Consider the following 98364-nt stretch of genomic DNA (forward strand, 5'->3'; position numbering starts at 1 on the left):
TCCGGACCGACGACTGACTGGCCGTTTCTCCACGTCGACGAGCGCCGAGGCCACGCTCAGACCGTGAACAGGTGGCCCTCCTCGGGCACCGCGAACACGCCGAGACGAGCGCCAGCGTCGAGCCACGCGTGCCCGTACGAGAACGACGCCAGCGCGTTCACCCAGTCGTCGTTCTCGCGGAAGTGTCTCCCGTCCTCCAGATACGACGCGGCCATCTCCTCGAACTCCGTCGCCGCCTCGTACAGCGGCGTCCCTTCCTGTGGCGCGACGGACGCCGCGTCGAGCGCGTCACTCAGCAGTCGTTCGTACCGGTCGGTCTTCTCCTGTAGGTCCGCGGCCATGCCCTCGACTCGTCAGCCGGGGCAAAGACGACTCCGACTCGACGTGCCCGACACTACAGCGCGTCCAGCAGCGTGTCGACGTCCCCCTCGGTGTTGTAAGCGTGGACCGACGCCCGGACCGCGCCGGAGGGGAGCGACCGGACGTAGAGTCCTTCGGCTTCGAGGCGCTCGACCAGCGCGTCGGGGTCCTCGTCGCCCGTCGAGAACGCGACCAGTCCGGACTCCGGCGTCGCCGGGCCGACGACCCGGTCGTCGAGTCCGGCAGCGAGTCGCTCGGCCAGGTCGGTGATACGGCCCTCGACCGTCTCCGTCCCGAGTTCCTCGTGGAGGTCCATGGCCGCGGTCGCGCCCGCGTACGGGCCGACGTTCGTGGTCCCCACCTCGAAGCGGGCCGCACCCGGCTTCAGCTCGGGCGTCTCGTCCATCGCGTCCGTGACGCTCCGGTAGCCGACCTGTGCGGGCGACGTGTCGACGTCCTCGCGGACGAAGAGGAACCCCGCCCCCCACGGCCCGAGGAGCCACTTGTGACACGCGCCGACGACGTACTCGGCGTCCCACGCGCCACAGTCGAGGTCGGTCTGTCCGACCGACTGGACGGCGTCGACCAGCACCTCGGTGCCGTGGTCGTGGGCCGCCTCCACGAGGTCCGCGACGGGCCAGCGCGTCCCGTGGGTCCACGTGATGGAGTTGAAACAGACGAGACGCGCGTCCGCGACGGCCTCGGCGTACGCCTCGCGGTCGACCCGGCCGTCCTCGGTCTCCAGGACACGCACCTCCACGCCCTGCTCGCGGAGGTTCCACCACGGCAGGATGCCCGCCGGGTGTTCGAGGTCGGTCCGGACGACCACGTCGCCCGGTTCCCAGTCGACGCTCGCGGCGACACGGGCGATACCGTCGGCGGTCGAGCTAGTGAGCGCGAGTTCCGCTCGGTCCGCGCCGAGGAAGTCGGCGAACCGTTCACGGTAGCGCTCGAACGCGTCGAACGCGACGGGGTAACAGCCCGCACCGGTCGGCGCGTCGACCTCGTGGCTCCGGACGGCGTCACAGGTCGCGTCGAGCACCGGTTCGGGGGAGGGGCCGGACGCCCCCGCGTTGAAGTAGATACCGTCGTCGAACGCCGGAATCGCCGCGCGTAGGTCCTCGGGAGTCACGGTCGACGTGCGTCGCGGTCCCCCCTCAACGTTGTGCTGCGGGCACCCCCCGAGCGGTGGCCGTCGTCGGGGCGACGGTCCCAGACTGACGCGACGCTCGCACTCGTGCGCAAGCTACAAAGCCGAAACGTCAGTATCACCGGTAATGACCGAGACCACCCATCGACGGCTCATCATCGCCGGGTCCGGCATCGCCGGCCTCTCGGCGGCCATCTACGCCGGCCGCTCGAACAACGCCCCCCTCGTGTTCGAGGGCGACGAACCCGGCGGCCAACTCACGCTGACCACCGACGTGGCGAACTATCCGGGGTTCCCCGACGGCATCAGCGGCCCCGAACTCGTCCAGAACATGAAAGGCCAGGCCGAGCAGTTCGGTGCGGACGTCGAACACGGCATCGTCGTCGACGTCGGCCGCGAGGACGACGAGGGCCCGTTCCACGTCACGATGAAGAACGGCGACGAGTACACCACGGACGCGTTCATCGCCGCGTCGGGTGCCAGCGCCCGGACCCTCGGCGTCCCCGGCGAGGACCTGCTGATGGGCTACGGCGTCTCGACGTGTGCGACCTGTGACGGCGCGTTCTTCCGCGACGAGGACATGCTCGTCGTCGGCGGTGGCGACGCCGCCATGGAGGAGGCGACGTTCCTCACGAAGTTCGCCGACACCGTCTACGTCGCCCACCGCCGCGAGGAGTTCCGCGCCGAGGACTACTGGATCGACCGCGTCCAGGAGAAGGTCGAGGCGGGCGACATCGAGATCCTCAGGAACACCGAAGTCCTCGAAATCCACGGCTCGCAGGCAGCGGGCGTCGACCACGTCACGCTCGTCGAGAACGAGTCGGGGCACCCGAGCGACAACCTGGACGACCCCGGGACGCGGCAGTACGACTTCGACGTGGGCGCGGTGTTCCTCGCCATCGGCCACACCCCCAACACCGGGTATCTCGCCGACACGGGGGTCGAACTCGACGAGCAGGGCTACCTCTACACGCACGGCGGCCGCGACGGCGGCCAGACCGCCACCGCCGTCCCCGGCATCTTCGGCGCGGGCGACGTCGTCGACCACCACTACCAGCAGGCCGCGACGGCGGGGGGGGATGGGCGTGAAAGCCGCCCTCGACGCCGACGACTACCTCGAACAGTTGGATCGGGCCGGAACCGAGGGGAGGGAAGCCGTCGAGGCGAGCAGCGACGACTGAGCCAGCGTCACACGGTATCCTCCCCGGCTAAGTACCCCCTCTCGAAACTCGGAGCCATGACGCCCTCCGAACCCCCCGAACTCGACGGCCTCCTCGACGACGTCGCCGCCCACCACGACCTGACGGTGCTCGCCGCCCGCGACATCGGCTCTCGGGCGTGGAACCTCGCCAGCGAGTCGAGTGACTACGACGTCGGCTTCCTCTTCCGTCAGGAGCCGATGGAATACGTCACGCTCGGTGGCACCGTCTCGACGGTCCGCGACGAACGCGGCGAGGTGGAAGTCCGTGGCTGGAACGTGACGCGGTTCGCCGAACTACTCGCCAGTTCGAACCCCACAGTGCTGGAGTTCCTCCACTCGCCGCTTCGCTACCGCGACCACGACGCGCTGACGAGGCTGGAGGCGGCCGTCGCCGACCAGTTCCGACCCATCGGCGTCTACCACCACTACCGCTCGATGGCGGCCCGCCAGTACCACAAGTACCTCCAGCGTCGCCTGCTGGTCCACGGCGACCCGGAGTACGAAATCGTCGACGAGACGGCCGAGGAGTGGGTCGTCCGGCCGCTCGATGGTGGAGAGGAGGACGACGACGCGGCGACCGAACGCCTCCCGAAGGCCGACGACCGGTACGAAGCCGGTACGACGGACATGACCGTCAAACGCAACCTGTACGTGATTCGTGGAGTGCTGTACGCCGAGTACGTTCGGGACACCCACGCGTTTCCGACGCTCGACTTCCCGGCGTTCGTCGAGGCCGAGCGTGACCGACTCGGCGACGACTACGAGGCAGTCCGTTCCCTCGTCGAGCGCAAACGTGCAGGGGAGGGTGACGCCGTCGTCGGCGACGTGTTCGGCGACGAACGGACACGGCTGTCGAAGCAGGTCGACCCGGAGGTCCACGGCGTCCGTGGCATCGCCACCGAACGCGTCGACGCGTTCGTCCGCGAGACGTTCGAGACGTGAGGGGAACTCGGCGAACTCAGAGGTAGTCGAAACTACTCGCCTGCCCCGAGAAGCCAGCGCGTTCGTGTGCCCACTCGAACGGCTCGTCGCGTTTCTCGGCGAGGAACTCGACGATGTGCTCACCGACGTTCTCGCCGTACAGTTCCGGTCCGGAGCCGAGTCGATTCCGGACCGAGTCCGTCTCGTAGACGTACTCGACGGTGTCGAACATCGACTCCCCGTCGGCGGGTGGGACGAGCAGGTTCGAGTTGGCCTCGAACACCGTCTCCGGGCGGTCGGTGTTGAACCGCGCGGTGAGACAGTGGGCCTCCTCGATGTGGTTCAGTTCCTCCTGCATACTCCCGGAGTCGGTGAGTTCCGCGAAACACTGGCCCGAGCGCAGGAACTCGTAGACGTGCGCGTGGCGCTTCCAGAGACCGGTGAACAGGAAGTTCTCACGGTCGTCGTCGAGCCGAAGGAGCGTCTCCCGCAGGCCGTAGTTCTCCAACGCCCGACGGGTCGCGGTGAGTTCGAGGAAGTTGACGTTGTAGTCCGCCTCGACGAGGCGGACGACGCAGTCGACGATGGCCCGGAAGCGGTCGGGCAGCAGGTTCGCTCGGCGGTGAATGTCGACGCGAATCCAGTCGTCGCGCTCTTCCAGCACGGGGAATGCGTCGAACACCGACTCGCCGCCCGCGTCAGCTTTCATCTCGATGGCGTCGACGACGCTGTTCCCGACGACCGGAATGCGCTCGTCGCCGCCGACGGATTCGGGGTAGCCTTCGTTCAGCAGGTGGTCGCGGTTGAGGTCGGTCGGTGCGAAGTGGTACATCGCGGCGGCACTGCCGACGAACGTGTCGTACTGCTCGGGGAACGGTTCGGAGCGTTCGATGTGCCAGTCGCCGTCCCACTGTTCGCGGACGAACGCCTCGGGGTCGCCGTGGGTCGTGAAGTCGGGAGCCATCGAACGGAGTCCGGCCTCGTTGTGCGCGACCATCTGGTTGGTCGCGAACAGCCACGCCTGGGGGACGATACCGGCCGCGAGCGTGTCGCCGTGGACGAGTGGGAGGACGGTCTTCTCGGGGTACTCGCTCGCGAGGAGGTCGGTGAACGCCTCGATTTCGGTCATCAGCGAGGCGGTCTTCTCACTGAGACTGCCACGGACGCCGAGGTCGACGGCGATGTGGTCTTCGAGGTCGTACTCGACGAGGCCGTGGCCGAGCACGTCGTCGTAGTGCTGGCCGGTGTGGAGGACGAAACACGGGACACCCTGCTCGCGGGCGGCGGCGACGACCGGAGCCTGTTTGTAGAAGTCGGGTTTGGTCGCCGTCACCACCGCGAGGACGAACTCCCCGGCGTCCATCTGCCGGGCGAGGCGGTCTTCGTAGACCTGCTGATTCGTGGTCACACCGTCTACAACCACGAGTTGGACTAAAGGCCTTCTCCCGTACACGGGCCGTCTCGAACGCACACGGCTTTACGTCTCGCTCACCGAGAGCGTGCCATGTCGACGAACTCCGAGACGACGCTCGTCACGATAGCAACGCCGGACGGCGAGGACGAAGTGGAACTCCCGACGGGCCTCCTCGACATGCTCGCCGAGGAGGGCGAATCCGCCGCCGACGTGGTCGGTGACCTCGCGCTGATGTCCTGCGCCCAGCGCGTCCACGCCGCCGTCCACCACGGCCACGGCGAGACCGACCCGGAACTCGAAGCCGTCGAGTCGACGACGCTCGACCTCTTCGAGGAGCGCTTCGGCATGACGTTCGGCGAGGCGACCGGTCACGACCACTGAGGGCCGTCCTTCTTCGACGTGCCGTTCTACCCCGCCCCGAGCGGCCGCGACGACTCGACCGACCAGTTCAGGACGACACCGTCGTCAACCCGCTCGACGCCCTCCAGGGCCAGCCTCGGGAACGTCTCGCGGTCGACGAACCCCTCGCCGTCGGCGATGGTCGGCGCGTCACGTCCGCCGAGAACCAGACCGCCGACGTACAGCGTCAGTTCGTCGACCAACCCGTCTTCGAACAGCGAGAAGACGAGTTCGCCACCGCCCTCGACCATCAGCCGACGCACACGTTCGGCTTCGAGTTCGGCGAGCGCCGCCGGGAGGTCGACGCGCTCCTCGCCGGCGACGACGATACTCGCCCCCGCATCGCGGAGCGCGTCGAGGCGGTCGTCGGGGGCCGCTTCGCCGACGAGGACGGTAGTCGGCGCGTCGCCCGCCAGCACCTCCGCGTCCGGCGGCGTGCGTGCCCGCGAGTCGGCGACGACTCGCGTCGGGACGCCCGGTATCTCCAGCGCCTCGCGGTGGGTCTGGTCGAACCGGACCAGCGAGGGGTCGTCCGCGAGGACGGTGCCCACCCCGACCATGACCGCGTCGCTCTCGGCGCGGACCCGGTCGACGCGGGCGAAGTCCTCGTCGCCGGAGATGCGGACCTGCTCGCGGTTCCGCGTGGAGAGTTTCCCGTCCGCACTGACGGCAGCGTTGACGTGGACGTGCATGGCCGAGTCGTCGACCAGCGGCGACTAACCGGTTTCGTGTCGGACGAACGCTCGTTACCGTGAACAACGGGTGGGACTGAAAGGGGCCGGTGCGAGGAGGCAGGCGCGGACGGGCGAGCACCGCAGGTAAGCGAGCGGAGCGAGCGAACCGAGGAGCGCGCCCGCCGCACCGAGTCGTCGCGCCGGGGGCTTTCGAACGCTCGTTCTCGACGGCGGAGTCGACGAGGGTACCGAACTCCAGGCGCGAACCCTTTTTTACCAGCCTGCGCAAACCCCGAGACGATGGACATCGACCAGACTGCCGAGGAGCTCGCCTCCGACCTCGGTGTGGACAAAGAGGAGGTCCGCGACGACCTGCAGAAACTCGTCGAGTACGACGTGCCGCTCGAAGAGGCCACTCAGAGCCTCCGCCGCAAGTACGGCGGTGGCGGCGGTGGCGGCGGCAGCGCCCCCTCGACGAAGGACGTCGGTGCGGTGTCGACGGACGACGCGAGCGTCACCGTCACCGGCCGCGTGCTGACCGTCGGGAAACGCACCATCCGGTATCAGGGCGACGACTTCACCATCTTCGAAGGGGAGCTAGCCGACGACACCGGCCGCATCTCCTACACCGCGTGGAACGACTTCGGCCTCGCCGAGGGCGACACCATCCGGGCGGGCAACGCCGGCGTCCGCGAGTGGGAGGGCCGTCCCGAACTCAACCTCGGCGACTCGACGGACGTCGAGACGCTGGACGAGGAGGTGGACGTGCCCTACGAGGTCGGTGGCGACCGCTCGCTGGCCGACCTCTCGCCGGGCGACCGGGGTCGGAACATCGAGGTGACCGTCGTCGAGGTCGAAGAGCGGACCATCGACGGCCGCGACGGGGAGACGGACATCCTCTCGGGCGTCGTCGCCGACGAGTCCGCACGGCTGCCGTTCACCGACTGGAACCCGCGCCCCGAAATCGAGGAGGGGGCGTCACTGCGCTTCGAGGACGTCTACGTCCGGGAGTTCCGGGGCGTTCCCTCGGTCAACTGTTCGGAGTTCACCGTCGTCACCGAACTCGACCGCGAGGTCGAAGAGAGCGCGACGGCTCGCAAACTCGGCATCGGCGAGGCGGTCCGAGGCGGCGGCGCGTTCGACGTCGAACTCGTCGGGAGCCTCCTCGACGTGCGCGACGGCTCCGGACTCATCCAGCGCTGTCCGGAGTGCAACCGCGTCATCCAGAACGGCCAGTGTCGCTCGCACGGCGAGGTCGAGGGGGTCGACGACCTGCGGACGAAGGCGATCCTCGACGACGGGACGGGCACCGTCACCGTGGTCCTCGACCGCGAGTCGACCGAGCGCGTCTACGACGGCACGCTGGACGACGCGCTGGACCACGCCCGTGACGCGATGGACAAGGAGGTGGTCGCGGAGTCCATCGCCGACGACATCGTCGGGTTGGAGTACCGCGTCCGTGGGTCGCTCTCGGTCGACGAGTACGGCGCGAACCTCGACGCCGAGGAGTTCGACCGTGTCGAGGAGTCGGCCGCCGACCGTGCGACCACGCTGCTCGCGGAGGTGAGCGAATGAGTGGTTCGACGCCGGGCAACCGGGAGGTCGCCCACCGCCTGTTCGCCGCCGAGTTCGAGGACGCCAGCTACTCTTACTCCGAGTCCGACGAGGAGCGTGCGCCGAACTACGTCGTCACGCCGACCGGTGCACGGGTCAACCGCCTGTTCGCCACCGGCGTGTTGACCGAGGTCGCACAGGCCGGCGACAGCATCCTCCGCGCTCGTGTCGTCGACCCGACGGGCGCGTTCGTCGTCTACGCCGGCCAGTACCAGCCGGAAGCGATGAGTTTCCTCGATACGGCCTCGACCCCGTCGTTCGTCGCCGTCACCGGGAAGGCCCGGACGTTCCAGCCCGAGGACTCCGACCTGGTCTACACGAGCGTCCGTCCCGAGTCGGTCAGCGAGGTGGACGCCCCGACGCGCGACCGCTGGACCGTGACCGCCGCCGAGCGCACGCTCGAACGCATCGGCGTCTTCGCCGCCGCGCTCGATACGGGGCTGACGGGCGACGCGCTGACCCAGGCACTGCGCGAGGCGGGCGTCGACGCCAGCCTCGCCGCCGGTATCCCCATCGCCATCGAGCAGTACGGCACGACGACGGCGTACCTCGCCGCGTTGCAGGAGGTGGCGCTCGACGCCGTCCGACTCGTCGCCGACGAGGTGGACGCGGTCGGCGACCTCGACCGCTCGCCGGGCGAGGGTGGCGACGTCTCGTTCAGCCCCGTGCTGCCCGCCGACGTCGACGTCGCGGCCGGGGCGGCGGGTGTCGTCGACACGGCGAGCGACGTCGCCGACGAGGGGACGGCACCCGAAGGCGAGACGCCGGACCCGGCCGCCGCCAGCGAGGGCGCGGACGCGACGGGCGACGCCGTCGAAGAGCCCGCCGAGACACCCGTCGAGGAAGGTGTCGACGTGGGCGACGAGCCGTCGGGAGAACCGGTCGCCGAGACCGACGGCGCGGAGCAGACGGCGGCGGAGCGCACCGACATGAGCGCCGACGAGGAGCCGGCGTTCGAGGAGACGGCCGGCAACGGCGTCTCCGACGAACCCGCGTTCGACACCAGCGAGGACGAGACCGACGACGCCGAGGCGGAGGCCGACCCCGGCGCGTACGAGATGGACGAAGAGACGCGCGAGGAGGTCGAAGCGGAGTTCGGGACCGACTTCTCGACCGGTAGCGAGGTCCCACCGGCGGGCGAGGCCGACATCGAGACACCCGAGCGAGAGTCGGAGGATGCCGTCGAGTCGGCGGCCGAGACGACGACGGATGCGACCGACGCCACCACCGACCCGGACGAACCGTCGTTCGAACCGACGGGCGGCGACGAGACGGTCGACGACGAACCGGCATTCGAGCCGACCGAGACGGACGAGTCGGCCGTCGACGACGGGACCGACGCGGCTACCGACTCGGACGCCGGGTCGGAGAGCGAGTCGCCCGCCGCGGTGGAGAGTGAGTCGCCCGCCGACACGGACACGGCGAGCGACGCCGAAGCCGATGCGGACGTCGACCTCGAGACGGCCCTGCTGGAGGAGATGAAGGCGCTCGACGACGGCGACGGTGCACCCCGAGACGAACTGGTCACACGCGTCGGCGACCGGACCGGTGCGGACGAGGACACGGTGGCCGACGCCATCCAGGATGCGCTGATGAGCGGGCAGTGTTACGAACCGGAGGACGGGCGACTCAAACCCATCTGAACGTGCTCGAACCGGTGCCGGGCGAACCGGCCGCCGTCGCCGACTGCGACGGCGAGCGCACGCTCGTGGTTGCGGACTACCACGCCGGCCTGGAGGTAGCCCTGCGCTACGACGGCGTCGAACTGCGCTCCGCGGCGGGTGACCGTCGCCAGCACCTGCTGGGCCTGCTCGACTCGACTGCGGTGGACCGCGTCGTCTTCCTCGGTGACCTCGCCAACGCCATCGGGACGCCCTCCCGCGAGGAGCGCCGTGAGTTGACGACGCTGCTCGGTGCGGTCAGCGAGCGGGTCCCCGTGACCGTCGTGAAGGGGAACCACGACGGTGACGTCGAGGCGTGGGCGAGCGAGAGCGAGCGTGCCAACGCCATCGACGTGACTCCGACCAGCGGCACTCGACTCGGGGACGTCGGGTTCGTCCACGGGCACACGTGGCCCGCCAGCGGGGTGGCGAGCGCCGACGTCGTCTGCATGGGCCACGAACACCCGACGATTCGTCTCGAAGACGAGGTGGGAGGTGCGCGTGCCGAACGAGTGTGGCTCCGTGGACCGCTCGTACCGGACCCGTTCGTCGAGCGGTTCTCGACGACGACGGACGACGGCGACGGGACCGGCGACCCACCGACGGTCACCGGCGAACTCGTCGTCTGTCCGGCGTTCAACGACCGACTGGGTGGGACGTGGACCAACGCCGGACAGGGTTTCCTCGCACCGTTCCTGCCCGAGGGGATGCCCGAGGCGGAGGCGTACCTGCTCGACGGGACGCGACTCGGCCCCTACCAACGGGTCTGAATCGGTCGGTCGGTCCGACACGCGTCCCAGCGGTCACGTGTGGTTTCGCCGCAAGGACTTTTACCACGCCTGTGACACGTTGGCACGAATCATCATGAACGTCTACCACTACGTTCGCTACAGCGCGGGTCGAGTCCCCGACGCCGTCGCGGTCCGCCGTCCGCACGGCGAGGACGTCACCTACCGGGACATCGACCGGCGAGCGCAGCGAGTCGCGGCGTGGGTCGACTCACAGGGGATGGCCGACGACGCTCGTATCGCCGTCTTTCTGCCGGACTGTGCGGCCTACGCGTCGGTCGTGCTCGGAATCTGGCGGGCGGGCCGTGTCGCCGCGCCGCTGAACGCCCGGTTCGGGACCGACGAGTTGACCTACACGCTCACCGACCTCGACCCGTCGGCGCTCGTCACGGCCGACGCGTTCGCCGACCGGACGGCGGCGATTCACGACGCGGTCGACGCGCTGGACGCCGACTCGACGGTGACCGCCGTCTCCGGCGGCGTGTTCGACGAGCGCGCGTTCCCTGACGCCGAGTCGGTACCGGCTTCCGACCCCGTCACCCGCCTCGACGAGGAGCCTGCGGTCGTCATGTACACCTCGGGAACGACGGGGCGGCCGAAGGGCGTCGTCCAGACCCACCGGAACGTCACCGCGAACGTCCAGTGTGGCATCACCACGTTCGACTACACCGAAGACGACGTCGCCGTCGCCGCGGTGCCGATGTTCCACGTCGGCGGGCTCTACGGCGTGATGCTCCCCATCCTCGCGGTCGGAGCCGAGTTCGCCATCCTCGACGCGTGGGACGCCGCGAGGTGGGCCGAACTGGTCGAGGAGACCGGTGCGACGCTGACGGGCCTCATCCCGACGATGATGGTCGACGCCGTCAACACGCCCGAGGCCGTCGAGCGCGACACGTCCTCGCTCGAACGGGTGTTCTACGGCGGCGCGCCCGCGACGGTGGCGACACTCGACGCCTTCGAGGAGGCGTTCGACTGCGCGGCGCTCCTCGACTACTACGGTCAGACCGAGAACACGGGCGTCAGCGTCACGTTCGACGAGTCCACCGAACGGAAGCCGGCACTGCTCGGCTACCCGATGGACAGCGTCCGTGCCCGCGTCGTCGACTTCACCACCGGCGATGACGTCCCGACGGGCGAGCAGGGCGAACTGCTGTTGAAGGGCGACGTCATCACACCGGGCTACTGGAACGTACCCGAGCGGACCGAGGAGGCGTTCACCGAGCACGACGGACGACGGTGGCTTCACACCGGGGACGTCGTCCGACGGGACGACGAGGGCCTCCTGTACTACGTCGACCGGGTCGACGACATCGTCCTCACGGGCGGTGAGAAGGTCGCACCGACGGCCGTCGAGGAGGCGCTCCAGGCGATGCCCGGTGTCGCGGCCGTCGCGGTGTTCGGCACCGACCACGAGCGGTGGGGTGAGGCCGTCACCGCGGCCATCGTCCCCGGCGAGGCGGGACTGACCGAGGAAGACGTCCTCGACTACTGGGAGCGAGAGGTCGACCTCGCCGGCTACCAGAAGCCACGGCGCGTCGTCTTCCGCGAGTCGTTCCCACGGACGGCGACGCAGAAGGTCGACAAGGTGGCGCTGGCAGAGGACGTCGGAAGCGGGGGGTGAGACGGCGAGGGGACCGGACTCAGAACGTGCCGGCGAGTTCGAAGCCGCCGAGCACGAGGAGTGCGACACCGCAACAGAGCATGCCGTACGAGCGGATGCCGTGGTCCGACGGCTGGCCGTGGGGGCCGTCGCTCCGGTGACCCGCGACGGCCAGTGCACACCCCACCACGCCGACGACGGTGAACGAGACGCCGAGCCAGCCGACGCCCTCCACCCGGAGTTCGCCGACGCCCCGGAGGAGGTTCCCGAGGCCGAACCCGAACCACCCGAGCCAGTAGACCGTCGCTGCGTTCACGCACCGAGTTCCAGGGTCCGAGACAAGTGCGTTCCGGTGACACGATACGCGTGAAACGGCATAGAACGGTGGCAGGCGACGGCCTCTTACCGATTCGCCCCCAACGTGAGACAGTGAGCGAGCCACGGGCAGGGATGGACGCGTTCGCCCATCTCGGCGAGCGCGTTCGGTCGGCGTTGTCGACACGCGGGTTCGAGACGCCCACCGAGCCACAGCGCCGCGCGATACCGACGCTGGCGAGCGGCGACCACGGCCTCGTCATCGCGCCGACGGGGACGGGGAAGACGGAGACGGCGATGCTCCCCGTCTTCGACGCCATCGCCAGCAAGCGCGACTCGGAGGGGACGCCGTTCGGCATCTCGGCGCTCTACGTCACGCCGCTGCGGGCGCTGAACCGCGACATGCGCGAACGGCTGGACTGGTGGGCCGAGGAGTTGCAACTGGACGTGGACGTCCGCCACGGCGACACCACGCAGTACCAGCGGGGGAAGCAGGCCGACGACCCACCGGACGTGCTGGTGACGACCCCCGAGACGTTACAGGCGATGCTGACCGGGAAGAAACTGCGACGGGCGCTCTCGGACGTGGACCACGTCGTCGTCGACGAGGTCCACGAACTCGCGGCCTCGAAGCGCGGGGCGCAGATGGCTATCGGCCTCGAACGCCTGCGCGAACTCGCCGACGAGTTCCAGTGTATCGGTCTGTCGGCGACGGTCGGTGACCCCGAGGAGGTGGGGAAGTTCCTCACGGGCGACCGTGGCTGTTCCATCGTCGAAGTCGAGGCGGGGAGTAAACTCGACCTTCGCGTGCTGACCCCCGAGGTTACGGAGGAGGACGAACGCCTCGGCGGGACGCTGATGACGAAACCGGACGTGGCGAGTCACGTCCGTGCGATTCGGGATATCGTCGAGGCCAACGACTCGACGCTCGTGTTCGTCAACACCCGTCAGACCGCCGAAGCGCTCGGCTCGCGGTTCAAGAAGCTGGAGACGAACATCGGCATCCACCACGGATCGCTGTCGAAGGAGGCCCGCATCGACGTCGAAGACCGGTTCAAAGCCGGCAGTCTCGACGCGCTGCTCTGTACCTCCTCGATGGAACTCGGTATCGACGTGGGTCGCATCGACCACGTCGTCCAGTACCAGTCGCCTCGGGAGGTCTCACGACTCCTCCAGCGCGTCGGCCGGGCGGGCCACCGCCGGGACGTGGTGTCTCGGGGAACCGTCGTTGCGACGATGCCCGACGACACCTTCGAGTCGCTGGCCATCTGTCGCCGCGCCGAACGCGGGCAGGTCGAACCGGCGAACATCCACCACGGCAGTCTCGACACCGTCGCCAACCAAATCGTGGGTCTCGTGATGGACTTCGGGGATATCGGGGCGATGCGGGCCTACGACATCGTCACGCGGGCCTACCCGTTCCGGGAGGTCACCCGCGAGCAGTTCCGCGAGGTGTGTCGCGAACTCTCCTCGAATCGGATTCTGTGGATAGCGGAGGAGGAAGATCGACTGGAGAAGTCGGGCGGGACCTGGCAGTACTTCTACGCCAACCTCTCGATGATCCCCGACGAGGCGACGTACGCCGTCGAGGACATGGCCTCGGGGCGGCAGGTCGGCACGCTCGACGAACGGTTCGTCGTCAACTTCGCGCAACCCGGCGAGGTGTTCATCCAGCGCGGGGAGATGTGGCGCATCACCGAAGTCGACGACGAAGAGGAGGCGGTGAAGGTGACGCCCGTCGAGGACCCCGGCGGCGAGGTGCCCTCGTGGGTGGGCCAAGAGATTCCCGTCCCCTACGACGTCGCACAGGACGTGGGTGACCTGCGATACGACGCTCGCCAGCGGTTCGAGGTCGGCGAGGACCGCCCGACCGTCGCGCGGTGGGTCGTCGAGGGCTACCCGACCGACGACCACACCGCGAGCGAGGCGCTCGAACAACTCGAACGCCACACGCAGGCGATGCCCGCGAGCGACCGCCTGGTGGTCGAGTCCTACGGCCGCGAGATCGTCCTCAACGCCTGTTTCGGCCACAAGGTCAACGAGACGCTCGGCCGACTCCTGTCGGCGCTGCTCGGCCAGCAGACCGGGTCGTCGGTCGGGATGGAGATAGACCCCTACCGTATCGAACTGGAGGTGCCCGGTGGAACGAGCGCGACCGACGTGCTCACGCTGTTGCGCGAGACCGACCCCGACCACGTGGCGAGTCTCATCGAACTCTCGCTGAAGAACGCCGACGCGCTGAAGTTCAAACTCGCGCAGGTCGCCGCGAAGTTCGGGTCGCTCAAGCGCTGGCAGGGGAGCGGGTCGCGCCAGTTCGGCCGGTCGCGCCTGCTCGAAGCGCTCCGCGACACCCCGATGTACGACGAGGCGGTCCGAGAGATACTCCACGAGGACCTCGACGTCGACGGCGCGGCCGACGTGCTCCGGCGGGTACAGTCGGGGGCGCTCTCGGTCGAGACGGTCACCGAGCGCACGCCCGTCGGGATGGGCGGGCGCTCGTCGGGCCAGGAACTCCTGAGCCCGGAGAACGCCGACGCGAGCGTCATCGAGACGGTCAGAGAGCGCATCCAGGAGGACCGCGTGTTGCTGTTCTGTCTGCACTGTCAGGACTGGGAGCGTCGCCAGCAGGTCGGACGCGTCCCCGACCAACCGGAGTGTCCGCTGTGTGGGTCGACGCGCGTGGCGGCGCTCAACCCGTGGGCCGACGAGGTGATAGACGCGGTCAGGAGCGGCGACAAGGACGACGAGCAGCGAAAACGGACCGAGCGTGCCTACCGCTCGGCCAACCTCGTCCAGAGTCACGGCAAGCAGGCCGTCGTGGCGCTCGCGGCCCGTGGCGTCGGGGCGCACAACGCCGCGCGTATCATCGCCAAACTCCGAGAGGACGAGGACGACTTCTATCGCGACATCCTCCAGCAGGAGCGCCGATACGCACGGACCAAGTCCTTCTGGGACTGATTAGCCGACTCGGACCGCTTCGTGACGTCGAGTGAACAACCCGTCCCTGCAGGTTCCGGGGACCAGCCGCCGTCGAGCGTCGACCGGCCCGTGTCACTTCTCTCTTTGTTCTCATATTAGAGAATGACACGAAGTTATATCTGTCTGGGCTGTGGTAACGAGTCATGGACTTCTCAAGCGGTAGCCGGGTCAGAACGGTCGTCGGCGTCACCCTCATCGTCTCGCTGTCAGGTACTGCGGTCGTCGCTCAGCACTCGTTGCTGGAGACGGCGGGCAGGTACGTCTCGGCCGGTGACGTCGGTGGGTTGGTGTTCGTCGCGTGGCTGACCCTCCTGTTGGTCGTCGCCGTGGGCAACGTACCGAGTCCCGACGTCGACGACGAGGACCGATAGGCCGACGCGCCGAAACGAACGACGACCCGGCCGGAGTGACGGCGGCCGGGGCGAGGGAGGGAGAAAGGTCAGCGGGGGCGCACGTTCCACGATTCGTGAGCCCGGCATAAGCTTTCAGTTAGGTAAAACGTGGTTCGTGTTCTCACGCAGCGTGTCGGACCCGGAGCGTCTCGCCAGTCGCCGGCGGAGCGACGGCATCCGGCCACTGACCCTCCCGGAGCGACCGTGAGGGGTTCGGGTTCCCGGCGGCCGTCCGGAGACCACGACGACCCCCCGACCTACCGACCGCTGCCCGGTGGTTCGACCTTCGAGCGGGCGTCCTCGAAGTGCTCGCGGCCGATGCGAATCTCGTCGGCGCGTTCGTTGGCCGCCTCGGGGCCGACGTCGGTCGCCATCGCCCGGATGGCGAACAGCGACGCCTGTCGGACGAGCGCTTCGAGGTCCGCACCGGAGTAGCCCTCGGTCTCGGCGGCGAGTTCGTCGATGTCGATGTCCTCGTCGAGCGGTTTCCCCTCGGTGTGGACCGAGAGGATGAGGCGGCGGGCCTCCTCGTCGGGCAACGGCACCTCGACGTGTGACTCGAAGCGACCCGGCCTGAGGAGCGCGGGGTCGATGGCCTCGTAACGGTTGGTCGCCGCCAGCACGACCAGGTTCGGGTTCGAGGCGAGCCCGTCGAGTTCGGTCAGCAGTTGGGAGACGACCCGTTCGGTCACGTCCTGTTCACCGCCGCGGGCGGCCGCGATGGCGTCCACCTCGTCGAAGAAGACGATGGTCGGGGCGGTCTGTCGGGCGCGGTCGAACACCTCGCGGACGGCCTTCTCGCTCTCGCCGACGTACTTGTCGATGAGTTCCGGCCCGGCGACGTGGATGAAGTTGACGCCGCTCTCGCCCGCGATGGCCCGAGCGAGGAGCGTCTTCCCGGTCCCCGGCGGGCCGTACAGCAGGATGCCCGTCGGCGGGTTGGTGTTCGTCGCCTCGAAGAGGTTCTCGTAGGAGAGCGGCCAGATGACCGACTCCCTGAGGGTGGCTTTCGCCTCGTCGAGACCGCCCACGTCCTCGAAGGTGGTGTTGGTCGTCTCGACGACGTACTCGCGCATCGCGCTCGGGTCGACGGCGGCCATCGCCGCCTCGAAGTCCGAACGGCTGACGGTGAGCGGCGTATCGGGGTCCGACTCGCGTTCGTGGCGGTAGCGTCGCAGGGCGGACATCGCCGCCTCCGTCGAGAGCGTCCGGATGTCGGCGCCGACGAAGCCGTGGGTCCGTTCGGCGAGGCGGTCGAGGTCCACGTCGTCGTCGATGGGCATCCCGAGCGTGTGGACGTCCAGAATCTCGCGGCGGCCCTCCTCGTTCGGGACTCCGATTTCGATCTCGCGGTCGAACCGACCGCCACGACGCAGTGCGGGGTCGATGGAGTCTACCCGGTTGGTCGCCCCGATGACGATGACCTCCTCGCGGCCGCTCATGCCGTCGAGTTCCGTCAGCAGTTGGGCGACGACGCGGTTCTCCATGTCGGCGTCGTCGTCGCGTTCACCGGCGATGGAGTCGATTTCGTCGATGAACAGGATGGCCGGGGAGTTCTGTCTGGCCTCCGCGAACTTCTCGCGGATCTTCTCCTCGGAGTCACCCTTGTACTTCGAGACGACCTCCGGCCCGGAGATGGTGAAGAAGTTCGCCGACACCTCGTTGGCGACCGCCTTGGCGATGAGCGTCTTCCCGGTCCCCGGTGGGCCGTGGAGCAGGACGCCACGCGGTGGGTCGACGCCGAGTCGTCGGAACAGGTCCGGTTCCGACAGCGGGAGTTCGACCATCTCGCGGATGAGTTCGAGTTCCTCGTCCAGGCCACCGATGTCCTCGTAGGCGACGTCGGTCTTCGGCCCGCCGGTGGTCGGGCGTGCTCCCTGCCCACCGAGCGCCTCCTCGACGGACTCGGACCCCCCGGTCGACGACCCGCTCTGACGGCCGCCGCTCCGGCCGCTGTCGCCGCGTCGGCCTCCAGACGACCCCTGAGAGCTCTTCAGCTGTCGACTGCCGGTCTGGACGGTCACGCGGGTGTCGTCGACGACCTGTACGGTCGTCTCCGGACTCGTCGACTCGACGCGCGCCTCGGTGCCGGAGTCGTTGAGTGCGACGGTGTCACCGATCTGGATGGGTCGCTGGAGGAGCGTCCGTTTGACGTAGTCCGCGAGGTCGGCGTTGGTGACCTCCGGCGTGTTCGGGAGCGACACCATCACGCTGTCGGCCTCGTCGACGTCCTGTTCGCGGACGGTGACGGTGTCGCCGATCTTCACCGACGCGTTCTGTCGTGTCCCGGCGTCTATCTTCAGCACCCCGTCCTCGCCGCCCGGCCACACCTTCGCCACGGTGTCTCTGGCCCCCTCGACGACGATAGTGTCGCCGCTCAGCACGCCGAGCGTCTGCATCGTCGCGTTGGAGAGCCGTGCGATTCCGCGACCCGCGTCGCGTTTCTCCGCACCCTGGACCGCGAGGTCCACGCCACGTGTCATACCCTTCGTTTCGCCCCGGCTGACTTTATCCCTCCGCCGGAGTAACGCATTTGCCTACCCACCGTCGACCTTCTGACATGGTAACACTAGACGAACGTGACGAGACGACGTGGTACACCTGTGAGGACTGTGGACTGATGTTCGACGACGAGGACGACGCCGAGCGCCACGAAGAGCGCTGTGACGCCACGGAACCGACCTACATCCAGTGAGGGGGTTGGAGGCGGGCGTCTCCCGGTAGCTGTTTCGGCGTGGACGCTCGGTCAGCGGTCCTGCCGTAGGTCCCGTCGCCCTCGGTAGCGTCGTTGGTCGACGCGCCGAGCACGAGGACGTTCAGCACGACGAGCGCCGAGATGGCGCGGTCGACCCACCTGCTGGCCGGGCCGCTGTCGGGCGTGAGCAGTTCGTGCGTGTGACGACGAAGCCGACGATACGCGTCCACGTCGACGACGACGGTCGGCAGCGAGAAAACCGCCGACGACCGTCCACCGCGACAGACTGTCGACCGCGGGTGTCCGGAGCAGGTGGGCGACGGGGGACTCTGGTCCGAGCGTCACTCCTCGGCGACGAGTTCCCAGGACTGCTCGCCGAGTTCGTCCTCGGCGAAGACGAACACTCGGCCACGGGCGGCCTCGGGGTCAGCGTCGACGGTGACGCGGTAGGACTCGACGCGCACGTCGACGCCGGGGAACACCGACGTCTCCTCGCCGGCGTCGAGGACGACCCGCCCGACGCCGGAGTCCTCTAAAATCTCGTCGCTCGTCTTCCGGTCGTTGACGTAGACGACGACACCCTCCGTCTCGGTCGGGTCCGTGACGAGGACGTGGACGTCCTTGCCCGGCGCTGCGGTCACCGGCCCGGTCGCTCGCTGTGGGACTCCGTGGTAGAACACCGACCGACCGTCGTGGTACTCGACTTCGACACCCTCCGGCTGGAGCGAGACGGAGAGGCTGTCCGGAGCGATGTCGTTGCGCAGAGTCATACGCGGGGCTTGGCCGTCGAGTGGGAAAAGCGGCGCGTTCGTTCGACCGACGCCGGAGCTGCCCGTCGGCGGCCCGGACCGCCCTGCCCATCGACTGTCTCCCCCACCGGTTCCTTCTCGCACTGACACCCTCCCGCGCCTCCCGCCAACGTCGCCCGGACCACCAGCGGTAAGTCCTCCCGCGAGAAGGGGTGGGTGATGCCGAGAGGACGAGCGAGCGCCCCCGCCGCTGGCACCATCCTGAACGCCCTCGCCACCGGTGTCGGGTCGGCGTTCGCCATCGACGCCGACACCACCGCCACCGTCGAACTGGACGTCTCGACGGGTGGCGACACCGCCGAACGCGCCGCCACCGGCAGCGACGCGGGTGTCGGAGACGGTGTCACCGGAGCCATCACGGGCGAGGTAGCGGGCGTCCCCGACGCCGACACTCGCCTCGTCGAACGGTGTGTCGAACTCGTCGCGGCGGCCGCCGACGTGTCGCTCGACGCCGCGCACGTCCGAACCGAGAGCGAGATACCGATGGCCGCCGGCCTGAAGAGTTCGAGTGCGGCCGCGAACGCGACCGTTCTGGCGACGTTCGACGCACTCGGGGTTCGGGTCACCGACGACCCGACCGACGAGGGAGCCACTGCCGACGCCATCTCCCGCGTCGACGCCTGCCTGCTCGGCGTGCAGGCCGCCCGAGACGCAGGCGTCACGGTGACCGGCGCGTTCGACGACGCCAGCGCCTCGATGCTCGGCGGACTCACCGTCACCGACAACGAACAGGACACCGTCCTCCACCGCGACACCCCGGTGTGGGAGGTCGCCGTCTGGACACCCCCCGAACAGGCGTTCTCCGCGGACGCGGACGTCGAGCGCTGTCGGGCGGTCGCGCCGATGGCCGACCTCGCCGCCGACCTCGCGCTGGGCGGGCAGTACGGCCGCGCGATGACGGTCAACGGGTTGGCGTTCTGTGCCGCACTGGAGTTCCCGACCGACCCGCTCGTCACCGCCATGAGCGACGTGACGGGCGTCTCGCTGTCCGGGACCGGACCGAGCGTCGTCGCCGTCGGTGACGAGACGGGGGTCGAGACGGTCGCCGACCGGTGGGCAGCACGGGCGGGCGAGACGTGGCTGACGACGACGAAGACGGACGGAGGCAGACAAGGATGACACCAGACGACACCGACGATTCGAACGTATCGACCGGACCCGACCGGACCGAGGAGACGAACCTCGACGAACTCCGCGAGGAGATACAGAGTATCGACCGCGAAATCGTCGAACTCATCGCCCAGCGAACCTACGTCGCCGACTCCATCGCACAGGTGAAACGCGAGCACGGTCTGGCGACGACCGACGAGAGCCAGGAGGCAGCCGTGATGGCACGCGCCGGCGAGAACGCCGAACGGTTCGAGGTGGACGCCAACATGGTCAAGGCCATCTTCCGACTGCTCATCGAGTTGAACAAGATCGAGCAGCGGAGCGAGCGGTAGTCGAATCCTGGCGTTTCAGCCGCTCTACCGTCCTCCGGATGGCCGAACCCTCTTTCGCTAGCTGTGCTCACTTTCGTCGGTCGATGAGCGAAGACATATCTCACCACTGTGTGTCCCTGACGGGGTCTCTGAGGAGTCTACTGGGGGAGTGACCGATGTCCAAACGCACGGATGCACGTCTCTCGACGAACGGTCTGGGAATCTCCACACGGCGGGGTGATAGATTCACCCCGTCGGCTTTGCTCGTGACTCCGGGCCGGTGACCTGCTTGGAATCTCTCCAGTGGAGATAACCGACCGCGACGAGAACGACGGCGGTGATGCCTCCAAGGGCCAACTGGAGCACTGCGACGACTTCACCAGTTACGATTTTCGAGAGTAGCAACACTGCCAGACCCAGAAATCCCGCAACTGGTATCAACAACAAGATGCCGAACGTTCGTGATGGGACCGCTGACCTCGTACTGGCGATGCCGTAGGCGAGAAAGCTCAGTAGTGCCAGAACGAACGCCCCGGCCAACAGCGGCGGTGCCCAACTACCAGGCTCCGCGAACGTCCGTTCGGACGTGACGTCGACGACGCCCGCCGCGAGCATCGTCGCGGTCCAAGCGATCCACGCAATGGCGCTGGTCCAGAATCCGCCACGCGCTAACCGTGGGGACCGCTCGGCGATGGTGTCGTACAGGCCGGTCAGCCCGACGAACACGAACCAGAGTCCGAACAGAAGGGGTACCATGACCCACTCCGGGGTCGATACGACTCCTGCGACGTCCAGTGACCCAACCACGGTGGTACCGAGGATTCCGACTCCGCCGACGACGAACGCAGTCGGACTCCAGCGTTCGAACTGTCCGACCGCTTGCTCACGCACGCTCATGGACACGGCACCTCCCGAAGACGGTCGATTCGTTCGGTCGGTGGTTCGTCCGGCGTCGGTCCAAGAGTCGGGGTCGTCGTTCGTATCATCGGCGGTCACTCACGGTCGATCGGTCGGTGATCGACGGAGCAGCAGTGGACCGGAGCCACAATAAATCTCATTTGTACTGCATTTCAATAGTTTTCCTGACATGTCGTCGCCACGCGATGCGTGGTCAGTGGAACTGGCCGAGAGACGTACCGCTCCGGTTCAACGGTAGACGTCGACGACGTCTGCTGTCTCATCAAACGTCAGGCAGACCGTCTCCTCACGGACGACTCGGACGACGACCCGGGGCGGGTCTCGAGAAGCGAGTTCCATCTCGTGATCGTCCATCAGGCCGAACACTCGTCGCACGCTCTCGGAGTCGTCGGCCCGTATTCGGGTCGAGACGTCGTGGTCGTCATAGAAGGAGATCACCGCGGGGTGGAAGAGCACGAGGCTCTTCGGTGACGTGGTGCTGTGGTTCTTGCAGATTCGACACTGAAACTGTGCCCAGACGGCGAACCTCCTCCCACAGTGTTCACAGTCGCCCGATGGGTCGTGGTCCGGACAGCACTCCAACCGGCTCTCGACTGGTCCCGAGCAGGCGGGACAGAGACCGTCGAATAGGCTCTGCACCTGTCGAAGTGCCGCAACAGTGGACGCAGCGCGAATCTCCTCGGGGGTCCGATCGGCCAGGCCAGCGGGGTCGAACGGAACGGCACTGAGGAACCCTTCCGTGTCAGTCTGTGCTTGGCCGGTGCCGTCACACTCGGTGCAGGTGTGAAAGAGAACTCCGTCGCGGTAGCTGATTACGGTGGGGGATTCACAGAACGGACACAGCTGGTCGATCTCGGTTGGTGGAAGTTCGACGTCTTGCACGCCCGCACCCGCGATGACGGCCCGGACGAGTTTCAGACCAGTTTCTCGAAGTTCGTATCCGCCACGCTCGGTGTGCTGCTGGACGAACTGCCCTTTGAGTTTCGTGAGGTGGTAGCTAACGTTCCCGCGGTCGTCGTGGTCCACGCGCTCGAATATTCGAGAGAACGGGACAGTGTTGTCGTTCGTGTGCGGGTCGTACTCGTCCCACAGCGCCAAGAGAATCGAAAGCCGCGTCTCGCTCCCGAGGAGGGCGAACGCCTCGACAGCGTGCGGGCCAGCAGCTCCCGTACCTACCCCCAACGACGATGGGAGATCCGAATCGACCATCGGTCTTCAACCGACGGTGACGCCAGTCGCTGGCGCTTCCCGTTCGTCCGGGGATGCAGTTGCTCGGAGCGTGTATCCGAGGCCCACGTGGGCGACGGCTTGGGCACTACTGATAGCGAAGGCCGACATCGCCAGGGTACTCTCCGAGGACAGCCCGAACTGCACGAAGAGGATAGCCCCGAGCAGCATCGTAGTGTATGCGACGGCTGGTACGACGAGGAGCAGTCCGACAATCCGTGGGTAGACAGTGGCACGGAGGCAGGCGGCACCCAGCAGTAGATAGCCAGGGACCATGCCGACAGTCACGAGAAAGAGCGACACGCCGGGATCACTCGTCGACGCCATCCCCACGACGACGGCGAGACCTTGGAGTAGAATCACCGAAAATCCGACGGCCCCGAGGCTCACGCAAATGATCCCGACGCACGCTAGTTTCGAACGCCTCTCAGCTAATCTCCGAGACAACCCGAGCGCCCCGAGGAATCCGAAGACGAAACCAGCGGGACCGACGACGTCCTCCACCGGTACGAAGATAATATCCGAAAACGCAGCGAGTCCGTTGAGTGCGGCATACCCGACCAACAGCCCTCCTGCAAGTAGATACATCGTTGGACTCCACCGTTCGAGTGACTGCCATCGTCGCGTGCTAGCTTCAGTCATGGGGCGAATACCGAGACCACCGAAATAATTGTTCGGGAGCAAACACGAAACTCCGGGATGGGTGCGGTTTGGATTCAGAACGGTGATTCGAACTGGCAACAGGACCGGTCTCTTTAGACCGAAATCAGAGGCTGAGGGTAGAGATTCGACTCGGCCACAGCATGGTACGTTAGATCTTGCGTCGCTGAACAAGATCGAGCAGCGGAGCGAGCGGTAGTCGATTTCGAACGCTTCACCCGCTCTGTCGGCCGCTGATTGGTTGGGTGTTCTCCCGCTGGCTGTGCTCGTGTTCCTCGATAGGTGAGAGAAATCGCAGTTCCTTCGCGACGGGTGCCTGACAGGGGGCCGGGAACGACGAGAAAGGTTTCGAGCGACCCCCAGAACGAAACGACGACAGGAGCCCTCGTCGAGGTTCGACGGGGGGCGAGAGGATCGGAACGTGAGACCCGTCGAATCCCGCGGTCAGTACGGACCGAACCGCCGGACAGCGAGCAGTTCACGAAGCCCCTCTGTATCGAAGTCGTCGTCGGAGACGACCAGTTCTTTCCGTTCAGACCGAGCCGTCGCTGCAATCATGAGGTCACGCGGCGACATCGGGACACCGGATTCGAGCAGGTGATCCTGCATCCGGGCAGCCTCGAACGCGACGTCCTCGGAGAAGGCAAGGGGAACGACTCGCCCGAAGTGTCTACGCGCCTCGACGAGGTCGGTCTCACCTGCCGAGAACACGTCACCCGCGAGCACCTCGTAGACACAGATGCTGGAGGTGGCCAACTGCGATTGGTCGTCGACGAACTCGACGATCTCTTCGACCCCGTCGAGGTAGTCGATGATGACCGACGAATCGAGGAACGTCACTGCTCGTAGCTCTCACGGGACCGTTCGATCGCCTCACGCGCTTTCTCGGCTTTGTCAGTCCCTTTCCACGCCCCTGCTGTCATCCCCGACTCCTCGTTCGCCAAGCGGTCCAGGAACTCGTCCCAACTCTCGTCTCCACGCTTCAGCCTCGCCAACTTCTCTTTCGTCTCGTCGGAGACCCGGATCGACGTGCTCATACGCATACATCGCGTATGCAGACGGAAGTAGTTTGAGGGGTGGTCGGCAGGAGCGTAACAGCGTGGGTAGGTAGTATGGTAGGTTTTATCTCGTTGAACGAGGTCGAGCAACGGAGCGAGCGGTAGCGGCGTCCGAACGGTTCGGTGACTCTTCGCTCATCTGGCTGGTCGGCCGTCGTCCCTGCGCTCGGACGCCACCGAGAGTCACCGGCCGTACCGGGACCGGTGGTTCGGACGCTACCCCTCCAACTCCTCCATCCTGTCCGCCATGTGCTCGAAGACGGCTCTGTGGTCGTCCTGTGGACTGAACAGGAGGAACTCCGTCTCCTCGTCGACCCAGAGCGTGTGTCCCGGCGGCCAGTAGAAGAGGTCACCCGTCTCGTCGACCTCCTCGGTCCCGTCGCTGTACCGGAGGTTGATCGACCCGTCGAGCACGTATCCCCAGTGTGGGCACTGGCACGTGTCGTCGGGGAGTCCTTCCAGGAGCGGCGTCAGGTCGGTTCCCGCCTCGAACCTGATGCGCTCTGCAGCCAGTTCTCCGTAGTCGGTCGCCGCACCGAAGTCCGTCTGTTGCTGGACGGTGGCCGTCTCCGTCCGCATGACGACCGGAACGTCCTCTTTTGCTTTCTGCATCGTCTCGGAGCCTCCGGGTATCGGTTCGACCCGGATGAGGATGTAGGCATCCGTCGCGTGAGGACCGTCCTACGACAGGTTGCAGCCCACGACGGCACGTCACACCCTGCAGCGAGGCGCGACGTGAAGGGATGCGACGGGGACCGGTGGTCAACCGACGATGGCCCCGAGGTCGACGGGCCGGGCGTCGTGCCTGTACGAACCGTAGAGGGCTTCGGCCCACCGTCTCGCCGGAGCGGCGTCGGTGTCGACGGTCGCTCGCATGACCCCGGTCTCCCGGTCGTAGCCCGCGAGGCCGATACGGTCGTCGAAGAGACCACACGCACACGGGAGTTCCCGACTCGTGAGGACGGTGAGCGTGCCGCTCTCGACGGCCGCCGAGAGGAGGTCCGGATGCGACTCGAGGACCGTCGAGGTGAGGTCGGGAGGCCAGACGATTTCGGTCTCCATACCGTCGGTAGCGTTTCGCAAGAGGGCCTCCACGTCCGTGCCGACGGTCGTCGTCGTGAACCCTCGGAACTGCTTGGTCCCCTCGACCAGTTCGACGAACCGGTCGACGGTTCGGTGGGGGGCACCGAACGCCGGCACCCTGACGACGGCGTCGACGAACAGGTCGATATCGAGGTCGAGTACCTCGGTCGGGAGCCACTTCCAGACCTCGCGTAGCCCTCGCTCGGTCTCCATCCGGTCGAGGAGGGTCACCATCCCCTCCGCGACGAACGCGCCCAACGGCGTCGCCTCGTACCGGTGCTCGACGCGCTCGACCCAGCACCGCTCTTCGAACTCGGCCAGCATCCGTCCGATGGTGGATGCCGACGCTCCGGTCGACGCTCGGAGGGCCGCCCGAGAGCGTGGCCGCTCGACCAGCGAGTCGAGTACCGCCACGCGGTGCTCCGAACGGGCGAGAAACTCGACGTCGTCGAGCGACGACTCCACACGGGGTCGTTCGAGAGGGTCGCTCATAGTCGTACTACGTGTCACCGTACAACACTCTTTTCTAGCGTTCGAGACGCGTACCGACGGCTACGGAGGTATCGACGACCACAGACCTACCGACGGCCACGAATCTATCGACGACCACGGACTCGGGAGCGGTCGGAGACGAGCGGTCGGTGAGACGCCGACGGTCGGCGGTGTCTCACGGCGGAGAGACGGTACCGTCGCCGCTGTAAACACGACGGCCGTCCGTCACTCTTCGAGCGGTTCGAGTCGGTCGTCGCGGAGCAGGACTTCGAGGACGATGTCCGGCGACTCCAGCAGTCGATGTTTCCCGGTGACCCCCTCGCCACGCCCACGACTCTCCTTCGTCGAGTCGATGACGTTGAGGAAGTCCTGCTCTTGGAGGAGTTCGCGGGTTCGACGCTCCGACAGCGCGTCGAGGTCGATGGCGGCCGCCGTCCGTGTGTACGCGTGGTAGATCTCCCGTGAGGTGAACTCGACGCCGTCGTTGTTCGTCGTCAGTTTCGTGAGCGCGTAGAGCAACACCTTCGCCTGGAGCGGCGACCCGTCGATGAGTTCGGCGAGGCGGTCGACCTCGGTCTTCTCCTTGGCCTGTCGGATGTGGTCCTCGGTGACCGTCTCCTCGTCGACGCGCTTGGCGATACGGCCGGCGTTCCGCAGGATGTCGATGGCCTTCCGCGCGTCACCGTGTTCCTGTGCGGCGAGCGCCGCGGCCAGCGGAATCGCGTCGTCGGTCAGCACGCCGTCGTGGAACGCGTCGCGTCGGTTCTCCAGTATCTCGCCGAGTTGGTTCGCGTCGTACGGCGGGAAGACGAGTTCGTCGCGGGAGAAGGAGGATTTGACGCGTTCGGACATCTGGTCCGGGTAGTCGATCTTGTTCGAGATGCCGATGACGCCGATGCGGGCGCTGTCGATGCGTCGGTTCTCGCTGGCCCGCGAGAGTTTGCGGAGCACCTCGTCGTCCTCCAGCATGTCTATCTCGTCGAGGATGACGATGGCGACGTCGGTACAGGTGTCGAGGACGGTCCAGAGGCGCTCGTAGTAGTCGCCGGTCGCCAGCCCACGCTCGGGGACGGTGAACTCGGTCCGTTCGGGGTCGTTGAGCGACTGGGCGACCCGTTTGACGACCGACGCCTCGGTGTTCTTCTCGCCACAGTCGATGAACGCGTACTGGACGGTGACCCCCTCTCGGTCCGCTTCGGTCTGGAGCATCTCGGTGACCGACCGCGATATGAGCGTCTTCCCGGTGCCTGTCTTCCCGAAGACGAAGAGGTGGGAGGGAGCAGAACCGAAGATAGCCGGGTTCAGCGCGTCCGCGACCTTCTGCATGTGTTCGTCGCGCCCGACGATACGCTCGGGGGCGGGGAGGTGACCGATCTCCAGCAGGTCCTCGTCGGCGAAGATAGTGTCCGTGTAGTCGAAGAGGGTGTTTCGCTCCTCGGAGAGGTCGGAGTCCCGAGGAACGTCGTTGGTGGGCATGTTCCGTCTGGAACTGACGGCACTAGTATATAGAACAGTAGGCATCGCCGCCGCTGTAAATCGGCTCTCAGACCACGCCTGATATCACGATACACCCGTCTCGTGGAGACCGGCTCGAACGGTGAACTCGCCACTGTAACCGCGACATCTCGTGAGACGGCCTCACAACGGGGTGTCGTCGCCGCTGTAAATGTGCGCCGAGCGGCACTCAGAGCGGTTCTGGAGTAGAAGACCGCTCGGCCATCGTCCGGGAGTGGGACACCACCGTCGCCGCTGTAAGACCGGTCGAAGGTGGGTGGGGGGAGGTGTCGTCGCCGCTGTATCGTCGGAACGGTGTTCTCGGAGCACTCCACTCACCACCACCACCACTGTAACAGACACGACACACTACTCTAGAGACGAGGAGACACCACCGTCGCCGCTGTAAATAGTCGTTAGGGTATCGATACAGACGCTCTCGGCTCGGTTCGGCCGTGGATGGTGAACGACGACACACCACCATCGCCGCTGTAAGTCCCGGACGACCGGTCGACGACGTGGAAGCCGACGACTTTCGCGGACTACCGCCGCTGCTGTAACCGTCGACACCGACTCGGCAGGGTGGCTGTAGCCGACCTCCCTCCCCTCCCACGTCGTTACAGCGGCGAGGGTGGTGTGTCCCGGTTCGACCGAGGGCCGGTTTCGCCGGCCGTCACTCCTGTCGTCGTTCCCCGTATCGAGCGAACACCGGCACGTCACGGTCGTACTCCCGAGCGCCGAGGCCGTCGGTCACCGCCACCGAAGCGGGCGTCGTGGCGACCACCTCCTCTACCGTCACGCCGGGGTCGAAGACGACGTCACCCCGATTGCTCAGAACCGGTCCGGTGGCGACGACGGCGACGGGGGACTCCGTCGTCCGTCCCGGCCATCGTGGTGATACCTCCGCTGACCGATACCGAGCGTCTCGGCGACGTGGTCGGCCGCGGCCCGGCCGGCCGCAGCGGCGCACTTCCGCGGTGCCCAGCGTTCGAACGGCGTCGTCTCGAAGTGTGGTTCGCGTTCGGGGAACGCCCCTTCCGTCACCGCCTCGTGGTTCGTGTGGACCCACGCCCCGACGAACCGGACCGTACCATCGTCGAGGGCCGAGACGTGCTCGTCGTCTTCGACCGACCGAACGCTGACCTCGGTATCGCTCTCGCCGCGGACCGGTCCGCTCGGCGTGGCGGGGGACGGCGACACGCTCAGTACTCCCAGCGGCGGGCGACCCGTGCGCCGAGGTCCGGATGCGTCTCCCGGAGCGTCTCGACGCTCGTCTCGCCGTTCGCGTTGACGACGTGGACCTCGCCACGCCGCCCGCCGTAGACGTCCTGGAAGTCGTAGACGACACCGAACACGTCGACGTCGTCCGGGACGTCCTCGCTGTCGAGGAGGAACTCGACCTGTCGGTCGACGTTGTACTCCACGAGGTGGTCGATGGCGTCCGCTCGGTCGAGTCCGTCCGGGAGCGCCTCGACACCGGGTTCCAGTCGTGGACGCAACAGCCCGATGCAGTGGGCGATGCCGTCGGGTTCGTCGAGGCCGTCGGTCAGCGAGTCGTACGTCGCGGTGACCGCGCCACAGCCGGTGTGGCCGACGACGACCACCGTCTCGGTCCCGGTGTGGCGAATCGGGTAGAGTAGGTCACCCGAGACGGCTTCGCCGGCGTCGGTTCGCTGGACGACTCGGTTGCCGATGTTCGCACACGTGAAGACGTGACCGGGGGCGTCGTTGCCCCAGATGTGGTCCTGGAGGACCCGAGAGTCAGAACAACAGACGGTGACCGCGTCGGGACGCTGGCCGTCCTGAACGTCGTCGAACCGGGACTGGAACGTGTCGGCGTGTTCGGCGTTGCCACGCAGTAGGTCGAGGAGTACCGACTCCATGACCGGTCTTCGTCCAACGGCCGCTTGACTCTGCCGGAGAGGGTGGTGGCCCACGGCCGTCGCCCGGGGACACACCCCCTTCGGACCACGCCGTCGTGGTGACTCCTCGTCGCTGTCTCCGTGCCCGGTAGCCACCGGATACCGTCGACTGGGCCGAACTATCGCGTCGTTAAGCTGGCGACGCGTGGCGGGAGAGACACAGCGACCGGTGTCGTCGGTGGAGACCCACGGCGTCGGTCACGGAGCCAACTCGTCGTCGGGAGCAGCCGAGCCGCGGGCAGTATCAATCGCATAACAAAGTCACGTATCGGTGAGTGTTCGGTCGAGGTGCGAGGACCACGGGCTAGTTCGGCACTCGGTATCCGAGCGCCCGAACCGACTCCTCGCCCCGTACTCCCATGAAGAACCCAGAAACCCCCGTCGGTCGACGAACGGTACTGAAAGGCATCGGTGCGAGCGCGTTGTTGGCAACAGGCGGTGCTACCCTCTCGGGGACCGCCGCGGCACAGTCCACCGATCGCTCGGCGATGTTCACGTTCACGGACGACTGTACCGGTGTCGACGTGACGCTCGGCGGCTACGACGGTCGGTACACGCTCGAAGTCCTACTAGAGAACGGCAACACCACGACCCGGAGCAAGCAGGCTCCCGCCGGCACCAGCCGGAGCTTCAGTTTCGCACGGAGCATCGTCAAAGCCCGCGTGCTGGTCGACGACACGGTCGTCGGGAGCGCGGTCTGCCCATCCGCGACCATCCAGTTCACGGACGACTGCACCGGTGTCGACGTGACGCTCGGCGGCTACGACGGTCGGTACACGCTCGAAGTCCTCCTGGAGAACGGCAACACCACGACCCGGAGCAAGCAGGCTCCCGCCGGCACCAGTCGGAGCTTCAGTTTCGCACGGAGCGTCGTCAAGGCACGAGTGAGCCTCTACGGCGTCGTCGTCGGGAGCGCGGTCTGTCCGGCCGCCGACATCCAGTTCTCCGAGGACTGCACGGGTGTCGACGTCGCCATCGACGGCTACAGCGGTCGGTACACGCTGGCCGTCGAGTTCGAGAACGGCAACACCACGACGCGGAGCAAGCAGGCCCCCGCCGGTACCAGTCGGAGTTTCAGCTTCGCCCGCCAGGTGGCGACGGCTCGCGTCGTCGTCGCCGGCGTCGTCGTCGGCAGCGCGACCTGTGAGCCGACCGACGACGACCCCGGTTCGGCGACCATCGCGTTCACCGACGACTGCACGGGCGTCGACGTGACGCGCGAGGAAGCGGACGGCGAGTTCACGCTCGAGGTCCTGCTGGACACCGGCAACACGACGACGCGAACGAAGGCCGCTCCCGCCGGGGAGACCCGGAGCTTCACGTTCGCCCGCGGTATCGTGAAGGCGCGCGTCCGTGTCGACGGCGAGATCGTCGCCAGCGCCATCTGCCCGACGCCGACGCTCACCTTCTCGGAGGACTGCACCGGAGTGACCGTCGAGATAGACGGCTACAGCGGCTGGTTCGTCCTCGAAGCCGAACTCGCGAACGGGAACACGAAGACCCGGATGAAGAAGCTCCCCGAGGACGGTTCGCGGAGCTTCACGTTCGCCCGCGCCATGACCAAGGCCCGTGTGAAGGTCCAGGGTGTCGTCCTCGGCAGCGCGACGTGCATGCCGGCCGCGGAGACGACGTACTACCAGGTCGACTTCGTCGGCGGAACGCCCGAGGAGCTGCTGGGCGAGACGCGCGACGACTTCTACAGCCCGCAGGGGCGACTCGTCCGCTACCTCCACGGGAGCACCGAGGAACCGATGATGCGACAGAGCACGCCGCCCTCGCTGTCGGCGGCCCTCGCCGACTGCGTCACCGTCGACGAGATGACCGTCGACGACATGGCCGGAACCGCGACGGTGGCGTTCACCGTCGCCGACGGCTGTGAGGAGGAACTGTCGCTCGCGTCCTACCAGAAAGACGGTCCCGGCTTCGACCCGACCGAGCTGCAGACGCTCTTCGACGGCGAGACCGACACGTACGGCCCCGGTGAGTACGAAATCACCGTTCAGCTCCCCGGCTACTGAACGCCGTTCGACCGAGACTCACGGTTCTTCCCGCCTCGCGCTCGGTGGGACGACGTGTCGCTCGGTCGTTACCGACGGTACACTCCCCGTCCGCGCTCTCTCCTGAAGCCGACCGTCCAATCGCCTCGGAACGCCTCGAAGCCTCGCTCAGAACCGCTCAGAGAGGGACGACAGCGTCTCGTGGTAGGTGACGGTGTGTGGTGCGGTCAGTGGCGAGACGCTCACCTTGCCGTCGAGGACGGCCCGTCGGTCGGTGCCGTCGGGGTCGGGGACGGTGTCGTCGTTCATCCGCTCCCAGATGCGGTCTCTGAGGTGGACGACGTCGCCCTCTCGGTCCGCGTCCATGTCGTAGAACGTCGACGGTTCGGTGACGACCATCTCGCCCGCCGCTCTCTCCGCCGTCGGTGCGTTGACGTTGAGGTAGTCGGCGATGCCGAACACGCCGTCGGCGGCCGTCTCCTCGACGAGATAGCGCGTCGCGCGGGCCGCCTCCGCGTACACCTCCGGGCCGGGGTCGTACGTCCGGAAGTCGACCTCGTCGCTGGGGACGTACATCGAGACGGCGATGGCCGGTCGCTCGAAGAACGTCGCCTCGACGGCGGCGCTGACCGTCCCCGACCGGCCGAGCGTGTACTGTCCGAGGTTCGCTCCCCGGTTACAGCCGGCGACGACGATGTCCACGTCGCTCAAGAGGGACTGGAGTCCGACGACGACGCAGTCCACGGGCGTCCCCTCCACGGCGTACCCCAGGTCGTGTTCTCGGACGTCGACACGCGTCGAGAGCCGCCGCCCGACGGCGCTCTGGTCGTCCGCCGGGGCGACCGCAGTCACCTCGGCGACGTCGTCGAGTGCGTCGTAGAGCGCCCGAAGCCCGGCCTCGTCGATACCGTCGTCGTTCGTGAGGAGGACGTGCATGGCGGGCGGACGGTCCGGGATGCGAAAACTCCACCGACGTGTGTAGCCGGCAGGGCTTTTCGTGGCGACCCGCAAACACGCCCGATGCGACGAGCAGCCGCGACGGTTCTCGGCGTCGTCGTCGTCCTCTTCGCTGGACTCACGGCGGGCGTGGTCCTCGGGATGGTCGACGTGACACCCCCGCTCGTGGACGATTCGTCGGCCGAGACGACGGCCACACCACAGGCCGACCTCCGGACCGACGGGGCCGGAGACGGACCCGGGACGTCGAGCGACGACCACGGATACGCGATGAGCGTCGACCGCATCGAGTCGTGCGGACCGACCTGCCGGGACGTGACCGCGACCATCACGAACACCGGGGACGGCCCACGTGAGAACGTCAGCGTCGTCACGCGTGTCTCCACCGGTGGTGAACAGGTCTGGAGCGGGTCACAGGACGTCGGCACGCTCGCCCCCAGCGAATCCCACACCACCACCGAGCGCGTCGAGTTGGGCTCCCTCGACGGCCTCCGCGTCGAACGCAACGACGGCTACGTCACCGTCGAGACGACGGTTCGGTCGGACTCGGGGACGACGACGTTCGCCGAGCGACGACGGGTCGGCTGAACCCGGACCCCTCGTCGGCCGCTCGCTCCACTCGGCCCCCTCACGAGAACACCCGCTCTCTGAGGCCGTGGGGCATCGCGCGGATCAGCCACCCGACGAGTCGCCAGCGCCGGGTGACGTAGGCGTGGCGACGGCCCGCCTCCGCTGCCCGGAGAATCTGTCGCGCGGCCGTCTCCGGGGAGGCCTTCCAGAAGTCGCCGAACGCCATCTCCGTGTCCACGTAGCCCGGTTTGACGTCCACGACCGCGACGTCGGCGTCACGGCCCGTCGCCCACGCACGCAGACCGTCGCAGTAGTTCGAGACGAACGCCTTCGACGCGCTGTACGCCGGCGACGCGCCACCGCCGAACAGCGCGGCCACCGAGGAGATGCCGACGAGCGTGCCGTGTCCCTGCTCGTCGAACGTCGCCATCGCCGTCGTCGCCAGCGCGGCGAACCCCTGTGCGTTGACCGCCAGCGTCTCACCTTCGACTGCCCAGTCCAACTCGGGGTTCGGCCGGCCGACACCCGCCGAGAGGACGACGAGGTCGACCCCGCCCATCGCGTCGACGAGCGCGTCGAACCGCTCGCGGGCCTGCTCGGTGTCGGTCACGTCCAGCGTTGCGACGTACGCTTTCGTCGGGAGGGACTCGCCGATGGCGTCGAGGCGTTCGACGCGACGGGCGGCCAGTCCGACCTCGTAGCCACGCTCTGCCAGCAGTTCCGCGAGTGCCTGCCCGATTCCCGACGACGCCCCGACGACGATAGCTCGCTCCATGTGCCCCCACCGGGCGCGACCGTCTTAGGAGTCGAGTCTCAGGCGACGCGGTCGACGACCGTCTCCCCGTCGACGACGAGGTTGTACGCCTCCTCGTCGTCGTTCCAGAGCACGAGGACGTTCTCGAACGCCAGCAGCGCGCCGTAGGGAGCCTCACCGAGCGTCCGGTTGAGCGCCGACTCGCGGGTGCAGACGGCGTAGTGGTCGACCGCCTGACTCCCGTCACCGACACGGTACAGCGGGTTCCCTTCGGCGAGGTTCGCGCTGAGTTTGAACGCCACGCAGTCGACGCGGCCGGTGACGTGGTCCTCGCTGTTCGCCAGCGGGGCGAACCGTGCGGGGTCGGGCGTGAACGCGACGCGCGTCCGGCCGTCCCGACGCAACAGCGAGTGGGCGTACTGCACGTCGACGTTGACGAACTCGCCGGGGGCGTGTTCGTCGTCGGTGTCCGGCGTCGCCTCGTCGAGACGGCGCTGGAAGTCGGGAACCGCGAGGTCCGGTCGGACCTCGAACGACCACCCGCCGTCCTCGGGCGTCCGCCACGACCAGAGACGGACCTCCGGGCCGTAGACGGTCAGGGTCGCCCCCTCGGCGCTCCCCTCGCGTTCGAGGGCACGCTCGACCGTCCGCAGACCTATCGCGGTGTTCCTGTCGGCCGGAGCGATACCGACGAGCGTCCCGTCCGCCGCGAGGACGTCGGCGTACCGCCGCGCCACCGCCGTCGGGTCGTCGAGTTCCGAGAGGACGTTCGAGAAGACGACGAGGTCGAATCCGGCCGCGTTGGCCTCGGTCGCTCCCTCCTCGCTCGCGTCGCCGGCTTCACTCCCGTCGTCGGCCCCGGTTCCCTCAGCGTCTCGGTCGGCGGCGGCGACCAGCGTCTCCGGGGCGAACGCCTCCGCCGTCTCGCGGTGGACCGTGACCCGCTGGTTTCGGCCGGCTTCGACGAGATCGTCGAAGACGGCCGCGGCGGCGCTCGGTTCGACGGCGTGGTAGTCGACCAGTGCGTCGTCGGGCAGCAGGTCGAGCAGGCCGAGCGCGGGGCCGCCGACACCTGCCCCCACGTCGAGCACCCGGAGCGGCCGCGGGAGCAGGCCGTCGCCCGCGAGTGCGCCGCCGACGTACTGCCCGACGGCGTAGTAGTCGGGGAGGTGGTAGAGCGCGTAGGCCAGTGCCGTCTCCTCGTCGTACTCGACGGGGTTCTGTCGGTAGTAGTCCTCCTTGACGCGCCGGACGATACCCCGGAGTCGGTCGCCCGACTCGCCCTCGGCCCACTCCCAGCCGTAGCGGTCGACCAGCAGGGCGTCGAGTCGTTCGGCGTACGCCTCCGGGAACGCCTCGACACGCTCGATGCGCGTCCGGACCGGGTCGTCGTCGACGGGGACGAACGTGCCGTCCTCGCGTTCGACCACGCCGAGGTCGAACTGTGCGTCACGGAGCGTCTGGCGGACGACGGCGGGGTGGGGCGTCCCCTCGACGTACTCGTGTATCTCCTCGGGGTCGACGGGCCGGACCTGCCGCAGGTAGCGGGCGTTGTCGAGGACGGCCTGTCGCTGGTCGGCGTTCACGACCGGTCACCTCCCGCCGCGTCGTCGGCCCGCTCGCTGCCGGTTCCCTCCGTCGCCGTCTCTTCGTCCTCTCGCGGCCCACCGGACCGTCCCGCTTCCTCGTAGAGCGTGGCGAACGCCTCGGGGTCGCCCCGGCTCTCGGCGACTCGCTCGGCCGCCGCTGCGAGTTCCTCGGCCCCGTCGAACGCGGCCTGGATGTCGCCGAAGACGTGGGCCGTGCTCCCGGTGATGCTCTCGACGGCCTCGAACAGCGCCGTCGAGACGTCGGTGTGGTAGCGCGGGTCGACCGCCTCGCGGACGAGTCCGTAGGCGAGGACGGCGGCGTGGGCCTTCGCCTGGACCGTCTCCATCGCCTCGTCGTGATCGGTCGCCGTCGTCTCGAACACCTCGTTGCCGGCCGCGACGAGCGCCTCCCGAATCGCGTCGGTGACGCGACCGGTCGCGTCGGGGACGGCGGCGATACGCCCCGGCGCGTTGGCCGTCGAGAACATCGGGTGCAGGGAGAGTCGTTCGTGGTCGGGGGCGTGCTCGCGCATCGCGTCGAGCGCCGGCCCCATCACGCCGGTCACGTCGACGACGGCGTGTTCGGCACGGGGGGCCTGTGCGGCGACGGCCTCCGCGACGGCGGGTATCGGAACCGCCAGCACGACGGCGTCGAACCGGTCCGTCGACTCGGGCGTCGGTGGGGGCGACACCGGGACCGTCCCGCCGTCGACTGTCGTGGCCGCTCGGTCGGCGGCGTCCGCGTCGAGGTCGGCGACGGCGACGTCGTGGCCGGCGTCGGCCAGTGTTCGGCCGACCCACGTACCCATCTCGCCCGCGCCGACGATACAGCAGTGCATGTGGGAGCGACTCCGTCGCGGGGGAAAAGGCTGTCCGAGTCCGGGTCGAACGTCGACCGTTCGGAGACTATACAGCTAGCCGAGCAACGTTTGGTGTGAACTCCCTGGACTTCTGGTAGGTTCAGACGAGACTCATGCCCCACTGTGACAACTGCAACGCCCACGTTTCGCGTCGCTTCCAGACCGTGTTCGCCGACGACCGGGGGGACCTCCTCGCGTGCCCCAGTTGCTCGCCGAACGCCGGTATCGCCGAATCCTCACGCGACCGAACGCGCGACAGGAGGAGCGACTGACCGTCGGCATCGACCGTCGGGAGACCGCACCACGGACGGCGAAGCGGCGTCATCCCAACCGTTCGCGGAGGACCGCTTCGACCGCGTCGGGGTCCTCCAGCGCGTCGAGCGCACAGTGGTACGACCCGCCCGGTAGTCGGCGCTGGAGGACGAGCGCGTCGTCCGTTCGCTCGTAGCCGACGAACCGTCCCCACGGAACGTACTGCTCCCGGACGGTACCTCGGCCGGTCACGACGACGCCCCCTTCGAGTGCGGTGTACTCCGTCGTCCGGTCGAGGACGGTCACCGCCATCAGACCGATGGCGATGCCACCGCTGAGGAGTCCCGGCGTAAGCGGCACGTCGAACAGCGTCCCCGCGAGGCCGCCCACCGAGAGGACGACGGCGGCCACGAGGTACCAGTACCGCGTTCGTCTCCGCCGAGGCTCGTCCATCGGCGCGGCCCACGTTCGGCGTTCGCGCTCCTCGGACCGACGGCGGTGCGCGTACAGGTTGTCCGCCGAGACGAACGCGACACCGCCGACGACGGCCAGTGACACCCCCACGGCGAGCGCGAGGCCGACCCACGTGTCCGGGCCGACTCCCTCGGCCGCAACGTCGAGTGCCACCGTCCCCGTCACGTCGAGTGCCACGAGGACCACTCCGACGGCGATGGGGAGCACCGGCAGGACGTAGTGGAGTCGTCGGGCGGCGAACGCGCTGGCGAGGTCACGCCACCGGGACGCGAGCAGGACGGCGACGAGACACGATACACTCTGGACGGCGATGGCCGTCGGAGGGAGGCCGGCGACGGCGGCGACTCCTGCGACGGTCAGTGCGACCCAGAGCGCCAGCAGCGGGCCGAACAGCTTCAGTGGAGGGCGGCTCATATCGGACAGTCGACGTGACTGCTGAAAAAGCGTCGGGGTGTGTCCAGATGCGAGCGCTCCACGGCCGGGAGCCTCGTTCAGTTCCGCTTCGGTCTACTCGACGACCAGTTCCTCGGGGTAGTCGGTGAAGTTCTCGTAGCCGTCCTCGGTGACGACGGCGATGTCTTCGATGCGGACGCCACCGAACTCGGGGTCGTAGAGGCCGGGTTCGACGGTGACGACGTGGCCCGGTTCCAGTTCGCCGCCGCGGGGACTGAGACTCGGCCCCTCGTGGATGTCGAGGCCGACGCCGTGGCCCGTCGAGTGGATGAACCCCGTCTCCGTGGCCTCGTCGCTCCGCAGGGTGGGCCAGCCGGCGTCCTCGTAGACGTCACAGACCGCGTCGTGGACGTCCTTGCCCGTCGCACCGGGTTCGAGCGCGTCGAACGCCGCCTCTTTGGCCTCCTGGGTGAGGTCGTACCACTCCGCGACGGTGTCGTTGGGCGTCCCCTTCACGAACGTCCGGGTCATGTCCGCGAAGTACTTCGTCTCCTTGTCCCGCGGGAAGATGTCGACGATGATGGACTCGTCTGCACGGAGCGGGCCGCTCCCCCGGTCGTGGGGGTCCGCGGCGTCCGCACCGCAGGCGACGATGGTCTCGTCGAGCGCACAGCCGTGACGGAGCAGTTCCATCTCTATCTCGCGGGTGACGCGCTCGCTGGTCAGCACCTCCCCCTCGTGGACGAGGACGCCGCTGCCGGCGTCGGTGCCCGTCTCCACCCTCGCCTCGGCGATGAGTTCCTCGGCACGCGCCATCGCACGCTCGTTGGCCGTCTGGGCCTCCGCGACGTGTTCGACCTCTTCGCTGGTCTTGACCGCCCGGATGTCGTCGACGACGCCCTCGCGTTCCGCTTCGAGGTCGACCCCCTGCGCTCGGAGGCCGTCACCGACACCGAGCGGGAACTCCTCGGGCGTGACGACGCTCTCGACGCCGTGTTCGGCGAGGAACTCGGCGGTGATGCGGTCACCGGCCTCGTCGTGGCCGTACTCCTCCAGTTTCGCGCGGTAGTCGTAGTCGGCGTGGCGAGCGACCGTCGCGGGTCGGTCGGCCTTCCGCGCACGACCGTACTCCAGACTGGAGACGAGCAGGTGTACCTCGCCGTCGTAGAGCGTCAGGAACGGGTCCGGCGCGTCGAACCCCGAGAGGTAGCGCTGGGTCGAGTCCTCGCTGTCGGCGTAGACGAGGTAGCCGCCCGCACCGCGGTCGTCGAGGAACGAATCGAGGTCGGAGAGGTCCGGTTGCATACCCGGACCCAGCGCCGCCGGCGAGAAAACAGTACTGACACCGGGTGACGATGCGCCTCGGCGACCGCTCCTCAGCCGAGTCCCCGAACCATCGCCGCCAGCGTCGGCAACACGAGCGTCGCACCGAGCGCCAGCCACGTCAGTTGCCCGGCGACGGCGAACTGCCCGAGCGCCCCGAACAGCCAGAGGTACGCGAGGAACGCCGCGAGCACCGCGATACCGAAGTAGAGGCCGTACTGCACCGCCCGCCAGAAGGAGGGGGCGAGGACGCCCAGCAGGAGGCCGCCGACCACGAGGCCGACCCAGTGGACGGCCGTCACCGCGAGGCCGACGAGGAACGTGAACACGACGAGCACGTCCGAGTACTCACCCGTCCGGAGTGCGTCGCGCAGTCGCCCGGTCTTCGCGGCGTCGCTCATCGCTGCCCTCCGTCCTCGGCGTCCGCACCGGCGTCGCCGTCACTGCCGTCATCTCCACCGGAGGCAGTGAACCGGATGTCAACCGCGCCGGCGTCGTCGAAGTCCATCGGCTTGTACTCGCCCTCGGCCCACTCGTCGAGTTGGTCGTGGTAGTGCGGCGAGAACGGGTTACCGGACTGGCCACCGGGGATGACACCCGACGACTCCCCGTCGAACGTCGAGACCATGCGCCAACTCGACCCGGCCTGCATCGACCCCTCGGTGCGGAAGTTGAAGACGGTGAACGGCGACCCGTCCATCGCCCGCTCGGGGTAGTCGAGGTAGCCCACCGGGAACGGGTGGTTCAGGTCCAGTCGGTTGTAGTCGCCGTAGGTCTCCCAGCCGTTCTCGTCGGCGCGGGCCTTCGCACGTTCCATCGCCTCTGCGTAGGCGTCGGCGCGCGTCTCGCGCTCGTCGGTCCGGACGTCGTCGAACCACTCGCTGTCCTCCGGCAACGTCTGGACGACGTAGAGGTGTGGGTAGTAGCCCTCGTCCAGCCCTTTCGGGTGGTACTCGTCGTAGAACGTGGCGTTCCTGACCTCCTGGCGGAAGAGCGCGAACGCGAGCGCCGCCTCCGAGTCGGCGGTCATGTTGTAGTCCCACGATTCGAGGCTATCGGCCCACTCGCGGGTGTCCTCGTCCATCGCACTCCGGCTATCGAGGACGCCGGGGACGAACCCCTCGGCGGCCGTCGAGTAGACGTCGCGCTGCATCGTCCGCATGAACTCGGCGTCCATCGGTTCGCCCGACTCGGCACGCCGGTCGAGCAGTTCGTAGATGCGCTCTCCCCTGTATGGGTCGGCGTAGCGACCGCTCGTCGAGAGGTAGAACCCCGGCTGGTCGGCCGTGCGCTGGTTGGCCGTGGCGATGTAGTCCGCCCCGAACACGTGGGGCACCTGCTCGTAGGGGACGAACCCCTCCCACGAGGACTGACCGAACGGCGTGAACCCACGCCACTCGCCCTCGCCCGCAGAGCCGTCGAACACGCGGTCACCGCGGACGACTTCGCCGTCACCGGACTGCGTCCGGTTGCCAGACGAACTCCGTTCGTCGCTGTCGGTGTAGCGGTACGGGTACTTCCCCGTCGCTCGGTAGAGCGTCCCGCCGTCCCTGTCCGCTGCCACGAGGTTCTGAGTCGGCGAGTCGAAGTCGCGTGCGGCCTCCTCGACGTCGTCGACCGTCTCGGCGCGGTTGAACCCCCAGATAGCGAGCGCCTCCTTCGTGCCCGTCATCCCGGTCCACGCGACGCCGACGCCGACCGGACCGTCGGGCGTCTCACGTTCGAGGTACGCGCCGTGGACCGTCTTCCGAACGGTGACGGTCACGTCCTCGCCGCCGCTGACCTGGATGGTCTGCTGTTCGGTCTCGAACGCGCGTTCCTCGCCGTCGTAGACGTAGGTGTCGTTCGAGGGCGTCTCGTAGGTGTAGAGGTCGGTCACGTCCGCGCCGACGTTCGTCACTCCCCACGCGACGTTCCGGTTCTGGCCGATGATGACGCTCGGGACACCGGGGAACGTCACCCCGCGCACGTCGTAGCCGTCGTCGCCGGTCAGGTGGAGGCGCATCTCGTACCAGACCGGCGGCACGGTCAGCGTCAGGTGGGGGTCGTTGGCGAGTAGCGGTTGCCCACTGGCCGTCTGGTTGCCCGAGACGACCCAGTTGTTCGACCCGATGCCCGGTTCGCGCTGGAAGTCACGCAGGGACTCGTAGAGCGCGTCGTAGGCCGCGAGGTCGGTCCGGTTCGACGTGTTCGCAGTCGGGGCGTCCCACTCGGTGCGGAGGACGGGACTGTCGTGGGCCAACTGGTCGGGGTAGAGTTCGCTCGTCGCCTCGGTGCCGAGTTTCGAGTCGAGGACGCCCGCCTCCAGGTCGCGGAAGTCCCCCGACAGCGACCACGAGATCTGCTTGTCGACGAGGAGTGTCGCCGTGGGCGTCCACGGCTCCGGTTCGTAGTCGTTCAGGCGGAACTCGACGGGGAGCGGTTCGGTCGCCCGGTAGCGGTTGACGCCGTCGGTGTAGGCCCGAACCAGCGGTCCGTACTCGGTGTCTTCGAGCGCTTCCCACGAGGCTTCGGCCGCCCCCTGGAAGTCCATCTGCCGGTAGAAGCGGTCCGACTCCACCGCCTGCTCGCCGACGGCCGCCGAGAGGTTGCCGGCCATCAGACGGCGCTGGAGGTCCATCTCCCACAGTCTGTCGCGGGCCTGGACGTAGCCGACGGCGTAGTACAGCGCCGCCTCGTCGTCGGCCTCGATGTGGGGGACGCCGTCGGCGTCGTAACTGACGGTCGCCTCGCCGTACGGGTTCTCGACGGTCGTCTCGCCGGAGAGCGCGTCGCCGGCGGCGCTCCCGACGCCGTCACCACCGTCGCTCACGCCGCTCCACGCGGCACCGCTGAAGGGCGCAGCGAGCGAGAGGTAGCTCCCGCCGAACACCCCGGCGGTGACCAAGAGGACGGCGGCGACCACCGCGGCCGCCACCTGTATGGGGTTTCGTGACATACACTCACGGGAACAGGAGGGCGGTTAAGCGTTCCGTCGTGTCGGCTCGTTCGCGGTGCAGTCGGCCGAAGACGGCGAGAATCACCGCCGGAGAGTCCCAACGGTTTTGTCCTCCTCAACGGCAGTTACGGGCGATGGACAAGTGGACGCGACGGACGGTCAAGTACATGGCGGGGCTGTTCGCCGTTATTCTCGTCTACGCGGCCGTCTACGACTACGGGATGACCGCCTTCGACGGCCGACCGCGGACGTTCCTCGAAGCCCTCCAGGTCGTCGTCGAGACGTTCACGACGACCGGATTCGGCTCCGACGCCCAGTGGGAGAGCTGGCAGATGCAGGCACTCATCATCGTGATGGATCTGACGGGCGTGTTCCTCATCTTCCTCGCGTTGCCCACGCTCGTCTTCCCGCTGTTCGAGGAGGCGCTCTCGACGGCCGCGCCGACGAGCGTCGACCGGGTCGGTCACGTCGTCATCGCGGGCTACACCCCTCGTGGGCGAGCGCTCATCCGAGAACTCGACGCGCGAGACATCCCGTACGTCGTCGTCGAACCCGACCGCGACCGGGCGGCCGACATCTACGAGACCGACACGACCGTCGTCCACGGCGACCCCGAGAGCGTCGAGGTGTACGGCGACCGCGTCAACCTCGGAGACGCCCGTGCGCTCGTCGCGGACGTCGACGACGCCACCAACGCCTCCATCGCGCTCACTGCCACTCAGGTCTGTGACACGCCGGTCATCACGTTCGTCGAGGAGCCGTCCCAGAAGGAGTACCACAGTCTGGCCGGCGCATCGGAGGCGTTCTCGCCCCGCCAGTTGGTCGGTGAGAGCCTCGCCACGAAGGTCACCTCGGGTGTCACCTCGGACCTGGACGACGCCATCGAGATCGGTGACGGCTTCGACGTCGTCGAACTCCCGGTCGAGTCGGGGAGCGAACTCGACGGGGTCAGCGTCGCCGAGAGCGGCATCCGTGAACGGACCGGGGCGAACATCGTCGGCGCGTGGTTCCGCGGCGAGTTCGTCTCGCCACCTTCGCCGGACGCGGTCGTCGACGAACAGACCATCCTGCTCGTCGCCGGTCAGGAGGAACAACTGGAGGGACTGAAGCGACTCACGCGCTCCGAACAGCGCCGGCGGCGCCGTGGCCACGTCGTCGTCGCGGGGCTCGGTATCGTCGGCACCACCGTCGAGCGAGCCATCGAAGACTCGGACCTCGGTCTGCCGCAGGTGACCGTCGACCGCGACCCCGCGAAGGACGCGGACGTGACCGGGGACGTCACGGACGCCCACGTCCTCCGGGAGGCGGGTGTCGGGGCGGCCGGGACGGTCATCCTCTCGCTCCCGAACGACACCGTGACCGTCTTCGCTACGCTCGTCGTCCGGGAGTTGAACCCGGAGATCGAGATCGTCGCCCGCGCCGAGTCCCAGGAGAGCGTCAGGAAACTCTACCGTGCCGGTGCGGACTACGTCCTCTCGCTGGGGACCGTCAGCGGTCGGATGCTCGCCTCGACCATTCTCGACGAGGAGGTCATCACGTTCGACCAGCAGGTCGAACTCATCCGCACGGGGCCGGGAGACCTCACCGGCCGGACGCTCGGCGAAGCCGACGTTCGACGGAAGACCGGCTGTACCGTCGTCGCCGTCGAACGCGACGGCGCGCTGGTCTCCGACCTCGGTCCGGACTTCAGACTCCAGCGTGGTGACGAACTCGTCGTGGCCGGGACGGACGACGACATCGTGACGTTCTCCGCGCTGGTCGGCGACGAGTGAGGGGTCGCGTCAGAACAACCGGAACGCCGTCGCCGTCGTCCAGCCACCGAGTGCGAGCGCCCCGACGATTTCGGGGAGCGCGAGCGAGAGACCGGTCGGGGCGAAGACGGCGACGTACACGACCCACGTCAGGAGGTTGAGCAGGCCGAGACCGACCGTCGTCGCCCCCACACGACGGTCACCGGCCAGCAGGTTCCCGCCGCCGTAACACCACATCGACACCGACAGCAGGAGGTAGAACGACACCGCCGCCGGGAAGTGCCACTCGGTCCCCATCGGGAAGCCGCCGACGAGCGCCATCGCCACGCCGGTCAGTGCGAACGCTCCCCCACCGACCGATTCGAGGCGGTTACGAGCGGTGCCGACGAGACGCGCGGCGAACGGCAGCGAGACGAGCCCACCGAGAATCAGGCCGTAGTTGAACAGCGGGCGGGTCGGTTCGCCCGAACTCCCGAGGAACGAGAGCGGTTCGCTCGTCCACGTGAACGTCGGCGAGAGCACCGTTGCGAGGAAGATGGCACCGAGTGCGATGGTCGGTGCGAGGACGCCCGCCGCCGTCGTGACCTGCTCGGCGGGCGTCTCGGCGCTCGCCCGGCGGCGTGTACCGTCGTGTGTTCCCATGACACGAAGCGGAGTCGCGCCTGCGGCACATCGGTTACGGTTCGCCGTCCGGTACGGGTCACCGCCGGAACGGTTTAGCGGCCGGCACGCGCGAACCGCGATATGGGACTCGTCTTCTTCCGAACCACGGCGCTCGCAGACCTCGTCGCGTTCTACACGGACGTCGTCGGGGCGCGTGTCTGGCACGAGCAACCGGCCTGTACCATCCTCGAACACGGCGCGTTCCGCGTGGGGTTCTGCGACGGCGACGAGACGGAGACCGACGGGGTACTCACGTTCGTCTACCCGAACCGGGCGGGCGTCGACGCGGCCCACGAGCGCCTCCACGACCACGGCGTCGACACTGACGGCGACCCCAGGTTCAACGAGCGGTACGACATCTACCAGTTCTTCGCCGAGGACCCCGACGGCCGGACCGTCGAGTTCCAGACGTTCGAGCACTGACCCCGAGCGTCCCTCACGAACGCCGGGGGCGCTCAGGCCGGGTCCGTCGTACGGTCGGCCGACGGGCCATCGTCGACCGGTCCGGTCGTGTCCCGAAGTGACTCGGTCCGTTCGCGGTGGTGCTGAGACCGACGCTCGGCGACGGCGGTGTGCATCCGGCGTTCGACCTCCTCGCGGAGTCGGTCGGCGTCCTCGGTGTCGATGTCGACGGCCTGTGCGTCCTGCCCGCCGTACCCTCCCGACCCGGCGGTGTCGACGACGAGCGTCGCGAGGTCACGACGGCGCTGGAACACCGTCGAGGCGGTGGTGACCGTCTGGATGCGGTGGTACGGGACGACCACCTCCCGCTGGACGACGTAGCCGTTGCGTGCGAGGACGTAGTCGCCCTGGATGGCGTAGCCACGGGCGCTCCACGTCGCCTGTGCGGCCACCGGGACGACGGGGAGCAAGACGAGCGTCCCCCACCACGCGCCGTCGAGCGGTGTGAACCGGACGACCGCGTAGGCGAGTGCGACGACACCGAGTGCGACGGCGAGATACCGAATCGCGTAGCGCGTCCGTGCACGCTTCGGCGGCCGGACGTACTCGGGGTCGTCGAACGATTCGATGGACTGAGCCAGCGAGACGACGCGGTCACGTTCGGCGAACGGGACGGCCGACTGCGACCCGCCCTCGCCGGGGGCGTACCCCGCGGTAACCACCGCGAGCGACCCGTGGCCGATGGCCCGCGCGAGGACGTTCGCCTTGATGGAGAGCGACTGGACCTTGTCGAGCGGGATGGTGCCGCTGTAGCGTTGCAACAGTCCGCGCTCGTAGCGGAGTTCGTCGTGGGCGCGCCGGAGGGTGAACCCGTAGTAGTTCGTGACGGCGACGAGGCCGCCGACGAGCGCCGCGACGGTGTAGAGGACGAGCAGGCCGCCCACGCCGAGCGTGATGGGCGAGAGTTGGACCAGCAGTGGCCGGGTCGGTGCGACGACGTCGCCGAGCGACGGCGCGAACAGCGGCACCCCGACCGAGAGAAACGAGAGGATACGGAGGTCGACCGAGACGAACCCCAGCAAGAACAGTTCGCGCATCGTGATGGCGAACAGGGGGTCGTCGCCGTCGGCGTCGGTGTACCGCTCGGCGTCGGCGTCCTCGACGGCCGACTCCCCGCGGTTGAGACGGCCGATGTCGTCCTGGAGGCGACGGGCCTCCGAACGGGAGACGTACCGGAGGGTCGCCTCGGTACCGCTTCCACCGGCCGTCTCCAGTCGGACCTCGGCGATGCCGAGCGCACGCTGGACGGGGTTCGCGGCGATGTCGACGTTCTGGATGCGCCGCAGTGGTATCTCGCGGGTCCGCCGCGAGACGATGCCCGAGCGGATGTCGAACGTCTGGTCGGTGAGGTCGTAGGTGAACCGTCGGAAGTAGAGGACCTGGTAGCCGGCGGCGAGGGCGACGACGAGCACCACCGCGCCAGCCAGCAACAGCGCTGGCGGGGCGAGCGACGTGTCGTTCCCGCCGGTGATGGCGACGATGGCCACCAGCCAGACCAGACGGGTCACCGACTCGCCGGCCCGGTACGGGATCGAACGGACGTCGAGTCTCATACCGCGTCTTCACCCTCGGCGACGATGGCGAGGCGTTTCAGTCGCTCCTGTAACTCCTCGGCGTCCTCCGGGGTGAGACCGGGGATGGTCACGTCCGCGCCCCGCGACCCGGCGGTGTAGACGACGACGGTGGCGAGGCCGGCCCCACGTTCGACGGGGCCGCGGTTTGCGTCGACGTGCTGGATACGGACGTACGGGACGACCGTTCGGACGCGCGTGAACACCCCTCGGTCGAGGAACAGCGAGTCGGTCCGGACCTGGTAGCGCCAGATGCGGTATCTGGCGACGGCCAGCAGGACGGAGACGAGTCCGAACAGCGCGAACACGACGACGCCGGGCCAGAGCAACCGCTCGACTGCGTAGGCGATACCACCGACGATGGCTCCGAGCACCGCCGCCGTCAACAGCGCCTGGGTGACCCAGACGTATCTGACTCGGGGGTCGAGTGAGCGCATCGGTCCCGACAGCGCCTCGCGGTCGGACTCCACGGACGTGTCGGCGGCTTCCTCGCTCGCGTGGTCCGCGTCACCGTCGGCGGTCGTCATCGTGCACACGACGACACCCGGCAGTAAATAGCTGGGTGGAGACGCCGCGTCGAACCGACCGACGCGGGAGCACTCGGGGACGGTCGGTCGCGTCGGCCGGCACTCAGACGCGCCGCACCCGGTCGGCCTTCACCGCCAGCGCCGGCGCGTAGTGACAGACCGGGTCGCCGTCGGGCGTCTCGAACCCGTTGGCCACGAAACAGTCGTTGCGCCGCACGTCGAGTTCGGCGGGGACGAGCGGCCACGGGTCGTGTCGAATCTCGCCGACGCGGGTGGATTCGGCGGCCGTCCGCGGGTCCGCGCCCTGCGCCGCCGCGTCGACGCCCGCCGTGAAGAAGCGGTAGCGCTCGGTGAGAAAGCGCGCTCGCTGCTCGTCGGCCAGCGGTTCGTCGGTCGGTCGGTAGTCCGCGTCGAACACCAGCGGCGGGGCGTCCCGGTGGACGCGCCGTGAGCGGAACCGAACGCCGTCGTCGCGGTCGGTGACGCGCATCGACGCGTCGTAGTACGGGAGGTGGAACAGTCGGCGGGCGGCCCGGACCCCGAGGCGGTCCCCCGCGTCGAGGTTGAAGAAGTAGATGCCCGGTGACCCTTCGTGGGTGACGTAGGTCCGGAGGTTGAGTTCGGGAAACGAGAAGCCCAGCGCCTCGGGCGTCCCGCGTGGCCGAATCCCGTCCATCCGGAAGCCGACGACGCTCAGCCACGCTCGCCCGCCGTACGTGTCGAGGGCCAGTCCGGGCGGGAGGCGGGAGGCGACCGTCTCGGGAGCGACCGCCCAGTGGGCGAACAGCGTATCGCGCCACGTCATCCTGACGAGCGACATAGGTCGACTACGAGGGCCGTCGGTTTCGGCGTACCGTTCGCGGTACTTTTCGAGGCAGCGTCCCCACTCGACGCATGGACCTCCCCGCCGACACCCCCGCACGCTGCCCGGTATGTGAGACGGCGTACGACTCCGTCTCGGTGCACGACTCGGGGCTGATGGTCAACCTGCTCGACAACCCTCGCTACCGCCGGGTCTGCTTCGAACCGGTCGAGGGACCGGCGGTCCGGTTCTACCACCACACGCACGAACAGGTGATAGGGAGGGGCGACGGCGAACGCGACTGACCTCGCGGCCACCTACGCCGCTCGCCGGCCACCCACACGAGACGCAGTTCCGGCACGCGACGACGACCGACCACGCGTTCGACGCCTCGTCTCGCCCGACCGGACGTCCCGCCGGCACACCGAGAGAGCCGACCCGCACACCGTGTTCAGCTACTGGTGGCCGGCGACGCGCACCGGTTCGTACGGCGCTTCGAGGTACTCCACGTCGGAGTCCGACAGCGAGATGTCGAGTGCCTCGACGGCCTCTTCGAGGTGTTCGACGCTCGTCGTCCCGACGATGGGGGCGTCGACCCACTCCTTCGAGAACAGCCACGCGAGACCGATCTGGGCCATCGTCGCCCCCTCGTCGGCGGCGAGTTCCTGGACGCGCTCGTTGACCTCCGTCCCGCCGCCCTCGAAGTACGGGTGTGACCGGGCGTGACTGTCGGATTTGCCTCGCGTGGTCGCGTCGAACTCCTCGTGGGGACGGGCGAGGTAGCCGCGGGCGAGCGGCGACCACGGGACGACGCCGACGTTCTCCTGCTCGCAGAACGGGAGCATCTCGCGTTCCTCCTCGCGGTAGAGCAGGTTGTAGTGGTTCTGCATCGTGGCGAAGCGTTCGAGACGCTCCACGTCGCTGGTGTGAAGGGCGTCGGCGAACTGGTAGGCGTGCATCGAACTCGCGCCGACGTAGCGGGCCTTCCCCCGGCGGACGGCGTCGTCGAGCGCCCGCATCGTCCCCTCGATGGGTGTGTCGTAGTCCCATCGGTGGGTCTGGTAGAGGTCGACACACTCCATCCCCAGTCGGTCGAGGGAGTTGTCGAGTTGCTGTTCGATGGCCTTCCGCGAGAGACCACCGGAGTTCGGGTCGTCCTCGTCCATCTGGAAGTACCCCTTCGTGGCGACGACCTGTTCGTCCCGGCGACCCTCCAGTGCCTTCCCCAGTACGCGCTCGGACTCGCCGTTCGAGTACATGTTCGCCGTGTCGAAGAAGTTGATACCGAGGTCGATGGCGCGGTCGACCAGTTCCAGGCCCGCCTCCTCGTCGAGCACCCAGTCGCGCCAGTCGCTGGTGCCGAAGCTCATACAGCCCAGACAGATGCGCGAGACGGTCGTTCCCGTGTCACCGAGCGTCGTGTACTCCATGAGATCGACTCACAGGGAACCGACATAACTCTCGGGAACGGGGCGAACGGGCGGCCCGTCCCTCGTCGTGAAGGCGGTGGCTCGCGTACCACCGGTATGTCGCTCTCGCTCTCGCGGACGGCCGACGGGACCCGACTCGAAATCGGACGGGTGGTGGACGCCCCCGCCGAGACGCTGTGGAACCTCCTGCGAGACACCACCACCTGGCCCGAGTGGGGGCCGAGCGTCCGCGCCGTCGACTGTGACGTCCGCTACGTGGAGGCGGGAACCGAGGGGCGGGTCCGACTCGCCACGCCGGGCCACCCGTGGGCACGGTTCCGTATCACCTCGTGTGCGGACCATCGCTGGTCGTGGTCGGTGAGTCCACCGCTGAACGACGCGATACGCAACGTCTTCGACCCCGGACCGACGCTTCCGGCGACGGGCCACCGCGTCGAACCGCTCGGTGAGGGGCGTTGTCGCGTCGTCTTCGAGGTGCCACCGCTCGCGGCGGGGTACGCCGTCGTCTGTCGACGAGCGCTGGCGAGGCTCGACGAGTTGGCACACGAACGGCGGACGTAGGACCGGGACTGTCCCGTGTCCACTCGGCGCACGGGCAGGTCGCGTCCTGCAGGGGCGAGACGGGAGGAGGGCGGTTCGTGGTCGGTGCGTCGTAGCTACCGGGAGACGGTGATGGCGTCGCGTACCCGTCGAAGGTCCTCGCCGATGCCGGCCCCGTCACACTCGTCGCTCGGGCACTCGTAGTGCCAGCCGTCCCGTGTCGCTCGTCGCTCCGCGAACCGCTCCCCGCACTTCCCGCAGAACAACTGCGCGTCCGAGCAGGTGTCGCGGTGGAGTTCGAGTTCGAGTTTCGACGTGAACGTCCGCTTGCAGTTCCTGCAGGTGTGCGTCATACCCTTCCCTCATGGCTACAAAACTATAATATTACCGTAGGCGGCCGTGTGTGGCCTTCACACGGCGAATCGAGCGACGGCGTGGTTCCGTTCGGATATCGTGGCTGTACGGCGTTCTACAACGCCGTCACGTCGACGGCGAGGGGCCACGTCCCCCCACCGAGAGCGAGGAAGGCGAGTGCGCCGCCGACGATGGCGACGTTCTTCAGGAACTGGGTCGTCTCGGTCTGCCGGTGCTCCTCGGGGGCGGCCCAGAAGTCGTGCATCGTGGGCGTCGAGACCAGCAGGAAGACGACGAGCGCTCCCCTCCCAGGACAGGAACGACCCCCGTCGCCACCGACAGGCCCCCGAAGACGAGCATCCCGCCGGAGAACGCCACCGAGAGCCCCGCTGCCGGGACGCCCTTCGCGTCCGCGTATCCGGCCATCTGTTCGCCGTTCAGGAAGTGGTTCAGCCCCATGAACGCCAGCACTCCACCGAACAGGACGCGAGCGAGGAGGAAGACCAGTTCCGCCGTCACGCCGTCGAATACGGTCTGAAACGGTACGGCCGTGAAACCGACATCAGGTTGCATCACGTCATCTGATAGGCGCTCGAACCCACAAGTTGTCTCGCGGACGTGAACGTTACCGGGGAGTAGCACGCGTCACCAGGTGGCGACACGGGACATCGGGTGACGACGACGTCACCTGTCGGACATCGGGCCGACCAGCAGCGCCTCTTGGACGAGGACTTCCGAACCACGGCGGATGCGCTCGGAGAGCGCCTGGTGTGAGATACCGAGTTCGTCGGCCAGTTCGTCGAGGTCGGTCTCGCGTGGCACCGCGAAGTACCCCGCCTCACAGGCGTTCGTGAGTGCCTCGTACTGCTCCTGGGTGAGCCCGAACCGTCCGGAGGGCTCGCCGTTCATCTCGCGGACGTGGAGCACCTCGAACGAGAGGCCGTGGCTCTCACAGAACTCGTTGGTCTTCGAGAGCGCGTTCCGGTCGGGATAGAGGATGCGCAGTTCCCACCGCGTCCCGTTGGAGTAGGCGTTCATCACCGTCGCGTTGAGCGTCGTCACCATCTCCAGGACGAGTCGGACGTGGTCGACCCAGACCATCCGGTAGAGCATCTCCTCGCCGAAGTCCGCCAGCAGCGAGTACTCCTCGACGTCCGGGTCCGCCTCCAGAGCCGACTCCAGTTCCTCGCTGTCGACGTTCCGTGCCCAGACGAGCGGCATCACCGCTTCGTCGCCGCTCTCGACGATTCGTTCACACTCGAACTCCACGTCCGGGAGATCGGCAATCGTCCGGCGGAGCGCGAACTCGTCGGCGGGTATCGCTGCACGCGTCACCGTCGCCATTGTCTGTCGGAACTGGCGAGGGGTGTCGTAGTAAAGCTGTTCCTCCCTGCACCCCGTTGCCGGAGGCGACCGGCGCGGCACCGACCGTGTCTGTCAGTCGTAGTTCTCGGGGTACGCCGCGGCCAGCAGTTCCGGGTCGTCGAGCAACCGTTCGCGGACCGGGGCGACGGCGTCCGCGATGTAGTCAGCCGCCGCGTTCTTGAGGTCCTGTGGGTGGAGTTCCTCGCTCACGAACTCCGCTTCGAGCGACTCGTAGTCCTCGTAGACGAGGTCACCGCCGAACTTCTCGGGGCGCTCCACCGCGAAGGAGTCGCCGTCCTCCTCTAGCAGCGGGAAGACGAGGTAGCGGACGTACTCCAGCACGCCGTTGTCCTCGGCCTCGCCCATCGGGCAGTACGCCTGCTGGAGCTTCTCGCGGACGGCCTCCCGGTCGTCGGTGAGGTCTATCTTCGATTCGGGGGCGCTGGACGACATCTTGTCCTCGGTCAGCCCCGAGAGCAGCGGGGCGAACACACAGACCGGCTTGTCGTAGCCGTAGTCCGGCAGCATCTCTCGGGCGAGCATGTAGATGCCCCGCTGGTCGATACCACCGTAGGCGATGTCGGCGTCGAGCGCCGCCACGTCGAGACTCTGCATCAGCGTGTAGACCAGTCCACCGAGTTTCGGGTTGTCGGACTGACGAACGACCTCGCTCCCCGCACGCTGGGCACGCGAGATGGTCGTGTCGGCGAGCATCCGGTAGAGGTCCAGCGTGTACGGCTGGTCGAGTTCGAACTCCCGACCCTGGACGAACTCGATGGCGTCGGGATCCGCACCGGCGACGTCGACCATCGCCTCGATGGCGGTCTGGTAGTACTCGGTCCGTGCGTCCAACAGGTCGAAGGGGCTCTTCTCGTCGTCGAGGTGCGCGTGGAGGTCCGCGACGAGCACCGTCACGTCGACGCCCGCCCGGATGAAGTCGGCCAGTTTCCGGATGGTCGTGAAGTGCCCGATGTGCATCTCGCCGGTCGGTGCGTAGCCGATGTACGCACTCGGCGACTCGCGTTCGAGCACCTCGGCGAGTTCCTCGTCCGTGACGACCTCCTGCGTGTAGCGGGTCATGAGTTCCCGCCGCTCGGCCGTGTCCATGGGTTCGCTTTCCGTCTCCTGCGCTTAAGCGATTCGGGATGTAGCGACGCCGTGCCACGGTCGGTCTCCCGAGCGTGTCGACTCTCCCGTCCGTGGCGGTGCGTTCGTCGCCGTCAGTGAATCGTCTCCGCCGAGCGCGTCGTCTGCCGACGGGCCACTCGCTCGGCGAGTGAAGCTGTGTACCTGACGGCGTGACCCATCGGAGTCGGAGAGGACAAACCGCCAGAGCCCATAGAGGCCGATATGTACACGGGCAAGACGGAGAAACCGTGTTGTCTCTGCGGCGACCGGGAGACCGTCGCACGCCTCGACCTCCCGCCGAGAGCGGTGCAGTCGATGAAGAACTCCGGGCCTATCGCGTGGCGGGACATCGTCGGCGAGGTGTCCATCCACTTCTGTGAGTCCGACTGGGACGTCGTCACCGACCTCGTGCTCGACACGGGGATGTCGCCGCTCCCGAAGTGCAACGTCGCACAGGCCTCCCTCGACATCCGGGAGGACTTCGAGGCGCTGTTGAACGACGTGCGCGACGAACCCGACCAGGCACCGCTCGAACGCGAGATGCTCGCCGACGCCGAGGAGACCATCGAACGCACCGAACGCGAGGGAATAGAGGCGGTCAACACCCGCGCCGTCGTCGAGGCCTACGTCCGGAAGTGGTCGCTCGAAGACGCCGACAGGATGACCACGACGGACTGAGTCTCGGGGGTCGCCGCCGCTCGACGGCGGCGCTCAGTACGGGACCGTCGGGAGCGCGTGGCCGCCGTCGACGACGAAGTACCCACCGGTCACGTACGCGGCGGCGGGACTGGCGAGAAACAGCGTGAGCGGGACGCAGTCGGCCGCCTCGCCGAAGCGGTCGGCGGGGATGGTCTCCAGCATGGACTCGGGCAACTGCCCACCGGCGGCCTCCGCGACACCCTCGGTCTCGACGATGCCCGGCGCGACGGTGTTCGCCCGGATGCCGTGGGCCGCCCACTCGTTGGCGACGGTCTGCATCAGGTTGTGGACGCCCGCCTTCCCCGCCCCGGAGTGGGCGTGGTACGGCGCGCCACCGACGCTGTTGGTCGCCCCCATCGAGAGGACGACGCCGCCGTCCTCCGCCATCATGTGCTCCCCGACCGCGAGCGTGCAGTACGCCGTCCCGTCGAGGATGGTCCCGACGACGGCCCGCCAGCCGTTGGGTGAGAGCGACTCCGTCGGACTGAGGAAGTTCGCCCCGGCGTTGTTCACCAGTACGTCGACACCGCCCAACTCCTCGACGACGGTGTCGCGCATCGCCTCGACTTCCTCGTACTCGCGGACGTCGACGGTGGTCGCACACGCGTCCACGCCCCGCTCTTCGATGGCTTCGGCGACCGGTTCGAGATGCTCCATCGACCGCGAGGCGATGGCCACGTCCGCGCCGTGGTCGGCGAACGCGAGCGCCAGTTCTTCGCCGATACCGGTGCCACCCCCCGTAATCAGGACGCACTCGCTCTCGAACAGGTCCTCACGAAAGAGGTCGGTGCTCGGCGGCGTGACCGGCCAGTCGCTCACGCGTGGTCACCTCGTGTCGAGTCCTCGAACGGGGCGGGTCGGTCGTGGTGCATGGTGACACGCCCGTGACGCCACCGCTTAACTGTGGGTGTCGTCGAGAGGCCCGCCGTCGGTCAGCCGATACGCGTCCCGACCTCCTCCTCGGCGACGAACGCGTCGAGACCGTCGAGGTCGAAGATGGTCGCGGGGACGTCGAGTGCGAGCAGTTCCTCGACCTTCGCGGCCATCCCGCCGGTGACGTCCGTCGACTCGCTCTCGCCGAGCGCACCGGCGACGTCCGCGAACGACGTCACGTGCTCGACGACCTCCCCGTCGTCGTCGTAGACGCCCGGGACGGCCGAGCAGAGGCCGACCCGCCGGGCGTCCAGTCGCTCCGCGAGTTCGACGACCAACTCGTCGCCCGAGAGGATGGTCGCGCCCTTCCCCTCGTGGCCAATAGCGTCACCGTGGAGCACGGGGACGAACCCCTCGCGGAGGAGGGTGCGGACCTGCCCGGTCGGGAAGACGAGGTCCGCGACGGCGTTGCGAAAGCCCGCCGAGAACGGGTGCACCGGGACGGCGGGGACGGCCTCGGCGTGGAGGGCGTCGAGGACCGCGCCGTTCAGCCGACACATCGCGTCGTGGATGCCGACGACCTCCGAGTAGTCCTCCGTACCGACGGTCCGGGAGACGCCGTACTCGCTGGCGAAGTGGTGGCCGAACGACCCGCCACCGTGGACGACGACGAGGTCGTCGTCGACCCCGGCGAGCGCCTGTGCGGCACGCCCCAGCGCCGCCTCGTCGACCGTCTCGGGCGTGTCCTTGTCGGTGACGACGCTCCCGCCGAGTTTGACGAGAATCACTCCGCACGCACCCCCTCGCGGTCGAGTTCGGCGCGGAACGCCGCCTCACACCCCGGCGTGTAGCTGAGTGCCGTCTCCGTGGCCGGCGTGTCGTCGAGGGCGACGATGCAGCCACCGCCGCCCGCGCCCGTCAGTTTCGCACCCATCGCGCCGGCGTCACGCGCGGCCCACACCATCGCGTCGAGCGAACGCGAGGAGACGCCCAGCGCCGACAGCAGGCCGTGGTCGAAGTTCATCAGCTTCCCCACGGAGGGCACGTCGTCGTCGGCCAGTGCTTGCTCGCCCTCGCGGACCACGTCACCGATGGCCTCGACGGTGTCGGCGGCGAAGTCGTACTCGTCGCGCAGCGCCCGGACGCCGGCGACGAGTTCGCCCGTGTCGCCCGCACCGCCGTCGTAACCGACGACGAACGGCAGGTTCGGCACGTCGTCGATACGCGTACAGTCGTCACCCTCGACGCGGACGGCCCCGCCCATCGCCGAGCAGAACGTGTCCGCCCGCGACGCCTGCCCGTCTTGGACCTCGTGTTCGACCCGGTAGGCGCGGCCGGCCACCTCCTCGGTCGTGAGGTCACAGTCGAGTTCACGCGCCGCGGCGTCGATGGCCGCGACGACGACGGCCGCCGAGGAGCCGAGACCCGCTCCGAGCGGGATGTCGCTCTCGACGGTCATGTCGAACCCCGCGTCGGGTGTGTCGGCGGCGTCACGAGCCTGTTCGATGGCCCCGTCGACGTACCCCATCGCCGCCTCGACGAGCGGCGTTGGGACGTTCACGTCGGGTTGCTCGTCCGCGCCGCTGCTGTACTCGACGGTGAACCCGTCGAGGGTGAGGTCCTTCGCCTCGACGCGGAGTCGGTCGTCGTCGCGGGCCTCGACGGTCACCCGCGCCCGGCGCTCGATGGCGCACGGGACCGCGGGTTCCCCGTAGACGACGGCGTGCTCGCCGAAGAGGTAGACCTTCCCCGGCGCGCTCGAAACGGTCATACCAGTTACTGCCGGAGGGACCGTTTAAACGTGTCCGAACGACCTCACCCGGCGACGCCGGGAGAGCAGTCGCTCACCGGGAGAGAACGGGGGAACGTCGAATCGAAAGCGCGCTCAGATGTCGGTCTCGAAGTCGTCCAGCGAGTACGCCGGTTCGGCACCGCGGTTGTCGAGCGTCTCGTTGGCCAGCAGCCAGTAGACGACCGAGAGGGCCTTGCGACCCTTGTTGTTCGTCGGGACGACGAGGTCCACGTTCGACGTGGAGTTGTTGGAGTCACACATCGCCACGACGGGGATGCCGACGGTGATGGCCTCCTTGACGGCCTGTGCGTCACCGATGGGGTCGGTGACGACCACGACGTCCGGTTCGATGTAGCCGTCGTACTGGGGGTTGGTCAGCGTGCCGGGGATGAACCGGCCCGTCCGAGCGCGTGCACCGACGGCGTCGGCGAACTTCTCGGCCGGGAACCGACCGTACTGGCGCGAGGAGGCGACCAGAATCTGCTCGGGGTTGTAGTTCGACAGGAACCGAGCGGCCGTACGGATACGGTCGTCGGTCTGGGAGATGTCCAGCACGTAGAGCCCGTCGGTCCGGACGCGGTGGATGAACCGCTCCATGTCCTTGGTCTTCTGCTGGGTCCCGATGTGGGCACCGGCGGCGAGGTAGTCCTCGACCGGGATGAGGAGGTCGGCCTCGTCGTCGGGCATGACGTCCTCGTCGAGCACCGGTTCGAGGTCCTCGTCGGCCTCCTCGACCTCGGCGGCGTCCTCGGTGGCTGCCTCGGGTGCGTCTGCTTCGGCCGCCTCGTCGGCGGCGGGCGTTACTTCGTCCTCGGACTCCTCGGCCTCGTCGACCGCTTCGAGTCCTTCTTCGTTGTCGCTCATGCGTTTTCCTCGATTCTGATGAGTTCGTTCAGCTTCGCGGTTCGCTCGCCGCCGACCGCGCCCGTCTTGATGAACGGGGCGGCGGTCGCAACGGCCAGGTGTGCAATCGTCGTGTCCTCGGTCTCCCCGCTCCGGTGGGAGACGACCGCGTCGTACCCGTGGTCGCGTGCCAGTTCGATGGCGTCGAAGGCGTCGCTCAGCGTCCCGATCTGGTTGGGCTTGACGAGGATGCTGTTGGCCGCACCCTCCTCGATACCCGTCTCCAGTCGGTCGACGTTGGTGACGAACAGGTCGTCACCGCAGATCAGACAGTCCTCGCCGGGGTGCCCGCTGGCACCAACCCGGTCGGTCAGGTCGGCGAAGCCCTCGTAGTCGTTCTCGTCGAGCGGGTCCTCGACGTAGACGAGGTCGTACTGCTCGACGAGGTCGGCGACGTAGTCGACCTGCTCGTCGGGCGTGCGCTCGGTGTCGCCGTAGACGTACGACCCGTCCTCGTAGAGTTCGGTCGCGGCCACGTCGAGGCCGAACCGAATCTCGAAGCCCACCTCCTCGGCGACCTGCGAGACCGCTTCGGCCATCACGTCGAACGCCTCGGCGTCGTCGATGGCCGGTGCCCACGCGCCCTCGTCGCCCTTCGCGGCGGCCGCGCCACGCTCGGCGAGGACGTCGCGTGCGGCGGCGTGGACGGCGGCGTTGGCGAACACCGCGTCGGCCACACTGGGTGCGCCGACGGGTGCGGCGAGGAACTCCTGGATGTGCGTCGCGTCGGCGGCGTGTTCGCCACCGCCGATGACGTTGCCCAGCGGCGTCGGGAACTCGGTCCCACGGAAGGCACCACCGAGATGCTGGTAGAGCGGTGCGCCGAGCATGTCCGCGCCCGCCTTCGCCGCGGCCATCGAGATGGCGACGGCGCTGTTGGCTCCGATCTCCGAGAAGTCGTCGGTGCCGTCGGCCTCGCGCAACACGTAGTCGACCGACCGCTGGTCGCCGGCGTACACCTGCCCCTCCAGTCGCGGAACGGCGAGTTCGCGGGCGTTGGCGATGGCCTCCTCGGCCGGTAGTTCGATGGCCTCGTACTCGCCGGTCGACGCGCCCGACGGCGCGGCACCGCGGCCGAACCCACCGCTCTCGGTGGAGACGTCGGCTTCGACCGTCGGGTTGCCCCGCGAGTCCAGGATGCGACGGAGTCGCACCTCGGTGATGAGCGTCACTGTTGCCCCCGGACGACGGTAAAGGGCAGTGCGCCCGCGTCGTACTCCTCGGCCGCGACGAGGATGGGTTCGGTCTGTTCGGAGTCCACCAGCACGGGTGCGCCGTAGGACACCTGCAACGCTCGCGCGCCGATGATGCGAGCCTTCTCGTAGCGGTTGTGGTCCTGTTGTACCATCACTGGTAGGGGGCGACGATGTCGACGAGGTCCTTGTGCGAGACGAGCATGCGTCGGCAGCACGGTCGCTCGACGCCGAGTTCGTCCAGCACCTCGGCCGGGTTCTCATCGTCCTCTTTCGTGCGCTGCTTGAACTCCTCCCAGTGTTCACCCACGACTTTGCCGCACGTGAAACACCGGACGGGAATCATCATGACTGGGTCACCTCAGCGGTAGGACTTCTGGTAACGCGCCCGAGCCCCAGGACCGCCCCACTTCTTGGATTCGGTCTGGCGGACGTCGTTGACCAGCAGCGAGCGGTCGAACGTCATGTACGCGTCGCGGAGTTCGGCGTCGTTCGTGAACTCGACGAGGCCACGAGCGATGGCGGTGCGGGCGGCGTCTGCCTGCCCCATCACGCCACCGCCGGAGACATCGACGTCGACGTCGACCTGCTCGCGCAGGTCCTCGTCGGCGATGCGGAACGGTTCGAGCATCTTGAGCTGCGCCATCTCCGGCTCGGTCAGCTCCACGGGCTGTGCGTTGATACGCACGCGGCCCTGGCCCTCGCGGACCGTCGCTCGCGCGATTGCGGTCTTCTTCTTGCCACTCGTGTTGGTTACCATGTGACGTTCGCCCCGATCTGATCGCTGATCTCGCCCAGCGTGACGAATTTGATGTTCGACAGGCGGTCGAGGGAGGTGCCCTCGATGATCTCCGCCTCGCGGTTCTCGTCGCCCTCGTACGGGTTGCCGACGTACGTCCGGACGTTCTCGAACGCCTCGCGCCCGCGCGGCGTCTTGTACGGGATCATGCCGCGGATGGCGCGCTTGAACAGTCGGTCGGGACGCCGGGGGTAGTACGGCCCCTGGTCCGAACCGACGTCGACGCGCTTGCGGTAGACCGACACCACGTCCTCCTCGTCGCCGGTGATGATGGCCTGCTCGGCGTTGACGACGGCGATGCGCGTGTTGCCGTCCATCGCGCGCTGAGCGACCTCACTGGAGACGCGGCCGAGGATGCAGTCACGGGCGTCGACGACGAGGTCGGCGTCGAACTCGGCGACGCTCATCGGATCACCCGCACGTCGGAGCCTTCTGGGTTCTGTTCGATTGCCTGTTCGAGGTCGATGGCCTCACCGACCTGACTGATCTTCGTGCGGGCCGTCCCGGAGAAGTCGACGGCGGCGACGGTGACGTCCTTGCGGAGCGCACCACTGCCGAGGACCTTGCCGGGAACGATGACGGTCTCGTCTTCCTGGGCGTACCGTTCGATACGCCCGAGGTTGACCTCCGCGTGCGTTCGCCGTGGCGATTCGAGCCGGTCGGCGACGTCGCCCCACACCGCGGCACCGCTGCGTGCGGCTGCCTTACAGTCGGCGATGAGACTCTGGAGTCTCGGGTTCGTCTTACTCATAGTTCTGAATTGTGAGAGAAATGCAGGGAGCAGGATTCGAACCTGCGGACCCCTGAAGGACGGCGCCCTGAACGCCGCGCCGTTGGCCAGACTTGGCTATCCCTGCTCGCGTTTGTGTGTTGGTGGGTCCCGTAAAACCCCTTTCGGTCCGTCGGCTCTGCGGGGCCTGCGTCATCACCGGGGGATTGGGGGTTCGGGTCATCGTTACAACTGGACCGCTTCTTCGAGTTCGTCCGCGCGCGCGTACAGCGAGTCGACGGCTTCGAGCACGAGGTCGTCGACGCTCATCGACCCGTCGGTCTCCACGTCGAAGACGAACGCGCCGGGGACGTCCTCGACGCGCACCTCCTTGCCGGGGTACCGGTTGCGGAGGTCGTTACCGAACTCCTCGGTCGGGACGAGTTCGCCGTCGTCCTCGATGACGCCACGGATGATCTGTGGCTCGTCGTCCTCGAACTCGCCGAGGTCACCGACGACCTCGACGGTCTGGAGGTGGCGGTAGCCGACGGCGACCCCGCCCTGGTGTTTGGCGTGGGTCTTCCCGCGGTCGAGCACCGCTTCGGCCTCCAGTTCGAGGCGCTGGTTCTCCTTGAGGTCGATGATGGGGACGTTCTCGTCGGCCGGTTTCACGAGGTCGTCCGCGGAGACGAGGTCGCCGGAGTACGCCGTCGCCGGCCCCTCCACGTCGAGTGCGAGGGTGACGGTCTCACCCGCCTCGAACTCGCCGGGCGGGGTCGTCAGCGGGACGAGCCCCAGCCGAAGCCCGATCATCTCGTCGAACATCACCGACGAGTTCTCGATGACACGCAGCGTGTCGATGGAGAGCGTCGGGACGTCCGCGACCATCGCTCGCCGGATACCGTTGGCGAACGCGGGCGTGACACCACGGACGACGAACCGGGCGTCCCGGTCGTCCTCGGAGCGGTCGATGAACTCCACGTCGAACTCACTCATGGCTCAGAACCCGCTGTTTTTCGGCGGTCGGGTGCCGTCGTGTGGGATCGGCGTGACGTCCTCGATACGACCGATCTCGAGGCCCGCGCGAGCGAGCGCTCGGATGGTCGCCTGCGCGCCGGGACCGGGGTTCTTCTGCAGGTTGCCCCCCGGACCACGGACGCGGACGTGGACGCCCTCGATACCCTGCGCGAGGATGTCCTCGGCGACCGTCTCGGCCATCTGCATGGCCGCGTACGGCGACGCCTCGTCGCGGTTCTGTTTCACGACCGTCCCACCCGAGGACTTGGCGAGCGTCTCCGCGCCCGTCTCGTCCGTGATGGTGATGATGGTGTTGTTGAACGATGCGTGGACGTGTGCGATGGCCCAGCGGCCCTCGGGTTCCTGTTGACTCATTCTTGACCCTCCGCGCGAGCGGGGTGCAGGTCGTCCGCGAGCGGACTCGTCTCGTCGAACGCGATGGTGTCTTCCTCGTTCGTCGTCACCGTGTACGACGGGATGCGGACGCGCGAGTCGTCGACGACCACGTGGCCGTGGACGATGAACTGACGCGCCTGCGTCGGCGTGCTCGCCAGCCCCTTCCGGTACGCGACCGTCTGGAGACGGCGTTCGAGCACGTCCGTCACGTCGAGCGACAGGATGTCGTCGAGGGAGTCGCTCTCCCCGAGGATACCCTTTCGCTTCAGGCTCGTGAGGAACTCCTGACCGGCCGCTTCGGCGGCCTCGGCGTCACCCTGAGACTCGCCGAGCAGACGGCGGGCCTCGCGGCGGTAGTCGCGCAGTTCGGACTGCGCCTTCCAGAGTTCCTCCTTGTTCTTCAGCCCGTATCGACCGGTGAGACCGGACTCCTCGGCGATGCGTTCGCCCTGGTACGGGTGGTTCGGCGTCTCGTAGAGCTTGGTGTTCTGTCCGAGCGTCATTCGTCCTCAGCTGCCTCCTCTTTGATGGCTTCGACGTTGACCCCGATGGTCCCCTCCGAGCGACCGGTGGACTTCGTCCGCTGGCCGCGGACCTTCTGACCGCGCTGGTGACGGACGCCCTTGTAGGAGCTGACCATCTTCATGCGGTTGATGTCCTGTCGGCGGGTCATCTCGAGTTCGTTGCCGACCTCGTGGGTGGTCTCGCCCGTGAAGTAGCCCTTCTGGTGGTTCGCGAGCCACTCGGGGATGCTGTCGACGTACTCCTCGACGGCCTCGACGACACGCCCGATGACGTCTTCGTCGAGACGGCCGAACGTCGCCGTACGGTCGACGTCCGCTTTCTCACAGACGATGCGGGCGGTTCGTCGCCCGATGCCGTTCATCTCGCTGAGCGAACGCTCGACGCTCTTGGTCCCGTCGAGGTCCGTCTGTCCGATACGGACGAAGTAACGAATGTCGTCGTCGTCTTCGCCCTCGGGTTGTTCCTGACTCATGTGTTGGTGAATTCGGACGTCGTGGCGGGGATTCGAACCCCGGAGGCTTGACGCCACTGAGTTAGCAACCCAGCGCCTTAGGCCGCTTGGCTACCACGACTCGCTTTCGTATCTTCGCGTCGGACGCCGCGTCCGCACTCGGGAGCAGCCCTCCCTACACTGATTGCGTTCGTTCGAACCCAGTGGCGATACTTAAACACACCGAAAGGCCAGACCCGTGCGAGAACGCCACACACCGTGACACTCACGGGATGCGGAACACGCGAGCGACCGAGCGTCGAGAGGATCCGTCGGGGACGAGGGGCCGGTGGTCAGTCGGCGTCAGCGGGCATCCCGAGGTACTCCTCGTTGACGACCCACTCGTCGTTCTCGTCGCGCACCATGTACTCGCCGTAGTACGGCACCCGGTTGGCGACGACCTCCCGGAACGCCTCCCGAATCTCCGGTTTCGTCATCTCGCCCATCGGCCGCAGGTCGTCGTTTCGGTTGAGACAGCCCTTCAGATACCCCTGGTGGGTGACGCGCACGCGATGGCAGTTCGCGCAGAACGACTCGTTGCCGACGGGGTCGACGATCTCGACCATCCCACCGTCCGAGGAGTCCGTCCCGCCCACCCAGTAGCGCTTCCGTCCGTGCATCTCGCGGCGTTCGACGCGGTCGGCCTGCTCTTCGAGCCACCCGTGGACCCGCTCGATGTCGATGGCCCACTCCGGTCGCCCCGCGAGTTCGGGCATGTACTCGATGAGTTGGAGCTGGAGGCCGTCGTTCTCGGCGACGTAGTCGACCATCTCCGGGACGTACCCCGCCGTCTTCTCGAAGACGACCATGTTGAGCTTGACGGGCGTCAGCCCCGCCTCGACGGCCGCCTTCACGCCCGCGATGACGTCGTCGTACCCCCCGCTCTTCGTTAGCTCGCGGAACGCTTTCGGGTCGAGCGCGTCCTGTGAGACGTTCACCCGGTCGAGTCCAGCGTCGACGAGCGCCTCCGCACGGCCGGGCAGGAACGTCCCGTTCGTCGTCAACGACGTCTCCATCGAGTCCGGCGTGCGCTCGATGATCTCTTCGAGGTCCTGTCGGAGCATCGGTTCGCCCCCCGTGAACTTCGCCTTCTCGACGTCGAACTCCTCGGCGACCTCCAAGAACCGCACGACGTCGTCCGCGCTCATCTCGCCGTCCTGCGCCTCCATCGGGCCTCGCGTATCCCCCAACCCCTCGTTGTGACAGTAGACACAGTCGAAGTTACACCGATCGGTGAGAGAGATGCGGACGCCCGTGACCTCGCGGCCGAACTCGTCCGACAACATAGCACACCCTTCCCGTCAGCGTTCTTAAACCCACGCCGGAATTCGGCTCCGACGTAACTGCTCTCGGTTACCAGCGGGCCTCGTGAAACCGCCAGACGTTGTATCCGTCGAGATACATCGGAACCGGCCGACGTACCCACGAACGGTCACGGTCGACACGACGCTCCGATGCCCTCCGTTCACAACCCTTATCGGCCGAACGCGCCCACCGGCGACCATGAACGAAACGGACGTCCGCGACCGCCTCCGGACGGTTTCGGACCCCGACCTCGGCGACGACATCGTCTCGCTCGGCCTCGTCAACGACGTCACCGTCGACGACGACACCGTCTACGTCTCGCTCGCGCTCGGCGCACCGTACTCCCCCCACGAGACCGCCATCGCCGACGAGGTCCGCGAGGTGCTCTCCGACTTCGACCGCGACCTCACGCTCTCGGCCGACGTCGAGACCGCAGACGACCTCGACCGCGACGAGCAGGTGTTGCCCGACGTGACGAACATCGTCGCCGTCGCCTCGGGGAAAGGCGGCGTCGGGAAGTCGACGGTTTCGGTCAACCTCGCCGCCGGTCTCGCGGACATGGGTGCCAGCGTCGGCCTCTTCGACGCCGACGTCTACGGCCCGAACGTCCCACGGATGGTCGACGCCGACCAACACCCCGAAGCGACCCCCGAGGACACCATCGTTCCCCCGGAGAAGTTCGGGATGAAGCTGATGAGCATGGCCTTCTTGGTCGGTGACGACGACCCCGTCATCTGGCGCGGTCCGATGGTCCATCAGATCCTCACACAGCTCTGGGAGGACGTCGAGTGGGGGCACCTCGACTACCTCGTCGTCGACCTCCCACCCGGAACCGGCGACACGCAACTCACGCTCCTCCAGTCGCTCCCCCTCGCGGGGTCGGTCATCGTCACGACCCCCCAGGAGGTCGCGCTCGACGACGCCCGCAAGGCACTGCGGATGTTCGGCAAACACGACACGCCCGTTCTGGGAATCGTCGAGAACATGTCCTCGTTTCACTGCCCCGACTGCGGCTCCGACCACGCCATCTTCGGCGAGGGGGGCGGTCGCCGCTTCGCCGACGAGGTCGACATGCCGTTCCTCGGCGAACTCCCGCTCGACCCACGCGTGCGCGAAGGTGGTGACTCCGGCCGGCCGGTCGTCCTCGACCAGGAGAGCGCGACCGGCGACGCCTTCCGCGCGATGGTCGCCAACGTCGCCAACAACACCGGCATCGTCCGCCGCCGCCAGCATCAACAGGCGACCCGATGAGCGTCGAGAAGGACGCCGAACGGGCGGCACTGGTGCGTGAGATAGCGGACGAGGTCCGGGCGGAGAGCTCCGAGAGCAAACAGCTCTCGGCGATCCTCTACCGGGTGAGCGACCTCTACGACCCCGACGAGGAGACCTCTCCCGAGGAGATCTACCTGAACGTGAAGTACATCTTCGACGTAAAAGAACAGGGCGGAATCGACCGCTAACGACGCCGGACGAGGAGCAGTCCGGCCACGGAGGCGGCGATGGCGAGGAGGAGTACGACGGGAATACCACGGACGGTCGGCCCGCTTTCTACCTGTTCCGGGAGCACTGAATCGCTCCCGACACTGGCGTTGTCGTATCGGTAGGGGTTCTCGCTCCACGGCCCTTCGACGGCTCGGTACGACTCGTTCCACGTGCTCGTCGACCCGTTCACCTCTCCGCGGAACCCGACCTGATCGATTCCACCACTGGATCGGTTCAACCGGCCGGCGTACAGTCTGGCTTCACCGACGACCACCGTCTCGGGGTCGTCGAGGAGTTCGACGGTGACGGTTTCGGACTCGCCGGTGGGAACGATTGCAGCATAGAAACTCCCGTCTGTACCCTGGGTGTGTACCATCAGCTTCGTCGGGTACTGTTGAACAGACGGGTTGACCACAGTGATGTTGACGACTGTCGATGGCTCTCCGTCGATGGTCCCTCGTGTGACCGTCGTATCGGCGATGTACGGCGTCGGAACGGTCGTCGAACTCTCGGGGTCGATTTCGTAGTCGAACTCGAACGCCCTCGTCGCGCCGTACGTCGAGACTCTGACGACGTGTGAGTCGCGGAGGGCGTCGAGAGAGGCTTCGATCTGGAGTGTCTTGTTCCACACCTCTCCCCCCGAGAGGCGAAAGTCAGAACTATGCATTGTTCGGTTGTCGGTAGAAATCACGATTCCTGCTTGTTGGCTTCTGTTAGTTGGGTTCTCTGCGTATACCGTGATGCTACGTGCGTCTGAGTCGAACTCGAGCAGATACTCGATTCCAGTCATCGAAGTCATGTTTTTCGTCATGGTAGCGTCATCTGGCTTCGACGGCGCTGCATCTCCTATCGAGATACTATGAGCCCCTCCAGAGAGTGCTAGCAACCCGACGAAAATCACGATACCAATCGACCGCATACATCGTTTCGTTTGCTCGACTGTTAAATGAGTGTCGGACAGTAAAGAACGACGACTCATCGCTCGCCCTCCGTCTCGCGTACTCTCTCTTTGATTGCTGCTTCGTCGAGAGCCCCACGACTAACGAACTCCGTCGAGAACTCCTCGACGACGCGGGCCGTCTTGAGACCGGAATCGTCGGACCGGTACCGAATCACGCTCCCGCTCACCGTCGCGCGAGTTTCGACGACGACATCCTCCGTGGTGTACGCCGGTCGGACGACGGTCCCGACGCTCGTCCGTTCCATCGTCCACTGCCGGTCGGTGACCGTCTCTCCGAGCCGACGGTCGGAGTCGCCTTTGGCGATCCGCTTGGCGGTCCGCCCGTTCGAGACCGTCGTGTGTGTCCGCCACTCGTACCTCGCGGGCTGGACGACGGTCGTGTGAGAGGCGACGTAACGCCGTTCGGTGACTGTCGACCACGTCGTGTACTCGTGGCGGTACTCCGTCGCGTACTCCGCCGCATCGACGAGCGTTCGCCGGACGCTACCGGTGGCCGAGTGGTGTGAGAGCTGTTTCGACTGCGCCCAGTAGGTGTGACGAACACTGACGTAGACCGTCTCGTCGTACGTGACTTCGTAACAACCGACACCTGGGATGCACTGGTAGCTCGACCGCTCCCGGGTTCGAGGTTCGGAAGTGGTGTACTCGTACTCGCGTTCGACGACGTACTCTGCCGGGTCGACGAGCACCCGACGGGTGTCGCCGGTGTATCCACCACTGGGCGAACGCTTCCACTCCGTGTGGTGATTGGCGACTCGGCGGCGTTCGATTTCGGTTCCGTCGGCGGTCCACTCGGGGTGAGTGTCGAGATAGAGCCGACGGTGGTACGACGAATCGAACGCTTCGGTGTCTCTGTCGATGATCTCTTCCTGCGTCTGGACCCGCTTCTCGATTCTGTACCCCGTCGTCTCCGTAGTACTGTCGACGACTTCGTAGTCGCCGTTGCGGAGTTGCCGCATCTCCGCGCGGGTGTCCGCGACCGTGGTCTCGCTCGTCAGTTCTCTGATGACGTATCTGCGGTCGTCGACACGGAGCGTCCCACGCTGCACGCGAGGCGCGTCGGTCAACTCGACGGTCGGGAGCGAGGTGGTCTCTTCTGCGTATCCCGGCCGATCGGCGTTGTAGAGGACGACCGTCGCGTTGGGACCGTTCGCAGCCAACGCACTCGCGGGCAGTTCGAGAGTGCCCTCGAACGCGAAACTGTTCTCGTCGGCGGTCCGGAGTTCGGTCCACTCCACCACGCTTCCCCGTGCGCCCCTGACCTCCGCGTCGATCTCGATGTCGGCGGTGTTGCGGCGGAACTGCACTCTCTGTGTTCGAACCCGAATCTGGACCGTCTCGTCGGGATGATACGGCCCGTTACCGATGACTTCTGTCCTGTGTACGGAAGGGACGTACGTCTGCTGTGCACTCCAGTTCTGATATGCCCTGGCCCCCGTACCGTCTTCGACAATCAGCTTTCCATTCTCCCAGCCAGAGAGCCTACCGATTGCCTCGTCTCGGTTCGTTGCAGAAGCGCCGTTCCTCCAGATGTACGTCAGGTCACTCCCGTCGGGGTCGAACGAATCGCTCGCGTCGATGATGACGGTCTCTCTGAAGTCGACAGGCCCACCGGCAGAACTGTTGTCTCCGCCAACCGGACGGGCACCGTCGTTACGCATTCTGAGCCGAATGACTGGATCACTCGGGGTCACAGCGAAATTAGATGTACCGCTGTTGACCCATTCCGTGGGTCCAGAGCCTCGCAGTGATAGCTGGTGGACGACGGAGTACGGACTTCCCGTACTCGGCGTGTCTCCAGCCCAGAAACTGTGGATCGTCACTGTCCCGTCCGAAACCTCTATCGAGCGTTCGACCACTTGGTGAACGGACTCTGGTTTCTGTGCCCACAGGTCGATATCGAACTCTTCGATGCTGTGCCCGTTCAGGTCCACCTGCAGTACGTGGTGTGCAGTGTATCGGCCAGGGTCTATCTCGGGATGGTACGAATCGACAGGGCCGTCGACGAACTCCGCCGAAATCACCTCTGGGGGCGCGGTGGGGACGACGGTCCGGTTCACGGTCGCCGTCTGTCCACGACTGTCGACGGCCGTGACGACTACCTCGTACTCCCGACCCGGTTCGAGGTCGGTCCAGTCGAACGCGGCCGTACCACCGGTCCCGAGCGACCCGGAGCGTCGTTCCGTTCGGATATCCTCGATAGAGACTTCGACGGACTGGAGGTTTCCGTACTCGTCGGTGGCCGAGGCCCTGCCAGTGAGTCCGCCGTCGGTCCCGACGTCCGAAAGCGACGGCTGGGGTCTCGGGTCGGCGACGACACCGGTCGTTCCGTCCTCGAACGTCGCCATCTCGGTCGCTCCGTCGGAGTACGTGACAGCGGCACGGAGCGTGTGGTCGCCGGGCGTCCACGACGTCGAGAACTCGCTGCCGTTCGAGACGGTCTCACCGTCGACGAACCACTCGACAGAACTGACCGCTCCGCTCGCGGTGACAGCGTACATCCCGGTCAGCGGTCGGTCGCCGGTGACGAGCCGTGGCCCACGAACCGTCGGGCTACGTGTGGGTGCTGTCGATGTCGGAGCAGACGGGGTCGTCGTGGACGGCGTCGACGGAGGCCCCGTCGGTGGCGTGGTACCTCCCGGTGGTGTCGACGGCGGTGCCGTGGTCGGTCGGGAGGTCGTCGCGCGCTTCGACCGCTCTACGTCGACGTAGAGCGTGTCGGTGGCCGTCTCCCCGTCGTCGTCGGTGACGGTGAGTGTGACCGCGTAGCGCCCGATCTCGCGGGGGACGAACGACGTCCGGGCTGCCGACCCGTCGTGCGGAGTGACCGAGCCACCGGACGGTGTCTCGATACGCCACTCGTACCCGACGAGTCGGCCGTCGGGGGCACGCGACCCCGACCCGTCGAGGAAGACGGTCGTTCCGTTCGTGACAGACTGGTCCAGTCCCGCGTCGGCGAGCGGGGGACCTGCCCGGTCGATACTTCCGAGTGCCGTCGCTGGAGCGACCGACGCGACGACGAGGACGAACACCAGTACCAGCTTTCTCATACGCACCTGTCGGCAGGTAATTAGGTACCCATTGAAAATGTTCGGTATCTGAGAGTGTTTCAGATATCTACCAGAGCGAGGAAAGGGGTCGGGTGGTCCTCGTTGGCGGTCCGAACCCAACTCCTTTTACCACAGTAGCCTGTAGGCCTCTACAACCGAGTAGACGGTCGCTCACGGGATGCGAGCGAGCGACCGGCGGGGTCCGGTGTGGGCTGGCCGCTCGAACGGCGGGAGGCCGACCCACACGAGAGGACCGCGCAGGAATGCAGTCTCCAGCGGTCCGTCCTCGTCGGTCGGTCGCACGGTCGCGCCCGTCGGGCGACTCCTCGGAGTCAACACTATGGAAGTCGAAATCGCAACGATTGGCGGATACGAAGAGGTCGGCCGACAGATGACGGCCGTCCGTGCCGGAGACGACGTGGTCGTCTTCGACATGGGTCTCAACCTCTCGCAGGTACTGATTCACGACAACGTCGAGACCGAGCGCATGCACAGTCTCGACCTCATCGACATGGGCGCGATTCCGGACGACCGCGTCATGTCCGACCTCGAGGGCGACGTGAAGGCCATCGTCCCGACACACGGCCACCTCGACCACATCGGGGCCATCTCGAAACTGGCCCACCGCTACGACGCCCCCATCGTCGCCACGCCGTTCACCATCGAACTCGTCAAACAGCAGATCCAGAGCGAGGAGAAGTTCGGCGTCCAGAACGACCTGCAGAAGATGAGCGCCGGTGAGACGATGAGCATCGGCGACTCGGGCAACGTCGAACTGGAGTTCGTCCACGTGACCCACTCCATCATCGACGCCATCAACCCCGTCCTCCACACGCCGGAGGGCGCGGTCGTCTACGGCCTCGACAAGCGGATGGACCACTCGCCGGTCATCGAGGACCCCATCGACATGAAGCGGTTCCGCGAGATCGGCCGCGAGGGCAACGGCGTGCTCGCGTACATCGAGGACTGTACGAACGCGGGCCGAAAGGGTCGGACGCCCTCCGAGAGCGTCGCGCGACGCCACCTGAAGGACGTCATGACGTCCATCGAGGACTGGGACGGCGGTATCGTCGCCACGACGTTCTCCAGTCACATCTCGCGGGTCACCTCGCTCGTCGAGTTCGCCAACGACATCGGCCGTCAGCCGGTCCTGTTGGGTCGCTCGATGGAGAAGTACTCGGGCACCGCCGAGCGTCTGGGCTTCGTCGACTTCCCCGACGACCTGGGGATGTACGGCCACCGCAAGAGCGTCGACCGGACGTTCAAGCGCATCATGAACGAGGGCAAGGAGAAGTTCCTGCCCATCGTGACGGGCCACCAGGGCGAGCCACGCGCGATGCTCACCCGGATGGGCCGCGGCGAGACGCCGTACCAGCTCGAGGACGGCGACAAGGTCATCTTCTCGGCGCGGGTCATCCCCGAACCCACGAACGAGGGCCAGCGCTACCAGTCCGAGAAGCTGCTGAAGATGCAGGGTGCGCGCATCTACGACGACATCCACGTCTCGGGCCACCTCCGCGAGGAGGGCCACTACGAGATGCTCCAGGCGCTCCAGCCGAAGCACGTCATCCCGGCCCACCAGGACATGAAGGGCTTCGCGCCGTACACGAGTCTCGCGGCCTCCCAGGGCTACACGCTCGGCCGTGACCTGCACGTGACGCGCAACGGGAACATGATTCAGCTGACCGAATGAGCGCCGACGGCGAACGGGTCGAACGGGCCGTCGAGGACCGCCGCGAACTGGTGAACGACGCCATCGCGGAGATGATGCCCGTACAGCGGCCCGAACGACTGTACGAGGCGTCACGCTACCTGCTCGACGCGGGCGGGAAGCGACTGCGCCCGGCGGTCGTGTTGCTCGCCGCCGAGGCAGTCGAGGGCGTCGAACCGTTCGCCGAGGACTACCGGTCGTTCGGCGGGGACGACGTCGACGTGATGGCCGCCGCCGTCAGCATCGAGGTCATCCAGTCGTTCACGCTCATCCACGACGACATCATGGACGACGACGACGTCCGCCGTGGCGTCCCGGCCGTCCACCGCGAGTACGACCTCGAAACCGCGATTCTGGCCGGTGATACGCTCTACTCGAAGGCGTTCGAGTACATGCTCGACACCGGTGCGCCCGCCGACCGCACGGTCCGGGCGCTCGACGAGTTGGCGACGACCTGTACCCGCATCTGTGAGGGACAGGCGCTCGACGTGGAGTTCGAGGAGCGCGACGCCGTCGCCCCCGACGACTACATCGACATGGTGGAGTACAAGACGGCCGTCCTGTACGCGGCGGCGGCGTCGATTCCGGCCCTCCTCGTAGGGGCCGACGACGAGGTCGTCGAGGCGCTCCGGGGCTACGGCCTCGACGTCGGCCGTGGGTTCCAGATTCAAGACGACCTGCTCGACCTGACGACGCCGAGTGAGACGCTCGGCAAGCAGCGGGGGTCGGACCTCATCGAGCGCAAGCGGACCATCATCTCGCTGCACGCCCGCGAGAACGGTGTCGACGTGGACGCGCTCGTGCCTCGTGAGCGCGACGCGGTGACGGAGGCGGACATCGACGCCGCACTCGACGAACTCTCCGCGGCGGGGAGCATCGAGTACGCCCGCGAGATGGCGACGGAGTACGTCGAGCGCGGAAAGGGTCGCCTCGAAGTGCTCCCCGACGGCGAGGCCCGACGGACGCTCGAAGACATCGCCGACTACCTCGTCGAACGCGAGTACTGACGCCGACGTTCGGTACTGAACTCGTCGACGGCAGTTCGGGCGTCGGAGTCGCCGTAACCTGCACGAGCGGCGTCAACCCTTTTCCCGTGTCCCTGTGTCGGGAGAACCATGTCGAACGAGCAGACCAGGTGGGAGTACGAGACGCTACGTGCTCCCCGCGGGTCGACGAAACACGAGACGGCCGACCCGAAAGCCGAACTGAACGAGTTGGGTACCGACGGGTGGGAGTTGGTCGGAACGGCCAGCTACTCCGGCGGCGGGACGAAGTACTACCTCCTCAAGCGACCGGTGACGGAAGCGACGGACAGGACCGCGAATGAGTGAGGGTGACGACTCCAGCGACGACGGCACCGTCAGCAAGCAGTCGGACGTCAGCACCGAGAACACGATGCGTGCTCGGGCGGGCGAGAGCCGAATCAAGCTCTGGGTGCTGCTGGGCGCGAACCGGCTGTTCGTCACCGGCGTCCTCTGTGCCATCATCTTCGTGGGGTTCATCCTGTTCGGTATCACGTTGAACCCGCCGTTCTACACGCGGGTCGCGGAGGGCGACGTCCTCGGGACGATATTCTCCACGATGACCAGCGCACTCATCACCGGCGTGACGCTGGTCGTCTCCATCAACCAGCTCGTCATCTCACAGGAGAACGGCCCGCTCGGCGACCAGCACACTCGGATGAGCAACACGCTCGACTTCCGGACGTACACCAGCGAACTCATCGGGTCGGTGACGCCCGCGGACCCCTCGGCGTTCCTCTCGACCATCGTCGAGACCTCCGAGAAACGGGCGGAACGGCTCCGCGAGGCCGTCGACGGGTGTGACAACGACCAGTTCATCGACGAAGTCGACGAGTTCGTCGGCAGTCTCACCGAGAACGCCGACACGGTCAAGGGGAAACTCGACGGCGCGACGTTCGGCACCTTCGACGTGCTGTTCGCCGCGCTGGACTACAACTACTCGTACAAGGTGTTCCAGGTCGAACGGCTCCGGGAACTGTACAGCGACGACGTCGACGAGAACACCGAAGCGGCACTCGACGACCTGCACACGTCGCTGGTGATGTTCGGCCCTGCCCGCGAACACATCAAGACGCTCTACTTCCAGTGGGCGCTGACGAGTCTCTCTCAGCTCATCGTCTACGCGGCGATTCCGGCGTTGCTCGTCTCGGGAGCGATGCTAGCGTTCGTCGACGGCGCGACGTTCACCGGGACGACGGCTGGCGTCAGCGACATCCTCTGGATCACCTCCGGGGCGTTCACCGTCGCGCTGGTGCCGTTCTTCCTGTTCGTCTCCTACGTGATGCGTATCGCTACGGTGGCGAAACGGACGCTCGCCATCGGCCCGCTCATCCTGCGGGACTCCCAGCGCTGAAGGCGGGCGGGGTCGCTACGACTCCGCTCGGCGGGCTTCGACGGGCGTCCACGTCCGACCGCGTTCCCTCGTGAGCACTCGGTCGCTGGCCGGGGCTCCAGTCACACGTTCGACAGCGACCGGAGAACCGTGTCGACCGGTAGAGCCGTGGCGTCAGCTCCCGTTGTCGCTCGCCTCGACGCCCATCGCGGAGAACAGTTTGCGTCGAACCGCCTCCTCGGTCAGCTGGAGGAGCGTGTCGCGGTTGTCCTCGCTGGTCTCGATGCCGGTGAAGATGCCGAGCGGAATCTCGACGGTGGCGTCCGTCGAGTGCCCCCGTGCCTCGCCGATGTCGCCGAAGGCGTCTTCGAGCACGGCCCCGATGTTCATCCGGATGTCCTTCGAGCGGGCGGCGAGGTAGATGGTGTCCTCGGTGATGGCGAACACCGCCGTCGTCGTGATGCCTTCGAGGTTGAGGAGGTGCTGGGCGGCCTGTGCGAGTGCGTCGCGGTCACGGACGAACCCGGCGTTCGAGACGAGGTGACTCCCCTTGACCTCCCGGTTGCGGATGGCCTCGGCGAGGACGTCGAGCGTCTCGGCGCTCATCGACGGCGACTCCACCTGTTCGAGCGTGTCGTGGTTGACGAACGGGTAGAGGTAGGCCGCCGCGGTGAGATCCGCCGGCGTCGTGTCGCGTTTGAAGTCGAGCGTCTCGGCGCGGATGCCGTACAGCAGCGCCGTCGCCACCTGCTCGGAGAGCGAGAGGTCGAACTCTTGGATGTACTTCGTCAGGATGGTCGAGGTGGCGGCGATGCTCGGTCTGACGTCGGAGAACTCTGCCTCGTACTCGATTTCGGGTTCGGCGTGGTCGATGTAGACGCCGACCGTCCGCTCTTCGAGCGGGTCGGTCGCCTGCGAGTGGTCGACGAGCGCGAGCGTGTCGTAGTCGTCCAGGTCCACGTCCGCCCGTGAGCGGAGGTCGATGCCGAGGAGGTTGACGAACGCCCGGTTCTCCTGGAGGCCGATTTCGCCCTCGTAGACGATGTCCGCCTCGACGTCTCGGGCGGCAGCGATGGCCTGCAACGCGACGGCACTGGCGATGGAGTCGGGGTCCGGACCGGGGGAGGTGAGGATGGCGAGGTCCCCGTCGGTCCCGTCGAGGACCTCGGCGAGCTGTGCCGCCTTGTACTCCAGTTCGCCCGTCTCCAGCGCCCGGAGCGCGGAGTCGGCGATGACCGCCGAGGGGTTGATGACGACGTCGGCACCGCTCTCGGAGAGGTCGTCCGCGGAGACGGGGTCCGAGGCGCGGGCGACGATGAACTGCTCGCCACCACGGGCACGGATGTTCTCGACGGCGGCCTCGTTGGCCTCCTCGTCGGAGGAGAGGATGAGGATGACGTCCCGGTCGGCGACGGTGTCGGCGACGTCGCCGTCACGGATGTCGGCGGTCCGCGCGTCCATGTCCTGGTCACGGAGGGCTTCGACCCGCCCCTCGTCCATGTCGAGGATGAGGACGTCCTTCCCTTCCGCCTCGAGTTCCTCAGCGACGGCGTGTCCGACGCTGCCACACCCCAAGATAGCGTAGGTGGACATCGACGCCATCGTGATGGCGGTACTCATGATATCCTACTTCTGGCGGCCGACTACTTGAAACCAGTTACTCGAAAGCGAGCGGAAGCGACGGCTCGTCGGGGCGAAAGAGGCACGCTGGGGCGCGATTCGCCCCACGCCTGCGTCCGGGAGCGGTTTCCCTTCCGGGAGCCCACGGTCGGTGGCCGACGGCCCACGGCGGCCACCGTCCTCGCTCCCGTACCTTCGGGGTTCGACGGGGTGTACAAATCGTTTGTGGCCAGTTCACAGCCGCCTCGCGCTCCCCGAACAGAAACCTATATGAATCGACCGACCACAGTCGAAACCAGGGGCTGATAGCTCAGCCAGGCAGAGCATCTGGCTCTTAACCAGACGGCCGAGGGTTCAAATCCCTCTCAGCCCGTTTCTGCTCCGAGTGCTTGCACGAGGAGTGAAACGGCCGTGGGGTTGAACCAGGGAGCGAAACGAGCGCCAGCGAGCGGAGCGACCGAGGTTCGAATCCCTCCCAGCCCGTTTTCCTGTGACGTCGTCGGGACACTCGTGTTCTGACTGCCAGCCGAACCACGACACGGTTCGGCGAGAACCGACGTGCGGCGCGGAACGGTCGCTACTGCGCCAGCAGTCCGCCGTCGATGACTATCGGTTGTCCCATGACGTACGAGGCGTCCTCGGAACAGAGCCAGACGACGGTACTCGCTATCTCCTGGGGGTCCCCGAGACGCCCCGCCGGGATGCCGGCAGTGATTCTCTCCATCTCCTCGGTGTTGTCCTCCCCCGCCTGTTGGACCATTGGCGTGTCGATGACGCCGGGGCAGACGGCGTTGAACCGGATGCCGTCCTCGGCGTAGTCGACCGTCGCCCGGCGCGTCAGTCCGATGACGCCGTGCTTGCTGGCGGCGTAGTGTGCGCTCCCGTTCGCGCTCACGCCTGCGACCGACGAGGTGTTGACGATGGCCCCACCGCCGCGGTCGGCCATCTCCGGTATCTCGGCTTTCAGACACCGCCAGACCCCCTTCAGGTTGATGTCTATCATCCGGTCCCACGCCGCCTCGTCGTACTCGGCGAGACGCGTGCCTTCGTCCGCGATGCCGGCGTTGTTGTGCGCGAAGTCCAGTCCACCGTACTCGTCGAGCGCCGTCTGGACCATGGCGTCCACGTCGTCGGAATCGGTGACGTCGGTTCGGACGAACGTCGCCTCCCCTCCATCACCCTGAATCAGCTCTACCGTCTCGTCCCCACCCTCTTCGTCGATGTCCGCGACGACGACGCTCGCCTCCTCCTCGGCGAATCGCAGTGCGGTCTGTCGTCCGATACCCGAGCCACCACCGGTCACGATTGCGACTCCGTCTTTGATTCCGTTCATGAATTGTCACACCACACGTGGTCGTGTGGAGTAGTACCATCTACCACGACGCTCGTGGAATACGTGTCGGATAGTACACAACGACGATACAGTCTCTTCCGGTCGAAGAACGGCGCTCGCTCGGGTGGGCCGCGTCGAACGGGCCGTCACGTGCGTCGTCGTGCTACTGCAATCGAGGCGACGGCGAACCCACCGACGACAGCGACGGCCGTCGACGGGCCCGTCACCAGTGGGTCGGTCGGATTCGGTGCGAACAGCGTGAACAGGACGAACAGCGCGAATGCGGTGAACGTCGCTTCGAGGACGTATCTGACTTCGCCGGACAGTGCTGCGAGCGTGAGGGAGGGCATCGGTTCACGATACGACCGTGCTGATAAATCCCTTCGGGTCGCTCCCGAGTCGAGGTCAGAACCCGGGGACGAGAGCGGTGTAGCCGAGCGTCTCACTGACCATCCAGCCGACGAACCCGGCGTAGACGACGAGCAACACCCCCGATTCGCGTGGCGTCAGTTCGAGTTCGGTTCGCAGGAGGCCGAAGACGACGACGGTGGCGAGTGTCAGAAAGCCCATCGTCGGGACGACGACGGAGAAGTCCACGTCGACGGTCCCGAAGATGAGGACGCCGACGGGAACGACGACCAGCAGGTCGAAGATGTTGCTCCCGAAGACGTTGGCGAGACTCGTCACGCCGTCGCCACGCCGGGCCGCCCGGACGCTGACGAGCGTGTCGGGGAGGCTGGTCGCGGCCGCGATGACGGTGATGCCCCACAGTGCGGAGGGGGTGTCGAAGATGTCGCTGAGGTGGAGTGCTGCTTCGACCAGTTGCTCGACGGCGACGGCGATGACGACGAGACTCACGAGCAGGAACAGCCACTCTTTGAGGACCGAGAGGTCGGCCGGGGGCGACTCGGAGTCGTAGTCGCTCGTGTCCTGGTACTGGGTGAAGACGTACACACCGTACAGGAGGAGTGGGATGACTGCGAGTTCGCGGGTGACCTGCCCGAGCAACTGCCCGTCGCTGCCGGTCGGGTAGTAGATGACCGCGAGCGCGAACGTGATGATGAGCGCACTGACGCTCACCATGTAGAACTGCGCCTCCTTGTAGACGATGTCGCGGTTCGCGCCCACGCCTTCGCCGTAGAGACCACTGATGGCGGGGATGACGAGCACGTTGAAGATGGCGGAGCCGACGATGGCGCTCACACCGAGGTTGAAGTCGTTCTCGATGGCGGCGAAGACGACGCTCGCCAGTTCGGGGAACGACGACCCGATGGCGACGACGATAGCGCCGTGGACCACGGGGGGAAGTCCGTAGTACAGCGAGAGGTTCTCGGCGGCCCGTTCGAGGAGGGAGCTACCGCCCCAGACGAACGCCGTGGCGACGACGACGGTGAGGGCGATGACGAGGAGTTCGACGAGCATCTGCGGGGAGTGACGGCGTCCCCGGACTTAATCGGTCCGAAGACGGACGCGACAGCCGACTGTCGAGAGCGACTACTCGCCGGGTTTGTAGTTCGGCGCTTCGTCGGTGATGACGACGTCGTGAGCGTGTGACTCCTTCTGCCCGGCCGCGGAGACGCGGACGAACTCCGAGCGCTCCTTGAACGCGGGAATCGACTCCGCGCCGACGTAGCCCATCCCCGACTGCATCCCGCCGACGAGTTGGTGGAGTTCGGAGGCGAGCGGTCCCTTGTACGGCGTCGCTGCCTCGACACCTTCGGGAACGAACTCCTCGTCCTCCTCGGCGTCCTTGAGGTAGCGGTCACCGCCGCCCTCGCTCATCGCACCGACCGAGCCCATGCCGCGGTACTGCTTGTAGCGCTTGCCGTTCATCGTGATGACGCGGCCGGGCGCTTCGTCGGTGCCCGCGAAGTACGACCCGAGCATCACGGCGTCTGCCCCCGCCGCGATGGCCTTGATGGCGTCGCCGGAGTATCGAATCCCACCGTCGGCGATGACGGGGACGTCGTGCTCGCTGGCGACGTCCGCGACGCCCGCGACGGCCGTAATCTGGGGCATCCCCGACCCGCTCACGACGCGCGTCGTACAGATGGAACCGGGGCCGATACCGACCTTCAGGCCGTCGGCGAAGCCGACGAGTTCCTCGGCGGCTTCGGGCGTGCCGATGTTCCCGACGACGACGTCGGCGTCGACGCTCCCCTCGATGTCGCGGGCGGAGTCGACGACGTTGCGGTTGTGCGCGTGCGCGCAGTCGATGAACAGCACGTCCGCACCGGCCTCGTCGGCGGCGATGGCACGGTCCATCTCGAAGGGGCCGACGGCGACGCCCGCTCGGAGTCGGCCGTCGTCGTCGCGGGCGGCCTCGTCGTACTCACGGCGCTGGAGGATGCCCTGCATCGTGACGAGGCCGGCGAGTTTCCCCTCGTCGTCGACGATGGGGACGCGCTCGATCTTGTGTTCGTACATCAGTTCGAGCGCCGCGCGCGCACCGACGTCCTCGCTCGCGGTGATGACCTTCTCGGTCATCGCCTCGCGCACCTCGTCGGACTCGCCGACCTCCAGATACGGCCGGATGTCCGTCCCGGAGATGATGCCGAGGACGGTGCCGTCGTCGGCGACGACGGGTGCCCCGGAGACGCCCTCGCGGGCCATCATCGAGTCGACGTCACGGACCGTCTGGTCTGGTGCGGCGGTGACGACGTCGCGGATGATGAGTTCGTCGGCGCGTTTGACCGTGGTGACCGCCGCCGCCGTCTCCTCGACGGTCATGTTCCGGTGGAGTACGCCGAGACCACCGTTCCGGGCCATCGCAACGGCGAGGCCGGCTTCGGTGACCGTGTCCATCGCCGCCGAGAGGACGGGGATGGTGAGCGTCACGTTCTTCGAGACACGGGTGTGGGTGTCGGCCTCGTCGGGTTCGACTCGACTCTCCATCGGTCGCAGGAGAACGTCGTCGAACGTGAGCGCTTCCGGGACTCGAAGCTTCTCGGAGAACGTGTCGTGGGGAGTCTCCGCCATGTAAGCGGTGGTCGGCCGCGGCGCAAAAACGTTGCGAGACCGCCCGGTGTGAGGCAACACTTGCCAGCGGCAGGGGAGCCGCCGAGTCATAACTGGACGTTCGTAGACGATATGTGGGTTGGCCTTGCGTGAGAAACGATGACAACCCCGCTATTGCTTGAGAACGTTTCGTCCCGTGCGGGCACGTCTCACACAACGTTTATTGAGTCATGTGCAATTGTCTGAGACATGGACTCCGCACGTTCCGTCGGCGGTCGTCCCGGGTTGCAACTTCTCGCTACCGGAGAGACCAAACCGTCGACAGGGACCATGCGGAACACAGTCACGTGGCGGGCTCCGTTCGCCGTGCGCGACGCGGCGACGGTCCGACTCCGCCCTCGGTATCGTGACGGTGAGTCCCGTCTGGCCCCTGGTGAGGCCTGTTCCGCCTGAATGAGCACTTCGAGACACCCAATCGCGCTTCGACTGGAGCGACAGGTCGGTCGCGGGACCAAGCTACTCGGGACCGTGATGGGCCTCCCACTCGTCGACGGCATCTTCGCCGCACTCGTCCTGGCCGGCGCGCTGACGACGGCCGAAGGCGGCATCAACCCCGTCGGCGTCTTCGAGGTCGGACTGCTCGTCTTCGGCGGCAGTGCGACGCTCGCGGTCATCCTCGCGGAGATGGAAGGGACGACCAGACAGCGTATCACGAGCGTCCTGCTCGTGGGCGCACTCGTCGTCCCGCTGGCGGCCGCCGAAGCGGCTATCGCGCCGACCATCGAGGCCGCCATCTCCATCGACATCTTCAACCGCTTCGCCGCGCTCGTCATCCTCGCTATCGCGGCGAAGACGGCCAGTTCGACCGTCGGCGAGTGGCTGCCCCGGCCCGGCGCTATCATCGGACTGGGCCTCATCGCCAGCCTCACGCCGGCGGGCGCGACGCTCGTCGTCGACCCCGACCCGACGCAGATGCTCGCCGCCGCGGCCGCGGCGGGCGTCGGTGTCGCGTTCGCCCTGCTCGTCGCCGTCGCCGGGCCCACACTCCGCGGACTGGTCGACCTCGACCGGTTCCGATTCGGCAGCGCCGTCGCACTCGGTGTGCTCCCGCTGACCCTGCTACAGGTCATCGACACCGACGTGCCGCTGGCGCTGGCCGTCCTCGGCGTCACGTGCCTGCTCTCGCTCGACCCGGACTCCAGCGATATCGAGTTCGGATTCGGCGAGAGCGCGACGACCAGCAGCGACGGCGGTCCCAGCACCCCCCGTCCTGCCCCTGCTCCCGAGGACGACGCGCCGTCGACCGCTCACCGCGATGCTGCTGCCGACCCGGAAGCACGGGGGGCGAACGCCGGCGGCCCGGCGACCGACGGCGGGCCCGACCCCGAGGGAGGCGACGACCCCGGCCGCGCTCCGTGGCTGTAGAGTGCAGGGCTTAAGCCGCTGACCCTCCGCGTTCTTCTATGGACAACCGTGTCGTGCAGGGCCGCATGGTCACGCCGAAATCGCTCGCAGAACTCGTCGAGGGGGAGTCGGTCATGGACGCCGAAGCCATCGAGGACGCCGACCGGGACTGCCCCGAGTGCGGCGAGAACGTCGTGACCGTCGGCTACATGCCCTCCGTGACCGAGTTCGTCACCGCCTACAAGTGCCAGGAGTGTGACTGGGGGACGACCGATAGAGAGGAGTGAGGAGTCGAGTGAGCGCCCTCGCGGACCGAGTCGAAGCGGGCGGGTGTGAGGTGCCCCGCCGTCGCCGTGCACTCTCCGAATCGAAACCGCTTTAGGGCTCATCGCCGTCGTCGGAGACGAGGGGACGTGGCCAAGCCAGGCATGGCGACTGACTCCAGAGGCCACGCGCCCGGTGACGAGACTCCAGACTGATATACCGAGCGGCCGACTGATCATCGGTTCGCGTTGACGACCCTCTGGAGTACCGAGGCGCACACCGGAGATATCAGTCGATCGGGGGTTCAAATCCCTCCGTCCCCATCTTCTCGCCGCGAGCAACACCGCGAGTAGCATCGGCACCTCGATGCCCGGTCGGCCGTCGGGTCGTCGAGTCGTCGTCTCGACTGTCACGAGGACGTCGACATAGGCCGATGCGCCAGTGGGTAGGGATGTCGGGAGCGAGGTAGCGTCGCGTCGGACGAGGACGAGGGGACGGGGTGTCGAATCACCGTCCACTACCACCTGAGCCACCCGTCCGACCTCCCCGCTATCCAGATAGACAGCATACTTTTTATGTGATAGGCCACCGTTCAGGTGATGACAGAAACCCGCCCCTCCGTCGCCGTCGTCGAAGCCATCGCTCGTGAAGCAGGCGTCAGCCCTCTCGACCTCCCGCCGCTGTACGACGCCATCGACCCCGACTCCCTCGACAGACTCCTCCCCCAGGACGGCACCGCCGAGATGACGTTCCGCTACTACGGCTACGAGGTCACGCTCAGTGACGCCAGCGACGTGCGGGTCACGGCGGTGGAGTGTGCCAGCGACACGACCGGTCGGCAGGTCGCCGTGGTCGACTGACGACGGCCGGCGGGACCGACCCCTCCGAGAACGGCGTTCGAGCGGACGACCCGACGTGTTCACCTTCACTCCGGACTGAACAACTACTAACCGCTGGACACGTAGCCTCTCGTATGCCCGACGTGGAGGCGACGGCGGGGCCGACCGACGACGAGCGTGTCGTCCTCCACGTCGATATGGACTGTTTCTACGCCGCGTGCGAGCGTCGCCGGGAACCGGCGCTCGACGGAGAACCCGTCGTCGTCGGGATGGGCTACGAGGGAGGAGAGACACACGGCGCGGTCGCTACGGCGAGTTACGAGGCCCGCGAACACGGCGTCGAGAGCGCACAGCCCATCTCACAGGCCCTCGACGCCCTCCCCCGAATCGACGAGGGCGACGGACGCGAGGACGAGCGCAGGGGCGAGACGAGAGACTGCGGGGAGGGAGGTCCGGCCGGCTACTACCGGCCGGTGGATATGGCGTACTACGAGTCGGTCAGCGGGGAGGTGAAGAGCATCCTCAACGAGGTGGCCGAGACGGTCCGGGAGGTGAGCATCGACGAGGCGTATCTCGACGTGACCGACCGGGTGGGCTGGCACAGCGTCGCCGTCTTCGCCAGGAGCCTGAAGACGCGCATCGACGAGGAGGTGGGCGTCCCCGCCAGTATCGGGGTCGCACCGAACATGTCGACGGCGAAGATAGCGAGCGACCACGACAAACCCGACGGACTCGTCGTCGTCGAACCCGACGAGGTCCGCTCGTTTCTCGCACCGCTGCCGGTCGATGACCTCCACGGCGTCGGGCCGGTCACGGCACGAGAACTGCGCTCGATGGGTATCGAGACGGCGAACGACCTCGCGGCCGCCGACCAGGGTGCGCTCGTCGACCGGTTCGGGTCCCGCGGGCGAGCGTTCCACCAGCGTGCCCGCGGCGTCGACCCCCGCGTGGTCGAACCGGTCGGACGGCCCAAGAGCCTCTCCAGCGAGTCCGCGTTCACCGGGGCGACCGACGACCCGGAACGAATCGAAGAGCGGTTGACCAGCCTCGCGGCGGAGGTGGCGGACCGTGCCGAGGAGCGTGGGGCGCTCTACAAGACCATCGGCATCAAGGTCGTTCGACCACCGTTCGACGTCAACACCCGCGCACGGTCGCTCTCCGGACCGGTCGCGGACGCCGAACTCGTCCGGTCCGTGGCGACCGAACTCGTGACCGAGTTCGATGGCCAGCGGGTCCGAAAGCTCGGTGTCCGAGTCTCGAACCTCTCGTTCGCCGAGGGGACGCAGTCGGGGCTCGGTCGCTGGGAGGGCCACGAGAGCGACGTCGAGTCGACGGGACGGTCCGCGGCGCGTGACGAGCGCTCGCCGAGCGCCGACCGACCGGACCCTCCGGACGGCGTGACGACTCCTACTCTGACCGAGTGGGGTGACGCCGACGGGTCGAACGGGGAGGCCGACGCCACCCGGACCACGGCACCGCCGACCGAGACCGACGGCGGGGACTCGACGACGGCGCTCCCGCCCGGGCAGACCACCGTCTTCGACTTCGTGTGAGAGCGTCTCTCGCGCCATGGTAACGGTTTAGTGGTGGGGTCTGAAAGTCGACACGTATGGCGACTTTACGAAGTACCCTCCGCTTCGTCGTGTTCATCGTAGCGATAATGCTGTTTCTCGTCGGCGGTGCGTCGTGGATCATCGGCGCCGACCAGGACTACTCCGTCACCTACGAACGGGTCGAGGAGAACGTCCCCGGTCGGGCACAGGCCTCCGACTGGGACGTCGGGTCCTACGGTGCTCTCGACGAACAGCAGCGACAGGACTTCCAGCGAGCGGTCGACGGGGAGGTCGTCACCTACGAGAACGACCCCGAGTGGCCGGACGTCATCGAGAAGGACGACCGCTACTACGTCTTCAGCGTCAACGGCCACTTCGACTGGTTCGACCCGGGGACGTTCGGACCGCTCGCCGCGAGTCTCGTCGGTCTGGTGGCAGTCGTCTTAGTCGCCCGCGACGAACACCGGGAGTACTGACCGACCACGTTCCCCGTTCACGTCCGGGAGTCGGACGCGACGGTCAGCGCTCGGCTTCGACCGTCCGCTCCAGGCGGTCGAGCACCGTCGGGTCGAACGGGGCCGCGGTCAGCGCCGTCATCAGTTCGTGGACCTCCTCGCGTGACACCTTGACCGACGTCCCCGAGAGGACGTCGTCGAGGTTGCCTTCGAGTTCGCGGAGCGTCGCCAGCGCCAGGAGGTACGGCAGGCCGAACGGCGCGAGCGAGAGCTGAGCGGTCCGGGCACAGCGTTCGAGGTACTCGTGTGCGTCGGCGCGGAACGACCGGGCGTGGCCGATGACCCGCCGGAGCGCCCGTCGGGTGCCGTCCCGGTGTTCGTCGGCGAGCAGTCGGTCCTGCGGGACGTCCTCGCCCAGCCACTCGCGGGGGACGTAGATGTTGTCCTCCTCGTGGTAGTCGGTGTGGACGTCCTTGGCGACGTTGACCAACTGGAGGAGGTTCCCGAAGCCCTCGGCGCGAGCGCGGAGGTACCGTTCGGTCTCGGGGTCGGCGTCGAGGGTGACGAGGTTGGTGATGAGGTGGCCGACGGTGCCGGCGACGACGTAGCAGTACTGGTCGAGTTCCTCGCGGGTGTCCAGTCGGAGGCCGGTGTCGTCCCGGCCGCGTTCGACGAACTCCGCCATCCCGACGACGAGTTCGCGGACCGGCGGTCGCATCGCGGCTCTGACCTCCTCGTCGAAGCCCTCGAAGGCCTCGACGATGCGAGCGGTCTCCCGGACGACGGTCCAGTCGTCGTCGTCGTCGCCGTCGTCGGGGATCCATCGCTCGACGGCGTCGAGGAACGCCTCGACGGTCGTCTCGTCGGTCGGGTCGAGCACCCCGTCGTACTGCCGGAGCAAGCGTGCCTTCTCCCGTGGCGGGATGTGGCCAGCGTCCTCGACGGTGTCCGGGACGCGACACAGCAGGTAGCCGACGCAGATGTAGTCGCTCATCGGAGCGTCGAGGAGACGGATGGTGACCGCGAACGACCGAGAGACGGTAGGGACGACGTCGTGACACCACGAGAGGGGGGCAGTGTCCAGCGCGGTCTCGGCGTGGGTGTCGGTCATCTACTACCTCGTACGACTCTAAGACGTTTAACCTACTGGGAGTCGTTCCGCGGCCCTACCACGATGCTTCGGTATCGAAGCCGACCGGCCGGATTAAGCCGGCCGCCACCCAACCGCGCGTATGAACCATCTCCGGCCCGCCGACGAGGGGTTCCGTCTCGCCCGCCACGCGCACCTCGTCGTCTACACGGCCCGCGACGACGGCGACCTGCTGACGGTCTACGACTGCGGGGCCGCCCAGAAACCGCCGAGCGCACAGTTCATCGGCCACATCGTCAACGTCGAAGCGCCCGCCCGAACCCAGCAGACGCCGACGGGCTACATCGTGAAACTGGACGAGGGGGGCCGTCTCGTCGAACAGGCCGACGGGGACTGGGTCGTCCGCCCGGCCTGAACCGCGGAGAGCGCTCGTCCGGCCTGTGGTCGGCTACTCCGTCCGGTCGCGCAGTTCCGTCCGGCGAATCTTCCCGGTCACCGTCTTCGGCAGGTCGTCGACGAACTCGACCTCGCGGGGGTACTCGTGGGCGGCGAGTTCGTTGCGGACGTGCTGTTGGATGTCCTCGACGAGGTCGTTCGACGGGTCGTAGCCCTTCGAGAGCACGACGAACGCCTTGACGATGTTCCCGCGTTCGCGGTCGGACTTCGGGACGACAGCGGCCTCGGCTACCGCCGGATGTTCGCCCAGCGACGACTCGACCTCGAACGGGCCGATGCGGTAGCCCGCCGAGATGATGACGTCGTCGGCCCGGCCCTCGAACCAGAAGTAGCCGTCCTCGTCGAGGTGGCCGAGGTCACCGGAGAGGTACCACTCCCCGTCCGGGCCGTCGACGAAGCAGTCGGCGGTCTTCTGTGGCTGTTCCCAGTACTCCGCGAAGAAACACGGGAACTCGCCACGCTCGGCGATGACACCCGACTCGCCGGGACCGAGTACCTCCCCCGAGTCGGGGTCCACGATGGCCGCCTCCACGCCGGGCAGTGGCTTGCCCATCGACCCCGGCCGCAACTCCATCTCCGGGTAGTTGTTGATGACCATGTTGCCCGTCTCGGTCTGGCCGTAGGTGTCGAGGATGGTGACCCCCAGCGCCTCGCGGCCCCACTCGACGACGCCCGCCGAGAGCGGTTCGCCGATGGACAGCGCGTGACGGATGTCGTGGTCCACGCCCTCCAGCACCGCCTCGTTCTCACGGAGCATCCGGTAGGCCGTCGGCACCGAGAACAGGACGCTGATAGGGTACGAATCGAGCAGGTCCGCCCACGCCTCGGGGTCGAACTCGCCGTCGGTCGTGAACAGCGACGTGCCCCAGAACCACGCGCCGAGCGTGTTGATGGGGCCGGTCAGCCACCCGAGGTCGCCCGTCGACCAGTAGAGGTCGCCGGGACCGAGGTCGACGGCGAGTTTCTGGGTCGCCGCCACGCCCGCCACCCAGCGGTGCTTGTGGAGGACGCCCTTCGCCTTCCCCGTCGTCCCGGAGGTGTAGTACAGCAGGGCGTCGTCCTCGCCGGTCGTCTCGACGGTGTCGAACTCGGGACTCGCCTCGGCGGTCACCTCGTGGAAGTCCGGGTGGTCGTGGTCGCGGCCGTCGGTGTCGACGACCAGCACCGTCTCGACGCTCGGCACCTCGGTGAGCGCCTCCTCGACGGTGTCGAGGTTGTCGCTCGTCGTGAACACGAGTTTCGCGTCACAGTCCGCGAGGCGGTAGGCGATACCGTCCGGGCCGAACCGCTCGTTGACGCTCCCCCAGACCGCACCGGCCTTGAGCGTCCCGACCATCGCCGCGTAGTGGTCCGGGAGCCGTGGCATGTACGAGAACACCCGGTCGCCCCGGTCGACGTGGTCGTCGACGACGGTGGCGACGCGGTTCGAGCGGTCGCGTAACTGGCCGAACGTCATCGTCTCGCTGCTCCCGTCCGCACCCGCCCACTCCAGCGCCGTCCGGTCCGGGTCGGCGGCGGCGTGGCGGTCACACACCTCGTGGCCGACGTTGAGTCGTTCGGGGGCCTCCCAGTCGGCCTCCGCGTAGATGTCGTCCCAACTGAACGCGTCGCGGTCCGCTACGGGGTCGAACTGCTCCCAGTCCATGGCTAACGAGTGGCACATGAGAACTTAGCTGTTCACCAGCTGGTTCGGTCCTGTGGCAGTCACGATGAACGAAACGTCGAGGACAGCGTCCCGAACGGCGCGTCCTGCGGGTCAGGCCTTCACCATCGTCTCGTAGACCAGTGAGGCGAGTCCTCGCCGGAGACGCTGTGAGTAGGCGTTGTCGCTGATGTCGAAGCGTTCGGCGAGTTCGGCGAGCGTCGCCCGACGCGGGACCTCGAAGTACCCGTGTTCGTAGGCCGCGACGATGGCCTCCTGCTGTTCGGAACTCATCCCGTTGGTGTCGTTCGGGTAGTGGGGGTCGTACATTCGCCGGAGGATGACCGGAATCCCGTCCCGTTTACAGTCCTCCTGGAACGCCGACAGACGGTCCTGACTCGGGAACTGGAGTCTGAAATCCCACCCCTCACCGATGCTCTCGCCGTCGAGCATTCTGACGTCGTGTTCGAGCAGCAGGCCGACCAGTCCGTCGACCTCCGAGGACCATTGGACCTCGAACAGCCTCCGTCGCCCGTCCTCGGTGAGGTATCTGACCTCCTCGGTGCGCGGCGACGATTCGAGGGTCTCGATTATCTCCTCTCGCTCACCGTTGGCCGCCCAGAACAACGGAGCGATACCGTCTCGGAGCGGGATCATGCGTTCCAGTTCGACGTGTACCTCGGGCAGTCGCTCGACGAGCGCTCCGAGTTCGAACGCGTCCGCAGGAACCGTGATATCGACGATTTGAATCATTGTTGTACCTCTGCTGGTCCTCGGAAGGACACTGCCGAGCCCCGTCGGACGACGTGGACACCGCCATACCCGTACTGTAGTCGTGCAGGGAGATATCTGTGCCCGTCTCGACAGTCGGTTCCCTCGCCGCCGACGCGACCCCACGACCACCGCAAGTTCGACCCGCTGAAGACCGACGACCCTCGATATCGAAGGAAGCACCTATGTGAGCAGGGGGAGACTCGTGAACCACGAAGGGATTCCTCGATGACGATCGTAGTCGACCTCACCCTGCCTGGGGGAGCGTTTCCGCTCGGAACCCTGCTCGACGACGACCCCGACGCGCACGTCGAGTTAGAGCGTGTCGTCCCGGTCGGGGACCGACTGTTGCCGTTCTTCTGGGTCTCGGACGGGTCAGTCGAGCACATCGAGTCGATGCTCGCGGAGCAGGCGGAGGTCGGCGAGTACGAACTGCTCACCACCGCCGGCGACCAGCATCTCTACGAGGTCCGGTGGAACAGCGACCTGGACGGCATCGTCCCCGCGATCGAGGACAACGAAGGGGCCATCCTCAACGGTCGGGGGGTACGCGGGCGCTGGGAACTGCGTCTCCGATTCCCCGACCACGACCGTCTGAAAGCGTTCAGCGAACGGTGCCGCGAGAGCGGCGTCCGGTTCGAGGTCAACGGCGTCTACAACCCCCACGTCCCGTCGGCGAAAGACCGCCTCACACCCAAGCAGTGGGAGACGATGTCGGTGGCCCACGAACTCGGCTACTTCGAGGTCCCGCGTCGGGCGACGCTCGCCGAACTCGCCGACCACTTCGGCGTCTCCGAGCAGGCCGTCTCACAGCGCATCCGTCGTGCGCTGAACACGCTACTCAGCGTCCACCAGTTCGAACCGGACACACGCTGAGTCGGGGTCGGACGTCGCACGAGCGGAGACGTCCCCGGAGAAAATCGGGAACAGCGTGGGTGTCAGAGGCACGACGGTCCCCGTGGCTACGGCCGACGAGTCGTGTCGTCCCCACCCGGACACCGACTCGTACACTCCGCCGTTCGCCACTGGGAGTTCGGGAGTGAGCCGACAAAGTACAGTCGCTTCACGACTCCATGTGGCTTTATACCACCCCCCGACGCCGGTGTCACGGCGTTCGGGAGACGGGCGTCGTCGCCCGTGTCCGCCGCGCGTCTGACGGACCGTTATGACAGTCCGCGCGTAGGCGCGTACATGGGAGAGACCGAGACCATCACGGTCGCGGAGGTGAGTGACGGCGTCGGTAGCGTCGGCACCCTCGGAACGGACGTCTCGTTGCCGTCCGTCGAGGTGCTGACCGGTCGCGGCTTCGTCACCGGCAAGTCCGGGTCCGGGAAGTCCAACACCGCGAGCGTCGTCATCGAGAAACTGCTCGACCGGGGCTTTCCGGTCCTCATCGTCGACATCGACGGGGAGTACTACGGCCTCAAAGAGAAGTACGAGATCCTCCACGTCGGCGACGACGAGGAGTGCGACATCCGGGTGAGCGCCGAACACGCCGAGAAGATCGCGGACCTCGCGCTGGTCCAGAACGTCCCAATCATCCTCGACGTCTCGTCGTTCCTCGACGAACGCGAGGCTGCCGACCTGCTGACGGAGGTGGCGAAACAGCTGTTCGCCAAGGAGAAGAAGCTGAAGAAGCCGTTCCTGCTGGTCGTCGAGGAGGTCCACGAGTGGATTCCCGAGGGCGGCGGGATGGGCGAGTGCGGGCGGATGCTCATCAAGGTGGGCAAGCGCGGGCGGAAACACGGTCTCGGCATCATGGGCATCAGCCAGCGCCCCGCCGACGTCAAGAAGGACTTCATCACGCAGTGTGACTGGCTCTGCTGGCACCGCCTGACGTGGCGCAACGACACGAAGGTCGTCAAACGCGTGCTGGGCAGTGAGTACTCCGAGGCCGTCGAGTCGCTCGCCGACGGCGAGGCGTTCCTCGTCACCGACTGGGAGGAGGAGGTTCGTCGGGTCCAGTTCCAGCGCAAGACGACGTTCGACGCGGGGGCGACACCCGGCCTCGACGACTTCGAGCGCCCGGACCTCAAGAGCGTCAGCGAGGACCTCGTCGGCGAACTCACCTCCATCACCGACGAACAGAACGCCCGCGAGGACCGCATCGAGGAACTCGAAGCCGAACTCCGTCGGAAGGAGTCACGTATCGAGGTGCTCGAACGCGACCTGGAGGACGCCCGTGACCTCTCGCGGATGGCCGACCAGTTCGCGGCCGCGCTGTTCGACCACCCCGGCCAGTCCCGGATGGCGCTCCAGCGACGTCGTGAGGACGCCGAACAGGCGACGCTCGGCGAGGCGGCCGAGGGACCGGTCGCCCCGACTGCGAGCGACGGCCCCCCCACCGACGAGCGTCCGGAGACGGCGACATCCGACGCTCCCGACGAGTCTGACGAGAACCCACCCGCACCGGCGACCCCGTGGCCGATGCCCGAGGCCCACGACCCGGCGATGTCCGGTGGCGACGCGGAACCGTCGGTGGAGGCCCAACGGGCGGCCGACGACGACCCAATCCCGGGTCCGGAGAGCGGCCAGCGAGCCACGTCGACCGAGTCCGTGCCCGACAGCGGTGTCGGGTCCGCGCCGGCCGACCTCCCCCGAACGACGGAGCCAGCAGCGACCGACGACTGGGCAGACGCCGGCATCACGCTCGCGTCGGACGACACCGGCGACGGTGCGGAGCGCGAGGGGACCGGTCGTACACCGTGGCCGGACGCGGCCGACGGTCGGGGCGATAGCCCCTCGGCACCGGACACCGCCGTCGCCGCTGACGACGAGTCGACGGTAGCTGCCGTGACGGCGGACCGCCCCGTCGTCGAACGGGTACGCACGGTCCTCACCGACCTCGACCCGACGGCGCGGGCGATGCTCGGCGTCTATCGAGCGGAGGGGCCGTGTTCGCCGCTGGACGCTCACGTCGCGGCGGGAGGCGACGGCGAGCGGACGACGGCCTACAGTCTGAACAGCGAACTCAGGGAAGCGGGACTGATTCGCCACGCCGGCCGAGGCCAGTACGCCTACGCGCTCCCGACGTTCGTCGCCGCGGCACACGGCGACCGACTCGACGACGACTCGGCGGGTCGGGTCGTCGAGCGAATCGAGACCGGGCTACTGGACTGAGGAGGCCTCCGCGTCGTCGGAAGAGTAGGTACGTCGACTCGACGGCGTGGCGTCCGACCGGTGAGCAGTGCTCACTCGTCGGTGGTCGAGAGCGTCGTCACGTCGCCACCGTTACACTCCGTACAACGAGCGATTCGAGGGGTGACGGTCGTTCGCCACGTCGCACCACACGCGTCGCACTCGTACTCGTATCTGGTCCGCTCCTCACCTCCACCACCGAGCGCGTCCTCGACATCGTCAAGTAGTCCCATGGTAGTCTCTGGTCGAGCGTCGTCCTTCTCCGAAATAAATCTTTCTCTGGTTCGGACTAGTTTGTCGGGTCGGGGCGAGTCGCACCGTCCGTCGCTCGTCGTGTGCCACGCCGAACTCCGACCCGAGAGCGACGACGACGGCCCTCGACGGCCGAGTCGGGTGGGTCGGAAGCGGCCGGGCGACCCACCGGGGGCGCGCTCGAAGCGTGTCAGATCCCGTACTGGTCTCGGACGAGGGGTGCGAGGCCACGCTCTTCGAGGAGGTCCATCGGTGCGAGGAGGGTCAGTTGGACGACCCCCGGAAGCCGCGCGATTTCGACGCCGCCGGTGAACGTACAGCGCCCCCGGACCTCGCCCTCGGTCATGTCGAGCAGTGCGCTCGCCCGGTCGAACGCGTTCTGGGTCGCGTCGTTGATGGTCGCACCGCTGCCGACGACCTGGATGGGACCCATCTCCTCGTGGAGGTCCACGCCGTGGGCGTCGGCGAGCGCCCGCCCCGTCTCCAGTTCCGCCTCGGAGTACGGTCTGGCGATAGGCGGCAGGTCCTCGGCGTTCGGTAGCAGGAGCGGTCCGTCGAGGTCCAGTCCCTTCAGCACCTCGACGCGCAGGGTCGTCTTCCCGCTCACGTCGGTGGTGTGCAGCGAGAGTTCACCGTCGCCCTGGTTGGCGTGCAGGTCACCGACGTAGAGACCACCACCGTCCACCTTGACGGGACAGACGAGGACCGCCCCCTCGCGCACGTCGTTCGAGTCCATGTGCCCGTCCGTGCGGTCGGCGAGGTCCGCCTCGCTCTCGACGCCCCAGTCGTGGTCCGCGCCGACGAGGAACTGGCCGAAGTCGCCGGCGTTGTGCGAGTCGGGGAGTTCGACGGGCGGCGTCGTCCCGACGTTCCCGATGAACGGCCGGAGGTGCCCGAGCGTCCCCGGCATCTCGCTGGGCTTGTAGAGCAGGATGGGATGTTGCCGGGAGTTCTCGGGAATCGCCATGTTCTCGCGGGCGTCCTGGGCCAACTCGTCGGCGGCCGCGTCGTCGAGCGTCAGTCCGACCGTCCGGTCCTCGTCGAAGACGACGGTGTAGCCGTACTCGAAGCCGAACGAGGAGGCGTTCGCGCCACACTCCGCACACCGGATGGCGTCCTCACCGGTGCCCTCCACGACGCTCTCGGGCCACGACGCGCCACACTCCGGACAGCGGTGGTCGACGAACGGGTCGTCGCCGAACGCGCCGTCGCGTTCGGCCATGCTCCCGGTGGAGGTGGCGACGCTCGTCACCTCGACGGAGTCGATGTGGACCGCGATGGCGTCGCCCACCTCCGCCCCCTCGACGGCGATGGGTCGCGTCACCTCGTGGCCCCCACGGAACGAGGGGGTGATCATCGGCCCCCAGCACGCCGGGGGCGTGTGGGTGTGGACGGTCCCGCCGTCGGCGACGGTGCCCGCCCACTCCTGGTCCGGGCCGACGAGGCCGAGCGTGTACTGGTCGACGGTGAGTTCGTCGTGAATCTCGCGTTGTGCCATGACAGCTACGATCACGGGCGGCCCGGCGATAACTCTGTGCCGACCGGTCGGGAGTCGAGAGAGCGATACCGGACCCCGCGACGCCGGTTCAGACCGACGAGACGAGGTCTCGGAGCACCGACTCGGGGTCGTCGGCCTTCGCCACGCCGCTGGCGAGGAGGACGCCCTCCGCACCGAGGTCGGCGGCGGCCTCGACGTCGTCGCCCGTCGAGATGCCCGCGCCACAGAGCACGGGGACGGGCGGGTTCACCTCGTCGGCGGCGGCGACGGCCTCGCGGACGATGTCGGGGTCCGCGCGACTGACCGGCGTCCCCGACCCGATGAGTTCCGGCGGTTCGACGGCGACCATGTCGGGACCGAGCGTCGCGGCGGCCGCTATCTGCCGGGGGTTGTTCGCGCAGACGATGGTCTCCAGACCGGTGTCCTCGGCGGCCCGGAGGCCACCGTCGACGTCCGCGAGTTTCAGGCGGTGCTCGGAGTGGTTGAGCAGTGTGCCGGTCGCACCGGCGTCGGCGACGGTTGCGGCGAGCGTGCTCCCGGTGTGACTGCCGTGGTCGTGCGGGGAGACGTGCTGTGCCCACGTCTCGACGCCCGTCTCCGCGACGGGGCGGAGGTCGGCGGCCTGTGGTGCGACGGCGATCCGTGCGTCGGTGTCGGCGGCGACGTCCGCGGCCGCCTGCGCGACGCTCACGGCGTCACACGGGTACGTCTTCAGGTTGACGAGAACGAACATACCACATCGCCTCTCGCCGACAGCAAATAGCTACTCGTTCGGGGCGTCCCGGACCGACCACCGCCCGCACTCCGGCGTCAGTCCTTGCGCTTGACGACGTCCCCGAGCGTGTACGACCCCGACGAGGACCCCCCCTCCCACTCGTCGTCCTCGCTGCTCCCGCCTTCGGTCAGCGAGATGTCGAGCTTTCGCTCCAGTTTCTTCCGTACGTCGTCGCTCGGGAGGACGTCCCCCCGTTCGAGTTTGCGGATGAGACTCGCCTTCTCGTTGAGTTGGCCGGCGAGGTCCTCCTGGGTGAGGCCCGACCCCTCACGTGCGTTGCGAATCCGGTCGTCGTAGTCCTGTGCGACCTCGTCCATCTGGTCGAACATGTCACGACGGCGGCGCGTCGACGACGGGCCACCGGACCCGGACGTCGAGGAACTGGACGAGGACGACGGGGACGAAGAGGAGCCGGTCGAGTACTTCGTGCTGGACGAGGACGACGACTGGGTCTTCACTTCGGTCCCGAACTGTGCACAGGAGTCACAGACCTGTATCTCGGCACCTTCGACCTTCACCGTCTTCGGCGACGAAGTCTCCGCTCCGCACATCTCACACTGCGGCATACCTCGTCGTTCGCCTCGCCGACTGATAAAACGTGCGACGAGTCCCTCGACCCGTCGCCTACAACCGGTCCCGTGCGCCGAACGCCTGCATCGCGGAGTAGAAGCGCTGAAGCGCCGTGACGTGACCGACGACGGCGAAGAACACGAGCGCCCACCCGACGACGGTCAGCCCCGCGACGGCGTCGGTGTACTGCCACGCGACGACGCCCACGACGCCGACGATGACGAGGCGGTCCGCGCGCCCGACCAACCCGCCGTAGACGCGGTCGAGTCCGACCGCCTGGGCCTGCGTCCCGAGGTAGGAGGTCATCACGACGCCCGTGACCGCCGCGAGGCCGAGCGCCCACTGCCCGACGCCCGCGGCGAGACCGACGAGGATGAAGATGTCCGCGTACCGGTCGAGCACGTGGTCGAGCAGGTCGCCCGCGGGCGAGGCGACGTTCAGCCGACGCGCCAGCGCGCCGTCGAGGATGTCCAGCCAGCCGTTCAGGAACACCAGGAACGACCCGGCGAGGTAGAGTATCGGGAACGCCCGCCCGAACGCGAACGCCACCCCGGCGGCCGCCGCGAGCGCGATGGCAGCGACGCTGACGGCGTTCGGCGTCAGCCCCAGTCGCTCGGAGGCGTCGACGAACGGCGCGAGCAACCGGTTGGCGACCGGTCGGAACTGGTCGAGCGTCATCTCAGAGCCACCCCGTGAAGTCGACGGTCCCCGCACTCGGGGCACGCTCGCCGGCGACGGCCGCTCGGACCTCCTCGGCCACCTCGTCGGGCGACCGGTCCGTGGTGTCTATCTCGTAGACCGCGTCCGCTCCGTGGCGCTGGACGGCCTCGCCGAGAATCACGTCGAGTGCCTCTGCCTCGGCGTTCTCTCGGGCCGTCTCGGTCGGTTCGCCGCGCTCGCGGAGCCGCGATTCGAGCGTCTCGGGGTGACAGCGCAACACGACCACCCGGTCGGCGTCGAAGTGGTGGGCGAGATGTGATTCGACGACCACTGCGTCGTCGCCGGGGGCGTGTTCGTCCAGCCACTCACCGAGCGCCTCGAAGTCGGCGTACAGACTCGCTCGGTCGGGGTCCTCGCCGTCGTGGAGGCCCTCCTCGCGGATGACGTCGTTGAGGTGGACGACGTGAGCGTGCCCGCCAGCACGAGTGTCGAGGCGCTCTACTGCCGTCGTCTTCCCCGTTCCCGGTGTTCCCGTGACGGCGACCCTCACGCTTCGGGCACCTCTGTGAGCACCCCGTTGAGCACGTCGACGGCCCGTCTCGTCTCCTCGCGCGTGCCCGTCGTCACGCGGATACACTCGGGCAGGCCGAAACTCGAACAGTCCCGGACGATGACGCCCCGCCGCTGTGTCGCCCCGGCGACGGCGCTGCCGGGAGTCTCCTCCCCGTCGGTCGGCGCGTCGCTCACGTCCACGAGGACGAAGTTGCCGCCGCTCTCCCACGTCGGCGCGTCGAGGTGTTCGTGGAGGTACTCGCGTGCCCACCGCGACGTCTCGACGACCTCCTCGACGAACTCGTCGTCGGCCAGTGCGGCGACCCCGGCGCGACAGGCCAGTTCGTTGACCGAGAACGGCGTGTTGACCCGTGCGTAGGTGTCGGCCCACGCTGCCGGCGTCAGGAGGTAGCCCAGTCGAAGCCCCGCCAGTCCGTAGGCCTTCGAGAACGTGCGGAGGACGGCCACGTCCGCACGCTCGTCGAGCAGGCGGCGTTTGCTCTCGCGGTCGGAGAACTCGCCGTAGGCCTCGTCGACCACGACGAGCGTGTCGTCGTCCGTCTCCGCGGCGAGGCGTTCGACCTCGGCCATCGGCATCTCGCTGCCGACGGGGCTGTGTGGGCTGATGACGAAGACGATACGCTCGCCGTCGTAGGATGCGAGCACCCCGTCGGCGGTCTGTGCGAAGTCGTCGGCCTTCGAGAGGTCGTACGTCGAGACGTCGCCGTGGTGGTAGCGCGCGCTCATCGCGTAGTAGGCGAAGCCGGGTCGCGGGACGAGAATCCCGTCACCGGGGTCGAGCATCGCACGGTGGAGGTAGTCGAGTGCGCCGTCGCCGCCCGGTGCGAGCCAGACCTGTTCGGGGGCGAGACGCCACCGTTCGGCGATCGCCTCGACGAGGTCGACGTGCGAGGATTTGGGGTAGCGATTGACGCCACCGGCGTGCGCTTCGATGGTTTCGACGGCCGCCGGCGAGGGGCCGTGTGGGTTCTCGTTCGACGACAGCACGACGAACTCTTCGGGGTCGCGGCCGAGTTCGCGGGCCACCTCCTCGATGCCCCGCCCGGCCTGGTAGACCGCGTACGACGAACGGTCCCGTGGTTCCATATCGGGAACGTGCGGACGGCGCGGCTTAAACGTGCTCACACGCCGCTGGGCGACGCGAACCCCGCTGTGCGACGGTCGGTCTCCGACGGGTCGCCACCGAGTGACCCCGCCGCGTCGACACGACCCACTCACGTTCCGAACTGTTCTTTGTGGCTCCACCGTATCTCACGGCCATGTCACTCGTCGACGCCGCGGCGTACTCGATTCACCTCCTGTTCGCTGGCCTCTGGACCGGCACCGTCCTGTTCGTCGCGTGGGGAATCCTCCCGCTCGGACTGAACGGCGACATCCGGCCCGACCCGCTCGGGTTCGCCGTCTCACGGCTCACGACCGTCTCGCGGGTCAGTGCCCTCGTCCTCCTGCTCTCGGGAGGCCACATGGCCGGCACCACCTACACCGTCGAGTCGCTGTTCGGTTCACAGCGTGGCCACCTCGTCCTCGCCATGGTCGCCCTCTGGTTCGTCCTCGCGGCGCTCGTCGAGACGGGGGCCGCCCGGATGCGTCGCGGACTCGACGCCGAGAAGGTCCGGACGCCCGCCCACGACGGCAAGCCGTTTCTCTACGCCGCGAGCGTCGTCGCCCTGCTGTTGCTGCTCGACGCGGGCCTGCTCGCCAGCGGCGTCACGTTCTGAGCGGCGACCGAGTGTCGAAGCCGACCGGTCACTCGATGCTGGGGTCGTCGGTCACCGCTACGCTCGCAACAACGCTTTGCCGTGACCCGCCGACGCTCGTGACGTGAGCGTCGCACCGACGCCGTCCGAAATCTTCGACCGGGCCGTCGACGAGGGCGACCGACGGCTGGACCAATCGACGTTAGAGCTCGTCGCAAACAGTTTCATCGCCGGGGTCACCGTCGTCTTCGGGATGGTGGCGCTGGGTCTCGTCGAGGCGCTCGTCCCCCCGTCACTCGGCGGCCTGGCGGTCGTCGGGGGGGGCGCTGGCGTTCGGCGTCGCCGTCGTCTTCCTCATCGTCGGCCGCGTGGAACTGTTCAACGAGAACTTCTTCGACCCGCTCGCGGCAGCGGTGGACGCCGACGGGACGTGGCGAAGCCGCGAGGTCGCGCGGTTGTGGGTGCTCACCTTCGTGTTCAACCTCGTCGGTGGGGGGCTGTTCGCGCTCGTGTTCGCCGTCGACGGCACGCTCCCGACGGGTGCGGCCGAGGTGCTGAGCCACACCGCCGAGGAGATCGCCGGCCGGCCGACGACCGCCGAGTTCACGAAGGGAATCGTCGGCGGTGCGCTCGTCGCGTTGCTCTCCTTCCTCCTCGAAGCGGTCGACAGCGTCGGCAGCCGGATGGCGCTGGCGTACGTCGTCGGGGTCCTGCTGACGCTGGGGCCGTTCGACCACGTCGTCGTCACGATTCTCCACGTCTACATCGGCATCCTGTTCGGGGCGGCCGTCGACGTGAGTACGCTCGCCTCGACGACGGCGGCCGTGACGGCGGGAAACCTCGTCGGCGGTGTCGGCCTCGTGACGTTCTCGCACGTCGCCGAGGTGGTCGGTGCCCGCGACGCCGTGGACTGAGTCGGCCTGTGAAGTCGATTCGACGCCCACGCCCGTGGCAGCGTCTGTATGACTCGGAGGCTACCACGGTAGCGCTGCAGGACGAACGCCTCGCCGCCTACGCCGTCGACCGTCACCTGCTCGCGGGGCTACCTCCTGGTGTTCGTTCGCCTCGTAGCACGCTCTCGCGGCGTCCCGCCGGTCGTTGGTGTCGAAGGCGAACTTCTCTCGGGGCCCGTTCGCCATCGCCGGAACCGGGGCTCCGGTTAGCTCACGGGACCGCAGGTCTCGTGAATACCGCTCACCGAGGACGGGAAACGGCGACCGATACCACGAAAGAGGACCGGGTGTAGTCAGTCGGCGGGCGTCGCCCGCTCCTCCTCGACGACGTTCTCGGTCCACGTCCCGCGGAGGAACCACGCCGCGGCGACGACGACGGTGGCGACGTTCGAGAACGCGATACCCCACCAGATGCCCTGCGGACCCATCCCCTGCATCTGGCTCAGGTAGTACGCCGCCGGGATGCGGAACACCCACAGCGAAGCGATGCCGAAGCCCATCGCCAGCGTGGTCGACCCGCTCCCCCTGAACCCGCCCTGTAGTATCTGGAACGCGCCGAGAAAGGCGAACGTGGGACCGACGATGGCCAGGTAGTCGACGCCGATGGCGGTGACGGCGTCGGCTCCCTCGCCGGCGATGAACACGCCGACGATGGCGTCTGCGAACGTCACCGTGACGACGCTGACGCCGACGAGGACGACGGCGATGATGCCGACGCCCGCCCGAACCGCGCGTTTCGCCCGGTCGACCTGGTCGCTCCCGAGGTTCTGTCCGACCACCGTCTCGGTCCCGCGGGCGAACCCGAGCGACGGGAGGAAGACGAGCGACGTGATGCGGTTGGCGATGGTGAACCCGCCGACGACGGCGTCCTGACTCATCGCGGCGTTCGTCCCGACGAGCGCGACGAGCGCGGTCAGGACGGTGACGCCGAGCGCTCGCGTCGACTGCTCGACGCTGGCGGGTGCGCCGATGCGGACGATGCGTTCGACCGTCTCGCGCCGGAGTAGCAGGTCGTCCAGCGTCAGGTGGATACCGACCTTCCCGGAGAACAGCCACGCGAAGCCGAGACCCGCACCGAGCGCCCGCGAGACGACCGTCGCAACGGCCGCGCCCTGGACTCCCATGCCCGAGAACCCGGTCAGGTCGAACAGCGTGGTCTCCAGACCGCGGAGGCCCAGCGCACCGAACAGCGTGTTGTCCTGAAAGCCGAGGATGAGGATGGGGTCGAGGACGACGTTGATGGCGACACCGAACGCCATCAGCATCAGCGGCGTCTTCGTGTCCCCCCACCCTCTGAGAAGCGCCTGGAAGATGAAGAACCCGAACATGAAGACGACGCCGAGGAAGATGGTGCGCGTGTAGTCGACGGCGAGCGCGTGGACCTCGCTGCCGGGCGTCGCGCCGATGAGACCGAGCAGGTCGGGGACGAACACGTACCCGACCGCCGAGAAGACGACGGCGAGGACGCTGACGAACGCGATGGTCTGGCCGGCGACGTGGTCGATACGGTCGTCGTTGCCCGCGCCCTTGTGCTGGGCGACGAGCACCGTCCCCGCGACGGTGAACCCGCCGGCGAAGCTGATGGTGAGGAAGACGAGCGGCCACGCGAGGCCGAGTGCCGTCACCGCGTCCTCGCCGAGGCGGCCGACCCAGAAC

Annotated in this window: 103 protein-coding genes, 4 tRNA genes and 3 pseudogenes (1 of these 110 cut by a window edge); 39 read left to right on the forward strand and 71 right to left on the reverse strand. The window is 67.5% G+C overall.

Annotated elements, in window-relative coordinates:
• A protein-coding gene (locus GQS65_RS05380; protein ID WP_158203649.1) for a helix-turn-helix domain-containing protein crosses the window boundary here: on the forward strand, nt 1-17 show its 3' end. 664 nt of this gene lie to the left of the window's left edge; the window shows 17 of its 681 coding nt (coding positions 665-681); its start codon lies off the left edge, out of view; it ends in the stop codon at nt 15-17.
• Between the two features lie 39 nt (nt 18-56).
• On the opposite strand, the gene GQS65_RS05385 is transcribed toward GQS65_RS05380, so the two are convergent.
• Together GQS65_RS05385 and GQS65_RS05390 are read right to left on the reverse strand one after the other, a co-directional pair.
• Nucleotides 57-341 (reverse strand): DUF357 domain-containing protein, encoded by a 285-nt coding sequence (locus GQS65_RS05385; RefSeq protein ID WP_158203650.1) that lies wholly within the window; start codon nt 339-341, stop codon nt 57-59.
• Between the two features lie 53 nt (nt 342-394).
• Complete coding sequence (locus tag GQS65_RS05390; RefSeq protein WP_368279859.1) at nt 395-1492, reverse strand: aminotransferase class V-fold PLP-dependent enzyme; 1098 nt, start codon at nt 1490-1492, stop codon at nt 395-397.
• Between the two features lie 145 nt (nt 1493-1637).
• Here GQS65_RS05390 and GQS65_RS05395 point away from each other — a divergent pair.
• Together GQS65_RS05395 and GQS65_RS05400 are read left to right on the forward strand one after the other, a co-directional pair.
• Nucleotides 1638-2691 (forward strand): annotated as a pseudogene (locus tag GQS65_RS05395) (NAD(P)/FAD-dependent oxidoreductase).
• Between the two features lie 56 nt (nt 2692-2747).
• Nucleotides 2748-3653: a nucleotidyltransferase domain-containing protein gene (locus GQS65_RS05400; protein ID WP_158203651.1), complete on the forward strand. Its 906-nt coding sequence runs from the start codon at nt 2748-2750 to the stop codon at nt 3651-3653.
• A gap of 16 nt (nt 3654-3669) precedes the next feature.
• On the opposite strand, the gene GQS65_RS05405 is transcribed toward GQS65_RS05400, so the two are convergent.
• Nucleotides 3670-4995, reverse strand: a complete 1326-nt coding sequence (locus GQS65_RS05405; RefSeq protein ID WP_158203743.1) for a UDP-N-acetyl glucosamine 2-epimerase — start codon at nt 4993-4995, stop codon at nt 3670-3672.
• Nucleotides 4996-5136: 141 nt separating this feature from the next.
• Between GQS65_RS05405 and GQS65_RS05410 the strand changes: the two genes are divergently transcribed.
• Nucleotides 5137-5427, forward strand: a complete 291-nt coding sequence (locus GQS65_RS05410) for a DUF7545 family protein (protein ID WP_158203652.1) — start codon at nt 5137-5139, stop codon at nt 5425-5427.
• 26 nt (nt 5428-5453) lie between these two features.
• On the opposite strand, the gene GQS65_RS05415 is transcribed toward GQS65_RS05410, so the two are convergent.
• The gene (locus tag GQS65_RS05415; protein WP_158203653.1) at nt 5454-6137 is read right to left on the reverse strand and encodes a 2,5-diamino-6-(ribosylamino)-4(3H)-pyrimidinone 5'-phosphate reductase; all 684 of its coding nucleotides are present in this window, start codon (nt 6135-6137) and stop codon (nt 5454-5456) included.
• Between the two features lie 282 nt (nt 6138-6419).
• Between GQS65_RS05415 and GQS65_RS05420 the strand changes: the two genes are divergently transcribed.
• The 4 genes from GQS65_RS05420 (at nt 6420) to GQS65_RS05435 (ending at nt 11803) form a co-directional block, all read left to right on the forward strand.
• Nucleotides 6420-7694, forward strand: a complete 1275-nt coding sequence (locus GQS65_RS05420; RefSeq protein ID WP_158203654.1) for a Single-stranded DNA binding protein — start codon at nt 6420-6422, stop codon at nt 7692-7694.
• Nucleotides 7691-9376 carry a hypothetical protein gene (locus tag GQS65_RS05425; protein ID WP_158203655.1) on the forward strand — a complete coding sequence of 562 codons (1686 nt, stop codon included), beginning with the start codon at nt 7691-7693 and terminating at the stop codon, nt 9374-9376. The genes GQS65_RS05420 and GQS65_RS05425 overlap by 4 nt, the downstream gene beginning before the upstream one ends.
• A 14-nt stretch (nt 9377-9390) precedes the next feature.
• Nucleotides 9391-10164: a metallophosphoesterase gene (locus GQS65_RS05430; protein WP_368279861.1), complete on the forward strand. Its 774-nt coding sequence runs from the start codon at nt 9391-9393 to the stop codon at nt 10162-10164.
• Between the two features lie 94 nt (nt 10165-10258).
• Entirely contained in the window at nt 10259-11803 is a 1545-nt protein-coding gene (locus GQS65_RS05435; RefSeq protein ID WP_158203656.1) for a class I adenylate-forming enzyme family protein, read from the forward strand.
• 19 nt (nt 11804-11822) lie between these two features.
• Here the strand turns inward: GQS65_RS05435 and GQS65_RS05440 are convergent, their stop codons facing one another.
• On the reverse strand, nt 11823-12098 hold the full coding sequence (locus GQS65_RS05440; protein WP_158203657.1) for a hypothetical protein: 276 nt from the start codon (nt 12096-12098) through the stop codon (nt 11823-11825).
• A gap of 134 nt (nt 12099-12232) precedes the next feature.
• On the opposite strand from GQS65_RS05440, the gene GQS65_RS05445 reads away from it, so the two are divergent.
• Both GQS65_RS05445 and GQS65_RS05450 read left to right on the forward strand, forming a co-directional pair.
• On the forward strand, nt 12233-15055 hold the full coding sequence (locus tag GQS65_RS05445; RefSeq protein WP_158203745.1) for a DEAD/DEAH box helicase: 2823 nt from the start codon (nt 12233-12235) through the stop codon (nt 15053-15055).
• A gap of 164 nt (nt 15056-15219) precedes the next feature.
• The gene (locus tag GQS65_RS05450) at nt 15220-15447 is read left to right on the forward strand and encodes a hypothetical protein (RefSeq protein ID WP_158203658.1); all 228 of its coding nucleotides are present in this window, start codon (nt 15220-15222) and stop codon (nt 15445-15447) included.
• Nucleotides 15448-15725: 278 nt separating this feature from the next.
• On the opposite strand, the gene GQS65_RS05455 is transcribed toward GQS65_RS05450, so the two are convergent.
• Entirely contained in the window at nt 15726-17951 is a 2226-nt protein-coding gene (locus GQS65_RS05455) for an AAA family ATPase (RefSeq protein WP_158203659.1), read from the reverse strand.
• A 77-nt stretch (nt 17952-18028) separates the two neighbouring features.
• Here GQS65_RS05455 and GQS65_RS21840 point away from each other — a divergent pair, with 77 nt between their 5' ends.
• On the forward strand, nt 18029-18163 hold the full coding sequence (locus GQS65_RS21840) for a DUF7128 family protein (protein ID WP_267902883.1): 135 nt from the start codon (nt 18029-18031) through the stop codon (nt 18161-18163).
• Here GQS65_RS21840 and GQS65_RS05460 read toward each other — a convergent pair.
• Nucleotides 18151-18393: a hypothetical protein gene (locus GQS65_RS05460; protein WP_158203660.1), complete on the reverse strand. Its 243-nt coding sequence runs from the start codon at nt 18391-18393 to the stop codon at nt 18151-18153. The genes GQS65_RS21840 and GQS65_RS05460 overlap by 13 nt on opposite strands.
• A 111-nt stretch (nt 18394-18504) precedes the next feature.
• Nucleotides 18505-18933: a DUF5796 family protein gene (locus GQS65_RS05465; protein ID WP_158203661.1), complete on the reverse strand. Its 429-nt coding sequence runs from the start codon at nt 18931-18933 to the stop codon at nt 18505-18507.
• Nucleotides 18934-19131: 198 nt separating this feature from the next.
• On the opposite strand from GQS65_RS05465, the gene GQS65_RS05470 reads away from it, so the two are divergent.
• The gene (locus GQS65_RS05470) at nt 19132-20091 is read left to right on the forward strand and encodes a shikimate kinase (protein WP_158203662.1); all 960 of its coding nucleotides are present in this window, start codon (nt 19132-19134) and stop codon (nt 20089-20091) included.
• On the forward strand, nt 20088-20414 hold the full coding sequence (locus tag GQS65_RS05475) for a chorismate mutase (RefSeq protein ID WP_158203663.1): 327 nt from the start codon (nt 20088-20090) through the stop codon (nt 20412-20414). Before GQS65_RS05470 ends, GQS65_RS05475 begins: the two co-directional genes overlap by 4 nt.
• Before the next feature lie 225 nt (nt 20415-20639).
• Here GQS65_RS05475 and GQS65_RS05480 read toward each other — a convergent pair whose 3' ends face one another.
• The 11 genes from GQS65_RS05480 to GQS65_RS05525 all read right to left on the reverse strand — a co-directional run bounded on the left by GQS65_RS05480 (nt 20640) and on the right by GQS65_RS05525 (nt 29208).
• Nucleotides 20640-21290 carry a hypothetical protein gene (locus tag GQS65_RS05480; RefSeq protein WP_158203664.1) on the reverse strand — a complete coding sequence of 217 codons (651 nt, stop codon included), beginning with the start codon at nt 21288-21290 and terminating at the stop codon, nt 20640-20642.
• A 249-nt stretch (nt 21291-21539) separates the two neighbouring features.
• Nucleotides 21540-22520, reverse strand: coding sequence for a DUF7351 domain-containing protein (locus tag GQS65_RS05485; protein ID WP_158203665.1), 981 nt, complete (start codon nt 22518-22520; stop codon nt 21540-21542).
• Between the two features lie 6 nt (nt 22521-22526).
• The gene (locus GQS65_RS05490) at nt 22527-23180 is read right to left on the reverse strand and encodes a hypothetical protein (RefSeq protein WP_158203666.1); all 654 of its coding nucleotides are present in this window, start codon (nt 23178-23180) and stop codon (nt 22527-22529) included.
• Between the two features lie 462 nt (nt 23181-23642).
• Complete coding sequence (locus GQS65_RS05495; protein ID WP_368279863.1) at nt 23643-24038, reverse strand: type II toxin-antitoxin system VapC family toxin; 396 nt, start codon at nt 24036-24038, stop codon at nt 23643-23645.
• On the reverse strand, nt 24035-24235 hold the full coding sequence (locus GQS65_RS05500) for a DUF7557 family protein (protein ID WP_158203667.1): 201 nt from the start codon (nt 24233-24235) through the stop codon (nt 24035-24037). The genes GQS65_RS05495 and GQS65_RS05500 overlap by 4 nt, the downstream gene beginning before the upstream one ends.
• Nucleotides 24236-24472: 237 nt before the next feature.
• Entirely contained in the window at nt 24473-24868 is a 396-nt protein-coding gene (locus tag GQS65_RS05505) for a cupin domain-containing protein (protein ID WP_158203668.1), read from the reverse strand.
• A 150-nt stretch (nt 24869-25018) separates the two neighbouring features.
• A complete protein-coding gene (locus GQS65_RS05510; protein WP_158203669.1) occupies nt 25019-25831 on the reverse strand; it encodes a helix-turn-helix transcriptional regulator in 813 nt (270 codons plus the stop codon).
• A gap of 225 nt (nt 25832-26056) precedes the next feature.
• On the reverse strand, nt 26057-27307 hold the full coding sequence (locus GQS65_RS05515) for a Cdc6/Cdc18 family protein (protein ID WP_158203670.1): 1251 nt from the start codon (nt 27305-27307) through the stop codon (nt 26057-26059).
• A gap of 691 nt (nt 27308-27998) precedes the next feature.
• Entirely contained in the window at nt 27999-28124 is a 126-nt protein-coding gene (locus GQS65_RS21845; RefSeq protein WP_267902885.1) for a hypothetical protein, read from the reverse strand.
• A 32-nt stretch (nt 28125-28156) separates the two neighbouring features.
• Entirely contained in the window at nt 28157-28525 is a 369-nt protein-coding gene (locus GQS65_RS05520) for a hypothetical protein (protein WP_158203671.1), read from the reverse strand.
• A 2-nt stretch (nt 28526-28527) separates the two neighbouring features.
• Nucleotides 28528-29208, reverse strand: a complete 681-nt coding sequence (locus GQS65_RS05525; RefSeq protein ID WP_158203672.1) for a carbonic anhydrase — start codon at nt 29206-29208, stop codon at nt 28528-28530.
• A 398-nt stretch (nt 29209-29606) separates the two neighbouring features.
• Between GQS65_RS05525 and GQS65_RS05530 the strand changes: the two genes are divergently transcribed.
• On the forward strand, nt 29607-31265 hold the full coding sequence (locus tag GQS65_RS05530; RefSeq protein ID WP_158203673.1) for a hypothetical protein: 1659 nt from the start codon (nt 29607-29609) through the stop codon (nt 31263-31265).
• 147 nt (nt 31266-31412) lie between these two features.
• On the opposite strand, the gene surE is transcribed toward GQS65_RS05530, so the two are convergent.
• Nucleotides 31413-32180, reverse strand: coding sequence for a 5'/3'-nucleotidase SurE (surE, locus tag GQS65_RS05535; RefSeq protein ID WP_158203674.1), 768 nt, complete (start codon nt 32178-32180; stop codon nt 31413-31415).
• 84 nt (nt 32181-32264) lie between these two features.
• On the opposite strand from surE, the gene GQS65_RS05540 reads away from it, so the two are divergent.
• Nucleotides 32265-32789: a hypothetical protein gene (locus GQS65_RS05540; protein ID WP_158203675.1), complete on the forward strand. Its 525-nt coding sequence runs from the start codon at nt 32265-32267 to the stop codon at nt 32787-32789.
• A gap of 40 nt (nt 32790-32829) precedes the next feature.
• On the opposite strand, the gene GQS65_RS05545 is transcribed toward GQS65_RS05540, so the two are convergent.
• Genes GQS65_RS05545 through GQS65_RS05555 form a run of 3 tightly spaced genes read right to left on the reverse strand, consistent with a single transcriptional unit; the run spans nt 32830 to nt 35953 of the window.
• Complete coding sequence (locus GQS65_RS05545; RefSeq protein WP_158203676.1) at nt 32830-33546, reverse strand: SDR family NAD(P)-dependent oxidoreductase; 717 nt, start codon at nt 33544-33546, stop codon at nt 32830-32832.
• Nucleotides 33547-33584: 38 nt separating this feature from the next.
• Nucleotides 33585-35111, reverse strand: a complete 1527-nt coding sequence (locus tag GQS65_RS05550) for a methyltransferase domain-containing protein (RefSeq protein WP_368279864.1) — start codon at nt 35109-35111, stop codon at nt 33585-33587.
• The gene (locus GQS65_RS05555; RefSeq protein ID WP_158203677.1) at nt 35108-35953 is read right to left on the reverse strand and encodes a prephenate dehydrogenase/arogenate dehydrogenase family protein; all 846 of its coding nucleotides are present in this window, start codon (nt 35951-35953) and stop codon (nt 35108-35110) included. The genes GQS65_RS05550 and GQS65_RS05555 overlap by 4 nt, the downstream gene beginning before the upstream one ends.
• 134 nt (nt 35954-36087) lie before the next feature.
• Here GQS65_RS05555 and GQS65_RS22275 point away from each other — a divergent pair, with 134 nt between their 5' ends.
• The gene (locus tag GQS65_RS22275; protein ID WP_449271788.1) at nt 36088-36246 is read left to right on the forward strand and encodes a DUF7563 family protein; all 159 of its coding nucleotides are present in this window, start codon (nt 36088-36090) and stop codon (nt 36244-36246) included.
• 49 nt (nt 36247-36295) lie between these two features.
• On the opposite strand, the gene GQS65_RS05560 is transcribed toward GQS65_RS22275, so the two are convergent.
• The 4 genes from GQS65_RS05560 to GQS65_RS05575 all read right to left on the reverse strand — a co-directional run bounded on the left by GQS65_RS05560 (nt 36296) and on the right by GQS65_RS05575 (nt 41354).
• A complete protein-coding gene (locus GQS65_RS05560; RefSeq protein ID WP_158203678.1) occupies nt 36296-37114 on the reverse strand; it encodes a hypothetical protein in 819 nt (272 codons plus the stop codon).
• A 93-nt stretch (nt 37115-37207) separates the two neighbouring features.
• Nucleotides 37208-38398: a M24 family metallopeptidase gene (locus GQS65_RS05565; RefSeq protein ID WP_158203679.1), complete on the reverse strand. Its 1191-nt coding sequence runs from the start codon at nt 38396-38398 to the stop codon at nt 37208-37210.
• 71 nt (nt 38399-38469) lie between these two features.
• On the reverse strand, nt 38470-38817 hold the full coding sequence (locus GQS65_RS05570; RefSeq protein WP_158203680.1) for a hypothetical protein: 348 nt from the start codon (nt 38815-38817) through the stop codon (nt 38470-38472).
• Nucleotides 38814-41354, reverse strand: a complete 2541-nt coding sequence (locus GQS65_RS05575; protein WP_158203681.1) for a penicillin acylase family protein — start codon at nt 41352-41354, stop codon at nt 38814-38816. Before GQS65_RS05575 ends, GQS65_RS05570 begins: the two co-directional genes overlap by 4 nt.
• A gap of 134 nt (nt 41355-41488) precedes the next feature.
• Between GQS65_RS05575 and GQS65_RS05580 the strand changes: the two genes are divergently transcribed.
• Nucleotides 41489-43126, forward strand: coding sequence for a potassium channel family protein (locus GQS65_RS05580; RefSeq protein ID WP_158203682.1), 1638 nt, complete (start codon nt 41489-41491; stop codon nt 43124-43126).
• Between the two features lie 9 nt (nt 43127-43135).
• On the opposite strand, the gene GQS65_RS05585 is transcribed toward GQS65_RS05580, so the two are convergent.
• The gene (locus tag GQS65_RS05585; RefSeq protein WP_158203683.1) at nt 43136-43747 is read right to left on the reverse strand and encodes a DUF998 domain-containing protein; all 612 of its coding nucleotides are present in this window, start codon (nt 43745-43747) and stop codon (nt 43136-43138) included.
• 102 nt (nt 43748-43849) lie between these two features.
• Here GQS65_RS05585 and GQS65_RS05590 point away from each other — a divergent pair, with 102 nt between their 5' ends.
• Entirely contained in the window at nt 43850-44191 is a 342-nt protein-coding gene (locus GQS65_RS05590) for a VOC family protein (protein WP_158203684.1), read from the forward strand.
• A gap of 32 nt (nt 44192-44223) precedes the next feature.
• Here the strand turns inward: GQS65_RS05590 and GQS65_RS05595 are convergent, their stop codons facing one another.
• The 3 genes from GQS65_RS05595 to GQS65_RS05605 form a co-directional block, all read right to left on the reverse strand.
• Entirely contained in the window at nt 44224-45783 is a 1560-nt protein-coding gene (locus GQS65_RS05595; protein ID WP_158203685.1) for a PH domain-containing protein, read from the reverse strand.
• Entirely contained in the window at nt 45780-46238 is a 459-nt protein-coding gene (locus tag GQS65_RS05600) for a PH domain-containing protein (protein WP_158203747.1), read from the reverse strand. Before GQS65_RS05600 ends, GQS65_RS05595 begins: the two co-directional genes overlap by 4 nt.
• A gap of 193 nt (nt 46239-46431) precedes the next feature.
• Entirely contained in the window at nt 46432-47148 is a 717-nt protein-coding gene (locus GQS65_RS05605; protein ID WP_158203686.1) for a YqjF family protein, read from the reverse strand.
• Between the two features lie 74 nt (nt 47149-47222).
• Between GQS65_RS05605 and GQS65_RS05610 the strand changes: the two genes are divergently transcribed.
• The gene (locus GQS65_RS05610; protein WP_158203687.1) at nt 47223-47435 is read left to right on the forward strand and encodes a hypothetical protein; all 213 of its coding nucleotides are present in this window, start codon (nt 47223-47225) and stop codon (nt 47433-47435) included.
• 150 nt (nt 47436-47585) lie between these two features.
• Here the strand turns inward: GQS65_RS05610 and GQS65_RS05615 are convergent, their stop codons facing one another.
• Complete coding sequence (locus GQS65_RS05615; protein WP_158203688.1) at nt 47586-48560, reverse strand: aldo/keto reductase; 975 nt, start codon at nt 48558-48560, stop codon at nt 47586-47588.
• Nucleotides 48561-48656: 96 nt separating this feature from the next.
• Here GQS65_RS05615 and GQS65_RS05620 point away from each other — a divergent pair, with 96 nt between their 5' ends.
• Nucleotides 48657-49121: an SRPBCC family protein gene (locus tag GQS65_RS05620; RefSeq protein WP_158203689.1), complete on the forward strand. Its 465-nt coding sequence runs from the start codon at nt 48657-48659 to the stop codon at nt 49119-49121.
• 95 nt (nt 49122-49216) lie between these two features.
• Here the strand turns inward: GQS65_RS05620 and GQS65_RS05625 are convergent, their stop codons facing one another.
• From GQS65_RS05625 to GQS65_RS05640, 4 genes and pseudogenes are all read right to left on the reverse strand, one after another.
• Complete coding sequence (locus GQS65_RS05625) at nt 49217-49453, reverse strand: HVO_2901 family zinc finger protein (protein WP_158203690.1); 237 nt, start codon at nt 49451-49453, stop codon at nt 49217-49219.
• Between the two features lie 116 nt (nt 49454-49569).
• Nucleotides 49570-50027 (reverse strand): annotated as a pseudogene (locus tag GQS65_RS05630) (DoxX family protein).
• A gap of 111 nt (nt 50028-50138) precedes the next feature.
• A complete protein-coding gene (locus GQS65_RS05635) occupies nt 50139-50798 on the reverse strand; it encodes a helix-turn-helix domain-containing protein (RefSeq protein WP_158203691.1) in 660 nt (219 codons plus the stop codon).
• A gap of 93 nt (nt 50799-50891) precedes the next feature.
• Nucleotides 50892-51926, reverse strand: coding sequence for a tyrosine--tRNA ligase (locus GQS65_RS05640; RefSeq protein WP_158203692.1), 1035 nt, complete (start codon nt 51924-51926; stop codon nt 50892-50894).
• 243 nt (nt 51927-52169) lie between these two features.
• Between GQS65_RS05640 and GQS65_RS05645 the strand changes: the two genes are divergently transcribed.
• Nucleotides 52170-52625, forward strand: coding sequence for a hypothetical protein (locus GQS65_RS05645; protein ID WP_158203693.1), 456 nt, complete (start codon nt 52170-52172; stop codon nt 52623-52625).
• Nucleotides 52626-52658: 33 nt separating this feature from the next.
• Here GQS65_RS05645 and GQS65_RS05650 read toward each other — a convergent pair whose 3' ends face one another.
• The 17 genes from GQS65_RS05650 to moaA all read right to left on the reverse strand — a co-directional run bounded on the left by GQS65_RS05650 (nt 52659) and on the right by moaA (nt 62629).
• Complete coding sequence (locus GQS65_RS05650; RefSeq protein ID WP_368279867.1) at nt 52659-53465, reverse strand: SDR family oxidoreductase; 807 nt, start codon at nt 53463-53465, stop codon at nt 52659-52661.
• A 113-nt stretch (nt 53466-53578) separates the two neighbouring features.
• A complete protein-coding gene (locus GQS65_RS05655) occupies nt 53579-54307 on the reverse strand; it encodes an isopentenyl phosphate kinase (RefSeq protein WP_368279868.1) in 729 nt (242 codons plus the stop codon).
• Entirely contained in the window at nt 54304-55290 is a 987-nt protein-coding gene (gene mvk, locus GQS65_RS05660) for a mevalonate kinase (protein ID WP_158203694.1), read from the reverse strand. The genes GQS65_RS05655 and mvk overlap by 4 nt, the downstream gene beginning before the upstream one ends.
• A gap of 114 nt (nt 55291-55404) precedes the next feature.
• Nucleotides 55405-56175: a 30S ribosomal protein S2 gene (rpsB, locus tag GQS65_RS05665; RefSeq protein ID WP_158203695.1), complete on the reverse strand. Its 771-nt coding sequence runs from the start codon at nt 56173-56175 to the stop codon at nt 55405-55407.
• The gene (eno, locus tag GQS65_RS05670) at nt 56172-57386 is read right to left on the reverse strand and encodes a phosphopyruvate hydratase (protein ID WP_368279871.1); all 1215 of its coding nucleotides are present in this window, start codon (nt 57384-57386) and stop codon (nt 56172-56174) included. Before eno ends, rpsB begins: the two co-directional genes overlap by 4 nt.
• Complete coding sequence (locus tag GQS65_RS05675; RefSeq protein WP_158203696.1) at nt 57383-57562, reverse strand: DNA-directed RNA polymerase subunit K; 180 nt, start codon at nt 57560-57562, stop codon at nt 57383-57385. Before GQS65_RS05675 ends, eno begins: the two co-directional genes overlap by 4 nt.
• Nucleotides 57562-57756 (reverse strand): DNA-directed RNA polymerase subunit N, encoded by a 195-nt coding sequence (locus GQS65_RS05680; RefSeq protein ID WP_158203697.1) that lies wholly within the window; start codon nt 57754-57756, stop codon nt 57562-57564. Before GQS65_RS05680 ends, GQS65_RS05675 begins: the two co-directional genes overlap by 1 nt.
• 12 nt (nt 57757-57768) lie before the next feature.
• Complete coding sequence (locus GQS65_RS05685; protein WP_158203698.1) at nt 57769-58167, reverse strand: 30S ribosomal protein S9; 399 nt, start codon at nt 58165-58167, stop codon at nt 57769-57771.
• Entirely contained in the window at nt 58161-58613 is a 453-nt protein-coding gene (locus GQS65_RS05690) for a 50S ribosomal protein L13 (protein ID WP_158203699.1), read from the reverse strand. The genes GQS65_RS05685 and GQS65_RS05690 overlap by 7 nt, the downstream gene beginning before the upstream one ends.
• Nucleotides 58610-58957 (reverse strand): 50S ribosomal protein L18e, encoded by a 348-nt coding sequence (locus GQS65_RS05695; protein ID WP_158203700.1) that lies wholly within the window; start codon nt 58955-58957, stop codon nt 58610-58612. The genes GQS65_RS05690 and GQS65_RS05695 overlap by 4 nt, the downstream gene beginning before the upstream one ends.
• A 21-nt stretch (nt 58958-58978) precedes the next feature.
• Nucleotides 58979-59063, reverse strand: a tRNA-Leu gene (locus tag GQS65_RS05700).
• Nucleotides 59064-59161: 98 nt separating this feature from the next.
• On the reverse strand, nt 59162-59911 hold the full coding sequence (locus GQS65_RS05705; protein WP_158203701.1) for a DNA-directed RNA polymerase subunit D: 750 nt from the start codon (nt 59909-59911) through the stop codon (nt 59162-59164).
• Nucleotides 59912-59914: 3 nt separating this feature from the next.
• Nucleotides 59915-60307: a 30S ribosomal protein S11 gene (locus GQS65_RS05710; protein WP_158203702.1), complete on the reverse strand. Its 393-nt coding sequence runs from the start codon at nt 60305-60307 to the stop codon at nt 59915-59917.
• Complete coding sequence (locus tag GQS65_RS05715) at nt 60304-60831, reverse strand: 30S ribosomal protein S4 (RefSeq protein ID WP_158203703.1); 528 nt, start codon at nt 60829-60831, stop codon at nt 60304-60306. The genes GQS65_RS05710 and GQS65_RS05715 overlap by 4 nt, the downstream gene beginning before the upstream one ends.
• Complete coding sequence (locus GQS65_RS05720) at nt 60828-61325, reverse strand: 30S ribosomal protein S13 (RefSeq protein ID WP_158203704.1); 498 nt, start codon at nt 61323-61325, stop codon at nt 60828-60830. Before GQS65_RS05720 ends, GQS65_RS05715 begins: the two co-directional genes overlap by 4 nt.
• A 17-nt stretch (nt 61326-61342) precedes the next feature.
• Nucleotides 61343-61425 (reverse strand) — tRNA-Ser (locus GQS65_RS05725).
• A gap of 211 nt (nt 61426-61636) precedes the next feature.
• Nucleotides 61637-62629, reverse strand: a complete 993-nt coding sequence (gene moaA / locus GQS65_RS05730; RefSeq protein ID WP_158203705.1) for a GTP 3',8-cyclase MoaA — start codon at nt 62627-62629, stop codon at nt 61637-61639.
• A 217-nt stretch (nt 62630-62846) separates the two neighbouring features.
• Between moaA and GQS65_RS05735 the strand changes: the two genes are divergently transcribed.
• Together GQS65_RS05735 and GQS65_RS05740 are read left to right on the forward strand one after the other, a co-directional pair.
• Nucleotides 62847-63899 (forward strand): Mrp/NBP35 family ATP-binding protein, encoded by a 1053-nt coding sequence (locus GQS65_RS05735; RefSeq protein WP_158203706.1) that lies wholly within the window; start codon nt 62847-62849, stop codon nt 63897-63899.
• Nucleotides 63900-63910: 11 nt separating this feature from the next.
• Nucleotides 63911-64108: pseudogene (locus tag GQS65_RS05740) on the forward strand (hypothetical protein); the annotation flags it as partial.
• Here the strand turns inward: GQS65_RS05740 and GQS65_RS05745 are convergent.
• Both GQS65_RS05745 and GQS65_RS05750 read right to left on the reverse strand, forming a co-directional pair.
• Complete coding sequence (locus GQS65_RS05745; RefSeq protein ID WP_158203707.1) at nt 64105-64920, reverse strand: hypothetical protein; 816 nt, start codon at nt 64918-64920, stop codon at nt 64105-64107. The pseudogene GQS65_RS05740 and the gene GQS65_RS05745 overlap by 4 nt on opposite strands.
• Before the next feature lie 185 nt (nt 64921-65105).
• On the reverse strand, nt 65106-68141 hold the full coding sequence (locus tag GQS65_RS05750) for a PKD domain-containing protein (RefSeq protein ID WP_158203708.1): 3036 nt from the start codon (nt 68139-68141) through the stop codon (nt 65106-65108).
• Between the two features lie 340 nt (nt 68142-68481).
• Here GQS65_RS05750 and GQS65_RS05755 point away from each other — a divergent pair, with 340 nt between their 5' ends.
• The 4 genes from GQS65_RS05755 (at nt 68482) to GQS65_RS05770 (ending at nt 72228) form a co-directional block, all read left to right on the forward strand.
• A complete protein-coding gene (locus tag GQS65_RS05755; protein ID WP_158203709.1) occupies nt 68482-69834 on the forward strand; it encodes a ribonuclease J in 1353 nt (450 codons plus the stop codon).
• Complete coding sequence (gene idsA3, locus GQS65_RS05760) at nt 69831-70859, forward strand: geranylfarnesyl diphosphate synthase (RefSeq protein ID WP_158203710.1); 1029 nt, start codon at nt 69831-69833, stop codon at nt 70857-70859. Before GQS65_RS05755 ends, idsA3 begins: the two co-directional genes overlap by 4 nt.
• A 108-nt stretch (nt 70860-70967) precedes the next feature.
• Complete coding sequence (locus GQS65_RS05765) at nt 70968-71183, forward strand: DUF4177 domain-containing protein (RefSeq protein ID WP_158203711.1); 216 nt, start codon at nt 70968-70970, stop codon at nt 71181-71183.
• Nucleotides 71176-72228, forward strand: a complete 1053-nt coding sequence (locus GQS65_RS05770) for a hypothetical protein (protein ID WP_158203712.1) — start codon at nt 71176-71178, stop codon at nt 72226-72228. The genes GQS65_RS05765 and GQS65_RS05770 overlap by 8 nt, the downstream gene beginning before the upstream one ends.
• A gap of 153 nt (nt 72229-72381) precedes the next feature.
• Here GQS65_RS05770 and GQS65_RS05775 read toward each other — a convergent pair whose 3' ends face one another.
• Nucleotides 72382-73827 carry a DHH family phosphoesterase gene (locus tag GQS65_RS05775; RefSeq protein WP_158203713.1) on the reverse strand — a complete coding sequence of 482 codons (1446 nt, stop codon included), beginning with the start codon at nt 73825-73827 and terminating at the stop codon, nt 72382-72384.
• Between the two features lie 299 nt (nt 73828-74126).
• Here GQS65_RS05775 and GQS65_RS05780 point away from each other — a divergent pair.
• Nucleotides 74127-74200, forward strand: a tRNA-Lys gene (locus GQS65_RS05780).
• A 204-nt stretch (nt 74201-74404) separates the two neighbouring features.
• Here GQS65_RS05780 and GQS65_RS05785 read toward each other — a convergent pair.
• From GQS65_RS05785 to guaB, 4 genes are all read right to left on the reverse strand, one after another.
• Nucleotides 74405-75160 carry a glucose 1-dehydrogenase gene (locus GQS65_RS05785; protein WP_158203714.1) on the reverse strand — a complete coding sequence of 252 codons (756 nt, stop codon included), beginning with the start codon at nt 75158-75160 and terminating at the stop codon, nt 74405-74407.
• A gap of 146 nt (nt 75161-75306) precedes the next feature.
• Nucleotides 75307-75510 carry a hypothetical protein gene (locus tag GQS65_RS05790; protein ID WP_158203715.1) on the reverse strand — a complete coding sequence of 68 codons (204 nt, stop codon included), beginning with the start codon at nt 75508-75510 and terminating at the stop codon, nt 75307-75309.
• Nucleotides 75511-75565: 55 nt separating this feature from the next.
• Nucleotides 75566-76582 (reverse strand): sodium:calcium antiporter, encoded by a 1017-nt coding sequence (locus GQS65_RS05795; protein WP_158203716.1) that lies wholly within the window; start codon nt 76580-76582, stop codon nt 75566-75568.
• Nucleotides 76583-76654: 72 nt separating this feature from the next.
• On the reverse strand, nt 76655-78139 hold the full coding sequence (gene guaB / locus GQS65_RS05800; protein ID WP_158203717.1) for an IMP dehydrogenase: 1485 nt from the start codon (nt 78137-78139) through the stop codon (nt 76655-76657).
• Between the two features lie 432 nt (nt 78140-78571).
• Between guaB and GQS65_RS05805 the strand changes: the two genes are divergently transcribed.
• The 6 genes from GQS65_RS05805 (at nt 78572) to GQS65_RS05830 (ending at nt 82654) form a co-directional block, all read left to right on the forward strand.
• Nucleotides 78572-79543 carry a DUF5794 domain-containing protein gene (locus GQS65_RS05805; RefSeq protein WP_158203718.1) on the forward strand — a complete coding sequence of 324 codons (972 nt, stop codon included), beginning with the start codon at nt 78572-78574 and terminating at the stop codon, nt 79541-79543.
• Nucleotides 79544-79581: 38 nt separating this feature from the next.
• Nucleotides 79582-79809 (forward strand): DUF5795 family protein, encoded by a 228-nt coding sequence (locus GQS65_RS05810; protein ID WP_158203719.1) that lies wholly within the window; start codon nt 79582-79584, stop codon nt 79807-79809.
• 120 nt (nt 79810-79929) lie between these two features.
• A tRNA-Trp gene (locus GQS65_RS05815) sits at nt 79930-80109 on the forward strand.
• Nucleotides 80110-80385: 276 nt separating this feature from the next.
• The gene (locus GQS65_RS05820) at nt 80386-80646 is read left to right on the forward strand and encodes a HalOD1 output domain-containing protein (protein ID WP_158203720.1); all 261 of its coding nucleotides are present in this window, start codon (nt 80386-80388) and stop codon (nt 80644-80646) included.
• A 113-nt stretch (nt 80647-80759) separates the two neighbouring features.
• Nucleotides 80760-82178 (forward strand): DNA polymerase Y family protein, encoded by a 1419-nt coding sequence (locus tag GQS65_RS05825; protein ID WP_158203721.1) that lies wholly within the window; start codon nt 80760-80762, stop codon nt 82176-82178.
• A 56-nt stretch (nt 82179-82234) separates the two neighbouring features.
• On the forward strand, nt 82235-82654 hold the full coding sequence (locus GQS65_RS05830) for a hypothetical protein (protein WP_158203722.1): 420 nt from the start codon (nt 82235-82237) through the stop codon (nt 82652-82654).
• Nucleotides 82655-82697: 43 nt separating this feature from the next.
• Here GQS65_RS05830 and GQS65_RS05835 read toward each other — a convergent pair whose 3' ends face one another.
• Nucleotides 82698-83744 carry a phytoene/squalene synthase family protein gene (locus GQS65_RS05835; protein WP_158203723.1) on the reverse strand — a complete coding sequence of 349 codons (1047 nt, stop codon included), beginning with the start codon at nt 83742-83744 and terminating at the stop codon, nt 82698-82700.
• 121 nt (nt 83745-83865) lie between these two features.
• Between GQS65_RS05835 and GQS65_RS05840 the strand changes: the two genes are divergently transcribed.
• On the forward strand, nt 83866-84138 hold the full coding sequence (locus GQS65_RS05840) for a hypothetical protein (RefSeq protein WP_158203724.1): 273 nt from the start codon (nt 83866-83868) through the stop codon (nt 84136-84138).
• A gap of 33 nt (nt 84139-84171) precedes the next feature.
• Here GQS65_RS05840 and GQS65_RS05845 read toward each other — a convergent pair whose 3' ends face one another.
• Together GQS65_RS05845 and GQS65_RS05850 are read right to left on the reverse strand one after the other, a co-directional pair.
• A complete protein-coding gene (locus GQS65_RS05845) occupies nt 84172-85824 on the reverse strand; it encodes an acyl-CoA synthetase (protein ID WP_158203725.1) in 1653 nt (550 codons plus the stop codon).
• Between the two features lie 111 nt (nt 85825-85935).
• Nucleotides 85936-86574 (reverse strand): helix-turn-helix domain-containing protein, encoded by a 639-nt coding sequence (locus GQS65_RS05850; RefSeq protein WP_158203726.1) that lies wholly within the window; start codon nt 86572-86574, stop codon nt 85936-85938.
• A gap of 246 nt (nt 86575-86820) precedes the next feature.
• Between GQS65_RS05850 and GQS65_RS05855 the strand changes: the two genes are divergently transcribed.
• Nucleotides 86821-87468, forward strand: coding sequence for a helix-turn-helix domain-containing protein (locus tag GQS65_RS05855; RefSeq protein WP_158203727.1), 648 nt, complete (start codon nt 86821-86823; stop codon nt 87466-87468).
• A 315-nt stretch (nt 87469-87783) separates the two neighbouring features.
• Entirely contained in the window at nt 87784-89712 is a 1929-nt protein-coding gene (locus GQS65_RS05860) for a helicase HerA domain-containing protein (protein WP_158203728.1), read from the forward strand.
• 71 nt (nt 89713-89783) lie between these two features.
• Here GQS65_RS05860 and GQS65_RS05865 read toward each other — a convergent pair whose 3' ends face one another.
• From GQS65_RS05865 to hisC, 7 genes are all read right to left on the reverse strand, one after another.
• Nucleotides 89784-89963, reverse strand: coding sequence for a hypothetical protein (locus GQS65_RS05865; protein WP_158203729.1), 180 nt, complete (start codon nt 89961-89963; stop codon nt 89784-89786).
• A gap of 209 nt (nt 89964-90172) precedes the next feature.
• Complete coding sequence (locus tag GQS65_RS05870) at nt 90173-91480, reverse strand: acetamidase/formamidase family protein (protein WP_158203730.1); 1308 nt, start codon at nt 91478-91480, stop codon at nt 90173-90175.
• Between the two features lie 88 nt (nt 91481-91568).
• Complete coding sequence (gene tpiA, locus GQS65_RS05875; protein WP_158203731.1) at nt 91569-92213, reverse strand: triose-phosphate isomerase; 645 nt, start codon at nt 92211-92213, stop codon at nt 91569-91571.
• Nucleotides 92214-92290: 77 nt separating this feature from the next.
• Entirely contained in the window at nt 92291-92821 is a 531-nt protein-coding gene (locus tag GQS65_RS05880; protein WP_158203732.1) for a multiprotein bridging factor aMBF1, read from the reverse strand.
• Between the two features lie 58 nt (nt 92822-92879).
• Nucleotides 92880-93503 carry a CDP-alcohol phosphatidyltransferase family protein gene (locus GQS65_RS05885; RefSeq protein WP_158203733.1) on the reverse strand — a complete coding sequence of 208 codons (624 nt, stop codon included), beginning with the start codon at nt 93501-93503 and terminating at the stop codon, nt 92880-92882.
• A 1-nt stretch (nt 93504) separates the two neighbouring features.
• A complete protein-coding gene (locus GQS65_RS05890) occupies nt 93505-94035 on the reverse strand; it encodes an AAA family ATPase (protein ID WP_368279878.1) in 531 nt (176 codons plus the stop codon).
• Nucleotides 94032-95144: a histidinol-phosphate transaminase gene (gene hisC / locus GQS65_RS05895; protein ID WP_158203734.1), complete on the reverse strand. Its 1113-nt coding sequence runs from the start codon at nt 95142-95144 to the stop codon at nt 94032-94034. The genes GQS65_RS05890 and hisC overlap by 4 nt, the downstream gene beginning before the upstream one ends.
• Nucleotides 95145-95317: 173 nt before the next feature.
• Here hisC and GQS65_RS05900 point away from each other — a divergent pair, with 173 nt between their 5' ends.
• Together GQS65_RS05900 and GQS65_RS05905 are read left to right on the forward strand one after the other, a co-directional pair.
• Nucleotides 95318-95776 carry a CopD family protein gene (locus GQS65_RS05900; RefSeq protein WP_158203735.1) on the forward strand — a complete coding sequence of 153 codons (459 nt, stop codon included), beginning with the start codon at nt 95318-95320 and terminating at the stop codon, nt 95774-95776.
• A gap of 347 nt (nt 95777-96123) precedes the next feature.
• Entirely contained in the window at nt 96124-96669 is a 546-nt protein-coding gene (locus GQS65_RS05905) for a formate/nitrite transporter family protein (protein WP_368279879.1), read from the forward strand.
• A gap of 332 nt (nt 96670-97001) precedes the next feature.
• Here the strand turns inward: GQS65_RS05905 and GQS65_RS05910 are convergent.
• On the reverse strand, nt 97002-98364 hold a 1363-nt coding region (locus GQS65_RS05910; RefSeq protein WP_158203736.1), incomplete at its 5' end, for an MATE family efflux transporter.

It is taken from the genome of Halomarina oriensis (genome assembly GCF_009791395.1).
GTDB lineage: Archaea > Halobacteriota > Halobacteria > Halobacteriales > Haloarculaceae > Halomarina > Halomarina oriensis.

Coding starts and splice junctions, on each gene's coding strand:
- GQS65_RS05615 (WP_158203688.1), bottom strand. CDS start 48,560: ATGGAGTACACGACGCTCGGTGACACGGGAACGACCGTCTCGCGCATC.
- GQS65_RS05415 (WP_158203653.1), bottom strand. CDS start 6,137: ATGCACGTCCACGTCAACGCTGCCGTCAGTGCGGACGGGAAACTCTCC.
- GQS65_RS05775 (WP_158203713.1), bottom strand. CDS start 73,827: ATGAGTACCGCCATCACGATGGCGTCGATGTCCACCTACGCTATCTTG.
- GQS65_RS05445 (WP_158203745.1), top strand. CDS start 12,233: ATGGACGCGTTCGCCCATCTCGGCGAGCGCGTTCGGTCGGCGTTGTCG.
- mvk (WP_158203694.1), bottom strand. CDS start 55,290: ATGACCGTTTCGAGCGCGCCGGGGAAGGTCTACCTCTTCGGCGAGCAC.
- idsA3 (WP_158203710.1), top strand. CDS start 69,831: ATGAGCGCCGACGGCGAACGGGTCGAACGGGCCGTCGAGGACCGCCGC.
- GQS65_RS05605 (WP_158203686.1), bottom strand. CDS start 47,148: ATGTCGCTCGTCAGGATGACGTGGCGCGATACGCTGTTCGCCCACTGG.
- GQS65_RS05885 (WP_158203733.1), bottom strand. CDS start 93,503: ATGACGCTCGACCAGTTCCGACCGGTCGCCAACCGGTTGCTCGCGCCG.
- GQS65_RS05785 (WP_158203714.1), bottom strand. CDS start 75,160: ATGAACGGAATCAAAGACGGAGTCGCAATCGTGACCGGTGGTGGCTCG.
- GQS65_RS05565 (WP_158203679.1), bottom strand. CDS start 38,398: ATGCAACCGGACCTCTCCGACCTCGATTCGTTCCTCGACGACCGCGGT.
- GQS65_RS05810 (WP_158203719.1), top strand. CDS start 79,582: ATGGACAACCGTGTCGTGCAGGGCCGCATGGTCACGCCGAAATCGCTC.
- GQS65_RS05825 (WP_158203721.1), top strand. CDS start 80,760: ATGCCCGACGTGGAGGCGACGGCGGGGCCGACCGACGACGAGCGTGTC.
- GQS65_RS05425 (WP_158203655.1), top strand. CDS start 7,691: ATGAGTGGTTCGACGCCGGGCAACCGGGAGGTCGCCCACCGCCTGTTC.
- GQS65_RS05585 (WP_158203683.1), bottom strand. CDS start 43,747: ATGGGAACACACGACGGTACACGCCGCCGGGCGAGCGCCGAGACGCCC.
- GQS65_RS05420 (WP_158203654.1), top strand. CDS start 6,420: ATGGACATCGACCAGACTGCCGAGGAGCTCGCCTCCGACCTCGGTGTG.
- GQS65_RS05860 (WP_158203728.1), top strand. CDS start 87,784: ATGGGAGAGACCGAGACCATCACGGTCGCGGAGGTGAGTGACGGCGTC.
- GQS65_RS05855 (WP_158203727.1), top strand. CDS start 86,821: ATGACGATCGTAGTCGACCTCACCCTGCCTGGGGGAGCGTTTCCGCTC.
- GQS65_RS05695 (WP_158203700.1), bottom strand. CDS start 58,957: ATGAGTAAGACGAACCCGAGACTCCAGAGTCTCATCGCCGACTGTAAG.
- GQS65_RS05590 (WP_158203684.1), top strand. CDS start 43,850: ATGGGACTCGTCTTCTTCCGAACCACGGCGCTCGCAGACCTCGTCGCG.
- GQS65_RS05500 (WP_158203667.1), bottom strand. CDS start 24,235: ATGAGCACGTCGATCCGGGTCTCCGACGAGACGAAAGAGAAGTTGGCG.
- GQS65_RS05880 (WP_158203732.1), bottom strand. CDS start 92,821: ATGCCGCAGTGTGAGATGTGCGGAGCGGAGACTTCGTCGCCGAAGACG.
- GQS65_RS05595 (WP_158203685.1), bottom strand. CDS start 45,783: ATGAGACTCGACGTCCGTTCGATCCCGTACCGGGCCGGCGAGTCGGTG.
- GQS65_RS05485 (WP_158203665.1), bottom strand. CDS start 22,520: ATGGTCGATTCGGATCTCCCATCGTCGTTGGGGGTAGGTACGGGAGCT.
- GQS65_RS21840 (WP_267902883.1), top strand. CDS start 18,029: ATGGTAACACTAGACGAACGTGACGAGACGACGTGGTACACCTGTGAG.
- GQS65_RS05385 (WP_158203650.1), bottom strand. CDS start 341: ATGGCCGCGGACCTACAGGAGAAGACCGACCGGTACGAACGACTGCTG.
- GQS65_RS05625 (WP_158203690.1), bottom strand. CDS start 49,453: ATGACGCACACCTGCAGGAACTGCAAGCGGACGTTCACGTCGAAACTC.
- hisC (WP_158203734.1), bottom strand. CDS start 95,144: ATGGAACCACGGGACCGTTCGTCGTACGCGGTCTACCAGGCCGGGCGG.
- GQS65_RS05755 (WP_158203709.1), top strand. CDS start 68,482: ATGGAAGTCGAAATCGCAACGATTGGCGGATACGAAGAGGTCGGCCGA.
- GQS65_RS05715 (WP_158203703.1), bottom strand. CDS start 60,831: ATGACGCTCGGACAGAACACCAAGCTCTACGAGACGCCGAACCACCCG.
- GQS65_RS05490 (WP_158203666.1), bottom strand. CDS start 23,180: ATGACTGAAGCTAGCACGCGACGATGGCAGTCACTCGAACGGTGGAGT.
- surE (WP_158203674.1), bottom strand. CDS start 32,180: ATGCACGTCCTCCTCACGAACGACGACGGTATCGACGAGGCCGGGCTT.
- GQS65_RS05845 (WP_158203725.1), bottom strand. CDS start 85,824: ATGGACTGGGAGCAGTTCGACCCCGTAGCGGACCGCGACGCGTTCAGT.
- GQS65_RS05770 (WP_158203712.1), top strand. CDS start 71,176: ATGAGTGAGGGTGACGACTCCAGCGACGACGGCACCGTCAGCAAGCAG.
- GQS65_RS05790 (WP_158203715.1), bottom strand. CDS start 75,510: ATGCCCTCCCTCACGCTCGCAGCACTGTCCGGCGAAGTCAGATACGTC.
- GQS65_RS05820 (WP_158203720.1), top strand. CDS start 80,386: ATGACAGAAACCCGCCCCTCCGTCGCCGTCGTCGAAGCCATCGCTCGT.
- GQS65_RS05835 (WP_158203723.1), bottom strand. CDS start 83,744: ATGACCGACACCCACGCCGAGACCGCGCTGGACACTGCCCCCCTCTCG.
- GQS65_RS05765 (WP_158203711.1), top strand. CDS start 70,968: ATGTCGAACGAGCAGACCAGGTGGGAGTACGAGACGCTACGTGCTCCC.
- GQS65_RS05540 (WP_158203675.1), top strand. CDS start 32,265: ATGCGACGAGCAGCCGCGACGGTTCTCGGCGTCGTCGTCGTCCTCTTC.
- GQS65_RS05580 (WP_158203682.1), top strand. CDS start 41,489: ATGGACAAGTGGACGCGACGGACGGTCAAGTACATGGCGGGGCTGTTC.
- GQS65_RS05750 (WP_158203708.1), bottom strand. CDS start 68,141: ATGAGAAAGCTGGTACTGGTGTTCGTCCTCGTCGTCGCGTCGGTCGCT.
- GQS65_RS05560 (WP_158203678.1), bottom strand. CDS start 37,114: ATGAGCCGCCCTCCACTGAAGCTGTTCGGCCCGCTGCTGGCGCTCTGG.
- GQS65_RS05570 (WP_158203680.1), bottom strand. CDS start 38,817: ATGAGCGACGCCGCGAAGACCGGGCGACTGCGCGACGCACTCCGGACG.
- GQS65_RS05680 (WP_158203697.1), bottom strand. CDS start 57,756: ATGATGATTCCCGTCCGGTGTTTCACGTGCGGCAAAGTCGTGGGTGAA.
- GQS65_RS05405 (WP_158203743.1), bottom strand. CDS start 4,995: ATGGACGCCGGGGAGTTCGTCCTCGCGGTGGTGACGGCGACCAAACCC.
- GQS65_RS05640 (WP_158203692.1), bottom strand. CDS start 51,926: ATGGACACGGCCGAGCGGCGGGAACTCATGACCCGCTACACGCAGGAG.
- GQS65_RS05805 (WP_158203718.1), top strand. CDS start 78,572: ATGAGCACTTCGAGACACCCAATCGCGCTTCGACTGGAGCGACAGGTC.
- GQS65_RS05735 (WP_158203706.1), top strand. CDS start 62,847: ATGAACGAAACGGACGTCCGCGACCGCCTCCGGACGGTTTCGGACCCC.
- GQS65_RS05475 (WP_158203663.1), top strand. CDS start 20,088: ATGACACCAGACGACACCGACGATTCGAACGTATCGACCGGACCCGAC.
- GQS65_RS05555 (WP_158203677.1), bottom strand. CDS start 35,953: ATGCACTGCTGTATCGTCGGCGCGGGCGAGATGGGTACGTGGGTCGGC.
- GQS65_RS05545 (WP_158203676.1), bottom strand. CDS start 33,546: ATGGAGCGAGCTATCGTCGTCGGGGCGTCGTCGGGAATCGGGCAGGCA.
- guaB (WP_158203717.1), bottom strand. CDS start 78,139: ATGGCGGAGACTCCCCACGACACGTTCTCCGAGAAGCTTCGAGTCCCG.
- rpsB (WP_158203695.1), bottom strand. CDS start 56,175: ATGAGCGACAACGAAGAAGGACTCGAAGCGGTCGACGAGGCCGAGGAG.
- GQS65_RS05745 (WP_158203707.1), bottom strand. CDS start 64,920: ATGACTGGAATCGAGTATCTGCTCGAGTTCGACTCAGACGCACGTAGC.
- GQS65_RS05710 (WP_158203702.1), bottom strand. CDS start 60,307: ATGAGTCAACAGGAACCCGAGGGCCGCTGGGCCATCGCACACGTCCAC.
- GQS65_RS05690 (WP_158203699.1), bottom strand. CDS start 58,613: ATGAGCGTCGCCGAGTTCGACGCCGACCTCGTCGTCGACGCCCGTGAC.
- GQS65_RS05635 (WP_158203691.1), bottom strand. CDS start 50,798: ATGGCGACGGTGACGCGTGCAGCGATACCCGCCGACGAGTTCGCGCTC.
- GQS65_RS05900 (WP_158203735.1), top strand. CDS start 95,318: ATGTCACTCGTCGACGCCGCGGCGTACTCGATTCACCTCCTGTTCGCT.
- GQS65_RS05830 (WP_158203722.1), top strand. CDS start 82,235: ATGGCGACTTTACGAAGTACCCTCCGCTTCGTCGTGTTCATCGTAGCG.
- GQS65_RS05645 (WP_158203693.1), top strand. CDS start 52,170: ATGTACACGGGCAAGACGGAGAAACCGTGTTGTCTCTGCGGCGACCGG.
- GQS65_RS05515 (WP_158203670.1), bottom strand. CDS start 27,307: ATGCCCACCAACGACGTTCCTCGGGACTCCGACCTCTCCGAGGAGCGA.
- tpiA (WP_158203731.1), bottom strand. CDS start 92,213: ATGTTCGTTCTCGTCAACCTGAAGACGTACCCGTGTGACGCCGTGAGC.
- GQS65_RS05530 (WP_158203673.1), top strand. CDS start 29,607: ATGAAGAACCCAGAAACCCCCGTCGGTCGACGAACGGTACTGAAAGGC.
- GQS65_RS05720 (WP_158203704.1), bottom strand. CDS start 61,325: ATGAGTCAGGAACAACCCGAGGGCGAAGACGACGACGACATTCGTTAC.
- GQS65_RS05410 (WP_158203652.1), top strand. CDS start 5,137: ATGTCGACGAACTCCGAGACGACGCTCGTCACGATAGCAACGCCGGAC.
- GQS65_RS05610 (WP_158203687.1), top strand. CDS start 47,223: ATGGACCTCCCCGCCGACACCCCCGCACGCTGCCCGGTATGTGAGACG.
- GQS65_RS05470 (WP_158203662.1), top strand. CDS start 19,132: ATGCCGAGAGGACGAGCGAGCGCCCCCGCCGCTGGCACCATCCTGAAC.
- GQS65_RS22275 (WP_449271788.1), top strand. CDS start 36,088: ATGCCCCACTGTGACAACTGCAACGCCCACGTTTCGCGTCGCTTCCAG.
- GQS65_RS05840 (WP_158203724.1), top strand. CDS start 83,866: ATGAACCATCTCCGGCCCGCCGACGAGGGGTTCCGTCTCGCCCGCCAC.
- GQS65_RS05450 (WP_158203658.1), top strand. CDS start 15,220: ATGGACTTCTCAAGCGGTAGCCGGGTCAGAACGGTCGTCGGCGTCACC.
- GQS65_RS05600 (WP_158203747.1), bottom strand. CDS start 46,238: ATGCGCTCACTCGACCCCCGAGTCAGATACGTCTGGGTCACCCAGGCG.
- GQS65_RS05620 (WP_158203689.1), top strand. CDS start 48,657: ATGTCGCTCTCGCTCTCGCGGACGGCCGACGGGACCCGACTCGAAATC.
- GQS65_RS05510 (WP_158203669.1), bottom strand. CDS start 25,831: ATGAGCGACCCTCTCGAACGACCCCGTGTGGAGTCGTCGCTCGACGAC.
- moaA (WP_158203705.1), bottom strand. CDS start 62,629: ATGTTGTCGGACGAGTTCGGCCGCGAGGTCACGGGCGTCCGCATCTCT.
- GQS65_RS05675 (WP_158203696.1), bottom strand. CDS start 57,562: ATGGTACAACAGGACCACAACCGCTACGAGAAGGCTCGCATCATCGGC.
- GQS65_RS05865 (WP_158203729.1), bottom strand. CDS start 89,963: ATGGGACTACTTGACGATGTCGAGGACGCGCTCGGTGGTGGAGGTGAG.
- GQS65_RS05455 (WP_158203659.1), bottom strand. CDS start 17,951: ATGACACGTGGCGTGGACCTCGCGGTCCAGGGTGCGGAGAAACGCGAC.
- GQS65_RS05525 (WP_158203672.1), bottom strand. CDS start 29,208: ATGGAGTCGGTACTCCTCGACCTACTGCGTGGCAACGCCGAACACGCC.
- GQS65_RS05850 (WP_158203726.1), bottom strand. CDS start 86,574: ATGATTCAAATCGTCGATATCACGGTTCCTGCGGACGCGTTCGAACTC.
- GQS65_RS05505 (WP_158203668.1), bottom strand. CDS start 24,868: ATGCAGAAAGCAAAAGAGGACGTTCCGGTCGTCATGCGGACGGAGACG.
- GQS65_RS05705 (WP_158203701.1), bottom strand. CDS start 59,911: ATGAGTGAGTTCGACGTGGAGTTCATCGACCGCTCCGAGGACGACCGG.
- GQS65_RS05575 (WP_158203681.1), bottom strand. CDS start 41,354: ATGTCACGAAACCCCATACAGGTGGCGGCCGCGGTGGTCGCCGCCGTC.
- GQS65_RS05795 (WP_158203716.1), bottom strand. CDS start 76,582: ATGCTCGTCGAACTCCTCGTCATCGCCCTCACCGTCGTCGTCGCCACG.
- GQS65_RS05480 (WP_158203664.1), bottom strand. CDS start 21,290: ATGAGCGTGCGTGAGCAAGCGGTCGGACAGTTCGAACGCTGGAGTCCG.
- GQS65_RS05870 (WP_158203730.1), bottom strand. CDS start 91,480: ATGGCACAACGCGAGATTCACGACGAACTCACCGTCGACCAGTACACG.
- GQS65_RS05465 (WP_158203661.1), bottom strand. CDS start 18,933: ATGACTCTGCGCAACGACATCGCTCCGGACAGCCTCTCCGTCTCGCTC.
- GQS65_RS05685 (WP_158203698.1), bottom strand. CDS start 58,167: ATGGTAACCAACACGAGTGGCAAGAAGAAGACCGCAATCGCGCGAGCG.
- GQS65_RS05435 (WP_158203656.1), top strand. CDS start 10,259: ATGAACGTCTACCACTACGTTCGCTACAGCGCGGGTCGAGTCCCCGAC.
- GQS65_RS05400 (WP_158203651.1), top strand. CDS start 2,748: ATGACGCCCTCCGAACCCCCCGAACTCGACGGCCTCCTCGACGACGTC.